The following is a 115,343-nucleotide window of genomic DNA, read 5'->3' on the forward strand; positions in this document are numbered from 1 at the left end:
TATATCACACTTTTTATCTTTTGTCAACCCCTTTTCTGAAGTTTTTTTCAAAAAAGTTTTTTGACTTCCGATTATTTAGTGTTTTCTAATGTGCTGTCTTAAATCAGCTTATCTATTATATCATATTAGCTAAGCTTTGTCAAGACTTTTCTTTGTGAATTCTTTATGAACTCACTTTCATGCTACTCCTCAGGTATCTCCTGTTCTCCCGAACCTTTTACCTTCGTTTCGCTTCTTCCTTTATCGCTCTCTCTCGAGGCGACTTGTTTATTTTATCACTTTTATGCCTTTTTGTCAAGCGTTTTGTACCGTTTCTATGTTTTTTATAGATATTTTCATTATTTTGCACAGAAACAGTACAAAACTTACACAATATTGACGATCAGAAGAACGTCGAATATATCTTTGACTCGCCTACATGATAAACTACCCCGTCATTGAACGCAAATACAACTGTTAGAGTAAAAGTACCCTTGCTGTCTGTAAAAGCGCCGTTCTGCGAATGTACAGTAAGCGTCCTGCACTCATTAGTATAATTAACGCCGAATGTCTTATTCACTTCCTCTATAGTCGATCCAGTCTTTATTCCGCCTATAGAGAACTCAGGACAATTATCCAAAAACAATCCCATAACATCACATTCACTTGCCTTAGCTTCTTCATAAGTATAATTGTCAATGGTCATGCTTCCTGAATATCCTGTTGCACCATTGCTGAAGAAAGTTTCCATATCATCTTCCGCTATCACATAATTCTTCGGGTCAACGCTCTCAGAATAACCACCTAAACCTGCCGCCCAAAGGCCCATATCCGCTACATCACTATACTTTGCAGGAAACGCAAACGCCTTGCCTTTTAATGTCATATCAAAAAGCCTTTCGTCCTGCACATATATCTCAGGGTATACAGGGTCTTTTTCATCGAACTCTATAGGGTCTTCCGTTTCATTTTTGGACGATGTGGTCTCCGATTTGCTGTCGTTTGCATTACTATCTGTATTTTCTGTATTACTATTGTCTGAAATAATTCCGCCATTGTTGTCACTTATGCGGTCATTGTCTGTTATGTGCGTATTTCCACCCGTATTGTTGTTTATATTGGGCGTATCGTCCGTCTTGCCGTTGTCGATCTTTGAATCATGTGTACTGTCGACAATGCTTTCCTCTGTTTCGCCACCAGCTACTGTCTGATTTTCGTCAGAGCCGTTCCCATTTCTATTTATAAGGTCAGGCGACCAACTGTCATTGTACTGCACTGATGAACTGCCGCTTGTCTTTATGCTGTTTTTATCAGTTTTGCTGTCGGATAAAAACAGACCTGCTCCAACTGCCACGCACAGTGCCGCCGCACATACTCCGCCTATCCACATAGGTTTCCTGCTTACCGCCGCAGTATTTTTGAGCTTATTTTTCAGCTCCTCGACCTGCTCTTCATCAGGCTCTATCTGCTCTTTCATGCCTCTGAAAAATTCCTTATTCATAGAAATATCCTCCTTTCAGCTTTTCTTTCAACATTTCTCTTGCCCTTGTAAGCTGCATTCTCACCGTTCCACTGCGTACTTTCATTATCTTTGCTATCTCATCAGTAGACACCTCTTCAAAATAGTAAAGATAGACCACCATTCTGTATTTTTCAGGCAGTTCCGTTACAGCGCAGAAAACATCATTTTCCTCACGGCTTCTGAAAAAGCTTACCTCTTCCTTTCTTTCTTCAAGGGGAACTGTACGCCTGCGCCAGCTTGACAATGTTATCTTTTTGCACTGATTGAGAGTAGTCCTGATAAGCCAGAACTTCTCCTCATCATTGTCCTTGACTGTTATCCCCTTTCGATAAGCTGCAAGAAACACTTCCTGAAAAACATCGTCTGCATCTGCTTTTGAGCCAAGACGTGCTATAGCGATTCCATAAACGGTACTTTTATATTTATCTATAAGCCTGTCTATCTCTGAAGGCGTATTTTTCAAATTGACGTCCATTTGATCACCCCTTAATAATAAATACTTTTTCTCTCCCGAAATGTCACAAAAAATAAAAAATATTTTTCAAAAGCCGCCTGAGCATACGCCCAGACGGCTCCACTTTCTTTAGAACAATCCCTGCTCCTCTGCAGCAGACGGCACATATTCCTCGTTCTCGATTATATAGTCCACCACTCTGCAATAGAAATCTGTAGGATTCATCTGAATTTTCGATTTTATATAATTTGCCTGCTCCTGATCAGGTGCGTAAAGAGTTATGTCCATAAGCACCATATCATCGTCACAGCAGCGGCAATGCACGTTATAACCACGCTTTGCAGGCTTTATATCAAAGCTTACGTCACGATCGTTTTTAAGCTTGACGAACAGTCTTAGACCTGCCGCATATATCTTATCTCTAAAACTTTTCGGCACAAGTTTTTTGAATTTCTCAGCGCCATCAATGCCCTTTTCAGTGAGCCGATAGTAATTCGTGCCTTCTATTTCCGCAAGCTCCAGCGTGCCGTTTTCCAACATTCTGCTGACAGCTTCCGTATATACAAAATAATTCACAACGCCTTCGCCCGTGGCTATCTCTGTCAGCTGATTAGGCGTACAAAGCTGATTTATCTGACCCAGAAAATAAGCCAGAAGTATTTGAACCTCATACACGTCGGAAATGTTCTTCATGTTCTCTGATATATGAGCCTCAGGATTTTGTACCAAGCTATCAATCCTCCTTTGGAAATTTCTCTAAAAATTTGGGTATTCAAGCATATGATTGAGCAAAGCTATATTAACAGCCGCCTCAACACATGGCACAGCTCTTGGAACAACGCAAGGGTCGTGTCTGCCCTTTACTTCGAGAGTTTCATTTTTCATAGCTGAATAGTCCACAGTTGCCTGCGGTCTTGCTATTGACGGAGTAGGCTTGAAAGCAACTCTAAGTGTGATAGGCATACCAGAAGCTATTCCGCCCAGTATTCCGCCGTGATTGTTTGTCTTTGTCACAACGTGACCTTTATCATTTACATAGAACTCGTCATTGTTCTCCGAACCTGTCATTTCCGCCACCTTAAAGCCTGCACCAAACTCCAGACCCTTTACCGCAGGGATACCGAAAATAAGCTGAGCGATAGAGTTTTCAAGTCCGTCAAAGATAGGCGAGCCGATACCGGCCGGAACATTGATAGCGATACATTCTATAATTCCGCCAACGCTGTCCTTATCCTTTCTTGCCTTGTCTATCTCCTTTATCATTTCGTTGCCCTGAACGTCAATGATAGTCGGGAACTCTTTCTCACGAACTTCCCTTATCATATCCTTAGTGGTATTGATAGGGTCAAAAGCCTTATCCTTTATGCCATGGATCTCTGCGATATGAGCGCCTACATAGATACCTCTTTTTTCAAGTATCTGACCTGCCACTGCTCCTGCAAAGCATAGAGGCGCAGTAAGTCTGCCTGAAAAATGTCCGCCGCCTCTTACATCATTGAAGCCTCTGTATCTCAATGCGCCTGTATAATCAGCGTGACCAGGTCTTGCAAGCCTTGAAAGATTTGAATAATCCTGTGAATGCTGGTCTGTATTTGCTATAAGCGCACAAAGAGGAGTACCCGTAGTCTTGCCGTTAAAATAGCCAGACATTATCTGCGGCATATCCTTTTCTTTTCTCTGTGTAGAGGTCTTGTTCTGCTTAGGCGCTCTTCTTGCCATAAATTGATATATCTTGTCAAGGTCGATGCTCTCCCCCGGCGGTACATTATCCATAACAACGCCTATTGCAGGGCCGTGGCTCTCACCGAAAACGGTAAAGCCTATATTGTTGTTCCATGTTGATGACATTTTACTTCCTCCTGTCAGCTTATAAAGCCTGTATAAATAACGGCAGATACCCGCCAGATCAGTACAAATTTTTGTACTAGTCCACGTTAAGGCTCACGGCTTATCTCTCCTCCGATGCTCTCATATACCTCAAAGAAATCGGGATATGACTTGCTGACGCACTCCGCACCGTTTATCTTCAGTGGTGAAGTACATCTTGTTGCAGCCACCGCCATTGACATTGCGATCCTGTGGTCGTTGAAGCTGTCAACTTCTCCGCCATTCAGTGAGCCAACGCCCTCTATCTCCAATCCGTCCTCAAGCTCAGTTACCTTTCCGCCAATTGCGTTAAGGCACTGTGAGATAGCCGAAAGCCTGTCGCACTCCTTTATCCTAAGACGTGCGGCATTTCGTATATAGCTTTTTCCCTCGCAGAAGCTTCCAAGTACTGTAAGAACAGGCACAAGGTCGGGTATATCCGAACAGTCGAGGTCAAAAGGCCGCAAACCGCCATTTTTATTATACACTATTTTCTCGCATATTTCAACAATTTTTTTATCTCCCTGAAAAGATTTTTCAGAAAGCCCTGCAATATCAATATCACTGCCCAAAGAATTTGCCACCTTGAAGAAAGCCGCCTGAGAATAATCCCCCTCAACTCTGCCGCTGAAAGGCATATAATGCTGACCGCCCTTTACAAAATATCCGTTCTCTGTTTCCTCAACCTGACAGCCATGCTCTCTCAAAGTGCCTAGAGTTATGTCAACATATGGCTTTGACTCCAAATGAGAAGTGAGTATTATCTCGCTGTCCTCCTCAAGAAGCGGCAGAGCAAACAGAAGTCCTGTGATAAACTGAGAAGATATTCCACCGTCAACATAGAACTTGCCCCCTGTGAGCTTTCCATTAGTGGAAAAAGGCATAGTGTTGTCATATTCAAAGCTTACGCCATGCTTTGGAAACTCTTCAAGATATGGTGTGATAGGTCTTTGCGGAAGCCTGCCCCTGCCGATGAACTGAGTATCCACCCCAAGCGCACAAGCAACAGGTATGAGAAATCTCAGCGTTGAGCCGCTCTCACAGCAATCCAAAGCTGCGCTCTCAGGAATATCCTTTATGCCCTCTATCACTGCCCTGTCGCCGTCAAAATCTATTTTCGCCCCAAGCGCCCTCATGCAATCCATAGTCGCAAGGATATCCACCGAGGGATAAAGATTTGTTATCTCAGAAACGCCATTAGACAATGCCGCCGCTATCACCATTCTGTGTGCAACGCTTTTTGAGGGCGGAACTGTCACCTGTCCGCTGAGTTTTTTCGGAAATACAGTTATGTTCATCGCTATCCTCCGTTACATCTCTGCGATTATTTCGGCTATCTGCTTCTCGGCTATCTCTTTGCCGTACTGATTTTCACCGAAGCACATCATCTCGCCTATTTCTTTTTGGAAAACAAATCTCAGCTTTCCGTCACGGACCTTTTTATCTGTATAAAGCTTTTTCACAAGAGCCTTTCTGTCAATATAGTCAGGTATTTTTGTAGGAAGCTTTGCCCTTTCAAGAAGCTTTTCCACACGCTGTTCATTTTCATGGGATATGAAGCCAAGCTTCTCGCCCAATCTTGCCTGTGCCACCATACCGATAGCTACAGCTTCTCCATGATATAGTCTATAATCAGACACAGTTTCGATAGCTCTGCCGACAGTGTGACCGAGATTAAGCACCTCTCTCAGACCCGACTCTCTCTCGTCTTTCATTACCACTTTGTACTTGACTTCGCAGTTTTTCTTTGCGATATACTCGCAGGCTTCGCCGTCACATTCAAGCACCTTTTCCACGTTTTTTTCAAGATACTCAAACAGCTCCTTATCACCAAGACAGCCGTGCTTTATAGTTTCCGCAAGACCGCTTGAAAGCTGTTTTTCAGGCAGAGTTTTCCATGTGTCTATATCCAGATACACTTTTTTAGGCTGATTGAACAGACCTATAAGATTTGTAGCAAGGGGCGTATCAACGGCAGTTTTTCCGCCCACAGAAGCGTCAGCCGCCGCAAGAAGCGTTGTGGCATAATTCACAAAAGGCACTCCTCTGCCGAATGTTCCAGCCACAAAGCCTGCAAGGTCTGTGACAACTCCGCCGCCAACGGCTACCACACAGCAATCACGGCGAAAGCCTTTTTCAAGCATAGAGTCCTCAACAAACTCTTTCATCTGCCTGGTTTTGGACTTTTCTCCCTCAGGTATCACAAAAAGCTCGGCTTTCAGACCTGCGGCATTGAGCCTGTCATAAATATCTCTGCCATAGAGATCCACAACGATAGAATCCGTTACAACGGCAAATTTCTTTATCTTTCCCACAAGACCGCCTTTAAGGTCGCTGACCAGCGTATCCTGCAATTTTCTGCCTATTTCTATATCATAAGAATCGTCTACGACCCTTTTAAGCTCGCAGTTGAATTTCATTAATATCAAAACCTTTCAGTACAATTTTTTACACAGCTATCATAAAAGCCTAATTGCCGTCTGAGCATTTCTCGGCGTCTATTGCAAGTGCGATCAGCAATCCCGCCAAAGCATTGCTATCGTCATAAACGTCTATGACATAGGTATCAGTAAGGTGCAAAAGCTCCTTTGACACATACATTATCTGTTCGGCACCGCTATAAACGGAATAGTCCCAGCCGAAAATGTCGCCGTCCACTCTCCAACCGCAGAAATCTATATGGAACTTTGGCTTGAAAAAGGTGAACTCTTTCTTTATACAGCCCATATACTCTCCGCCTATGTATATCTCAAAGGTAGGGAAAATTTTCAGCACCTTTTCTTTCAGCACGCCGACCTTGTTTCCCATGTTGTCGTATATCTCCAGCAAGTGACCCCATGCGAGTCTGCCTTTTACGCTGAAAACTGCGTTACCGTATTCGTCGCACACATCATAGCTGTCAAACCATGAAAAAAGCCTTTGTTTAAGCACAAGTTTCATCGTTCTTCCTCCTTTGTACTTTATCCATTTACAGTTCTAAAACATTATACCACATCACTGAATATTTGTAAAGAAAAAGAGGTGCGAAAACACCTCTTTTTCAATGTCTTGTTTATTCGTTTACATCAAGAGGCTTGCCCATGAACTCGGAAAGTGCCTTAACTTTCTTCATTGTTTCAGCGAACTGTGCAGGAGTAAGTGACTGCGCACCATCGCTCCATGCGTTCTTAGGGTCGTTGTGTACCTCTATCTCAAGTGCGTCACAGCCTGCTGTTACAGCGCAAAGTGCCATTGGCTCAACAAGTGAAGCGATGCCTGTAGCGTGGCTAGGGTCAATAGTGATAGGAAGGTGTGTTTTCTGCTGGAGCAGAGGAACAGCTGAAAGATCGAGAGTATTTCTTGTGGCAGGCTCGAATGTGCGGATACCTCTTTCGCAAAGGATAACGTTCTGATTGCCCTCAGACATTATGTACTCAGCGGACATGAGAAGCTCCTGAAGAGTTGATGAAAGTCCTCTCTTGAGAAGAACAGGCTTGTCGCTTCTGCCGAGAGCCTTGAGAAGTGTGAAATTCTGCATATTTCTTGCTCCTACCTGAACAACGTCAACGTCAGCAAAGCAGTCAAGATCAGAAAGATCCATGATCTCAGTAACGATAGGCAGACCTGTTATCTTTCTAGCCTGAATAAGAAGGTCGATGCCCTCTTTGCCAAGGCCCTGGAATGAATATGGCGAAGTTCTTGGCTTGAATGCACCGCCTCTGAGCATTGTCGCACCTGCCTCCTTGACAGCGATAGCAGTTGTGATTATCTGCTCCTCAGTTTCAACAGAGCAAGGGCCTGCGATGACCTGAAGCTTTCCGCCGCCTATCTTTCTGCCTGCAACGTCGATAACAGTATTATCAGGGTGAAACTTTCTGTTAGCGTTCTTGTAAGGCTCCTGCACACGCTGGACCTTTTCAACACATTCCTTAGCCTGAACTGCTTCTATATCGATCTGAGTTGTGTCGCCAATAAGACCGATAACATTTGAATGAACGCCCTCTACCAGATTCGTCGATACATGGAACTGGTCGAGCCAGTTCAAAAGCTCTTCTACCTGTTTTTCCTGTGAATTGTTTTTCAATACGATTATCATGTTACTTTCCTCCGAAAATCAAATTTGTATAGGCAATAAAAACAGCCGTGACATCCTTTTACAAGAAAGCCACGGCTTATAATAAACGCAGATATAAAAACAGAAACTTCTCTATTCTATACGCCTATTCTGATCTCGTCGCTTTCTTCACACGCCAAAAAAACTCGAAGCCATAAAAGTAGCTCAAGCTCATAAAGAAGTATGTAAAGACTGCAGACATGATAACAGTAGACATATTCTGTTTTTTCCTTTCGATTTATTTGTTATTGCTAACCACGTTCATTATACTCTCACAGGCAGGGCTTGTCAATAGTCCTGCCGAGAGTTTACACTTTTTTAACGTTTGCAAAACACTTTATTCTTCGTTTTTCACCTTATAGCTTTCTACAAGATGATAGGCCTTGATATCCACAAGAGCGTCAAGAACGATACCCTCAGCGGTATAATCCTCGCTGAATATCCTGCCCTCCTGCCTTATGGTGTTCACAAGACCAGCCTTGTCAAAAGGCAGAAGAAGCCTGCATCTTACGCTGTTTTCGGGTAATGCCTTTTGTATAGCCGCAAGCAGGCTGTCAATGCCTGTGCCGTTTTTGGCGGATATCTTCACCGCTTCACCTGATGTGTCAAGCTCGTTTATATAAGGCACTTTGTCGCACTTGTTGAACACTGTCACCACAGGTATTCCCTCACAGCCAAGCTCTTTGAGCAGTTCAAGGGTAACTTTTGCCTGTTCCTCGCAGTCATCAGCCGAGGCGTCGCACACATGGATTATAACGTCCGCACTTGCCGCCTCTTCAAGAGTGGATTTGAAAGCTTCCACAAGCTGATGCGGCAGACGTCTGATAAGTCCTACCGTATCGATAAGCGTCACCGACCTGCCGTCAGGAAGCTCTATAGCCCTTGATGTTGTTTCCAAAGTCGCAAAAAGCTTATTCTCTGCAAGCACGCCCGCCTCGGTAAGATAATTGAGCAGTGTGGATTTTCCCACGTTTGTATAGCCCACTATCGCCGCTGTAAGAACACCGTCTTTCTTGCGACGTTTTCTCATAAGCCCACGACGCTTCTCTATCTCCTTAAGCTCGTCTGAAAGTGCCGCAATACGTGTTCTGATGTGTCGCTTGTCGGTTTCAAGCTTCGACTCACCAGGACCTCTTGTGCCGATACCACCGCCAAGACGTGACATATTAGTTCCCATGCCTGCAAGCCTTGGAAGTCTGTATTTGTTCTGTGCTATCTCTACCTGCAATCTGCCCTCACGAGTAATCGCACGCTGAGCAAAGATATCCAGTATGAGCATAGTTCTGTCAATAGTGAAAACGCCGCATACGTCCTCGATATTTCTTATCTGTGTGGCTGTCAGTTCGCAGTCAAAAACTATCCTGTCAATATTTTCATTTCTGCATATCTCAGCCATTTCTTCAAGCCTGCCTGAGCCTATGCAGGTGCCACTGTCAAAGGACGGCCTTTTCTGTGTCACTCTCGCTATCACCTCACCGCCTGCTGTTTCTGTCAGCTCTTCAAGCTCGTCAAGGGAAAGCTCCACGTCATACGAACCTGTGTCCACTGCCGCCAGCAGCACACGGTCTTTCTTTATTGTGTTGTCAAACATTTCTGCCATATTAATCACTCCTAATGTCTGTTATCAAGCCGCTCTTCGGCTTTTTCAGGCATAAAAAAACACACCCTCAGGCGTGTAACCAAAACGTTATACGGAAGAGTCGGAGCGGCTTGTGCCAATGCACCTGCCTGATATTCGGTTTAATAGTTTCTCACCCATATTCTTGTAATTCTCATGTCATCCGACGCTCCTTTCGTAAAATATGTTTTATTATATCACAGCCATATTTTTTTGTCAAGCATAAAAACATAAAAAGCAGGCTGCCTTTTTCAGACAGCCTGCAAATGTTATTCATAATCGCTTTTAAGAATACTTCTCTTGCGCTTTTTTTCCTCATAAAGCAGGATATCAGCATGGCTGAGAAGCTCGCCTATCTCAAGCGTGGCACTGCATACGAACGGATAAACGCCTACGCTCGTATGGATTATATATGGCTTATCGGCGGCATATTTAATATTGTATTCTCTTGTGACCGCTTCTATATGGTTTCTCATTGACGGGATATCTATTGCGTTATCAAGAAAAGCGCATACAACGAACTCATCGCCACCTATACGACCCACTATCTCACTGTTGCCAAAAGAGTGTTTAAGTATCTTTGCCGCAGATAGTATAGCAAAGCCGCCCTCCTCGTGACCAAACTTATCATTTATGGTTTTCAGACAGTCAAGGTCGGCAAAGACCATGATAGCCTTTTCACCCTCGTTTTTGTCATTGCTGAGTCTTTTACGAAGTTCCTCAAAAAATCCCCTTCGATTGTAGCAGCCCGTCAAAGCGTCCTGCCTTGAAAGATCTCGAAGAAGCTCATTGTTTTCCTTGATCTCGATAAGGCTCTTTTTAAGCTGCTTCTGGGTAACAGCCTGCTGCTTCATCAAGGTTATTATTTTAAGTGCCGCACAAAGCTGAACTGTCACCGACTGCAAATAATTAAAATACTCATGCTTTATCTCACACATCAGTATTCCGTAATGCTCCTCGTTAGAGAACAATGGTGATACCACTAATGTATAACGTCTGTCTGTTGGCAGATACTTATTCGACAACAGCTCTGTATACTTTACAGCCTGCTCTTCATGTGGGAGCTGGATAGCGTCAGAACCATTGTGATAGGCTTTGAGATACATATATTCCGGCGGTTGCCACTTATCTGTACCAAAGTGAATAATGGCAGGCTCGAAGCTGAACAGGAAGCTTGATTCCATATGAAGCCTCGTAAGCTTATCCACAACAGTTTCATATGCTCTGTCATCATAAGCTTCAAACACAAGCATATCCCTTGTGATAGAGTTTGCCTGCCATGCAAGAAACTCATTATCCTCAAGCTTTTCCTTACAGTAATTCGCATTGCGTTCTGCCAGTATCTTGTATATCTGAATAAAAGTCTGATTTAACTTTAAATGCTTCTCCACGTTATCAAAACGAGAGATAAGCTTTTGCTGAATATACTCAACAGAAGCATAAAGCTCATCAACGCTCACAAACCTAAAAAATTCTTCACTGGCAAGAGTTGAGGTCATTTCTAATACTTTGTCTTTTTTGACCTCATTATCAAGGTTTTCCTCACGGGCATAATCATCAAGAGCATATATTATCTTGACGTAATTTTCTCGCATTTTCGCAGTTGTTTCACTTGCACTGTATTTATTGAACAAAAACTGTCCCATTCTTCTTGCAAACGCTTCCGGATCATCTGATATGCGACCAAAAGATATGGTCTTTATTTTTGAGTTGCCCTGACATCCACAGGAATTTCTTCTTACCATTCCCGAAGAGATCTTATCGTTGTTTATAGCCTTATTTACAACATAGTTCACAGCCTCCTGAACGGCATGATAGCCAAGCTCAGAAGGGTCAGCCTTAACAGTCGTCAAATGCGGATTAAGCTCCTCAGCCACGGGATCGTCGTCAAAGCCTGTCACAAGGATATCCTTACCGGGACGTATCCCACGCTCTTCCATAGCCTTATAGCCTGCAATTGCCATCTGGTCGTTTGCAAAAACGATAGCATCAAGTTCTGGATTATCGTCAATAAGCTTTCCGACTTCGTCAACACAGAATTTCGAAAAATTGCCATATGCAACACGCTTTTCGTCATAGATGATACCATTTTTCTCAAGAGTCTCCTTGTAAACGTCAAGTCTTTCAAGGGCGTCATCACTTGTTTTAGGTCCGCTTACCATACCTATCTTTTTACAGCCATGCACCTTTATAAGATGTTCTATAGCCTCCTTCATTCCCGTTCTGTTGTCGAGCATGATACAAGGATAACCATCAATATGTGCCGTTATAGTTATAACAGGCGTTCCAGCAAATTTTTTCAGAAACTGAGCCTTATGCTCGTTGTCAAGATATGTTCCAAGTGTGCCGATAAGCACAAGCAGAACGTCAAACTTATTTGCCGCCGCCATATCGAACAAAGTATTATACTGATACTCATACACCGTTCTCAGCTTGTCGGCATAGATCCCATCTATATATCTGCCTGGAAAAATAACGAGGTCGGCGTCGCACTGCTCTGCGCCTATCATGGCGCCCTCTGCAACCGCATCGTCAAAATCATCTTCAAGGTGGCTCACCAAAAGTCCTATTTTTATACGTCTGCGTTTAGCAGTATCATTCATCATCTCATGATCCTCCGTACAAATCAGCCGTGCTGCTTCAGACGATCTAAAGCAGCGTCACACAAGGCACGCCTATGGGCTTTGCCTTATTCGTTTATCTTAATATTTTTCTTACAGTCGACTACTGAAAGCGTACCATTCGGACTTCCAAGCCACCAGCCATCGCCTGTAAGGAACATTACGTCGAACTGACAGGTTTGTGCTGTCACGTCACCTTTACCAGTTTTATCTCCAACACCTGAAACAGAACCGCCCTCGCAATAAAGCGTAAAGACAGTATTTTTAAGCTCACAATCCAGCTCGCCGTCCCTTGTTCCCACACAGTTGAGAGTTCTTCCTTTCATGGAAATGTTGAGCCTGCCATCAAGAATACATATCCTTCCGGTACCGTTACTCGTAACTCCCACTGCAGTCAGATTATTTCCCGAAAGCACACAGCTCATGTTATAATCTGAAATGCTTATATCAGCACTGCCGCTCATAGTACCTATACCGACTGATACTCCTGCCGCAAGCTTTAGTCTACAGCCACAGTTTGATATAGTCACATCTGCGTCGCCATCAATACTTCCAATGCCAACGCACCTATCGCCACTGCAATTTACAGCTATATCACCGCCTGCAATGACAATGCCGTTTTTGCAGCCTCCTCCGCCTATGCCGACGCACTTGTCGCCATTTGCAGTTATATCAAGAACACCTGTCATTGCGACAGTTATCCTTCCACAAGGCTGCTTGCTGTCAGTACCTATTGCATAGCAATCCTGTGATTCTGATCTGATATAAAGCTCACCTGAGCCTACAAGCTCTAACGACGATCCCTCAGGGACATAAATGCCTCTGCCGTCTATACGATCTTCACCGCTGCACACTATCCTTACTCTCGAGCCAATGCCAAGCTTTATGTTCGGTAGTTCCCCATATGTAATGAGCCATGCGTTTTTCAAGTGAATGACGCAATCAACACCATTACCAATTGTCACGGACAAAGGCACTGCACGATCGTCCTCAGCCTTTCCCGAAAGAGTAAATGTACCTGTGCCAAGAAAAATGTCAGAATATCTTTTTTTATACATCTCAGCAAGGTCGATAACGTCATTATCCTCAGCGTGGAAGACCTTTTTATCATTATCCCTCGCCTCGATACTGTAAGCCACTATCTCCTCACGGATATTTTCCGAGATATCGTGGATAAGCACAGGCTTCGGCTTAGAAACATAATAACCCTGAATAAGATCGACACCGAAATATATCATGGTTTTAAGTTCTTCGCTTGTTTCAACGCCCTCTGCAAGTGCGGTATATCCGCTTGAATGGAAATATTCCACCATTTTTGAAACTATCTTCTGAGCCTTAGGATTCTGGTCAATGCCGGAAATGAGGGAACGGTCTATCTTTACCACCTCAGGATCATATCGCAGAAGATTCGATGTATTTGAGTAGCCTGTGCCATAATCGTCAATAGCAAGGCTCATATTGTTCTTTTCAAGACGCACCCTTATTCTCTCGAGGTCGTCCTCGCTGATCTCTGTCTGCTCTGTCATTTCGATAACGACCTTTTCAAGAAGTTCGCCATAGTCATTGACGATCGCATAAAAATCCTTATCGTCAAGAGCATGAGATGATATTGAATTTATATACAGCCTGCGGTTTTCAAAATCGAGCTGATGCTTGCTGAGATATTTAAGAGTATTTTTCAGTGTAGCTTTCTCAATATCGTAAAGTCTGCCAAAATTTTTAGCACAGTTGAGTATCTGAAGCGGATTGAGTGCTATATTTCCCTTTGTTCTCATAAGTGCTTCATAAGCGACTATCTCGCCTGTTGAAGAACTAACGATAGGCTGAAAATGATATGTAAACAGATTTTTATCAAGAAGCTCTGAAAAAGCCCTGATATTCTCGATATCACTCTTCTGCTTTGCATATTTTTCAGGATCAAAGCAACAAATACTGCCTGCACCCTTCGCCTTAGCTTCATAGAGTGCAAAGCCTGCTGCGTGCATGAGTCTTGCTGGCACTTCAAAGCCGCTGCTTATGCCTGCCGTCACAGACAGCGAATGATTTGAAGACGATCTCACTCCAAATTCATCCGGCAGGCAACACTCCTTCACCGCTTTACGGATATTGTCAGCAAATTCCTCAGGCTTACCTCCAAAGCGTGGAACATATATCCAAAACTGACCGTCTGAATTGAATGCCGTCACAGTATTTTCAGGCATAACTGCGACAACCGCCCTCAGTGCCTCCCCTATGCAGTAGTCTGAATCCAAAAGCTTCCCTGCTCCATCAAATCTTACAAGAGCAAGCAATGATGAGCGTGTCATTCCATCAAGAAGTCTTACAAGCTCTGATTGTGGTATAATGTCGAGCCCTTCAAAAACACTTTTTGACATATATTCTTTCGACAGATACACTATTCCGGCGGTAATGCTGGTTGGAGTATCAAGAAATTCTATACACAACGGCAGGCCAAGATCTCGTCCTCCGCCGTTCAATGCAACTATATCTCTGAACTTGTCATAATCTGTGTTCTCTCTAAGTCCCATAAGAGCACGACAGTTTTCATCGGCATAAAACTCTCCGCTTTTCTCGTCCATAACAAATCCGCCGATATTGTGCCATATTGAACAAACCTTTCCCCAGACAGCACCAAAATAGCTTTGCCACAATTTATTTTCCATATCCATGATCTTCACCATGCCTGAATATACGACTGTGTTCAGACAATCCTTCCTTTGGAGATTTGTTAATTTTTTATATTTTTATAACTAATTATTTGTCAAGCCTATTATAACACAATCCCGATAAAATTACAATAGCGACTAAGGAAAAGATGTTACAAAATCGTGCATGGAATTTTGTATATCTGTTTGACTTAGCTGGTTTTTGGTAGTATAATATAAGCATACACACAATGGAAAGTTAGGATAAAATGACAGATTTTCGCAATAAGTATTCGGTGCTTCAGGACTTTTTCGGACACTCTCAGTTCAGAAACGGTCAGGAGCAGATAATAGACAGCATACTTGCAGGGCGTGACTGCCTTGGAGTTATGCCAACAGGCGCAGGCAAGTCTATGTGCTATCAAATACCTGCTCTTATGTTTGACGGGATAACTATAGTTGTTTCGCCACTCATATCCCTTATGAAAGATCAGGTGAACTCGCTGATACAATCGGGAGTGAGGGCAGCGTATCTGAACTCCTCACTGACGGCGGCACAGTATGAAATGGCTATATCAAACGCCGCCCGTGGTATGTACAAGATAATATATGTTGCACCTGAAAGGCTGATGACAGGATCGTTTCTGTCACTGGCTTCGTCGGTGAAGATATCAATGCTTGCGGTGGACGAAGCCCACTGCGTTTCTCAGTGGGGACAGGATTTCAGACCTTCCTATATGAAGATACCCGAGTTTCTCGGCAAACTTCCCTACCGCCCTATCGTCAGCGCATTCACCGCCACTGCCACCGCAGAAGTAAAAGCGGACATTATCAAAATGCTTGAACTCCGTGACCCTTTCACCATAACCACAGGCTTTGACAGAAAAAATCTCTACTTTGGCGTTTCTCACCCTCATGACAAATACAGTGAAACAGTGAGGATAGTTGAGAAATACAAGGACAACTGCGGAATAATCTACTGCTCCACAAGAAAAAATGTTGAGAGCGTGTGTGAAAAGCTCTGTGCCGACGGCTACAACGCTTCACGCTATCATGCAGGTCTTTCTGATGAGGAAAGGCGTAAAAATCAAGACGATTTTATCTTTGATCGTGTCCAGGTCATGGTGGCGACCAATGCTTTCGGCATGGGAATAGACAAATCAAACGTGAGCTATGTCATACATTATAATATGCCTAAGAATATTGAAAGCTATTATCAGGAGGCAGGCAGAGCGGGACGTGACGGCAACGAAGCAAAGTGCATTTTGCTCTACAGCGGTCAGGACGTTGCGACCAACAAGTTTCTTATAAACAATTCTCATGACAATCCCGACCTTGACGATGACACACTTGAAATGATACGCAAACGTGATCTTATGCGTCTGAAAAAGATGACCGATTACTGCAATACAAACGGCTGTCTGAGAGAGTTTATCCTTGGATATTTCGGTGAGAAGCAGGACAAGCCTTGTCAGAACTGCTCAGGCTGTTTGGGTGATTTCGGAGAAACAGAAGAAGTTGACGTGTCTGTGGATTGCCAAAAAGTGCTTTCCTGCATTTATAGACTTCACCAGCGAAACCTTTCTTTTGGAGCAGGTGTCATAGCACAGATACTTAAAGGCTCAGACTCCGAAAAGGTAAAGCGTTTTGACCTTTCCACTCTTTCGACATACGGCATAATGAAAGACTCCACGCAGGTCTATATCCGCAGGCTCATAGCTTTTCTTGAAGCTGATGATTACATCACACAGACTTCACACGGGGATTTTTCTGTACTTACCCTTACAAGAAGGTCTGCGGAAATATTAATGGACAAAAAGACTATTACAATACGCCTTCCAAAGAAAAAACCAAAGAGCGAAACGGTCACAAAGATCGGCAGGGACGAAGTTACGACATTTGACAAGGAGCTTTTCGGACGGCTCAGAGCTGTGCGGAGCAAGCTTGCGACACAGGCGAGTCTGCCTGCATATATCATTCTTACAGACGCTTCACTGCGTGATATGTGTATAAAGCTGCCTAAGACGCAGACGGAGCTTTTGAATATCTCAGGGGTGGGCAAGTCAAAGCAGGAACGTTATGGAAGATACTTTGTAGCTGAGATACAGAAATATCTCAAGGAAAATCCGGACGCCGCTTCGGGCTATAAATATATCCCAGAGGGCTATCTGCAAAAGCAGATGGCGGAAGGCGGTCAAAGCACAAAGGAATATATAATCGCCCACGCAGGTGAGCTTTCAGGCAAAGAACAGGATATGACCCTTTCAGAAGTATGCGACAGCATTTTCTATCAGCTCGGCACAGACGGCGATATAAGAAGCATAAAACTTGCCATAAAAGAATGGCTCATAGGTGAAAATTATCTTGCAAAAGACGGTGCAAACGGCAGGGGCTTTCTTGAAACCACAATACTTTCCCCTGAAGCAGGAATAATAGAGCGTGAAAAAATATCACAGCTTGGAAACAGCTACAAGACGATACTTTTTCCAAAGCAGGCGCAGGAATTTATTTTTGAGAACATAGAGGAGATACTCAGCAAAGATGTACAAAACTAATAATAAAATGCGGTTTTGTGACAGATATTTATGTTTCCATACAATTTAGGTGAAAAAAATCTAAAAAGCTATTGAAAACCCACGAAAAAAGCAGTATAATAACAATAGTACATAAAACAACACGGGAGCTGAATGTTTTTCGGCTGAGAAAGAGCAAATTGATGTTCTGACCGCACCTGATATGGGTAATGCCAGCGTAGGAAAATAGTGTGTATATCTATGCGTGTGCCCTTTTATCAGGCATACGCATTTTTTGTACGCAGAAAGGAATGGTATAATATGAAAAATTCAAAAACACTCACATTGGTCGAGGGTGCAGTAATGGTGGCACTGGCAACAGTGCTTAGCTTTATCAGAGTATACAAGCTCCCTTGGGGAGGCTCTATCACACTGCTCTCCATGCTTCCTATAGCCGTTTTCAGCATTAAGCATGGCGTAGCAAAGGGTCTTGGAGCGGCATTTGTGTTCTCTCTCATTCAGTTCATTCAGGGTATCACAGACGGACTTTTCGGCTGGGGACTTTCTCCTATAATGCTCGTTGCCTGCATATTCATTGACTATCTTGCAGCCTACACAGTTCTCGGTGTGGCAGGAATGTTCAGAAAGAAAGGTGCAGTGGGCTGGATAGCAGGAACAATGATAGCAGTTTTCCTGAGATTTGTTTGCCACTTCATCAGCGGCGTTGTTATCTGGAAGTCATTCGGCGCACTGTGGGACGGCTTCTCAACAGACAACAGCGTACTCTACAGCCTGCTTTACAACGGCTCTTATATGCTTCCTGAAATGATATTCACAGCTATCGGTGCGTTTGCACTTTTTGAGATACCTCAGACTAGAAAGATACTTTCCACACAGGATAAATAATCACACATTGCAAAAGGCTGGCGGTCTGTAGCTGCTTTCATTCATGCAGAAAAAAGGACGAACACAAAATGTTCGTCCTTTTATTTATCAGTTATAACCGCAGGCAAGACGTTTCTCAAACTCAGCCGCAGGCAGAGGCTTGTCAAACACAAAGCCCTGAACAGCGTCACAGCCAACTTCTCTGAGATAGTCAAGCTGCTGCTCAGTTTCAACTCCCTCGGCGATAGTTTCCTTACCAAGCTTTTTAACCATTTTTATAATGTAATAGAACATTATAAGATCTTTATCTTTGCCCTCATAATCCTTTTCAAGAGGAATAAAGGACTTGTCGATCTTTATTACCTGCAGATCAACATTCTTTATCATATTGAGCGATGAAAAGCCAGTACCAAAATCGTCCATAGATGTGACGATACCATTAGCTCTCAGACCATTCACGATCTCTGTGATAAGCTCAAAATTCTGATAATCCTCGCTTTCAGTAAGCTCTATTTCTATAAGCTGGTGATCAAGCTCGTATTTATCGATCAAGGCAACTATATTGCCTATCATATTTTTTTCTTCCAGGTGCTTTCTCGAAAAATTCACTGATATCCTCAAGGGTTCAAAACCCATATCTATGCGTTTTCTCAGCCATTTGCAAACTTCTTCAAGCACATAGTAGTCAAGCTTTATTATGCTTCCGTCATTGGTAAGAAACGGAACAAACTCCACCGGTGCTGATAACCTTCCCTTTCTATGCCAACGTACAAGGGCTTCTGCACCAAATATCTCCTTGGTTTCGATGCGTACCTTTGGCTGATAATACACCTCGAACTCACCTGCCATAAGCCCAGCCATGAAGTTTGACAGCACTCCCTGAATTTTCATCAGTTCTTGTTTTATATTTTCGGAATACTCCATTACATGGCCTGCACCAACTCGTCTTGCAGCAGCATATGCAATGCTTGCACGAGCCATTACTTCTCTTGGATATCTTATACCCACAGTTGACGAATATCCGATGGTTGCACTAAAAATAAAATCCTTTGATACTTTGCCATCATTATACCTTATGTTCATAAAGCTGAGCATATCAATATATTCTCTAAGAGATTCGTTCTTTACAAGCATAACGAAATTATCGCCGCCAAGTCTTGCGATCATCTCACCATCTGAAAGATTTCGGTATATTGTCTTTGTATAATTACGCAAAACAACGTCGCCCTGTTCGTAATTTAATACCTTATTTACATATTTGAAGTTATGTATATTGAAAAAGATTATACTGAAATCCTCTATCCTGTTTTGCGCTATAAGCATACCGGCGTAATTTATCAAAGCGTCTAAAGTTGCTGCACCTGTTTCGATATCCGTTTTTATAACATGAGTAACAAGCTCCTGCATAACTACCCTGTTAAATTGGATAAAAACAGTGTTTGCGATTATCTCTACGATATTCCTTTGCTCGTTATCAAAGCCATTGGAATTACCAGAATAAAAGGTCACTGTTATAAAGCCGCCTTCAAACAAAGGAAAACTTGCCTCAAAAGGCTCATTTTCCACGTCCTTCTCTCTGTCATAAAGCACCATGAGCATATCTGCACCATCTTCACAAAGCTTTGTTGCAGGCATTTTCACTGCAAGCTCCGCTCTGACGATGTTAAGCTTGTCTGCCACAGCAGCCACAGCACTTTTCACCTTGGCACTGCATTCGCCCATATTCTCCGAATCTTCATATATCGTTCGGAAGAAAAGCATCAAATCATTATCAAAATTCATTTTTATCCCCACTAATTTTTTATTCATTTATCACGCTCAGGAAAACGTTTTCAAAAATACCTGTACTTACCTTATCTCATTTTACTACTTTTTATAAAAAAAGTCAAGCAAGCATAGCAAAACGCCGTCCCTTTCCGACGGCGTTTTATCGTCTTAGTATCTATAGCTGCTCTCACCTACAAACTCCCTTGCAAGGGAATTTACAGGCACATTTTCGAGCATCACCGGCTCTATCTCCTCAAGGGCTTTTAGCATAGGCAAAAAGCGTTCAAAATCCTTATAGCTCCTGCTCTCACGTCGCAGTGTATCCAAAAGATAGTTCTTATACAAGGCAGGCTCATAAGCGTGAAAAGTATCCACTGAAAACTCAGCCCTGTGCTTGTATGGCATTATATACTTGTTCTCGCCAGCCTCAACGCTGTCGAACATATCCAGTGTTTCCGCTGCACTTCTGCCACGAAAAAATCCGTCCCTTATGAGTCTGCGCATAAGCCTGATATAGCAAGGATGCAGAAGCTCACCGTCTTTCAATTCGAGTCTGCTTCTTACACTGACATACATACATCTTGCATAATCCCCAGCCGCACCTGTGACCTCCGGGTTAAGCGCATGGATACCCTCAAAAACAACTATGTCGTTTTTGTTTCGTCTGAGTCTTTCTCCGTCACGCCTGCATTGTTCTGAAAATTCAAACTTCGGCAGAACGACTTCATCACCGCTGTTTATCTTTTCCATATGCTCATAAAGAAGCTTTCGGTCTATTCTGTCAGGAGATTCATAGTCAGGCTTGCCGTCATCTCCTATAACAGCGGTGAAGCTGTCAGAAGGCAGAAAATAATCGTCCATAGAGATAGTGTGGGTGTGTATCCCCCTGCTGTCAAGTATTTCCTCTATTTTCAACGCTGTTGTGGTCTTGCCCGCCCCTGACGGACCTGCCAAAAGCAATATAGGCTTCTCCTTTTGATGCTCCTCGATGCTGTCTGCAATGGCAACGAGCTTTTCATTATATTTTCTGTCGCACTCTTCAACAAAAAGCTTTTCGTCATCTCTGACCTTTCTGTTTATAGCACTGACGTGTATCTTTTTCATTGTGTGGTTTGTTCCTTTCGTATGCGTCAGGCAACACCACACATAAAGCGTGCAGTGTTGCCCTGTATCTCATATTATATGTGCAGCAAAAGCTAATCGTTCCACTTTGCACAGATATTATTTATGGTATCAGTGAGCTTTGCAAGGTCTTTGTTTGTAAGACCTGAGCTTTTGTTTACCAAAGCCGTCAGCCTGTCAAGAGCGCTGAGCAGACGCTGATAGTTAGGGGACGCACCTGTCTTCTTGACTATCTTTATAGGGGTCGTGTTTTTGAACTCGCCGCTTATAAGGTCAAGCTCCGCACCGCTGTAAGGTGCAAAGGCGTTAAGCCCGAAATCGTTACGCAAATGATCCTTATACGCCTCGGCAACTGAATCCTCGCCGTGGTTGACAAAGACTTTCTTAGGCGGCTTTTCATAGCTTTTTATCCACCTGTCCAGACCGTCAACGTCAGCATGACCGCTCACGCCTGGCAGCACCAGTATCTCAGCCCTGACAACGACTTCCTCGCCGAAAAGCTTTGCCGTTTTTGCACCCTCCACAAGACTTCTTCCAAGGGTATTCATAGCCTGATAGCCCACAAAAAGTATGGTGTTTTCAGGTTTCCACAAATTGTGCTTGAGGTGGTGTTTTATTCTGCCCGCCTCGCACATACCGCTTGCGGAAATTACTATCTTAGGTGTGTCGATAAAGTTTATGGCTCTTGACTCGTCACTTGTGACAGCGATATTAAGTCCGCTGAAAGTGATAGGATTTATGCCCTTGTTCACATAGGACATTGCCTCCTCGTCAAAGCATGAATTTTTGTTTTTGTTGAATATCTGCGTTGCCTCAATAGCAAGTGGAGAATCCACATACACAGGAAAATCCCCATGACCAGTCACCATATTCTCCGCCTTGATATGCCTTATAAAATACAGTAGTTCCTGTGTTCTGCCTACTGCGAATGACGGTATAACAAGGTTTCCTCCCCTATCAAAGGTCTTTTGAATGACCTTTGCAAGACTCTTTGCATAGTCCTTCGGCTTATCATGGCGACGGTTACCGTATGTGGACTCCATTACAACATAATCTGCCTCCGTTATATACTGCGGATCTCTGATAAGAGGTTGGTCAAGGTTTCCTATATCTCCCGAAAATACTATCTTACGTTCTTCGCCGTTCTCTGTGAGCCATATCTCGATGCTTGATGAACCAAGCAAGTGACCTGCGTCGATAAAACGCACTTTTATGCCCTCGGATATCTCCGTCACCTCACTGTATGGGTGTGGGCAAAGGCAGGCAATAGCCGCCTCTGCGTCTGCCATAGTATAGAGTGGCGACACCTCGCCTGTACCCTTACGTTTGCCCTTTCTGCTTCTCCACTCTGCTTCAAACTCCTGAATATGCGCTGAATCTCTCAGCATTATCTCACATAAATTACAAGTGGCCTCAGTTGCGTGTATCTGTCCAGCAAAGCCGCCTGCCGCCAACAGTGGAAGCAGACCTGAATGATCTATATGAGCATGAGTCAGCAATACAAAATCTATATTTCCAGGAGGACAAGGTATCTTCGCATTTTCAAAATAGTCAACGCCCTGCTCCATTCCGAAATCCACCAGAAATCTCTTTCCGCAGGCTTCTATATATGTACAGCTTCCCGTTACCTCATGTGTTGCACCGATAAAATTAAGTTTCATTGCCCTTATCCCCTCGTTTCGTTCATATTCTGTGACAGTATCTCCATCACACTTACATTATAGCACATTCCAAGTGTGATTTCAAGCATTTTGCATAAAAATATTTGATTATCGGCAATTATTTTGTAAAGTCTGAAAGAACGTCAAGTAATAATGAGGTAAGCAACAGCATATAGATTACTACAGAAAAATTTAATGGGGTGTGAACAATGAATGGATCCGAAAAGGAACGATGTGTGCTGCTTGGAGAATATGTTGCGGCACACAGAGCCACGGTACGCTGTGCGGCAAAGGAATTTGGCATAAGCAAATCCACAGTACATAAGGATCTGACAGAACGTCTGCCGAAAATCTCTCCTCAGCTTTTCAAAAGCGTAAAAGAGGTCCTTGAGGAAAACAAACGTGAAAGACATATAAGAGGCGGAATAGCGACCAAGCATAAATATGAACAGCAGTTCAAAAAGGCTGTAAAATAACAGGCGTAAAAAGCTAGCATTTTTAAATTTACAATTTGATCTTACAACAAAAGACTGCATTACGACCATTTTAAGGTCGATATGCAGTCTTTTGCTTTTACTTATTCTGTATATTATTATAATTCAATTAAATGATGCCTTATATTCATTTCCCCACTTCTCCATAGCGTCTAAAATAGGACGCATGGTCTCGCCAAGGTCGCTTAGCGAATACTTTACTCTCGGCGGCACTTCTGCATAAACAGTGCGAACGATTATCCCGTCTGATTCCATTGCACGGAGATTTTCCGTAAGCACCTTCTGACTTATACCTGTCAGTGACTTTTGAAGCTCATTAAACCGCCATGGACGCATACGCAAATTGCGCAGGATAAGCAGTTTCCACTTGTTGCCGATAAGCTGCACAGTTGTTGCTATAGGACATTCAGGCAGATCTTCTTTTCTCAGCATATTATCACCTCAATAGTTTCATTTAGAATGTTACATTCATTATAGCATATAGTGCTGATTTAGTCAATGAGATTATATGAACAAATCCATATTTTCTTCCCTCAAACAGCGTATTGATGGGCTTTACCAGCTTTCGTGGTAGATGAATATATTGTCGAAACTCACTTTTTTTCTACCAACTTTTCTACCAAAATCGCTCTTTTTCGTTCTCTTTTTCTCGCTATCCATTTTTCGATATTATATTTTATAATGTTGACACTTGTGATTCACCCGTAGCTTTGGGTGTTTCGCTTTTCTTTTTTCTACCACCTGACTTTTTAGGTGAAGGCTTTTCTGCTGTTTTTGATGTAGACCTTACGCTTGCGGATTTCTTGTCCGCAGTCTTTTTTGCTGCCGACTTCTTTCGTGCCGGTTTCTTCTCAGGTGCAGGTTCAACAGTTTCAGCAGTGACTTTTTTCTGTTCTTCTGTTTCAGCTTCACCGCCAAGCACCCTTGCAATAGTCTCCGCAGAAATGACTTTAGCGTTATACTCCAAATGACTATAAAGATTCGCCGTAATTGTATAGTTGCTATGTCCGAGCCATTCCTGGATTGCTTTCATCGGAACATCATTCGCAAGCAATAAGCTCGCACATGAATGTCGCAAATCATGGAAACGCAGATGACGGAGTCCAGCTTTGGTAATGACATAGTGAAAACGGGTTGTCACATACTCAGGTGAGATTAACTTTCCGAAGTTGTCACGGCAGATGAAGCCTTCAAACTCCTTATCGAATGATTTACCGCTGATCTTCTTGAAGTGAGCTTCAAGCTCCTTCTTATCCAACAGCATCTTTTCGATGTGCGGTATCAGAGGGAGCGTTCTTCTTGTGGAATTGGTTTTCAGCCTGTTCTCCACATAGAGCTTTCTGTGACCGTCCTCGTCATAGTCACTGATAACCTTACGCTGAATGGTGATCGTCTTATTGGTGAAGTCGATAGCGTCCCACCGCAGACCAAGCACCTCGCTTCTACGCAGACCGTAGTAGGCTGCGATATGCACGATCAGCTCAAGTTTATCATTTTTGAATGTCTCGAACAGTGTATTCAGCTCGTCCTTATTATAAAAGGTAGCTTCATAACGATCTGCTCTCGGCACGACAAGTTTGTCCATAGGGTGTATCGGGATATATTCCATTTTAACAGCATACGCCAAAGCAGAGTGAATTGCAAGATAATACTGCTTTGCACAGCTACCCTTGCGCCCCTCATCGAGCTTGTGATTGAGGAACTCCTGAACGTGAGTATATCTCAGTGTGCCAAGAGTCAAATCGGGATAATGCTCATCGAGGTACTCTACAAAACGCTTGTTGGAATTCTTGTACGAATTGAATGTAGTACGGGCAAGGTTCGGTCTGACTGCTGTAAGCCACTCGTCGATATAGGCACTCAGCTTCATCTTTGCTTCGGGAGCAGATTCCGTCATAACTGCATACGGCACATCCACCGCAGATTTCGCTTTTGTCTTACCGATCGTTCCCGTTCTGAACTGCTCGTCAAACTCTGCCACGATCTGATCGACCGCTTCTTTCAGAGCCTTCTTTGTGCATTTCTCAGGAAGTTCCGTGTTCACCCATTTACGCTTACGCTTTCCTGCGCTGTCCTTGTAGTCAAAAACAACATACTGTTTTCCGTTCTTCACGGAAGTGATATACTTATAAGGCAGACTTGCTTTCATTATAATGATCCTCCTTCGATTTGAAAGCGGTAGAAGTCTGCTGTTGACTCTATCATTATAGCGCAGAACCAAATATAATGCAAGACTATGTGACCGCAATTCTCTGTTTTCGGCGCTGTGACCGGATTTTAACCGTTGTTTTTGTGCGCAATTAAGAAGTCGATCAAATCTGCTTTTAATATCCTGATATGCCGACCGATATGATCTATGCGCTTTATCTCTCCGTTGCTTATCATACCATATACTTTGGTAGGCCTGAACTTCAAAATCTCACATACTTCCTTTACAGTCAGAACTGGTGGATATTTACGCAGTTTGTTGGTTATATCCTTCTTATCTGCACTTATCGCCATAGATGATCCTCCTCTCAGGAGAAAAAGAAAACATAATAGCGTTGATGTTTCATATTCAGTTTTCAAGATACTGTAATACATCGTCTGTCGGTTATTTTTATGTCCAAAGATTGATGTACTGTTGGCAGCCCCTACTCCGAGGAGTAGTAGCTCCCGACGGCACATCAGCCGCCGAATAAAACAAGGAGGTGTGTGCGAAGCACCGTAGGCAGTACCCGAATTTCGGATACTCCCGACAGCATTTCAGCTATCGTCCTGCTCGATCAGGGGCAGGATGCCCTCTTTCTTTAACTGATGATAGACGAATATACGGCCCTGCTGCGTCCAATATGAATGGACTTTGGCAGTAAGATCACCATTCTTATCATAAACAGTGTGTGTCTTTGATTTCATATATCCTCTGTCTGCATATTTCTGATACGGAAGCCATACCTGTCCCTGCTTATACTGGATACCGTGTTCGTGAAGCCACTTGTTCAGCCATATTGCCGACTTGCCGTAGTCCTTCGCAATGGTACTTATGGGCATAAGCCCTTCGGAGTGCAGTACCATATCGCAATAGTCGGCTTTCGGCTTCATGACTTCTATCTGTTTCGCCTGAACAGCGGTTGTTTCAATCAGATTATTATTCTGCTGATTTGCAAGCTCCAGTTTCTGGTCTGCAATTTGTAACGCCCTCGCCATAACAGCATCGGGACTGTTCCATTGTCTTTCAAGGTTCAGGAAGTATTTGCGGCAGCGATTACCGATCTCGGTACGCTGTATCATACACAGCTCCTTTGCCATATCAATGGTCAGGTTATGGTCAATCTGTTTCTGCGGCATTGGTCTGCCATCTTCACGGTACACATTTTTGGTTACCGTGAAAAAGTCCGTATTTTCGATAAATCCGTATTCACGCATTCTGTCGAACCACATTGAATACTGCGTCCTGACATTCAGAACTTTATGAAGCTCCCGTCCGCTGACGGTACGCATATCGTTGTTGTATCTCACAGCGATTGAAATCTCATTCATATTAGAACACCCTCTCTCTTTCTTGTCGGTGTTTTTGTGTCTGTAAAAGAACTCCTGCAATTGACGGGAACGGAATCCGTCCCCGTCGCAGGAGCGACAGCATTGCTGTCTAATTGAAAATAGGAGAAATGGAACAAGCATATTCAGAGATGTTTTTGGCAGAACCCAAGCTGTAGCTCAGGCTCTCCCGACAGCATCTCTGCTGTCTTAGTGAAAGGAGTCTATATTATGCTTACCATAGATAGAGATAGAAGAATGTGAGCCTTTGGGAACGGCACAGCCTGAAAATGGACAAAGAAGCTGCGCCGTCCTCTCAGCTCTACATAACCCTTTCCAATGAAAAGAAAGGAGGAACTTGAGGGGCATTCGGTGTCTGCTCCGCCGAACCCCTTCACCTTACTACCGATAAATTTGCGTTTTTGGGAAAGATTTTCGCAAATTTCTTTCTTCAAAAAAGAAAAATCGGCATTATGCACATTTCTTAGCCGTTATTTTCGTGCAAGATGATATACTCTTTGAGTTTCTTTTTTGCAATTGTGATTTTGTATCTGACAATATCTATCGTAGTACCGTATCTGGTGGCGAGTTCCGTTAATGTGACCTTTTCTGTGCAGTAGAAATAGTCGATGATCACATTATATCCCTCCGGAAAATCGAGACGCAGTTTCTCCAAAGCGATGGGCAGATAGTCAAGCCGTGCGTCTTTTCTTCTCCTGTTCTCCTCAGCAAGCAAATTTATGGGGAGACTTGCAGGATCGGGTATCGCTTCAAGAACTCTGTCATAGTCGGTTGACTGCGCCATGAACTCCGCATCACGTTCTTCGAGGTACTTCTCCCTGCGGAGCATCTTGTTGTATTCCTTTTCTATTCTCTTTGGAATATCATCACCGAGGTGCATATAGATGAATCTCGCCATTACTTGCTGCCCTCCGTAATAGAGGTCAGCTTTGTAAGAGGCTTTGCCTTGATTTCAATCAGGCGCTTATTACAAGCTTCAAGCGTGTACTTTTCACTGAATGCACAGCCGTCAAGATAGTTTCTGATGATATGAGCTGCCAGACCGTTGTAACCATAAGTACCCGGAATAACATTGTCAGACTTGGAAAACAAATACTCGCGCCGGAGAGGGTGAAGCCTGAGTGCGATACATACGGCACAGAGGTATTTCTGCCCGATCTGACGGGTATTTTTCAGATAACGAGAAATAGAGCCTTTTCCGATGCCTGTCATTCGGGCAAACATATCATAGCTGATGTTGTACTCTTTCAGGTAACGGGCAAGTGCATCACCAAAGGTGTCTGCGTCGATCATAAGGGAGTTTTTCGTACCATACACGAACACCTTATAATCGAGAGGTTCTTCAATTTCGCTGAATAAAGCGATACGAGGAATCAGAATATTACTACTCATAAGAAATCTCCGTCCTTTCCGTCGGACGGAGATACTCAAATGAACATAGTTATCCTGCCATTCGGTATAATCCGTCCGACAATCAAACATTACTCGTTCATTTGATCGCTCATTATTCAGTTGTCCATACAGTGATCGAGTAACCCTATCGCGCATTTAGGTTCACCGTATAGAGAATTAGTCCTATGATGGACTGCGTACCCTATCATTATAAACCATAAGCTGCGAAAAAGCCAGTAGTCAGGCGTTCCCGAATGGGAACGGTCACATATTCAAAAGCACCGTATTTCGCCGTTTTCTGATAGCCGACCTACACTCCTCCCATAAACCGCAAGATGATAAAAGCATAGATTTATTAAGGCTTTTTTATCCTTTTTGATAATATTCCAAACGGGAACGATTTCACCTACTTTTCATCTTACAAGGCGAAGTTTCATCATTCTATCACAAACAGGCATAGAAAAAACGGTCTGATCTGCTCAGACCGCCTTTAAGCTGTATGCAATGGGCATACAATCTCAGCATTTGTTACAGCAAAGAAGAAATCCGCAAGGCAATCATTGCAGACTATCATCTATTGTTATTGTCCGGTACACAGCTATCACCTCCATTTTAATCGAAATATCCGATCTGTTCTGTATGGTACTGCATAGGAACAAACAAAAGCCGAGTTTGTATGCTTGTCTGATATATATTACACCGGATAACCGGATATAATCAGTAATTATAAGAAAAGAGCCGTTCCCCAACAGCTCTCTCGTCAAATGGTTACTTTGAACCCATTGGGATCAAAGTCTGTCATAATGGAAGGAGCGCTCATTCACCGATAATATCTTCATCAGTAAGTTTGATCTCTCCATTTTCCTTTTCATATTCCTTTATTGCATCCTTCACAAGCGTTTCAATCATGTTGTTAATGGAGCGATTCTGCGATTCAGCGATCTTCTTAATCTTTGCGTGGTCAATCAGAGCCAGTCGAAGCGTAAACGATGTTTTTATAATAGCCATAGCGATACCTCACTTTCACTATTATCATACCACTTTAGCTTTCTTTTGTATGCAGTCACATTGACACCACATTGATACCATGTTATACTTAGTATATACTGTTTTCAAAGGAGTATGAGCGATATGCTGAGTATCTACACCGTTAGTTTTTTCGGGCATCGAAGCATCGAGCGAGTATCAGAAATAGAGAACGCTCTTGATAAACTCTTGTACGACCTTATCAGGCAGAAGGAGTATATCGACTTTCTCATAGGAAGGGACGGAGAATTTGACCTTCTTGCTTCTGCTGCCATTAAAAGAGCTGTCCGTCAGTACGGATATGGTAATACTCATTTTACGCTGGTTCTGCCATATATGAAAGCAGAATACCGTGACAATGAACAGGAATATCTCGGCTACTATGATGAAGTCGAGATATGTGCGGAGTCCGCAAATGCTCACCCGAAGTCAGCTATTCAGATCAGGAACAGAAATCTTGTAGACCGATCAGATCTTATAGTCTGCTGTATTCAGCGTAACAGCGGCGGAGCTTACAAGACGATGCAGTATGCTGAAAAGCAAGGGAAACACATCATAAACCTTGGAGATAACTGAAAAAGGACGGCATAGCCGTCCTTCGGAAGCACATATATTACCACAGCTTTATGGTGTAAGGGAGTATTTTTTTACATACTTATTGACATCTACGCCGCTTTCCATATACTTCAGCAGTATCTCCGCACAGGCACGGGCATCGCTGTCCGCCTGATGATGATTCAGGGCGATACCGTAGTGATCGCACATTACATTGAGGTTATGCTTCATATCAGGAAGAACACGCCTGCCGATCTGGACCGTACACAGGTATTCCGCAGACGGTTTCCATTTGATACCGTAACTCCGCAGACACGCACGGAGGACGCTCATATCAAATACAGCATTATGGGCAACAAGGATACCCTTGCTCATGATCGGCTCTATCTTCTTCCAAAGCTCTGCGAAATTCGGAGCGCCCTTGACTTTCTCAGCATCTATGCCCGTGAGCTGCGTATTGAAATAATCGAAGTGTGTTTCGGGATCAACGAGCGAAAAGTAATTTGCCGCAATCTTGTTATCCCTGACCGCAGTAATGCCTATCGCACTCATACGGTCATTTGCGTGATTGGGCGTTTCAACGTCGAATACGATATAGACTGCCATGATACATCACTCCTTTTGCATCAGCTCTTAGGATAATTATACCATACCGCCGGAAAAAGGTCAATCGGCAGGAAAAGAAAAACAGCCGACATCGCTGCCGACTGCCTACCTTTTATGCACCTGTTTTCTCAAAGCCATTCAATAGCTGTTTATCTGAGAACTTGGACAGCTTGCCATCTGTCCATTCTATAAAAACATTGTCCATCTCGTCTATGTAAATAATCGTCGCCGTCGAGCCGACAGGATAATCGCTGGTGACTGTATCTGTCATCTTGATCTTAGCACCGACTGTAATTGAATCCATCATAGTAATAACCTCCTACTGATTTCACACACTTGCTCTATTATACTACAATGGAGTTTGAGTGTCAAGAATCAGGAGGTTTATTCATCGGGCTGCACAAAAGCTGTGCAGCTCTTTTTCTATTTCAATATCTTCTTTATCTGTTCATCACTTGCATGGGGCAGAACCTTCCGCAGATGTTCAAAGATAAGCTGATAGGATTCTTCCGGCTCTCGCTGATAGACTTTATCGGTAAAGGCGGCTCCCATAAATTTTTCGGGAGTTGAGTATTCAGCTACGCCCCAACCGTAGTGTTGCCCGTGCTTGTCGGTCATGTATATGAAGTTGCTTGTGATCACATAGCATTGCTCCTGCAATCTTGTGATAGAGGTATCAAAACCTTTATTGCCGCCCTTGCGGTAATCTCCGAGCTGTTTGAGTTCTTTGGATATAACGGGAGCATGACTGTCAAGCAGATCATACAGCACCTTGTCAGTATGTTTTGCAAGCCCTTCATCATACCTTGCATCGAAATCATAACCGTCACGACGATAGTTTGCAAAGTCCGGAAACCAATCACGGCTGATGTATACCGCCTTGTGTTCAAAAAACTTTCCATAGGCACAGCCTGTTTTCTGTATGACCGGACCTTTCCAGTCCCAAGCATCCCACTGTGCGCTGTCGGAATAATACCAATGCTCAGGAGCTATATGCTCCTCTATGGAAAAGCCCTCGATACTGTTTCGGAAGAACGGCAGAAACCCGTACTTGTTTATCGCTTTTATTAGGTCAGCCTCAGACCTGATCGTGAACCGCATACCTGCCATAAATCTCAGCCCCTTTTCCTCATTATATCACGGTATATCTTTGAGTGTCAAGCTTTGAGGGAAAGTAGTTATTGGGATGCAGGATAGTTCTCCCTATTTTTATAGTATAGTCAATTGTAAACTTTTTGTGAACATTTCGATTTTTCTTTCCCAAAAATCCGAAAATGTCGGTAGTAAGGTGAAGGGGTATGTTTGCTCAGTCGCACAGCTCCAATTCCTGAGCAAAGCAGGAAAAATCCGAGAGCCGCAGGTTCAATTTGAAAAACGCCCGATCAGGGCGGTTTCAAAATTAGCAAGCACGGCATTGATGCACTACAAATTGAGATTTGAGTGACTTTCAATGCAGATGCTTGTCAGAGGGCTTCCGCCCCTAAAACCCTGAAAAGAAAGGAGAGAGAATGAAAGATAAAATAAAGAGAACACGGAGCGTTCAGGTACGGTTGACACAGGAAGAATACGACTTCCTTGAGCAGAAGTTCAGGCTCAGCGGTTATAAGTCTAAAAGTGAGTTTATGCGTATCGCATTCTTTGATACACTTATCGTGAAATTCAGCACCGAGGATATGCAGGAATTGTTACGGCTTGTCCGCAGTATTTCCAACAATGTGAATCAGATAGCGGTTCGTGTGAACAGTACCGACAAGGTTTACCGTGAGGATATGGATAATATCAAGGACGGAGTTGAGAAGATATGGCAACAACTAAGATATTTCCAATCACAGCTACGGTCGGTTCAGCAATAGCCTACATTGCTGCCGCTGCCAAGACCGACAACGGCAGACTGATCAGCACCTTTATGTGCAGTCGTGAACCCAGCAAGGCTGCCAAAGAATTTGCTGAAGTCACAGCAACAGGTACAGGCAGAAGCACCGTCATTGCCCAGCACTTCATTATGTCGTTCAAGCCTGGGGAGGTTACTCCCGAAAGAGCTATGGAGATCGGCAAGGAAATGTGCGAAAAATACCTTAAAGATCAGTACCAATACTATCTCGCAGTCCATACCGATAAAGGTCATGTTCATCTGCATTGTATCTTCAATAATACGAACCTCATCAATGGGCTTACTTTTGAGACATTGGAGAACCGCAGATTTACAGAGAAAGACAGGTCATACAACAAGCTCCGTACCCTTGCAGACGAGGTATGCCGGCGGCATCATCTCTCCGTAGTCGAACACCCCGAAATGGGTAAAGGCAAGAGCCATTGGGAATGGGATATGAACCGTCAGGGATTATCGTGGAAGGCAAAGCTGAAATACACGATAGATCAGGTCATCAAGGTCAGCGAGGACTTCGATGATTTTCTCAGGAAGTGCGCCGATTTCGGTGTGTTTGTCGAGTATAATCCCGACCACAAGATCGACCTGAAATTTATGCTTGCCGAGCAGAAGGAACGCAATCCGAGAGCCAAGTTTACACGCGCCCGAACACTCGGCTGGTTCTACGAGACAAAGCAGATCAGGCAGCGTATTGAGCAGAACAAGGGCGTTATGATCTATGTGCCGAGGTCAAAGATCAGAGTTATCACGAAGAAGCCCCTGAACAAGTTTATTCAGGACGCTATCGACCGTGGCAATATGAAGCTCGCCAGTATTGCTAAGAATGTGATCGCTGAGTATGGTATCGAGCCTGAAAATCTTCGCAGTGAAGCTATCTCTACCTATGCTCACAGCCGAACACTTCTCTCCGAGCTGAACACCATGAACACGGAGATAGACGATCTCAAATTCAAGCTGAAAGTCCTGCGGCAGTACCGCAAGTTCAAAAGGTGCGCCGAGGAGCTGAAAACTCTCAGCGGTCTGGCTGCGAAGAAGTACCGCAAAGACCACAGCTATGACCTGAACGAATACGGGAAAGTCCGCGCTCAGGTGTTGGAGCTTTACCCGTCCGGTCATATCCCGACCGTGGAGAGCTTGGAGCAAAAAATAAACGCCCTTATGCAAGGGCGTTCACAGAAAGATATGCAGTTTCGTGAGGAAGATAAACGGGCGCGTGACCTTGCCGACGCACAGCGTACCATTGAGGAATTTCTCCGTCAGGAACGCAGCGAGCAGCAGCAAGATCGCAAGCGTAAAAAGAATGGGGATTTAGAGTGATTAAATGTTAAATAGAATCTTAGCACATTCTGGGCAAAAGCAGTAACCCTTTTTTTCATTCAAGCGAAAGTCATATATTTCTTTGCAATAAGTTACGATTTCATTGCACTCATTGCACCGAACTATAACACAATCCAAAATAGAGCTATTATACAGTTCTTGAGGAATAGCCTTGTATAAATCTCCATATTCGATACTACCATCTTTTGACGATTTATAAGATACTCGTTTTTTAATCAGATTCATTTTGCTTCTTCTCCTTTTGCAACTCTTTGAAAGTCTCCAACGCCGTGAGTAATAGCTTATTCACGCTCATACCGAGCGATTCCGCATAAGCCTTGATCGCATCACGCTCCTCGGCGGACACATACAGCTTCAGCGTTTTGTAATTCGCTTTGGCATACTGAGCGTTTGAGGATATTTTCTTGGAACGAGCCTGCTTCTGCTGGCATTCCTTACAATACTTCTGAGAGCCAGCCGTCACCTTATAAGGCTTTCCACAGATAGAGCAGACCTGTTCGCTGCCGATCGCAACAGCTTCTCCGGCTTGCTTCTTCTCCTTGTATGCCCTGTTCCGCATGACCTGAGCCTTGTCACGGCAGTAGATGCAGTATTTCGCTCTGCTTGACGGAGACTCAAACTCCATTCCGCAGATCTGGCAAGTGTGCTTATACATCAGATCACCCCTTGATCGGTTATTACAGCTATTCTATCACATTAGTGGGGATATGTCAAGTATAATCGAAAATATAGTGAAGCTGCACTGGGGAAATCAGATAATTTGCTGCGCATTGCCGAAATTCAAAAACTTCTGAAAATTATACTTGACAATAGGGATATTGCATAGTATAATAAAAGCACAACAGGAACACGAAACACCACAGACCACGAAAGGAAGGTAAATCCTATGTTAAACAAGTTCATGGTAGCCGGCAGACTGACTGCCGATCCCGAAATCAAGACCGTTGGCGATAACCGCCTCTGCAAGTTCACCATTGCCTGCGAACGCCCGAAGCGTAAGGGCGAGGAGAAGGCACAGACAGACTTCTTCGACTGCACCGCATGGAATCGCAACGCTGATGTGGTAGTCGATTGGTTCGGCAAGGGCGATATGGTAACGCTTGTCGGTGCAGTCCACATCAACCGCTATGAAAAGGACGGTCAGAAGCGTTCGGCTATCGAGGTCAAGGTCGAGGAGATCCACTTCTCAGGCGGTAAGAAGAAGCAGGAGAACACCACACCGACCGATAACGGCAACCCATACGCAGGAACAGAGGACGATCCGCTGTTCTGAGCCAAAATCACAGGAGGATAAGAAAATGGAAACGACTATCATCGCAATCAGCAATCAGAAAGGCGGAGTCGGCAAATCGACCACAGCCTATAATCTCGGAGCTTGCCTTGACCTGAAACACGATAAGAAGGTGCTTCTCATCGACTTCGATCCGCAGGCAAATCTCTCCGAGTACCTGAAATACGAGCCGGACGGCAACCCGACCATGACACAGCTTATCATGTCATTCTACGCAGGAACTCCCGTGACCGCCGAGACAGCTCAGAAAGCTATCCGCCACAGCGAAGCCGCAGGAGTGGACTACATTCCCGCCGACATTAACCTCGCCAATGCGGAAACGCTCATGGTCACGATGATCTCAAAGGAGCATATTCTCCGCAGGATACTCACGGAAGATGTGATCGGAGCGTATGACTTCGTGCTGATCGACTGCCTGCCGTCCCTCGGAACGCTCCTTATCAATGCTCTCACCGCTGCGGACAGAGTGCTGATACCCGTGCAGACACAGAAGTTCAGTATGGACGGCTTGCAGTCCCTCGAAGCACTTACACAGCTTGTCAAAGCGAACACCAACCCGAAGCTGAACCTCATCGGAGTGCTGCCGACTATGGTTGACCGCACAAAGGTCAGCAGAACGGCGATCGAAACACTCAACGAGAAGTACGGCGAAATGCTGTTCAGGACAAGCATCAGCAAGTCCATTGAAGCGGCGAAAAGCTCCGAGAACGGCACACCGCTTTGTCTCACAGGTCACAAGTTAGGTCAGGAATATGATGAATTGGCTCAGGAGGTGCTTTCAAGATGTTAAATATCCCCGAACTCGCAATGAACCCCAACCGCAAGGTCACTACCAAATGCTACGGCGAAGTCAAGGTGTGGGACGACCGTGAAGAAGCACAGGCTTATTTCCTTGAAGCGATGATGAACAGCGACGGCGCAGAGCATGACCGCTACTCCGGCATCTACATTCAGCTCCAGAACGGGCTTGACTACTGCACCGATGAAGATGATGACGAGGAGGACGAGTCATGAAGCCCTTTGACACCGACAAAATGCCGTGGCTTTTCACTCCCCACGGCGATGGTGAGCTGAACGAGTATTTCAGCACCGACCACAGCAAGATCATCGCAGAGACTTCAAAGGAAGTGCTTGCAAGCCTTTCCGAGAGCCGTGACAGGCTCTCAGGAAAGCTCTGCTACGAATTTCACTACAATCAGCGCAGATATAAATACACGCTCCTGCGGTTTGCGGATATGATCGTCCGTGCCGATGTTTCGATCAAGAAGCTGAAAAAGCGAATCATGGAGCTTGATATTGACAACCGTGAGCTTCGCAAACAGCTTGCGGACATGGAAAGGAAGATGAAACGATGAATACACCGCAGTTTGACCTGGGAACAATGCTCTCCGCACCGCAGACCGCTATTCAGCAGATACCGTGCGATCAGCTTCACCCCTACCACAACCACAAGTTTGAGCTGTATTCGGGCGAACGCCTTGAGGATATGGTCGCCAGCATCAAGGAAAATGGTGTGTTGTCTCCGATCATCGTACAGCCTATCGAGGGCGGTTATGAGATCCTGATCGGTCACAACCGCTGGAACGCTTCAAAACTCGCAGGACTGCCCACCGTGCCAGCTATCGTCAAGACGGGTTTGACCGAGGACGAGGCAGAGATGTATGTCATCGAAAGCAACCTTATCCAAAGGTCATTTTCAGACCTGAAAATATCTGAACAAGCGGCTGTTGTCGCAAGCAGACACAGTAAGATGTTCTCACCGGGCAAGCGTAATGATATTATCCGTGAGTTGACACTTCTTGAAAATCCCAATGCCGAGATCAGTGGCGACACAACCTTGAATCCAGTGGGTTCAAAGTTAGACACAAGCGAGAGTGTCGGCAAGGAGTACGGCGTGAGCAAAGGCTCTGTTGTCCGCCTTATCCGCATCAACAAGCTGATCGATGAGCTGAAAGCCCTTGTGGACAGCGGAGATATTGCTATCAGAACAGGTGTGGAGCTTTCTTTCCTGTCGGAAGATACGCAGGCTGTTGTTGCCGAGTGTGCTGTTGAAGATAAGATCGACTATAAAATCGCCAAGATGCTCCGTGCATCAGCCGAAAGCGACGGATATATCGACCGTTATACTGTTCACAGTATCATCTACGGTGATGATAGTGAGCAGACACCGAAGCCCAAAAGTGTGAAAATCAGCAACTACGCCTATACCAAGTATTTCGCAGAGGGTACAAAACCAAAAGAGATCACTGAAACTATCGAAAAAGCGTTAGAATTCTATTTTAAGAACAATACCTGAAATATAAAGGAGAGTAATCATCATGAAAAAGATTATTACAGCGTTATTCTGCACCGCACTTGCACTAAGCTCAGGCTTTACAGCATCCGCTGCCGAAGCCCCCGACCGTGAAAGTCTTGAAACCGCCATTTGGGAAGATCTCTGGAACGGCAAGGGCGATAACGGGCTTGATTATCCCGAAGCATCGTACAAGCATCATCTGCTTGACAAGTGGCTTGACGAGAACTACGGCACGGGAGCTTACAACTGGAACGATATAGGAGAGGTCACACACGGCTATCGCAAATACTACCGCAGTCTTATTGACGGCTGGGACTTTGAGGACGATAATGACGGTGGCTGGACAATCGAGACTGAGGACAACCTTTACAGCTTCACGCTTCAGGGCGGCAACTGGCAGATGATCGACAAGAACGGCAATACCGTGGACAGCTTTCCTCCGTTCAGTACGCTGAAAGACGAACCCGACGAAAGCACAGGCGGTTATGAGATAAACGATAAGGGCGAGGACAGTCCGAGAGTGATCGGAGAGGTCGCAGGAGGAACGGAAAAGGCTTCTGAGGGCGGTTCTTCCGCAGAGGGTAACGATACCCCCGACGCTCCGACAAGCGGTTCTGAGGGCAATTCTGCGCAATCCGGAGCCAATCTTCTGCCTGTTGTTGCAGGAGTTGCAGCTCTCGCAGGAGTCGGTGGTGCAGCGTATTACTTCACACGGAAACGGAAGTGATCACATGATCTTCAAAAGCAAACAGGAAGTCAGCGGCTCACCCTTGTGGGCTGTTGACACCGACACGCAGACGGTCACGCATATCAACCCCAAGACGGGCAAAACGGAGCGTTATGTATTTCACACCGACCACATCAGGTACTATCTGCACCACATAGAGGATATGCGGCCCGACCTCTTGCAGGCAATCGTGGACAAGGGCGAGATATACAAGCACCTTGACGAGCTTGATACAAAGGTCACGGACGCTGTAAACCGTCAGACCGAGCTTCTTATGCAGTCGAGCCGTGAATTTCAGGTAGCCAAAGAGATCGGTGCTGTCAATCTTGTCGGCTCTATCGGCAATATGCTCCGTATGCAGGCGCAGAGAGCTGTCAATGAAGCTATGATTTATTTATGGAAGGACGAGGAATAATGTTTTGTGCGAACTGTTACAAAGAGATACCCGCAGGCAAGAGCTATTACAGGCATCAGGACACCAATCAGCCTTACTGCTCTCTGGACTGTCTGAACGACCACATGATCTACACCCACACGATCACGCTTGAAACGAGCGAGGGAAGCGAAAGCACCGAGGAACAGGACGATGACGAGTGAGGAATACGTTGAGGAACTGCACCGGAACGGAGTGAAGCTCATAAAAAACGACGGCTCTCATAGTGAGATACCGTCGGACTTCCTGAAACGAGCCACCGAGCTTTGCAGTCAGCTCACGTGCAGCTCGATCAGCTATGATATTTTTGATCCGCAGGACAGCGAGCATACAAAGCTCAGAGTGCTGGAATGTGGGTATGCGGAATAAGAAACGGATAGCCGTCTGTTGAGGACGGTTATCCGTGTTTGATGGATTTAGGTTTCTATATTCTTTGCTTTTTCCTCTAATATCGCTTGTAAATCTGAATACATTTCATATTCTCTATGAAGCCATAATGATAAATAAATATAAAGTCCCAAAGCGATAATACCTACTGGAATTACAAGCCAAAGCCATTCTGATTCAAAGAAGGAATGAATCACTTCTATATCATTAAATTTTGCGGATATAATTACACCCAAAATGAAACCTATAAGAGCATTCGGTGTATCATGGGCACAATCAATATTTGTGGCTCTAAGCTTATAGAAGTGACGTAAATTGCTATAATACGTTTTGATATTATTGTTACTAATCTTGAATTTATCAATGTTTTCTTCTAACTCTTGAAGCACAAGAGCTTCCCACTCATTAAAATTTGAGATTTTAATGTTATTCTTTTCGTATTTTTGATATTGACATAATTTTCTATATATTTCGAGATGTTTTTTTATATCGAGGGCATCACCTATAAAAGATTCCGCATTGCTTTTTGCCTTTTTATTCTTTATCCATCCAAGAATATAATTAACCATATTGTATTTCTCCAATTCAAGCAAAGTTTTTTATATTATACCACCGAGACTCGAAAAAGTCAATCTGTAAACCTTTTGCAAACCAAAATCCGTTGCAATATACCGCCATTTGTGCTATAATCAGGATATAGAGCAGATCGGAGGTGAACTGCAATGGATAACGAAAACGAAGAATTAGTAAACCGTGCATTATACAAGCGTATCAAGTCAATGAACCGTACTGAAATGTAGAGTTTTGTCAGAAACGTCTATCAGCAGAGCTATGAGAAAGCCAAGCAAGAAACGCACCCCATTGATTATGATAGCTTACGAGCCGACCTGAGCAAGATCAAAGGCATCGGAGAAAGTCGGCTTAACGAGATAATGACGGTCATAGATAACCATATTAAGATCAATGACAACTCATAGGAGGGATTTCTTTGACCGTTGATACCAAAGAGGTAGTTACTACTATCGCTTATATGATAGGTGTCCGAATGTCGGCGCTGAAAACCAGTTACGGCGAGTGTGCCGAGCTGATCGAGAAGCTCCAAGCCGATAAGGACGCTACCACCATAAGATATTTATGTAAGCTCCGAACCGTACTGATGCAGAAGTTCAAAAAGACCGATGATCTGATGCGGTATGAGCTGAAAAACCTGCATAACATCGAATGGTATGACCACGATAACATCAAGCAGCTTGAAAAATGGGGATTTACCATTGTTCAGGCGAATTACCGTTCAGAGAAGTATATGCAGGATTTCACAAGGCTCATCAATGAAAACATTGATAAATGCTCCCGTCTGTTCTATGACTGGCTGAATTGGGAGTATATCCGAGACTTGTTCTTTGTCCCGAAGTACAACAAGAACGGAGTGATGAAAGACGAGTTCAATAAATACATGGCGAACATCGAGCATTACCCGTTTCATATGTATATTCACTGGCAGCCTGCCGAAGTCGGGAGCATCGTCTATTCCGACCGTAAGTTCCTGAAGATCATCTACGGTCAGCATAATGACAGCTTCACCGACTATACGAAATATCGGGACGCAGACGATGAGACACGAAACAATATATATAATTTTATCGACAGCGCCGAGAAAACTGCTATCGCCGTCGATTGTGAGAACTCCAACCCATACAAGCTGTATAGTGTGCTGAAAGGCTTAAATCAAGATGAACTTGCCAAGATCGAGAAAATTACGCTCTATGACGATCCGAACACTACCGCAGGCTGGGATTGGCTCTCAAAATTCACGCAGATACCCGTTGAGCATATAGAGATCGACCGAGTGACCGACAGAAAGTCCCTGGTCGATGTGCGAATGACTGCAAGCGTAGTCACGGACTTCTACCGTGACGGAATAACATCATTTATCATTGTGTCGAGTGATTCCGACTTTTGGGGACTCATCGAGAGCCTGCCGAAAGCAAAGTTTCTCGTTATGTACGAATACGAGAAGATCGGAACGGCGATCAAGAACGCCCTCGCACAGCACGACATCTATTATTGTGCCATAGATGATTTCTGCACCGCAGGCACGGAGGAGCTGAAACGTGCCGTCCTCTTTGCGGAGCTTGAAAAGCATTTGCCTTCACTCATCGGAGAGAACCCTCTGGACCTTACCCACAAGATATACGAAGCAACAAGAGTGACCGCTACCATGAAGGAAATGGAGAATTTCTGCAATCGGTATGTCAAGACGTTGAAGCTGAAAATATCCGAGGGTAAATTCGTGATAGAAATTCAGATATGACGGAAAAAGGACGGTTCAGGCGAGCCGTCCTTTCGTTATGGGGAACTTTGAATCCAGTGGGATCAAAGTCTGTTGCAGTTATCAGGATTATTATATCCACCGCTATATATAAACTTGATCTTTTCCTGCAATTCTTCGCTGAAATCGCTGAGGTCATCAAGTGTGATCGCACCCTCATGAAGCAGATCGAGGATATTGTCTATGACCTTAGAACGTGAATTGGTCACGACCACGCCCGTATCTCTCTTATCGTCCCTGATACGCTTTTCAAGCTCCCAAAATCTTTCCGAGGGCAGCTTGTCGGAGCTTAACAGCTCAATATACTCCTTACAGAGCTTTTCCATGTAGCCTTCCTGCCAGTCAGCGATCTTGCTTTTGTAGAGTTTCCAATCGCTCTCAGGGTATCCGAATTGATTCATTGCAATTGCTCCTTATCGCCTAAATTAAGTTGTTTTCAATCAATGTAAACATACGGTTATGCACATCTATGTTGATTTGTTTCATAAGCTCATTGTTAAGTATCTCGCCATTTGAACAAGCCTGTTTGAACCGTCCTGATAGAAGATATTCAGCAATATCATCACCATAAGGTGCATCAAGCTTGATCGCAGGCTGCCATTCATGAATACTTGCGCCGTAATAAGCAAAGCCAAGCATATAATCCTGTTCCTGCTGCGTGAGCTTTTTTTCATGGGCAATCCATTCATCTTTACCCATACGCATATATTTTGTGAAAGGAAGATAGAAGTCGAGTTTAGTTCTGATCTCAAACAGCATTTCACGATATATGCAAAGATCAAGTTTTTTGTGTTCCGTATGATATTGTTCCCAGCATTCTACTTCACGGTAGCAGACAAGCGTTAAGATATAGGCGATTTTTCGGTTTGACATTAACTGCATTGTTATTGCTCCTTGAAATGGTTATTCCTCAAACAGTGCTGTTCTCCGTTCATTCAGCCAAGCGATGAAGCCAATCCACGGTGCAAAGTTATCCGGAATATTCCTGATAGAATTGCCGTCACGGTACAGCGGCACCTGGGTTATATCCTTGATCTTTCCCGACATCAGGTCTTGCAAGGTCTGCATTCGCAGCTCATCGCTCATCTGCACGATCTTATCGTCAACTGCTTCACGGAGCTTGTCTATATCAGCCCTTGTCTTTACACCAAGTTCCTCTAATACCGGAAGGTAGTGTTTATCATAGGTTTCGGGGGCTTTCTTTGTATCAGGCTTATCAATGGGGAGCTTTATCGTATCAAGTTTGTTTCTCAGTACATCTTTTTTCATATTTTTCTCCGTTACTCTTTATCCGGCTGCTGTCCGTCATGTGCCTTCCACGCACATTCGGTGAGCTTCATATCGGTAAATACCGCCTTGAAGCTCGATTCTTCGGGACTGCAAGCATATACACCGAAGCGTATCCTGCCTTTGCTCTCCCACATATGGCACACACGCATCTGCGAGAAGTTCACACCGTCATAGGAACATTCGATACAGTAATCGTCCTCACGGCGGCTGAAACGATACCACATGGTCTTGACATTTGCAGGGATAGCCGTTGTTGCCCAATCGGAGTAGCCGTGATTGGTAACGACCGAGCCTAAATGCTGGAACTCCTCATTCTCATATTCGACCGATGCTTTCAGCCAGTTCTCCGAATCAAGATACATCACGATACCGCACTGATCGAAGCGGTGGTGGCTGTCGGTGAAATTGGTTTTCACTATGAAAGAGAAGTATTTTTCATCTGTCTCCGCTTGCAGAACGGGAGCGTTATCGTTGCGGAAATGATAGTACGTTCGCTGCCACAGGTCTGTATGCGGCTCGGTCACGATCTCAATGCGTTCATCGCTGATATCAGAGCTTTTCGGCGCTCTTGTCCATTTCATATTCTCGGTCATTGCTGTTCCTCCGTAAAAATTCAATCGTGCTTTTTATACTTGATTGTCGGCATTTGCTTAATCTTACCACCGATTTTTACACGCTCAAGGCAGAATACCATATCAGATGTCCTTTGAAAATACCCTATGGACTTTAACCAGCTCATTCCGCATTTGCAATGCTTTAAGCCTATAAACTGCTGCTTCATTTTTCTACCGCATTCAGGGCATATTCTGTCAGCCATATTTCCTCACTCCACAAATCATAAATCTCTGAGGACTTCCGCAAACTCCTCAAGATTATATGCTCCGTCAATAGAGTTGTGGTCAAAGGTCATATAGTATTTGAACATTCTACCTGCCTGTGCCGCCCATGTCTTACCGAGTTTCAACTTAGTACGGCTATCACCATTGTCACGGTCATCGCCTTTCGCTTCAACGAGGATAATCTTTCCGGACTTCATCATCACAATGAAATCGGGATAGTGATTGATAAAAGCATTGATACGGAAACCCTTTTTCTCTATGATCCTATGCCACCAAAGCACACCATCACAGCCGGCTATTACATCAAGCGTTCTTCTCTCAAAGCCGTTCATGTGATCCCATTCGGCTTCATACAGAGATTTCGGTACTTTATCCGTTGATTCGGACGGAGTTATCACCATAGGAAAAGCGTATGTAGCATCAGTAAATACACGGTCACGCTCAATAAGATCGTAGAAACGCTCCTGCATATACGCTTCACGCAGGGACTTGATTTTTTCTTTAATGCGGTTAGCATAAGTGAAATACGATGTTTCAAGTGCTGCCAGCTCATCTTCGGTCATATTTGCAATGATACGGCGGACATAGGCTTCAACTTCCGAGGTGCTGAAAGTATTGTCACGGTTGATCTCATGGCAGATGCGCTTTGTGCAGCTCTCAATCTTCTCCTCCGGTGCCATTTTAGCAAACAGCTTGCGGAGATACTCATCTTCGAGGGTAGACAGTTTCTTATACTTCGGAACGGCTTCACCCTGGCTCTCGACATCTATCTCAAACATTTCGCCTGTTGACAGGCTAAAGCTGACAGATGCGTCCTGTTCGCTCAGTGAAAATCCTTTCAACAAACTTTCCTTTGTAAGCAGAGCTGTATTGCCTCCGAAAAGATCTGGAACAGATTCAATACAGAATTGCGGTATTTTCAAAGTCTGCACTTGTTCAGCGAATTGTTCCTGAATACGATATTGTTTTAGCATCTCACCGAGTTCACCACCGATCCATACACTTTCTTCTTTGTTTTCTTCTTCGTATTGTTCTGCTGTTTCCTCCGCCTGCGAGATCATCTCCTCAACGGACGGCGGAGCTGTTTTTACTACTTCTGTATAAAGCGCGGGCTCGACAGGAGTATGAATATCCGAGAAATCATCTTCTGCTTCAAGTTCCGATTCCGGAATAAACGGCATGGTAGTCTGTGCCGGCTGAGGTGTAGGAACAGGCGACTCCGGTTCGGTCATGGGCAACGCTTCACCAACACGGTAATCCTTGCGTGAGAAGCCTGCATTATTCAAGCCTACCACAATGCTGTCAAGGGTATCATGAAACGCATTGGAACAAGTCAGCACAAATGAGCTGTTCAGCAACTTAGCACCATGTTTACGGGCATAAGGCTGACGGAGTATTCTGCCAAGTATCTGCTCCACATCGACCTTAGACGTTTTATTGGCGAGACTTGCGAGGACATACGCAAACGGACAGTCCCAGCCCTCTTTCAGAGCATTGACCGTAATGATATAGCGTATCGGGCAATCACGGCTCATAAGGTTTGTTTTGCCGAGATCATTGACCTTTGAAGTTTTTATTGCTATCTGTTCTTCGGGGATGCCTCTGCCGAGAAGTATCTCCTTTACCTTATCGAAAGTGTCATTATCATTGTTGTTCTTCGGCTGTGCCTGGAAAAGCACGATAGGACGGATATATGCGCCGGTGCGTTCTTCTTCCTCGATAGCCTGCTGTTCCAGTATTCCGCGCAGGTGGATAGCATCGTCGATAACGCTGTCTCTGGAAGTGCGGTTATACACTATAACGGGCAGCTTGACCATGTTTTCCTTTTTGAGTTTTCTGGCATCAACATACGAAATGATATTGCTGTTTTTGCGAGGAGTTGCCGTCAGATCGAGAACGAATGACGGGTTGAGGTTATTCAGCATTTCCACGCTGAGGTCTGAACCTGCGTTGTGGCTCTCGTCAACGATAACAACGGGCGAGAGGTGACGCAGGGCTTGTATCAATGCAGTATCGGGGGTATCGGCAAGCAGTTCCGACTCGTCCTTGAAATAGTCGGCAAAGTTTTTGAGATTGCCGTTTTCCTGATAAACCTTGCGGACATCTTTCTTTTTGCTGTCGATACGGAGAGAGCCGTAGCTCAAAATGCAGACAGTAAGCTGCTCATGAACGGTATCGGGAGTGAAATTCTGTCCGTTCAGGAGCATTTCTTTTGTAAATACGCCCACTCTGCCGTTGAAATCGGCATTCAGGCGGCGTGTATACGGGTGATCGGGGTTCATAAGGTTCGTTGTGGTCTGCACCAAAATAGGATCGGACGGAACGAGCCACACCACCATTTTCGGTGTATGCTTGTGCATACCGCCCTGCGGCAATGCGTCAAAGATACGGCGGACGGCTGCACAAGCCATAAAGGTCTTACCGCCGCCTGTCGGTACTTTCATACAAACATGGGGTACTCCCTTGATACTGTTGCGATAGCCGGGGACACCGTCAAGACCAACAGTAACGTCCTGATCGTTCCAATATTTCTGCCAAGCCTTGTGAAGATCGTCTGTCTCGTTAAGTGCAGACAGGTATGCGGACAGATTGCCCATTACTTCACGCTGATAACTGTTCAGCTCCATATTTTAATCACCAACTTTACAGCCAATGCAATTATGATAAGCCGCCCCATCATCATAAGCACCTTATCCATTTTCCCATTTATTCTGTCAAGCGTTTTGTTTGCTTTTTTCAGTGCTTCCAATGTTTTATCCATTGCAATTACCTCACATTCTTGTAATGTCACGGGGAATCTTCTTGAAAGTGATATGGAACTTTTCAAGCTCCTCATCGCTCAAAATGCACTTATCGGCATAGATCACATAACTGTCGGCTTTGGTCTTGACCATGTGCAAAAACTCCCTGTCAAGAGTTGTGACTTCGTTCTTATCGTAATAGAAATAGTAAGCCGTGTCGTAATACTCACCGAGGAAATACGGCTCATCCGCCTTGTCGGTCACAGCCTGCTTTGTTTCGGTGAAATAGACATAGCTACGTATCTTATCAAGCGGAACATTCTCGTTCAGATACTCGCCGTCAAGGAGCGTATCGCCCAGCTCATAGAATGTAAAGCCGCCGCCCGTTCCCTCGACTGCCTTTTTGCCCTCACCGTAGCCGTCAATGACACGCTTTACACGCTCTGCGGTGATACTGTCGGCATAGTCCATCATCTCGATAAGGATAAACTTGCGATTGCCGCCGTCCTGCTTGTTCATGTTGAGGACTGCGTGGGCGGTAGTGCCGGAGCCTGCGAAGCTGTCAAGGATAATAGAATTCTTGTCTGTTGCGATTTGAAGAACTCGCTCTATTAGTCTTGTTGGCTTAGGAGTATCAAAAGGAGCTTTGCCGTCAAATAATAAGGCGACCTCATTCTTTGCTTCTCCTGTATGTCCAGTATCTGAGTGAGGCCAAAGATTTGTTGGTACTCGACCGGTGCTTACCTCTAAATACTGTTTTCTTCTTAAACCGCCCTTTCCTTTGTTAGTAAAATACAAAAGCGGCCAAGAATATTTCTTTTCTAAGCCCAAGTCATATTTAGCCTTAACCTTAGCTCTTGCTTCTTCACTTGAATCAACCATCATTATTGCACAAATTTCCTGTGGGGTTTTCTCAGCATTATTACATATTTCAAATCTCTTATCATAATCATGAATATCTACTAACTGATACTCAGCCCATTCCTGCATCTGTTCAAGCATTTGCGGTTGTCCGAAAGACCAGCACCGTCCAATAGGTGGGTATAGCAATTCTCCAGTTATAGGGTGCTGAATAGCATAAACCATTCCGGTGTGCGTAGCTGCTCCTGGTGCATTAACGGTTACAGATGACCACGGACGTGAATCACCGTCAATTGCTTCATAACTTGAATTCATATCTTCGGTTCTTTCAAGTTTATAAGGACTCCATTCTTCAGATTTACTATAAACCAGAATGTGTTCTATTTCAGCCATTATTCCCTTTGAATCGTTACGTTTTGAATAAGTACGTTGCCATCCAATATTGGCTACAAAACATGAAGAACCAAATATTTCGTCACAAATCATTTTCAGATTGTAAAGCTCATTATCATCAATGGATATGAAAATAACCCCATCCTCCGCAAGCAGCTTATGCAGGAGCTTTAACCGAGGATACATCATACACAGCCACTTGTCATGGCGGGACAAGTCCTCGCCCTCGCAGCCGACTACCTCACCGAGCCACTTCCTTATACGGGGATCATTGACGTTATCGTTGTAAACCCAGCCCTCGTTGCCTGTGTTGTATGGCGGATCTATGTAGATACAGCGGATCTTGCCCTCATACTGCGGCAAAAGGGATTTCAGCGCAGAAAGGTTATCGCCGTAGATTATCATATTGCCGTCGGCTTCACCGTATTCGTATTGTGCATCAAGCACACGGTACGGCACGTCCATGTGATGATTGATGACTTTATCCTTGCCTATCCAGTCAAGTGTCGGCATTTCGGTCACGCTCCTTTTTATGGGGATAAATGCTTTACTTATTATTATAGCATAGATCGGAGGGATTTTCAACCGCTTCTACGAAAAATTGAGTGCAACTTAATGTTTACTTATTTCGATACTTTCATAGTTGCCGATTCGTTCGTAGGCGTATAATCATATTTTAGTTGAATATCAAAGAGGCGTATCACGGAAGCTTTTTTCAAAAGACATATACGCAATCCTTTTTGAAACTGTTTTGTACTATCGATATATAACAACTGTTTTTCGATAAAGAGTTATCGCCATATTCTTTTAGCCTTTCCATATTGTTGATTTTGCACCAAATTCAATAGAGGGTACACAAAAAAATTCTAAAAACATTTCCGAACCTATTGCAATTTTCAAAGATTTGTGGTATACTAAATATAAAAAAACTGATGGCTTTAGCAAAAAGGAAAAATTTTTGCTAATCATATTAACTATGAGAAAAAAGGGGGTGGAAATATGACTCCAGAAGAAGCTACTCAGCTTTATAATATTGAGCAGCACAAATATTATGAGTATTGCGGATATGTTGTGTCTTATCAGAATAAAATAGGCGAGTATCAGTCTGAACGTCAGAATAAATGCGTCCAAGTGGAGAATAAGCAAACGGAAATTCAAAAGAATAAAGAGCTTTTTGAAGCTATAAGTGGTACAACTGGTGTTCATGATGACCTTTTTTCTCACCTTACTAAAATAAACAGTAAAGTCGAAGATGCCGCCTCAAACTTTAAGACAATGGTAAGCTCAAGCACTGTCAGTTCATTTGATTTATGTAATGCATTTGGTGAAAAAGCAACAAGTGCTAACTCTCAATTGACAGCAGTGTTTGATGCTATCTCAAAAGGGACATCGACTGTATCCGGAGTTATAGAAGCACTCAACCAAGAATTACAAGCATTGAATGCTCGTATACAAGAGCTTGATTCAGAAATAAGCAGAGCACAGGCTATGATTGACCAGTATGAAGCAAGCAAACGAAGTTGTTTAACAAATATGGCTTACTATAAAAAGATTATGGATGCGGCAGTAACGTAATAATATTGAGGAATAGGAGGTGTGTACATGGCAACGATTGAGTTATATAAAAGTAAGATAAACAATATGTCTAACTATATTAACCAAGCTAAGTCTGCTGTTGGAGACTTCTGCGTGGATTTGTCTGCCCTAAAATCGAAAGTTCTCGGAATCAACAGCAGTGTATGCGATAGTGTTGTCACGAGCATCTCGACCTCATCTCAGACACAAGAGCAGCAGATTGCAGGTCTTGAAGCTACACAAAGAGAAGTCGATGAATTCATTAACTTGACAGTAGATCGTGATAACTCTGCTTCTTCTGAAATATCTCGTGCCAAGAAGGACTTTTACAAACAATACTCTTATCTTAAGCCTGACTGTGAGAAGACCGACTGGGAAAAGTTCTGCGAAGGCTTAAAGAAGGTCGGTCAGTGGTGTAAAGATCACTGGAAAGAGATTGTGCTTGTAATTGAAATCGTAGCGGCTGTTGTCTGCCTTTGCGTTCCTGGCTTACAGGGTATAGGCACTGGTATTCTTATCGGAGCCTTAAAAGGTGCTTTGACCGGCGGCTTGATCGGCGGAATTACCAGTATGCTAACCGGAGGGTCATTCCTAGAAGGATTTGCCCAAGGCGCATTAGATGGTGCCATAATGGGTGGTGCCTTGGGCGGCGTAGGTGGAATCGCTGGCAAATTCATAACCTGCGGTTCTAAATTAGGAAACGCAATACAGACAACCTCTAAAATCAGCGGAGCCATTTCCAATAGTATGGATGGTTTCGACATGGTTTCATTGGGACTTGGAATGATAGATCCTAACAATCCTATTACAGAACTGAACAACAAAATGCACCAGAGCGATGTATACAACAAGTTCCAGATGGGTGTTAGCTTGGTATCTTCGTTCTCAGGTGCTGCTTCTCAGAATATGGCATGCTTTGTTGCTGGTACATTGATTCTTACAACTGCTGGTTTACTTGCAATTGAAAAGCTTAGAGCTGGTGATAAGGTCTTAGCTGCTGATCCTGAGTCATTTGAAGTCGGTGAGAAAACCATTCTTGAAGCATTTGAACGTAAGGTATACAAGCTTGTTCATCTTACAATAAACGGTGAGAAGATAGTAACTACTGACAATCACCCATTCTATGTACAAGGCAGAGGATTTATCAAGGCAGAAGGTCTTTTCGTAGGTGATAAACTCATAAGTGTTGACGGTAAAGATCTTATCGTTGAAACACATGATATTGAGCAGTGCGAGAAGCCTATAACTGTTTATAACTTCAAAGTTGAGGATTACCATACATACTTTGTTGGCAATTGCAAGATTTGGGTTCATAACAATGACTGTGTAAAGAAAGTCGAATCTGGTGAAATAGAACTGGAAACAAAAAAACAAAAAGGCAACTATGGTGAAATGAAGATGGATGAACACTATGACAGCAAGGGATTTGAGAAAATGCATAATGGTGTTGAATCACTGGACGATAAAATTCATCATGGTATAGATGGCGTATATAAGAATAAGGATCCGAATGGAGATCCTAAATTTATCATAGCAGAGGCAAAGTATGGTTCTTCGCAGTTAGGTAACACCAAAAAGAGCGGTCCGCAAATGGGTGATAAATGGATAAAAAATAATATAGGAAAAATAGTCGATGACCCAGATGACATAATCGAAGGACTTGCAACTGGTGATACTGTTAAGGAATTGTTCAGAGTAAATGTAAGTAACGATAACGGTTTAGTAAATGTTACAACTAGTGTTAAGTCATTAAAGTAGACAATTATTTACATCAAGAATTTTTGATATTAAGGAGAATATTATGCGAGATACAATTAAATCAAAAGAGTATTTTGATGAGTATATTTTGAAAATGTCAGAAGGAATCAAAAGATTTGAAGAGGGTATTGCTGCTGGAAAATACTTAAATGACAAGATACTTTTTGTAAAAGATTACATTTTACAAAAAAAAATCGGGATAATAATCGCTAAGTATTCAAAAGGTGATTCAATTGAAGAAATAAAAAAAGAATTTGAATCTTCTTTAGATTTGTTTGGTGAAGCGTGGGATGATTCAGTATACGAGAGCAATATTATTTTTGCTTCTTTAGCATATCTTCTGAATTTGGACGATGGTAAGTTGAATATAATAAAAAATAAATTGAGGAAATCTGAAACATATGATTCATTATTAGATTTTATCCTCATTGGAAATAAAAGTGAGTTTGATACATCGAAAATATCCTTTCCTCGTCCATACAAAAAGTTAGTAAAAAGCATTAACGATGAAGATAGAGATGCTTTTCTAAAATATTTGAGAGGATGGTATAAAGGCTCTGTAGATAGTGCTTGGTATGGTACACATGAACTGGTGAATAAATATCAGTATTATGGATATTGGTGTTTTGAAGCTGGTGCTATTGCAAAAAGACTTGGTTTTATAGATGACGATTTGAAAAATGAGCAATATTATCCATATGATATGGTTCATTTCGTATAATGATTCGTAAACAGTCCAGAAGAGAATGGAGTGATAAAATGTCAGATATACAAAATGAAAGACTCATTGAGTTTATATCTAATTCAAAAGTGGCGTTTATTAATGGTCAGTTCCAAGAAGCTTTTACACTCGCAAAAGAAGCAATTAAGCTTGATGAAAACTGTGCAGATGCTTATCAGTGTGCAGCTAATGTATGTATGTCACTTGGTAGATATGAGGATGCAATTGAGTATTACCAAAAAGCTGTAAACTGCGATCCGAACAATGGAAATCGCTTTTTCAGCCTCGGCTATGCACAGGCAAGCGTAAATAAGATTGCTGAAGCCATGCAGAATTTTGCTAAAGCAGATGAGCTTGGGCTGAATGAAGATGCCGCAGGACAGATGTATCATATCCTTGGAATTGTAAATCAGGAGTTTGGAAAGCTTGATGATGCTCTCATCAATTTGAAAAAGTCGGAGCTTATCATTCCGGCAGACATGGATATACTGAAACGCAAGGCGGTTATCTATGGGCTTCTTGATGAGATTACAAATGGCTTGCAGACTGCTAATCAGATGAAGCTGCTTGCACCATCTGACTATTCCGGCTATCAAGCTGCTTACATTTTGCTCAAACAGGCTGGACGTATAGACGATGCGTTTAAGGAATTGCGTTATGCTCGAATGAACCTCCCCTCCTTCCCTTTCGCTCTTTGCGGGGATATGGTGAATTACGAACTTGTTAAGCATGAACAAGATGGCGACACGATTCATTTTGAGAAAGCGTTAGCTTATATTAAGCATTTCCTGAAAAAAGAGAAACCGAGTATTTCTGATGTTGTCGAGTGCTATTTAACTGCCGCCGATCTCTATCTTCAGCTTGAAGATGCTGATAAAGTCATAGAGTGCTTAGTTGCAGCGGAAAAGCCTGTGTTCTCTTATAACAACGGCGTTCTGTTTGGAGAGTATACACCTCAACAGTTAGATCCAAACTCGATTTTAAATGAGATGAATGCCAATCTTTATCGCTATGAACAATTGAGTGTTGAACAACTGGAAGCGATGAGGAAAAGCGGTACATATATCACTCCGACTGAGGAATCTAAAGCAGACAACGACGAATACAAGCTCACTGACGAGGCGTTTGATATTTCTGCTGAGGATAGAGACAGAATCAATCGTATGTACATTGGTGCGTATACGTTACTTGAAGACAATCGTAAGATAATGTACTATGCTTTAGAGTTACAAAAGAGTCAAGAGCCTTCAATGATTGAACTCGGCTGGTACACGGAAGCGAGAGCAATGCGAGATCTTAACTTGGATGGTTGGCAGGATCAGTATGGTTCAGTTATTAAAAAGCTGAGAAATAATATACTGAAAGATCCTACAGACATCAATGCAATGATGCTTCGAGTGAGATGTTTAATCGATACTAAGCAGTTTGATGAAGCAGAAGAAAAGTGCAAGTATCTCAAGGAAGAATTACAGAAACCTCTTATGGAAGAGCTGAACGAAGCTAAGAACGGAGGTAAGTAATATGGCATTTCTTTTTCATGACATTGTACTTGATGATACAGCATTTAAAACGGCGTCCGATGATATGGCATCGCTGAAACAGCAAGCTGCTAATCTTAAAACCAAGCTTGAAAAAATGTACGAAGATGTAACAAGTGCATTGGATACTTCGGCAGGAGATGAAATTCAGTTTACAGCTAAAAATGTTCTTCTGCAGCCGATTGAGGATATGAGTGCAGTTATTCAGCATATTTCTGATACGCTAAATACTATAATAGGCACAGGATACTATAAGGATATATTCGTTAAGTTCGAGGAACTGAACGAATGAATAAAACGATATTTAGGAGGAATTAACTATGGCAGGCATGGGCAAAACAGGAACAGTGAATATCACACCTGAGATGATGGATGAAGCAATCAAGGCCATTCAGGCATACCGTACCACCGCTTTTGGTGCTGCTGACGGTAATGGTTCTGATGGTCTCTATGGTACTGTAAAGAAAGAGGTTGAAACCCTTACAGCGAGTGATTTCACTGGTTCAGCATCGAAAGGCTTCGTTAACTTTTACACAAACAATATTGAACCTGCAACAGGTTCAAGTCTCAAAGGTGCGCTTGAGATGCTTGAATCAATTTGCAAGAGTATCAAATCTGCTATACCAGATACTGAAGGCGTTGATGAGCAACTCGGAACGGAAAATAACAAGTAATTTATAGGAGGATACTAATATGGCAGGTTGTAGAGTAGTAAAAGCGTCAATGGATACGAGCGTAACAAATCTTTTGAACTATTCAACCCAGTATGGAGAAGCAGCAACGACATTTGTTGCCGCCTTTAAAGCTGCTATCGAGGCAATGGAAGGCGACGCTAAGGATGCTTTAGTTGAATTTTTTGAGACTAATATTGAAGGTCTTGTAACTAAGGATATTCCTGGTGCAGTTAAGGGCCTTTCAGAACTTCTCAAGGCGAATGCGCAGAATTTTGATGATGTTGATGCTCAGCTTGCGAATAGCATCAGAGGAAATGGTGGAGGCAATGGTGGCAATTAACCCACCTACATAAGTGTATAATGTACCTTCGCACTATAAAAAATAGTTGGTTGGATTGCGTACAGCCTCGGTGCTATTATTTGGCTGAGGCTGTACTTTTTATTAGGAGGTGGCAATATATGTTTAGAGAGTTAACCGATGCAGAACTTGCTTTACTAAGTGATTCTGAGAAAGAAGTATATAACAAAGAATTACTACTATATAAAGAGAGGATGGCTTTTGTCGGACAGCTTGAGAGAATCGAGGGTGCTGATTATCAGTATAGAAAGCCAAAGTTCAGTGGTATTAACCCAATTCCCAAAATTGATGTCCCACAATGTGATATTGTCGCTCCAAAGAAAGTTTCTTTTCCACAGGGATTATTAGATAAGATGCGTAAGGTGGTTGTTTCTTATTCGAGTTTTACTCCGCCTAGTAAGATCCACATTAAAGGAATGTCAGATCAGCGAGGCGGTGCTGTAAGGATAATGCCAACAGTCATGCCCATAGGGAAAATACGTCTTGCAGGTATTCCTAAAAAGTCAGGTAGTGCTATTGCAAAACTTCCTCAGATCCAGCCTGCTGGCTCGGTAAAGGTTACTGGTATACCGGAAAAGCCGGATAATGCTATTGCAAAACTTCCACAGATTCAGCTTGTGAGTTCAGCAAAGGTTACTGGTATGCCGAAAAAGCCAGATGATGCTATCATAAAACTTTCTCAGATTCAGCCTGTTGGCTCGGTGAAGATTTCCAGTATACCGAAAAAGCCAGGTAGTGCTATTGCAAAACTTCCTCAGATCCAGCCTGTTGGCTCGGTAAAGGTTACTGGTATACCGGAAAAGCCGGATAATGCTATTGCAAAACTTCCACAGATTCAGCTTGAGAGTTCAGCAAAGGTTACTGGTATGCCGAAAAAGCCAGATAGTTCTATCACAAAACTTCATCAAATTCAGCCTGTGGTGTCAGTTAAGGTCACTGGTATGCCTGAAAAGCCGGATAATGCTATCGTAAAACTTCCACAGATTCAGTCTGTAGGTTCAGTTAGGATCACTGGTATGCCTGAAAAGTCTGATAGTGCCATCGCACATCTTCCCCAGATTCAGCCTGTTGATTCGGTAAAGGTTACCGATATGCCGGAGATAAACATACCTGCAACTCAATCGATAACTAAAGAAACGGTTACAGATGTTATTCAAAGAATAATACTATTATGCAAGGAGCGTAGCAAATGAAAAATAATGAAATCATGATTTCAGTTCAATTTGATTTTCCTAATGATTCGAATAAATATGGTGAAAAATTCTCTGGAATCACTGATAGTCTCGCTTTCCTTGTTAAGGATGATATAACACTAAAAGCTTTTATTGAAGGCCTGTATTATGGACTTCATAATAATTTTCCAGAACATTTTATTCTTTTTAAGGATTATCTAAAACACCGTAAGCAGTTTGTTGTCGATTATTCTCGAAAAGGCAAATTCAAGGTTATCAATTTTGAAGAAGAATTGTTGTCTAATAAGGTAACACTAATTGAATTAGGCTTTGTTACTTCAAGCGTTTTACTGATAACTATGAAGCGTAAATTGGAGAGTCAACTGCTCTTTGATAAAATTCCAAGTAGCTATATTCTTGATTCCGATGATAATCCCCTTGAATACAATATAAGCAGTCGTACTCTTGAAGCGGTCGATTCATCGGATATTGAAATTCTCCCTCCAGGTGATATACCTGAAAAAGACGAAAGAACGTTAGCCGACATTTTGATACCTACCGTTCTTTCTACAGGAGGAATGATAGGCGTTAGAGCTGTGATGTCTAAATCTGCCAGTTCGAGTGGTATGGGTGGTATGATGTGGATGATGACGGCTGCTACTGGTGTAATGACTTTGGTTACATCCACCTACAACTATTTTAAACAAGGAGCAACGAACACTAAGAAGAAAACCGAATGGAAAGAAAACTACGAAAAATATATTAAACGTCTGATTGACGAAAAGATAGGTATTTGGCAAAAAGCTGACCTCACCTATCTTCAGTCGTTGTATCCGGATATGTTAAAACTGTTCGCACAGTTATCTACACTAGATTCTGCTATTTTTTCAAGATCACAAAATGATAACGATTTTATGCGTATTACTTTAGGTGTATCAGAGCATGTGAAACCTCTTTTCGATATTAAATATGAGAAAAAAGATGAGATTTTTTCTGATGTTTATTATCATTTACGGTACGAAACATGCACTAATAGCAAAGACGAGAGAACAACTGATAAGAGAATCGCAGGGATCTATATTCTTACACCTGAAAGTGAATTACCGTGGTATGCATTTATAAAGAAACATACACGGAAGGATGAGGAAGCAAAACTCAAGAAGTCTCAAAGGGAAGGGCTGATCTCAGAAGAAAAAGTATTGCTTTCTGATTTGCCATACAGGTTTTCCACAGAATATTTCCGATATATTGATGGTAAAACATGGGGTAAGAGCGGTATTAAGGCACCATATATGCTTGATATAAGAAATGCCGGTGCCTTGGGTATAGTTTCTCCTGACAATTCCTTTGCACATGATACTATTAAGCACATTGTATTAGAACTCGCTTATTATCATTCTCCGGAAGATATTCAATTTGTATTTTTCTTTGAAGAGGGATTGAGTATAGAGGAGCAAAAACAAAGGATTGATATATATAAATTTCTTCCTCACTGCAACGAATTACTAGAAAATACATCTCAGTTCGTTTTCGACAAAGAGAGCGCTGGTCTTGTTTATGGTCAATTATTGAACATAATGACTCAAAGAGCCAAGGACATACAATCCGATGAAGAAAACGAAGTTGAATCTGAACATAACACCCAGATAGTGTGTGTAGTATTTGAAGATTATAATATCAAGTCTACTGGTTTTTCAAAATATCTTCCCGAAGCTCCCAAAGAGGGTGAAGACTACCAGAATAAACTCGGTTTAACATTTATTTTTTGCCGCGATGATAAGGATAAGCTTCCTCGTTATTGTGGAGATGTAATTTACATGAATGTAGACGCTAAAAAAGTGGGATATGGCTACGTTGTACCACGCTATAGCGTTATGACACGAGAGAACATCTTAGCTAATATGACGGAGACAAATAAGTATCCCAATTTCTGGAATGACTATATTTTCTCTTCTAAAGAATACAAAGAACAATATGAGCTTGCATACCGAAGACTTGCAGCCATTTATTATACACGTATTGCAGAGAACGGTCAGGTGCCAAGCATGGTTACCTTATTTAAATTGCATGACATTTCTAGTGATGATATCATTCCTGAAAATGGTGTGGATAATCCATTATCTACCTCACCTTTTGCAAAACGCATACTTGAGTGCTGGGAATCAAGTGAAGAAGAATATGACGTCACCAGAAATTTACGTGTTAAGATTGGTGCAAATGAACATGGATCAATGTCACTTGACTTATATGAGAAAGCAGACGGTCCTCATATGCTTGTTGCAGGTACTACTGGTTCCGGAAAATCCGAAACTATTATCACCTATCTAATCGGATTGTGTATGAAGTTTTCTCCCATGGATTTAAACTTAATGTTAGTTGATATGAAAGGTGGAGGTTTTTCAGATCGTTTAGGAGATTTGCCACATTGTGTCGGCGTAGTTACCGATACGGCAGGTGAAAGTGAAGGAATATCATCCGCATATATGCTGAAACGATTTCTTGAGACGCTTAATGCTGAAATTAAAAAGAGAAAACTACTTCTTCAGGAATTTGGAATAGATACAGCGGATGCATATATTCGCGCAAGACGAATAATGGTAGAAATTTCCGGAATGATCGAAGCTGATGGGACGAAGTCTTTGAAAGAACTCTATGAAATTTCAATTCAGCTCAAACAGCAAAAAATAGCCATAGACGATGCTGATTATTCTGAAACAGTCAAGAAGATTCTTGAGAAAATGAGTAAACTTAACGCTAAACAGATGGACACATTTGTTAATAAAGGACTGGATAAAATCAAAAGTCTTTCTCATCTTGTACTTGTAGTTGACGAGTTTACTGAATTAAAGCGTTTTTCAAGCGAAAGCAATGACGTTGACTTTATTGCGGAAATAACAACGATTGCCCGTGTTGGCAGAACGCTTGGATTTCATATCATTCTTGTATCACAGAATATCGAGGGTGCTATCACTGACGATATAAGAGTAAACTCTAAAGCAAGAATCTGCCTAAAGGTTGCCACGAAGCAAGCTTCCAAGGAAATGATTGATAGTCCTGTGGCGGCTGCTCCGAAAATGCCGCTGAACGGACGAGCCTATTTACTTGTAGGAACAGGCTCTCGCTTTGAGTACTTTCAATCTGCCTATACAGGTTCTAATCAAAATACAAGCATTGAAGATCCTGTGAATATCACATTTGTGCCTGACAGCGGAACTTTTAATGAAAAGTTCTATCGTTCAGATAAGGATAATACTGTATTGCAGGCACAACAAAAAAATGTTGATCCTAATGCTACTCAATTGAAGTTTGTTGTGGACACTATTATTGCAGTTAATACAGGAAAACAAATTCCAGAGACAATATTCCTTCCCCCATTAAAAACTAAGATAAAACAACCAAAGCTTATAAATGCAACAGAATGGAGTTGATACAGCAATGGACAAGAGAAACTTGATTTGTACGTTAGGTCAGTACGATATTCCTATTGTACAGAAGCAACCTCTTTTTAAAGTTGACTTACTCGACAAAAATATAGCTCTGTTCGGTGCAGCAATGAGTGGAAAAACAAACTTCCTTAAATTACTGATTCAAACGCTACATATTATCACTAATCCTGATGATGAGGAAATTTTTATATTAGATTTTGGTGGAGCTCTTGCATCCTATAAAACTATGCCTCTCGTTGCAGCATACTTTGATAATTCCAATGAAGAATATGTTAAGCGTGTTTTCAGGATACTTGAAGAAAGAATCAAGAAGAATACTGAGATTCTGGAGGGAACCGGATTTTCTTCATATTTCGGTGAAAAAAAGATTGTTCACACGACATTTATAATTGATAATCTTAATTCGTTCCAAGATGAACCGAGGTATTCAGCATATCAAGAAAAATTCGCCAAAATGTGCAGAGATGGTTTGTCAAAAGGCATTTCAATTGTATTTACTGCATCAGATACTAAAGGGTTATCATCATATCTCAACAATTTTGGGCAGAAAATCGCATTTGAAATGCCCTCGGATAAATATATCGAGATATTCAATTCAAAAGTATCAGAAATCGGAGCGATTCCTGGGCGCGGCTTTGCGAATGTAACCATAAAGCCTGATAATATTGAAGGTACATTTAGAATGAATGCACCATATGAGGTTCAATGCTATATTTCTGATCAGATGGAGCCTGATAGTAGTTTTTTGTTCTGCTTAAAGAGTAAGTATCACTACAACGAAGAAAGTGGTAGAGAAGAAAATGGCAAGTTTGACAGGTGTGTAAAGAAGCATCTGACATTCAATGGCGATTTGACTCGTGACGAGTATCAACGTTTAAAACAAGAACCTATAACAACGAAAAAAAATATTCCTTGGATTCCTTGTCCTGTTTCTGTTGGTTTGGATTACATTGACTTTTGTCCGGTGACAATCGATTTCTCAGAATCAAGGGTACTCGGCATTTATGGAAAAAAAGGATATGGAAAAACAAACTTGCTTAGAGTCATTCTTGAGGATTTATTTAAAAAGAAATCATCTTCGAGGTTTGTATTTTTTGATGACGGAAGAAAGCAGCTTGAAGAATTCTATAATAGATGTGAATCACTTGGTTTGGACTGTATAAAGTTTTATGAAACAAAGAGAAACTCACCGCTCCCTCCAAATAACGATAGTGGAATGAATCAAAAAACCCCAACTGATTTTATGGACATTATAGATAAACCGACTACTGCATCTGGTTTCAAGAAGACTTTATCACCGTTTCAGCAGTTTTACCATTTCATTAATGATTATTACATGGATCTCACTTGGAATGGAATTTCTAATAATCAACTTAAATCTCCTGTGGCAACTTATATATACGGTGAGGAGATGGCAGGACTTATGCCGTCTTACAACGAAGAACTAAATCCGATTAAACCGACGGTATTTATTCTTCAGAGTAAAATGCTTTATTTAAGCGCTAATGGTGAGAAACAGTTTATAAACAACATTCTTCCAAAACTCGCAGCCATCGCCGAAGAAAAAGATCTGATTTTTATTTTCACTGATGTGCAAAAAATTACAGATCAAGAAAGCAATAACTTTTTTAATAATTCATTAAATGCTATTTTCTTACTCGATAGTATCGCAGAATTTGCTGCTGAACGAGGACAAAAGACAGTATTCGGCAGTATGGATGTAAAAGGATTAAGGGAAGAATATGCTCGATGTGAAACTGGGGATGGTTATTTTTATGATATAGAAGCTGACAAGCTCATGAAGATGAAGTTTATTAGGCAAGACAAATGGAGGTAATAGTAATGGCTGATGGTAATCATATCAGATGTGCTGATATCGAAAAGCTTGTACAATTTGAAAAGGATAGTCAGGTAGCCAAAACGGACTTTGATAATATTATAAAGGAATTCAAACGGATTAACGAAGCATTACTCGGAAAATGGCAAGGTGCTGGTGCTAATCAATATCGAAAAGAGGTTGAACACATTCTTGAAAAAATCGGAAGTGTTGGAGAAGTTCTCGATGCGATAAATGAAGGGGCTGTAAAAAGTGCAAGAGATGCATATTTGCAGCTTGATGCCGATTTAGCTGCGTTCAATGAAAATCCAACTTCTGAGGAAGGTGGAAATTAATGAACAAAACGGTTAATAGTTCAGACGATCTCGGAAATATTGAACTTTTTGATGAAACCAACGATGACATTAAGACTGAGATCGTTCTTTTTGAATGCAACGATACCGAGGTAGATCAATCTATTTTTGGAATTTTAGCTTTACCAGAGAACTTGGATTAGAAAGAGATGTGATTCGGTGAGTACCCAGATAAAGGGCAGTAAATTCATTTATGAGATAGATGAAAAGGATTTCCCACATGGCTTTATTGCCCAGGGAACTGAAAGCTTTGTATTTAAAGGCAGAAAAATCTCTGTAAACGGTCAAGATGAAGAAGAGTTATCATTCTCTTGTGTTTTGAAGTTTAAGCCCTACTCTCGTTCTCGCTTTGAGCGATTTACGAATAATGAACTTAGAATATTTGAAGAACTTCAAGAGTGTCGTAGTGTGGCTCGGATATATGATGTTATAGAAGATCTTGGCGAAAGTTTTGATTTGAAAACGCCAGAAATATCAAAGCACATCCGAAGTAAAAGCATTGAATTAAATGGTGCAATGATACCTTGCTTCTGTGTTGTTGAAGAATATATCGACGGTTGGTCTTTGGAACAATACTGTATCAGGCAGTTTTGGGGACTTGAGAAGTTTAAAGATAATCGTTGGATTAAATACCATGAGTTTAAGGACTTTGAAAAGGAAGAAGTTCTAAAAAAATACAAAGATGAAAAAACTTTTTTCAGATATCAAGATAAAATGTTGCATTATATGCTGAGTCTGTGTGGTATATTACAATTTATAAGCATGACATCCAAAAAGAAAGTGCTGCATCTTGATATAAAACCCGAAAACATCATGGTCACAAGCCAAAGCGAAGAATTAGTTTTAATTGATTTTGGACGATCAGAATTTTTAGATGAGCGTGATCGATATATATATCATAAGCTCGCACCATTTAAGTACATAAATGATAATGGTGTCAGAGTCAAAGAAGACATCAACCATCCATTTTGTCATGGAACGATTGGTTATGCAGCCCCGGAAGCTTTTAGGGCTGCAATAGATGACAGTTTCCCATTAACTCTACTCAATGATAAAAGTGAAGACAAAACAAATGGCTTTGAAATTGGAAGAATGTCAATTGAAAGCGATATTTTTTCATTTGGGGCAACCTTCTGGGAATGCCTAAATATTGTTGAATTAGTAACTAACAGCGAAGAATTCTCAACTTTAAACCGTAAATCACGCTTTTATGAATCGCATTTGCTGAATCACGATTCTTATTATGAGCGAGATTTATCTCTTGAATGTACTGGACCATTAGGTGGAAGATATAATCTTGCCTTACAGAATATTATAAAGAAATGCACTCGCAAACGCTTAGATGGGTATATGAATGATCCAGCATTCTATCATGGATATGACGAGATAATTCGTGATTTGGAAGATGCAAGAGACTCTATTCCAACTGTTAAAAAGGGGGAAAACAAACAAGTAAAAAATTCCTCTATAACATTTGGAATTTGCATTGGTTGTTTCCTTTCGTTGCTACTGATATCGGGTGTTTATCGAGCAATTGGTGCTCGAATCGCAAAAAGCAACTGGAATAACCTGGTCAGTGAGATAAATAATCACATAGAACAAGGAGATTCTGCATATCAAACCACAAAGCAGGGGGAGCTGTCTGAAATCGCACTTGAACGAATGGAATTGGCAACTGGAGCACAGGAACTTGAAGTTTGTGATGAAACGTTCGTGTTCTTATGTAATGATAATGTGATTAATTCCTCAGAGGCGACACTTATGATTACATTACTTAATCAGCTTGATGATAACAATGATAAGATCCAATATGCTGATAAGATTATTGAGCATGCTAATCCAGTTGAGTTGCCTTCAATTGCGGCGAGTGTCAATTCGCTAGGCCTTTCTACAGACGATATTGGTTACAAGCTGGCAATAGCTCTTTACTGCGTTGATCGAGAAAATGATTATGATTATGTAGATGCGTATGATTTGATTGTACAAAATGCTAACTTAAAAGAGTACCGTACCATTATCAAGATGCTAGCCGTTACCTTAAACAACAAAGGCGACTATGTCATAAATCAGATAGCTGAGAAAAAAAGCGTGAAACGTTCAGAGGTTATTGAAACGCTTAATAGTCTTGAAAAAATGTGAGGTGGCAAATGTGGAATTCATAAAACGAATCAAGATGACTTTTGACAGAAGATTCGAGAAAAAACCTGTTATAGGTAACATTGTTTACGGCATTTTCACCGGATTTGCTGCTTGCACTTGCATGCTGGGTGTTTTTATTATATTTGCAGTCATAACGGGCCTTCATAGCACGCTTGGAATTAACTACAAATCTTGGCACCTTTTCATGATGCTTTCGCTGTTCGTTGCATTGATCGCATTTGTTTTAGGAGCATTTGCGTACTTTCCTTATCGAAGGAAGGGAAACAGCTTGTTCAAAAAAGAATATATTAATGGAACTTCATATAAAGCTTTGCATAATCTATTAAAGCCAACGAAAAGCGATAACTCTCACGAAGAAAGCGATGATGATAAACATGAGTAAAAACAGATACTGCGGTATTTTGCTGTATAGTGTGATATCATTTCTCATATCGGCTTTATCATTTATTCTGATTCCTTTTTCTAATTTTGAAGGAACAAAACTGCAAAAAGCAATAGCATATATGGTCGGTTTCATATTCTGGATAGGACTAATTGTAGGTTTAATACTAACGCATTATCTAGGTAAGATCCGTCAGAAGCATAATTATAGAAAATACGTCCTTCCAGGAATCCTTTGTTTCTTTAAAAATAAGAAAAGCAAATATATCGATATTCTTATGATCATTTCGGCAATTGCTTTTATTATTGTAAAGACTTCGTTTTCTAGTGAGATATTGGTATTGAGCATAACGCTATCACTACTGGTATTCTCTGTTTATATTCATTCAGTCTTAAATGGAAATAATTACGCATTTGCAGTTAAGAAAGGAGTACATCAATGAAAAACGCAAGAAGAATGTTTGCTTTTATCTCAGCACTTGCACTTGCTTTCAGTTATAATGCCCCAAGTTTTGTGGCTATTGCTGAAGATACTGTAGATCTCAAAGATAGTGTTGAGCAGCAAATCGCGGATGTATCTGAGCCCACCACTGAAGAAAATGACTTGGAGTTAAATGTTGTCATTCCCAATAACTGGACAAATAATTTTGATGAGTGGACTGTAGATGTTAGTATGGATGCAACGTTATATTACAAGACAAGTGAAACTCCTCTTGCTAATCATATGTGGGGAACTTATTCTGATTCTGATGCCAAACTTTGGAATGATGGTACGACGTTTGAAGACGGCGAGGGATATATTAAGTTCTGGGCTGTTAGAAAACAAGATGATCAGGATGAAGTCGTTGATTGTCAGGCTTTACCTTATATGTATGATACAACAATCCCTGACGCTTTCAGTGTAGAAAAAATCAGAATCGATGACAAGAATTTTGATATAAAAAATTCATCCTCAATAAATGATAACCTGTCTTCTAATCTTGAAATATACTATGTACTTGATAACAGCGAGGTGACAGAAAAGTCCGAAATCGAAGCTGTAGGCAATAGAATTTCACTTAATGATAATAACGGCGAGTACGGATTCATTCTTCATGGCGAGTCATCAATGATAGATCACGAAGTGGTTTTTTATGTAATTGATGAGGCGGGCAATATTCAGCACACATCTATTGCTATAAAGGATACTTCTAAGCCGTATCTGAGTGTATCAGGAATTGATACGGATCAAAACAAGTGGAATAATAGTTTAAACTGGCTTGTAACATCAATTCCGACAGAGGATGTATCAATCTATTACAAAACATCAAGTACAGATGAGCATGACTGGGGTGCGTATGGATCAGCAAGTGTGTGGAATCCTGAATGGGACTCTGAGGCGTTAGCCGATGTTATTCCGGAAAATCATCATTATGTTCATTTTTGGGCTGCCTATGACAATGACACTGATCATGAAGTGGCAGAGGAGACTTTTCATTATAATTTCGATAAAACAAAACCTACAGAGTTCGCTGTCAATATGTCTGATCCGTTTTGGCCACAACCCGGAAATTTCTGGTGGTCGCAGCGTAGCTTTACGACTGATGCACCGTTTTATGAGAGCGGCTCTGGAATTGAATCGGTTACATATAATATTGGCGGAGAGGGAGAACAGTATGTAGAGTTCAATGAATCAAATGGTGGGTACGTATTTACTACTAACATAAATAATGATGACCGTCTAGCTAATAATACAATTACATTTATTGTTAGGGATAGAGCGAAAAACGAACAAACCTTTGTAATTAATGCCATCAAGAGTTCAAAGCCAGTTATAAAAAAAGCTTCTGTTGTCTATTATGATAAAACAGAAGATCTTGAAAAGGCAACAGCCAAACCTTCACTTATATTTGGAGATGAAAACTCAAAGACGAATCCTTACTCCAATGCAATATATGCAAGTGATAACGACTATATCAAACTTGAAGTTGATGATGCATCACTTAATAGTATTATTGTTAATGTTAATGGAAAGCAACATAGCTTGAGCGTTAGAAACCAGCAAGATGCTGAAAGAAATGGAATAATCGTATACTCTGATAAGTCCAACTATAGATATAAAAACTGTTACATCCCAGTTAGCAAACTAAATGGCCTTAATAAGCAAGGAGTTAACACTATCAGCTTTTTGATAAAGAGCCACAATAATACGAAAAGTGAAGAGTCGTATCTTCTCGATTCGAAAAATAATCATTGTGATATATTCTACGATCCTAAAGACCATTATGATTCTACTGTGTCTTTCTCTGCCACACCACAATATGTTGATGAGAATGGTAAAAAATATTATGGTGGATCATCTTTTTCGGAAGAGATTGAAATTACCATAAAAGATGATAAAGGACTGAAGAATTATACTTGCACCGTAATCGGTCCTGACGGAAAGATAGTTGAGGCGTTCCCTCCTGATGATTTATCTTCTGGAGCTTTAACCACTGAAACGATTGAAGTTGATAGTGAGGAGATAGTTGATGGTGAGACTGTAATAACTACAAAGTCGGTAGATATTTCGTATAATGTTCCCGTAGATCGTAAGGAACATATTATTGAAATTAATAGTGACAAATATCAGGCAAATGGACGCTATACATTAAAAGTACAAGCAACAGATCTCGCTGGAAATATAACCGATGAAAACAACGGTACATATGAGTTTTACGTTGATACAGATGCACCTACAGTTATTGAAGATCGGTATACTTATACACCCTCTATTCTGAAGTACTTCACTTTCGGAATTTTTGGCAATAATTCCGTTAGCCTTTCTGTTAAAGTTGAAGATAACGAATCTGGGTGTGGCTTTTCTGATGAAACCGATGAAAAAGTTAAGCTTAAGTGGGGCGAAGAAGAGTATAAAGTGAGTTCATCTTCTCCTAATGGACAGACGAGAGAATTCGTGTTTGATAATCTCCCTATAAATGCTTCTGGTACTGCTTATTTTATAATTGAAGACGCACTCGGAAATAAATCCAATTATTATCTTACAATAATAGATGGTGTGGTTTCAACTAATGAATCTAGTTCGACATTGTTGCAGCTGGAAAATGTAAAGCCGAGAGCTGAAATCATACTACCAGAGAATAACCAGTACATTGTTAATGGCGAAATATGGTATCCTTCTGCGTTCAATTATGAAGTAGTTGCCTCCGACAAAGACTCAGGTTTGAATAATGTTTCCTTGAATGTGAGGGATTCCAATAATAATGCTGTTTATGATCAGTACTCACATTCTGAAAATGGAGTAGTTGTTGATGGTCAAACAATTAAGTTTGCTTCTCCTGACACCAAAACCAAATATACTGATGAAGCGCGATATAACTATAGCATAGACTCCGAGGGGCATTATCTCTTAATTGCCGATTCTCAAGATAACGCTGGTAATAGCGCTTCTGAAGATACTGAGTTATCCTTGAAAAACAAACGTGAAAAGATTGTTCATATCGATACTAAAGATCCGATGATAACTGAATTTCGATTCGAATCTAAAGGTGAAAACGGCAGCGATATTGAATATTCGACTTATGGCTACTTCTTTAAGGAAGATACAATTGTGCGTGTCTATGTAAAAGATGAGGATGTTTCGTCAGGCATAAATTATGTCACATTATATCGCCGTGAATCCGGTCAAGAAAACCCTATTTCAGCAACTGTATATGCTAGTGGTACAGAAAACTGGAATTCTCAGGAGGGATACGCCGAGTTTAAGATTGAGAAAGGCTTCAAGGGACAAATATGGGCGATTGTCGTTGATAATGTGGCTTCCTCTAATTACTCAAACGATAATTATAGACATACATCAGGATTGAAATATGCAAACGGCACTATAGTTGAGGGTGCGGTACTTCACACGAATGTTTCGTCTATTAGAATTGAAGAATCAAGCACAGTATCTCCATCAAATGTGTACCAGGAAAATGACACGAATATTGTATTCTACAATAAAGATGTTCCGCTTATTATTACCGTTGAGGATTCTTTTTCAGGCATCTCTGAAATAGAATGGTCGATTGCAAATGATAACAAACAAGGCATTATAACGGTAAATGAGAACGGGGATATTCAAACCACAGGTGATGAGGCTATTATCATCAATGAATCTATAGTAAGGGACTCTAATCTTGTAACGAGTTTACAATTCATGGTGACTGTAACCAGTGATACAAATGACAATCTTGTTTCTGTTAATTTGACAGATAATGCAAATAACAAAGCCGAAGCTGCAACTACAAAGAGCTATAATGTAGATAAGACTGCTCCCGCTATTTCATCAGCTCTAACTTCAAATGCAGCTTATTACAACGGAGATCAAGTTGTTACGATTACTATAGATGAAAGAAATTTCAGATCCAAAGATGTACATTTTACGTTGAATGGTGATGAAGTTGAAGTTACATCGTGGGAGAATGATCAAAATAACGCCAATGTACATATAGGAAAATATACAATCTCGAAAGACGGAGTTTATAGCTATAATATTTCCTATATCGATATGGCTGGAAATCACAGTCAAAATGGTTCGACCACTTCCTTCGTTGTAGACCAGACACCTCCGGTTCTTAAGACTAATTTCAATGAGTTTAAAACATCAAATAAGGAGCACTATTTTGGTGTTAGTCAAATTGACAAAAACATTGTAATAACAATCACTGAACATAATTTTGATCCTTCACTGGCACACATTGAAATAAAGAGAAAAGATCCCGGAGAAGCACATGATGAGACCGGAATGGAAATTATTTCAAGAGGTGATTGGAGTACAGATGAGAAGGATAAAGATAAACACACATTTACCATACCGTTCTCAAACAAGAAAGAAAACGGTAAATATGATACATATGATGGTATTTATGTCGTAAGTGTTACTCCATTTGATATGGCATCCAATTCAGCTCCATCACAAGAATCTGTAATATTTGAGATTGACTTCACAAATCCAGTCATATCGCAGAGAAATGGAAATTCTGTAAGTAATGCTGATAAGTCCTATACAAATTTGGAAATTTTTACCGATAGCACTGGTATTGAAGAGGGGTTTATTCCTTCTGTAGCAATGAGTGATAAAAATCTTGAACGTATAGAATATGTACTAACTGTTTACACACCAGAATACACAAACGGAAAAGAAATCGGTACAATTACTCCTTCAATGTATGAGGATGACGCAATTAAGCAGATTGTTGAGGTAGGTAATGAGAACGCTAAGACAAAAGAAGCGATATTCACACTCCCTGAATTCAAGAAAGATGGTATTTATTCTTTTGATTTAACTGCTGTTGATAAAGCGGGAAATAAGAGTGTACTGTGTCGAAACACATCAGTCTTAATGATGAACTCCGACGTACTCGCTTATATCACAGAAAGCAAAAAAGCCGATAACATCAAGGATTCTACAGGTTGGTACTCGTTACAGAAAGACGAGAAAACACCGATAAGCAAACGTCCTGACGATTTTAAGGATTTAAAAATCACAGTGTTCGCTCCTACAGATTCCAAAACCAATATCGTATTACGAGACCAAAATGGCAAAACAGATGATACCGGTTTAACAGCAGATAACAGCGAAGATATGTATGCGGTAGGTGTTTATAATTACACATTACCAGGTCAGTTCTTCATAGATAATTATCCTGAAGGAACGAATAAGGACATATATTTAAGAGCTGAGAACACGTATAATGGAGAAACTTCAAACATATCTCTTGCATGGATAAGGATAGATGCACTTGCTCCATCATGTAAATTACCGAGTGATCTGAAAAAAGGAGCGGCATTTATCAAGAATTCTAAGACATATACCATTACCGATATCAGTGAATCTCTTAATCCTGACGAGTGTAAAGTTTATGACAATGGAGTACTCATGACCGATTTCACTTATTCTGATGCGGATAAATCATTATCATACACATTAGATAAGGGAAGACATAATCTGAGTTTTGTTTTAGTTGATGAAGCGGGAAATCTTTATACAGTACAGGAAGTATCTTTCATTCAAGTAGGACTTCTCTATTGTCTGTGGTTTAGAATCCTATTGGGCTTCATTATCGCTGCACTCGTAGGAGTCAGCATATGGCTGTTCAAAAAGAAAAAATCACACACTTAATTGTCGAACACCCACGAAACACCAAAATCAAGCACCACACCCTCTTGTATTAAGCAAGAGGGTGTGAATATGAAATGGAGGAAATAAAATGTACACACCCAATCCTATAAACACAGATGATATCACACTCTCGGAGGACTTATTAGCTCTTACAGAGCAGATTGCAACAAATGTCCACGATGTGTGGGTGCCCCCTTCCCGGTAAAATAGACACGAAAAAGCACACAAAAGTCGAATGAATCACCGGATTGCTCCGGTATGCTCATGCGACATTTTGCCGATTCAACTGTCGGGCATACTCCATCGGGGATAACCAGTCAATGGAAGAATGAGGACGCACTGGATTGTAAAAGCCCTCAATGTATCGAAAAATTGAATTTTGCGCCTGCCGACGGGTTGCGTAGCTGGTCAGATATACCAATTCACACTTGAGGCAGCTGAAGAAATTTTCCGCCACCGCATTGTCGTGGGGCTCGCCCTTCCGGGACATACTCTGCACAAAGCCCAGTTTTTCGAGCTTTTCCCGGTACGCCGCTGCCGCATACTGCACGCCCCGATCCGAATGAAACATCAGCCCTGGCGCCGGATGCTCCCGTTTTACAGCCATGCGGAGTGCCGCCAGGGTCAGCGCCGTATCGATGCGGTTGGAAAATGCATAGCCCACCACTTTCTTGGTGCAAAGGTCTTTTACGATCGCCAGATACAGCCATCCTTGCCCGGTTGGAATGTATGTAATATCACCAACCCAGACAGTATTTGGCTTAGAAACCTGAAAATTCCGGTTCAAAAGATTCGGTGCAACAGGGTGGGAATGCCTGGAGTTTGTGGTGCGCTTGTATGCGAATTTGCGTGCGGACTGGATGTGCAGCTGCCGCATCAGCCGGTAGATCCGCTTTCTGGAGCAGACCATTTTCCTCCGGATCATGTGAAACAGGGTGTCCAGCCCGGAGGCTGGCTGTTGCTGATGCAGGGTAATAAGTTGACGAGACAGTCGCTGATCCTGCTGTTTTCTGGGGCTGATGCCCCGATGAAGCCAGGCGTAGTAGCCGCTGCGGGAGATTTCCAGAAGTCGGCATAGCTGATCCACAGAGACTCCCGCAGATGCAGACTGGATGAATCTGTATTTGTCCTCTATGGTCTGGAAAGTATGCCGACGGATTTTTTTAGGATCTCGATGACCTCGTCTTTCTGCGCCAGCTGCTTGCGCAGTGCTCTGTTTTCCGCCTCCAGATCCCGCTGACGGCGTTCCAGGCGGTTCTGCCGCTCGGTTTCCTTTGGCTGGATGCCGGACGCCTTAAGCCAGTTCCGGATGGTATCCGTACAGACGCCCAGTTCTTCCGCCATCTCCCGCATGGGGCGACCTTCCTCGGTCACCAGCCGGATGGCACCTTCCTTGAATGCCGCATCATAGCGTGGCGGCGCTTCATGTTTTCGTTCTTTCATTCCAAACCCTCCGTTTTCTTTCTATTTTATCACATTCTTTTTTGTCTATCAAATCGGGTATGGGGGCAGTGGGCGGCTGGACGTATTAAAGAGGGCTGGATTTATGGAGAGATTAAAAATACCGAAGAGAAAACCACGCCTTGCCTTGTACCGTATGATGAGCTACCAGAATCTGAAAAAGAGTACGATCGTAATACTGCGATAGAAACGCTCAAGCTGATTATCAAGTTGGGATATAAGATTACCCGAAAAGATATGGGTACTTAATTTCCTGGAGTATATGATAAAGAAAAGTCAACCGTAAATTAAATTTATGGTTGACTTTTAGGTTATTCAATTCCTTGCTTTTTGCTTCTGCCCTTAGCCTTGTCCTTCGGAGCTTTCGGCTTTTTTGCAAGTCTTGCGGCATCACGCTTCATCTTCGCTCGCTCAAAATAGCAAGTCTTTTCACGTTTCGGAGCATTCTTCTTTGCTTCGATAGCAACCTGATTCAGCTCATCGGTAAGGACTTTCAGCCTTTCCTCCTTGCTGTCAAGCTCATCCTGCTGAGGAAACGGCTCTGCTACGATCTTCTGAGCTTCTGCGTGGTCAAGCCGTAGCTTGGCAAGGTTCTCCTGAGTACGCTCGATTTTGCCGTCAATATTGTAGAGGGCAGCTTCAAGACGGTTCAGGTTGTGGGCAAAGCTCTCAATCAGCTTCGTGGTATGTGATGCGGCACCTTTCAGGCAAGCGGACATACCGCCGCCCATCATGTTGCTGTTTACCGTCACACTCAGGTCAAAGCCCTGGAATGAGCCGACTTTCACAGGTGTATCGGCATACTTGATAGCCAGTACCGCATCTTCCAAAGCCTTAGCCGCTTCTTTTCGGTCGGTGTACTCAGTCTCACCAATGATGATCTTGAATACGGGCAGTTTACGCTCAGGATCAATCGGGAGCTTGCGGAGTGCTTCACGGTCAGTATGTAGGTCATCGAGGATAGCAGTAAGTCTCTGTTCCAGTTCGGGGAACTTAGCGATTCTATCCTCCATTTCAAATACCGTGTTTCTATGCTCCGCAGCGAGTACCCTCAGCTCCTTCACATCGTTTTCAAGCATCAGCTTTTCCTTGATACGCTCATCGCCAGTACAGAGCGCCTTGATTTCCGAGTAAGTAAGTGCCTGCTGGTCCACATCTTCACACTTTCTTGCCGGAGTCTTGCTCGTCATGATCTGACTGATAAACCTCTGCTTGTTCTCCAAAGTCTGGTAGCTGTACGCATCGAACGTGCCTTTTGTGACATAGCGGAAGATCTGAACATTCTTGTTCTCATTGCCCTGACGGATAATTCTTCCGGCGCGCTGCTCAAGGTCAGCCGGTCTCCACGGAATATCGAGGTCATGGACGGCAATAAGCCTTTTCTGTACGTTAGTGCCTGTACCCATCTTGGCGGTTGAACCGAGCAGTACACTGATTTCTCCGCTGCGGACTTTATCAAAGAGGTCAGCCTTCTGCTGTTCGGTTTTCGCATCATGGATATATGCGATTTCCTCCGCAGTGATACCCTTAGCGATCAGCTTGTCACGAATATCGTCATATACACAGAAGTCGCATTCTTCTTCAAGCGACTCAACCTCAGCGATAGACTTCTTATCCTTAGCATCATCAGCATCTTCACCCTCGACCGCCGCTTCCTGAGCCTTATGCGGAACGCCCAAGTCACAGAAAATGATCTGCGTGAGCCTGTCCTCAGCCGTTTCAGCGTGGATACGGGCAACATTCTCAACACAGCGGTTAAGTTTGGTATCGGGATTATCCTCAAAGGACGGATCAATCAGACGAGGATCAAGACCGAGCTTTCTTCCGTCGCTTGTGATCTTCAACATATTGTCAATCGACGGATCAACATTGCCGGCATTGATAGCATCGGCTCTGTCGGCAAGCTCCTGAACAAGCTCCTGCTGGAAAGGAGTAGCATCAACCTGAACCACCTGATAATCACAGTCAGGCACATCAAGTTTCAGCGTATCAGCGGTACGAATGTCAGCGACCTGTTTGAACATGGACATAAGCTCAGGCAAGCCGGTGTAGTTTGCAATGCGTGTGCGCTCTTTGAAACCGTTACCCGCTGGCTTTAACTCCCAATCTGTTTTCTGTTCACCGAACACCGCAACCCAGTTGTCGAAGTGCTGTAAGCCGTGATCGCTCAGGAAGTCATATTCAAGGTAACGCATCATGGTGTGCAGCTCGGTAATGGAATTGCTCAGAGGTGTGCCAGTTGCAAAGATAACGCCCTTGCCGCCTGTCTTTTCATCGAGGTATCTGCATTTGAGGAAAAGATCAAGTGCTTTCTGAGAAGCCGAGTTGGAAATTCCGGCTACATTCTGCAATTTTGTGGCGACAAAGAGGTTCTTGAACTCGTGGGCTTCATCGACGAACAGACGGTCGATACCGAGCTGTTCAAAGGTCAGAGTATCGTCCTGACTTGCTTTTTGTAGCTTGTCAAGCTGCTTTTGCAGGCTCTTACGAGTACGCTCCATAGCCTTAATCTGGAACTTAGAGCCTTCGCTCTTTTTAAGCTCCTCGATACCACGCAGAATATCGTCGATTTGGCTCTGAATGGTCGTTACCTGTCTCTCCTTAGAAACAGGAATTTTGCCGAGCTGAGAATGACCGATGATAACTGCATCATAGTTGCCAGTAGCGATTTTTGCAAAGAGCTGCTGGCGATTTTCCTTCTTGAAGTCCTTTTTGGTTGCAACAAGAATGTTAGCACCTGGGTAGAGCTTCTGAAAATCGTCACCGATCTGCTCTGTCAGGTGATTCGGCACAGCAAATAGGCTCTTGGTACAAAGACCTAACCGCTTGCTTTCCATTGCTGTTGCAATCATTTCATAGGTTTTGCCCGCGCCGACGCAGTGAGCGAATAATGTGTTACCGCCAAACATAGCGTGTGCGATAGCGTTTTTCTGATGATCGTGCAGGTGAATGTCCGCTGTCATCATCGGGAAAGAAAGTGCCGAACCGTCAAACTCACGGGGACGGATACTGTTGAACAGCTCATTGTAACGCTCCACAATAGCTTCACGGCGGACGGGATCTTTGAAGATCCACTCCTTGAAAGCCTTGCGAATATCGTCAGCTTTACGCTGTACCACACGGGTAGCATCAATATCTACCACACGCTTTTCCTTTGTATCGCCCAATCCGTCCGGAACCTCAATAGTCTTGTAGACCTTCGGCTCTTGCAGATTCAGCAAATGCTCAAAAATATCGTAGGCGTTCATCTTATGAGAGCCGTACTTCTGAGTCGCAAGCACCGACCTGTCGGAAGATTTGTTGCTTACATGGAAAGAGTTAGCGTGGACGGAGTATTCTACCCCTACGATAGCAGACTTGTTCCACCTTGCAGACGGACTGTCACTCCGCTGATACGCCGGAGTCTGCAACAGCTCATACATGAACTGCTCGTAATACTTCGGATCAAGCCAAGCGGCACCGAGCTTAATGTCAATATCTCCGGCTTTCAGCGGTTCAGGCATAGCCTGTTTCAACGCAGACACGTTTATATTGAAATCGGGATCGTACTCAGCGATCTCCTCAGCTTCACGGAGCTTTTTGCGAATATCGCCTGACAAGTATTCACTTGCAGTCTGATACTCGTTCTCCGTATGGGGAATCTTGAAAATCTCGCCCGTAAGGTCGTGCTTCAGCTCGTCCTCGGTCATACCCGTGAGCTTTCCCATGTACTCAAAGTCCACTCTTGCTTTCTCCGCAATTGAAAGCGTGAGAGCTTCAAGTGCGGTATCAACGTGTTCCACAGCCTTCGGCGGTACGATAGTCCGCTTTGTGAAAATATCGGACTTTTCAAGGAGCTTAGTCTTATCATAGCTCTTTTCCAGTCCTGCCACAAGGTTATACGAAACATCTTCCGCAAAGTAACGCTTGTTGGTCTGCGAGTGGATAAGCCCGAACTTCTTGTAAAAATCGTCATAAGCTGTATTCAGCTTTGCCTGCAAATCCTTGATAACGCTGTCAGGCTTGTCAAGCTCCATCGCTTCAATAAGCTCTCTCGTCAGATCACGCAATTCAATAAAAGCAGTAAAACGCTTGTGCTGTGCAGTACCCTTATCGAAACGGAACTCACAGGCAGCGTTATTCTTTTTGAAGAACACCTGATCGTCAGAAAGGAAAAAGCTGTAATTACGCAGTTTAGAGGGAATCTGCACCTGAACACCGTCGGCAGTCTTAGCGTAAACATCTCTGCCGCGCTCATGACTGATCTCCGCAGAGAGCTTGCCAACAGCTTCATGGAGTGCTGTTTTCAGGTCGAAGCCGTCCTCTGCGACAACCATAGTTCCGCTGCCGTAGAGCTTGTTGCCCTCGACCACCGTGCCAAGCACCATATCAGGGTGCTGTTCAAAGTATTTGTTGATCGGCAGTCCGTCTTCAGTCTGCCCGATATGTACCCAATCAGGAATATCGGACATTTCGGCAAGCGACTTGCCCTGATGCTTTTTCAGGAAGATAATATCCGTGGTGACTTCCGTGCCTGCATTGTCCTTGAAAGCTCCGTTCTTACCGCCCGGAAGTCTGATCGCGCCGATGAAGTCAGCCTTGTCAGCCAACATCTGGCGAGTGCTTTCATCACGCTTGTCAAGTGTGCCTGCCGAGGTCACGAATGCCATGATACCACCGTTTTTCAGCTTGTCGAGAGCTTCCGCAAAGAAGAAATCGTGCAGTTTCGTGGTATCGTGAACGGTATCACGGAAACCAAGCTCACCGAACGGCACATTGCCGACAGCCACATCAAAGCTGCCATTCTGAAAACGGTTCTGCTCAAAACCCTGAATTGCAATATCCGCATCAGGATAGAGAGCCTGAGCAATTCTGCCGGACAGCGAGTCGATCTCCACGCCGTAGAGCTGAGAGTGTGTCTGCATATCTTCGGGCATACGACCGAAAAAGTTTCCGATACCCATTGCAGGCTCTAAGACATTACCGCCGTCAAAGCCGAATTTACCAAGAGCTTCGTAGATTCCGTCAATAACGGTCGGGCTGGTATAAAACGCATCATTGACCGTTGAACGAGCCTGAGCGTACTCCTGCGGAGTAAGCAGCTCAGAAAGCTCCTTATATTCTGCGGCCCACTTCGGATCGTCCTTATCAAAAGCCTTAGCCAAAGCACCCCAGCCGACATATTTCGACAGGGTTTCCTTTTCCTCAGCAGTCGCAGGACGCTTCTCACGTTCAAGTGTTTTCAGCGTTTTGATAGCATCAACATTGGCACGGAACTTTGTCTTAGCACCGCCGTCACCGAGGTTATCATCGGTGATCGTGAAGTTTTCGCCCTTATCGGGTGCAGTTACTTCCTGCACAGGAGCATCGACCGCAGGCGGAATAATCTTGTATTCACCGCTGCGTATAAACTCATCAGCGAGGAAGGTCACACGGGACGTAAGTCTCGGAGCATCTTCAAGTGCCGTGTCTGCAAGCGTAATGAATCCGCCCATATCAAGACTTTCGACCTTATACTCCTTGCCCTTGTATTCAAGATGATCACCAACAGACAGCACGGGTGCAGTCGTTTTGGGTACAATTTCCGGCTCTTTCTCAGCCTGAACTGTCTGCTCACGCTCCAAGCTGTCAACGAAATGAAAGCTCATGAGCATATCGCCGTTGTCAAGCCGAGAAGTCAGCTCACCGCCGTTAAACGTCCAGTTCTTCGCACGGTCAAACTCCATGTGGAGGTCTTTGCCCGTAGGTTCTCCGTTTTCATCGAGCTTTCGGGAAGTAAAATCAACCGTAGTAACGCCTGTGACCACTCTGCGCTCTCCGATACACTCAGGACGGAGGTGGTCAGTGATCTCAAACATCATACCCGGCTGGATAGCCTTTTTGAACTGAGACAGGTTCTTGACCGTAGGAATTTCAGGCTTATCGGGTGTTACCTCAGTCTTTTCAGGCTCAGGCTTCACGGGTGCAGACTGCTCCTTTTTAGGTTCAGCCCTGCCGATATACTCATACATACCGCTGTTCAGGAGCTTATCATAGGAGATATTCTCCGTCACAGCAAAACCGCCGCTTTCTCTTGTGATAGTGCAATCGTCCGTATAGAACGGTAACGCACCTGTCAGCGAAATAACCTCAGAAACCTCGCCACTAATCTTGTGACGAAATCGGTCACCGACTTCGACCTTATGGGGTTCAGCCTGTTCTGCTTTGAGTGCAGCCCTTTCTTCTTTTTGTTCAGCCGAGAGATAAGTATCATCCCTGAGCCGTGATTCTGTCATTGTTGCGACATTGTACCATGAATGACGGAACTTTTCGCCGTTCTCAAAGCTGAAAGTAATACCCTGAGAATTGTAGTCCACAAGGGAGATATTGCCTTCACCGCTGTGACCGCCTGTTCCATACTCCTTTTTCAAGAAATCGGCAAGCTGCTGGATAGTCGGGTGCTGTTCCTCATAGAAGTCCTGCACACGGAGCTTGCCGTGAACAAAGCCCGTACCGCGGTCGATTTCAGCGGCTAAGGCTTCATAGACCTGAACGCCGTCCACCACCGGACCTTTCGCAAATTCGGTCTTCGGCTTTTCCTTTGCAGGCTTAGAAAATGTAAGCGGTTCAGGATCACCGAACAAGGAGAGCTGTTCGCCCTGAGCTTCGGGCATTTCCCAAAACGGAACATCGGAGTTTTCGTTCTTCTGAATTTCATCAATGACTGCTGCATCTGTAAAGAGAGGACGATCAATATCCTCAGTCTCCGCAATAGGTGTCTCCACCGCAGGAGCATCATCGACCGCCATAAGACCAAGCTCATAGGCTGCGCCGTCGATCTCTGCCTTATGATTTTCATAGGTGTCGATAGAGATAATGCCCTCGGCATTGTCAATGATAACAGTCGCACCGAGGGAAAGTGCCTTATCCTTGATCTCGTTAAGGCTTTCGGCATCGCCCTTGTATTTCAGAGTGACCGCAGAAACATCATCAGCAGGAAAAGAAACTTCTGCAACATCGGCGGCATCGCTCATAAGGTCAACCGTCTGTTCGTTCTTTCCGGTATGACGCTCGATCACTTCATCGGGAACGGAAATGAGGTCAGAGAAATCAAGTCCAGTCAGACCGTTCTCGATCATATCCTCAATGCTGTCATACTGCTCCGTATTGTAAACTTCGCCGTCAAACTCGTAGGTGATCTTGAAGTCCACAAGGTCAGCCGTCACCTGAATAGGCAGCTCATCGTCGGTCAGAGTGGTAAACACCAGACCGACATTGTGCAGATCATCAAAATCAGCACTCTCACGGTACTCTGCTTCGCAGAAGTCGTTAATTAAGAACTTTGCCTTATCAAGCGGAGTCTCAAAAGTACGCTGAAAGTCCATGATCTCCACAGGTTTGTCGGGATTATGTTCAAGCATCGCAGTACGCAGGAGCGCCGGAAATGTAGTCAGCTCACGGTACGGCTCGATCTCCATTTTATCGCTACGGTTATAGATACCGCAGACGGGATCACCGTCATAAAACAGCTCACCGACTTTATCGCCGTCAGCGATAGCAAGTTTCCATGTGCCGCGCTCTGTCTCCGCAGATTCGCAGTCAGTGCCGAAGAACTTATCAACGACCTGCTGTAAAGTCTGGAGCTTTTCAGGCTCACGCTTCGGAGGATTCAGCTCAAAAGCCTGTTCGATCAGGACGGAATATCCTGCATCACTGAGCTTTTTGGAGTATTCGTCTTTATCCTCAGCCGGAAATCCGACCATAGGCTGCCCGTTTTTTGAGTGCATTTGCAGTCCGAGGACTTCCACACCGATCTCAGCATTTTTGCCGTGCATCTCGTAAAAATCGCCTGCCTTGCGGAGCGATACCGGACCTTTATCTTCGGGTTCAGCCTTTTCAGCCTGCTGTCCGCCTTTGCTGATGATCTCAAAGCCCTTTTCCTCCATATCTTGCTGCCAGCCGTCGTAGGCAAGTACATCAGAAGTGCCGAGCAGAATACCGCCATAATCGGGAGCGTCAAGGTCTTTCAGCGAAATACTCTTATCGCTGATCTTCTCGACCTCACGGCGAGCGCCGTCATACATGATAATATCACCAACAGCGAGATCGGATACTTTGGCTGTTTCGGACTTTTCCTGCACAAGCTCCTTCTCCTTGAAAAACTCAGGCATTTCCGTAAAACCGAAACTGTCACAGAAATATGCTGTATCCTTGCCGTCAGCGGAAATGACGATAACATCAGAAACAGAAAGAGAGTGTCCGAAGAAATCATCGGGACGGTCATTATTAAACTGAGTGAAAAGTGCTTCAAGCGTAGCATTGCCCCTGAACTCTCCGACCTCACCCTCATACATAAGCTCATAATCGTCCTTGTTGAGCTGTACACCGTCCTTTTTGAGTTGTTCCATACCCTCAAAGCGAATGCCGTGATACTTCTCACCACCGGGAAGCTGATAGATTTTGAAAGTCCCTTGTGCCTTTTCCACATTATCGTAGGTGCGGATCGGGTGCTGCGCCTTGAAATCGTCGAAAATACGCTGTTCCTCAGCAGTCAGCTCAGAGTGTGCTTCAAGGAAAGGAACGAAAATGTCAAGCATTCTCTGCGCCCTCTCCTTATACTCCGGCTGATTGAACGGGTGCTGCGTATAACCGAGGATACCCTCATTGTATGTGCGGATATGGTCGATCAGCGAACCGCCGCCCGTACCCTTGCCGTCGCCAATATCAAAGCGGCCGTCATAGTTGAACTCCTCACCGCCGATGACAGCAGTAATGCTGAAATCAGTCTTTTTGTACCAGCCTGCTTTCAGATCAGGGATAGTACGCTCTGAATGCTGCTTCTCATCAAGGTATTCAAGGACAGCATTGCCGAGGGCAAAACTGCAATCAGGGTGTGCAAGGGCAAAATCGTGAACGATGTCGCTTTCGCTAACCCATTCATCGCCCTTATCCTTACCGAAATGGAAAGAGAGGCTATCCGGCTGTTTTTCGGGTGTTTCTGCATCAAAGCTCACATGATACTTTTCCTTTGCGATGATAGCAAAAGCCTTTTCGGTCAGTGCTTCATCACCGAGAATATCATGGAGAGCCTTCTTGATACGGTTGAGCTTCGGGATATTATCGCCGTTCTCCCAACCGTGCAGAGCCGCACCGTCAAATGCAGTCAGAAGGTCAGCGATCTTTTCATCGGACATATCGGGAATCGCATCGAGCATATCGTCACGCACCCACCATAAAGCGAGATCGTCAAATTCCTCATGGATACGGTCTATGAAAGCCTGGCCGATCTCCTCAAAGGAAACAAAACGCTCCATACCGCCGAAACTGCAATTATATCCGTCCTCAGTCCTCTCTAAATGCAGGGAATGACGGAGGTTCTCAGCATAGTAGTACACTCTGTCCGAAATCTTGCCGTCCTCAAAGACAAACTCAATGTCAGAAGCAGTACCGCCCTCTAACAGTCCGAGGGCAAGCTCACGGCGAATATCCTCACCATAATGGAAACGCTGGGCAAGGTCATAGAACGCAGGCTCACTCAGATGATAGCCGAAAGCCGCCTTGTCGCTGGGCTTATGCTTTTCAAGATACCCACGCTCAAACATCGGATACGCCATATCCTCCCACTCATCGGAGGAAAGAGTACGCACTGCAAGGAACTTTGCAAGGTCAGCCTGCGGAAACAGCACTTCTTCCTCAGTAGGAACTCTGTTTGCGTTCTCACGGTTGATAACTGCCTGCTTATGGGCAGTCAGAAAGTCAGCAACATCGGATTCCTGCAAAGCATTGTGCAGAATCTCGTCATAAGCCTGAATATCCTCAGCGGTGAAACTCTCGTCAATGCTGTCAATCTGTCCTCTTGTCACATCACCCACGAACATAGCAGTAATAGCGGCCCTCTGTTCATCGGAGAAATCGTGCTGAGAGAAAAAGTCGGAAAGCTCGATACTGCGATCAAAACTGGACTTTGCTTCAAGCATATCGGTGAGCTTGCTGTTTTCGCCGTATCTCTCTGCAGGAGCTTGTGCCAAGTATGCCTGAACAAGAGACAGCATTTCACCGAACTGTGCTTCATCGTATCTGCGGTCAAAGAAATCAGCAAGATCAAGCTGCATATCCTCAACAGCAAGACGATGAACTACGGGCGAAAGTGCGATATTCTGCTCCATAGAAAGACCGAGGTCAGTCATTTTGCGGAGCATATTTGTCTCACGGACAGCGTTCTCCAAAGCTCTGTGAAATGCAGGAGCGTTCTCCTTATCGACCGCAAAAGCAACCTTACCGTCACGGACAACAGCATGATAGCTCACACTTGTTTCAAGGAAAGGCTTGACCTCTCCGAACTGATCAGGTGTGAGCTTGCTCATATAGTAATGGGTATCACGGTTTGCACGATAGTCACGATTGCCGACTTCCTGCGCCTTATCGGGACTTGCGAACTGCTTACGCATATTCACGACTTCGTCCCTGATGTTGCGGACAGCAAAGAGGTCAGCGTGAGAAACCGTCAGCGTACCCTTGCCGGACGGATAGACTCTGCCCGAAAACTGCATACCACGGGCTTTCATGATCTCAGCCATTTTCAGCACAAGGTCACGGTCAGCGGAAAGGTACTCTTTCTGCGGAATATAACGATACTCCGCTGAACCGAAGATGTTTTTTTCGGGCGGAGAATAAGGTCTGTTGGATTTGGTGGGAACAAGGTCGGGAGTGCCTGCGATACGCTTGAACCACTCTATATCTTTATCATTGATCGCCATAATGACGGAATTATCACGGGCATAGGCATAGTAATTGATGCCCGAATTATCAAGCTGTTTCTGCAATCTTGCAAAATCCGCAGCCTGGATCGTCACAAGGTTTTTGTCTCTGTTATCTGTTGCCTTGTTCCACATTTCGTTGCCGTAATACTGCATATTCGTTTGCTGAACCTCCTTTTTTTCAGTCTCATGTTCTACTTGTTTTGGGATACAACGAAGCATATCATTCCAGTCTTTATATGTATCGGGAGTGATAACACGCTTCATGTCTGGATACTGCTCCTGCAAACGCTGGGCAAATTCATTGCCTGCGGTATCATTGTCGGAGCAAAGGAAAACATTCTCAGGCGGGATATTATGACGGAGCATCGTGTCAAGAACGATATTCGGCTTCACGCCCATCATGGAAACAAGCCTGCAATCCGTCATTTCCTTATCGTGCATTTGCAGATAGGAGAGCATATCTATTGCACTCTCAAAGAAAAAAGCCTTTTCGCCCGTGCCGCGGACAACCTCAAAGCCGTGCCCATCGGCTGAATGTTCGGCAATACCCTTGAATCGGTGTTCTGTCGAAGTACCGACCTTTTCAGCACCGATGACCTTGCCGTTATCGTCATAATATTTGAAAAGCACATTGCCTGTCTTTTCTTCCTGAGATACTACGCCCTGTCTCACAAGTGAAGCCACAAGGTCATAGTCAAGCCCTCTGGTCTTGCAGAGATACGCAAATACACGCCTGCAATTATCAGCTTCGGCAAGGGAAAGCTCCCTTGCCGTTACTGTTTTCGGCTTCTGTTCGTAGGTGCGGGACGGAGTATATGTCAGGTCATAGTGTTCACCGTTGAGGGCTTCAACGGCTTCTACAAAGGACATTCCCATAAACTCACGGAGAAATCCGATATTGTCACCGCCTTCACCTGTGCTGAACCGATGCCACACACCACGTTCGCCCGGACCGTTATCCTTGATGTGCAGACTGTCGTGTTCCTTCCATACATACTCCTTGCCGACCTTTTTCAGATCAAAGCCGTGAGACATGAGGAACTGCGGAAGATTGACGTATGCCGCCCTTTCTTTCTGTTCGTCTGTTATTCTCATTTATTCAAGTCCCTGATTATTTCTCTTTTTGGGTGTCTGCTGTTTCTGCTGCGGATTCTTCTGCTGTCCGCGCCCGCTGATACGCTGAACGTCCTTCTGCATTCGTCCACGGGAAAAGAAAGCTCTCTGCGAATCCTTCTTTGCGACCGTGACCGCAGACTTTGCACCGCCGAATACCGCAGAATGTTCTACGCCCTTAGCGGTCAGCTCTGCGGACTTCTTACGAGCCTGCCCCTCGTCCATTCGCTGGGTGAAACGCTCCTGTTTCGGGAGAGCCTTGAAAAAGTCGGAATTTACAAACTCCACGGCTCTTTCACCCTTGACAGCACTTTCGATCTGCTTATATGCCGGAGCGTTTGCCTTTGAAACTGTGACCGCTACCGTGTCATTTTTGCGGACAACCGCAGAATACGGAATATTTGCCTTTTGCAGCTCTGCCACAATCTTTCGTGCCGTGCCGATAGGCTCTACACGGGTATGCTTATCTTCCTTGCCGAGCGAAGCATAGTATTCGGGATTGATCGTCTGATACTTGCCCTTTTCGCCTTTACCGCCGTTCTCCTGCGCCGCTTCTGTTCTTGCGATCTTGCCGATAGCGGCATACATAATATCGTTGAGGGCAGGAACATCTTTCTTTGAAACGGTAATGCCGACCTTATCCTCGCCCTTAGTGGCAGCGGAATAGTCAATGCCTGCCGCCGTAAGAGCTGTCATGACTTCGACCGCCTGAATATCCGTCATTGTCTCCACATGGCGGTCATTGCGGGGAAGCTCCTTGTAGTAATCGGGATTCACCTTGAAACCGCCGTCATCGGTCAGAACTGCATCGCCGTTTTCGAGCATAGCTGTCAGCCAGCTATCGACCTCGACTTCATCAGCCATATCCAGTATTTCAAGCTGTTTCTTCATGTTTACAAGCTCATCGGCGGCATTGTCCCTCATTTCCTGCGGTACAAACGGGTTCTCCGCAATGCTCTCCATATTCTTGATAGCTTCACGAAGCTCCGCCCTTGCCTTATCAATATCTTCCTTGCTGCCGTTATTGATAAGACCGTCGATCATGTTGTAATCATCTTCAAGCTGCATTTCTACACCCGCAAGGGGCTGAATACCGAGCTGATCGGCAAGTGCGGCGACCTGCGACCTGTCGAGCGTTTCCACTTCCTGTGCCGCCTGCACAGCCCCCTCAGCAAGTGTGGGCATATCCATTGTGCCGTCCTGCACCATTTGTCCGAGTTTGTCGCCGGTCAGCTTCATGGACGCATCAAGCTGATCGTTAGTTTGCTCTGCATAGTGCGTTTCGGGACGGGCGAGCTTCATGATCTTATCGTCAAGTGCCGTGATACGCTCATTCACGCTTTTAAGCTGTTCGGAGAGCTTATACTTGTCCACCACGCTTGTGGCAGGATCATTGTATGTAGTGAGGATCTCCTGCTTTTTGGCTTCAAGAGAAGCCTTCTTATCGCTCAGACAATCGACCGTTGCACCGTTCAGCCGTGTCATAGCATCGGCAAAGGCTTCACGGCGTTCCTTATTGAAGCCGATAGAAAAGCTCTTGATCGTATCATTGAGAGCAACCACACGGTTCAGCTTGTGTTCAATACGGTCACGCTTGGCAGTCATGGTGTCGATCTTCTTCCAACCCTGTTCGACCTTCTGTTCACGCTTCGGGATCTTCTGCTCACGGATAGCGGATATACGCTGTTCGTTGATCTCAATGATCTTGCGGATACCCGGCAGATTGCCGACTGTCGCTTTGAGCATACGGTTCGTATCTTCGAGCTTGTCAGCCTTAGCAGACAGAGCTTCGATCTTCGCCTTGTTGCGGTCAATCTTGTCCGTCTGATTAGCGATCTTTTCATCAAGGGAGTCGATACGCCCCTGATGAAACTCCGCCTTAGCGTTCAGAAAAGGAAGAAGTTTTCCCGACTTCTGAGCGCCTGTTTCGTCCTGCTGATGTTCCTGCGCCTGAGCCTGTTTTCTGCGGAGTTCTTCCTCCGCATCGACCGCAGGCTGTTCGGCGGTACGCTTTTCATCATTATCCTGTACGGGCATAGGCTACCTCACTTTCTGCGCTTCACGATGATGATGACTGCTGCGGTCACTGCCGTAACAACGGCACTTCCGATGATGATAAACTTCTTCATGGTCTGTACTTCCTTTCTCTTTCTTCGGTCTGAATGATACGCTCCTGTTCGTCACGCTGTCTGCGTCGGGCGATCTCAGACAAATGTTTGTGGGCTTCTCTGGTAAAATGGTCATTGGCATGACGGCGCTGATAAGCATTGTAAAGCTCATCAAATGTAGGAACTGTATCCGCCGTCTGCACTGGTTCGGTAGGAGCTTTCTCCTGTTCCTTTCTGCGCTCATACTCCTGAATATCCGATACAGTCCTGCCGTTCAGCGTATGGATACGTTCAAGCTCACGCTGAAGCGTGACCTTATCGCAGAACCAAAAATTGACGTAGGTCTTGCAGAGTGCAAGCTGAATCTCATCGGGACGGGACTGCAATGTGCCTATCGTGGTATTCAGCACCTCGGCAACCTCTCCCAACAGCCGATAGTAGCCGTCAGGCTCACCGTAAACTTGCAGCTCACGGAGCAATGCTTCATAGTCTCCCGATGAAACCTTTGCGATGATTTCCTCAACTTCTTCTTTGTAGCTGCCGTCATAGGTAAGCACTATTTCGCTGTCACCGAATCGTGCTGAAAAAGGAATACCGCTTTTATCGAGGGCAATAACAATGTCAGATGCTTTAGTAGTCTCAAATCTTGCAAACTCCTTGTTGCTTATAGTGCCTACATCGACACCGCTGATATACGGAAACTCTGTCATGTGGAGATCATCTCCCTGATGTTGTCGATCAGCTCGGTATTGGTGCTGTCGGGATCGTACTCCATAGCGTATGCACCACAGATATTCTCTTGAATGCGGTGAGGGAGCGACCTCAGCTCACGAACGGGAGTGCCGATCAGCTTTGCAACCTTGTCTAAGTCAGCGACCGCAAGAGCCTTGTTCACAAGGTCGTAGAAACGGGCTGTCTGTGAGCTGTCCATCATGAACTCATAGACGATAGTCTGCTGTGTCTCATAGTCAAGGCTGCGGAGTGTTGCAAGTGTGATGCCCGTGGACTTGGCGACCTCTGCAAGCTCAATGTAGATAGAACCTTTCTGCCACAGGTTATCGAGGGCTTCAAATATAGCCTTTTTGTCTTCGTCGTTCTTAACGGCGACCTGTTCAAAAACCGCAGTCATGCTGTTTTTGATCTCATCGTCCATAGCGGTAATGCTGTCCTCGGAGACACCGAGGATTTTTGCGACTTCCGCAAGCTGGTTATTGTTCATAAAGATTATCCTTTCGTATCTATTCAGTCCTGTTGTTTAATCATGCAATAAATATGCAAATGCGCTTTGAAACAAAACAGAATTGCTTATGCTCCGACTTGCATTGCAGCAATATAAGATTGTTCAGAGCAATAATAATCAAATATGAAGACGACATCTTGTTTTATTTCTTATTTTAACAACAGGACTGAATAGTTACATCCTTTCTGCTTTAAGCCAAATAATTGACTTTTCGGCGGTAGTTTGTTATAATGTAAGAAGAAGTTGTCGGGATTACAGCCCGATAATTCTTAAATATCGGTTATTTGCTACTGTATAATTAAAGATTTGGAAGAAGGTAAACAGAATATGAATATTGATGTCAGAGATACAGAGATTATTATTGATAGTAAGGTCTTGGCGTTTCCGGCTTCTTTCAGCGATTTACAGGACATACTTGGAGAAGCAAGGATCGTTCCGAAAAATGATAGAGCCAACTATTATATTTTCGACAAGTTGGGCATAACTTTTTGCGATGTCGACGAGAGGTATCTTAAACGCAGAAAAGCTTTTATTGACAAAGAGCATCTGATATCTTATGTGACTTTTTTTATCGACGACACAGAACTAATGAATGAAGCAGAGATACCAGCAGAGCGTTTTAATGGAAACATCACATTTTTCGGCAGAGAATGGGACAGTCTAAAAAAATCTGATGGATCATCCCAGTATTTTTTCTGCAAAGACGGCGAATATAGATTTGCTCATATTAAGGCTATCATACGTGGAAATGATGATGAATCCAATTACACAGACGGTCGTTTTTCAAAAACACTGTATCTCACATTTGCACCTGAAAGACCAAAATCGACTGAAAACTACAATATATCTGCCCCTCAAGAGGAATGTGTGACCTTTACTAATCTCAATTTCAAACTTGCAGTAATACAGGAACTAATGTATAATATGGAGATTCTTAAACCGTATTTTGATATATATGATTATTTGAAGTTCAAGAAAAGCAAAGCAAATACTGAGACTGAAAAGAACATAAAAGCTGCAGTTGACTTTTTTAAGAACTTGCCTGTTCCGCAAAGACTTGCAAAAGAACTTACAGATATAACCATGTACGGTGGCAACGAGATTTATGGGAATATTGCTCCTTTGTGGGACGGTGAGGACGGAAGATTTGATCTCGACGAAATATCTCCCGATGAACTTAAATGTTTTCCAAATCTCAGAAAAATTAAGCTTATGTCATCAAAACCTGAAAAGATAGTTGCACTGTGCGAAGAATATAATGTTGAGGCAACTACTTAATGTCAGTGTAACAGCACAATTTATAAAATCAGTTTTTTAGTAGAGCAAAAATAAAAACATTAGACCAACGATTTCACAAAATTATCTACTTACAGCAAGGGCAACCTTGCTGTTTTTATTTACCTCTCTCCGTTTTCCACTGATAGTACATTTTGCCATTGTACGGATTCTCCACGATCTCAGGGCGGACGATAGTCTTTTTGCCCTTAGAAATGTAGCTTGTGGACTTGCCGCCAAGAAGTGTCTTGACCTGCGCATCGGAAAGCTCCACGCCATACACCTTAGCGATATTCATACCGCATTTGCCCTTGCAGTAATAGCCGAACTTGCCCCTGATTACCTCAGCACCGCATTTCGGGCATCTTCCGGCAGGCTCATGGCTGTCCGAAAGTGTAACAGACTTATCCGCCGAGCCGTATTTCCTGCACATTTCAGCCACAAACTGCTGAATGCCGGACATAAAGACCGATTCGGGCAGGCTGCCGTGTTCGATCTGCTGTAACTTCGACTCCCATTCCGCCGTCAGCTTTGCCGACTTCACTTCATCGGGAACAACAGTAATAAGCTCTCTGCCTTTATCCGTAGAACGGAGCTTTTTGCCGTCACGCTCTACATAGCCGTTCTTGACAAGTGCTTCAATAGTGGCAGCTCTTGTCGCAGGAGTACCGAGTCCCTTTTTCTCCGTGTCCTCGGCATAGTCCTCGTTGCCTGCACGTTCCATAGCGGATAACAGCGTATCTTCAGTGTAGGGCTTCGGCGGACTTGTGAAGTGTTCGCCCTTGCTTGCCTTTGCGGTAAAGTTCTGTCCCTCGGATACCGCAGGCAGAGCCTTTTCATCATTCTTCTTGTCGGACTGCTTGGCGTAGGCTTTCCAACCAATATCAAGGACAGTCCTGCCGTTTGCCGTGAACTCCGCACCATTGCAGATACCTGTCAGCTTCACAGCTTCATACTTGTGAGCCGGAGCCGTTGCACAGATCAGCTTTGTAGCAATAAGGGTGAGAATATTTTTCTCCCCTGTCGGTAGGGAGGAGGTATCTGTTGAAGCAATTTTGCTTGTGGGGATAATAGCGTGATGCCCTGAAACTTTGCTGTTATTGATAACCTTAGAAATATCGGGAGTATGGGATATAGCAAATCCGAAGATATTATCGCAGAGCCATAGCACATCAAAAGCCGTCTGCGCCATATCATCGCTGAGATACTGGCTGTCGGTACGGGGATATGTGACGAGCTTACCCTCATAAAGCGACTGCGTATAGTCAAGCGTCTGCTGCGCTGTATACCCGTAAGCCTTGTTTGCTTCTCTTTGAAGTGTGGTCAGATCATAGAGCTTCGGAGCTTTTTCGGTCTTTACTTCACGCTTTACCGAGCAGATCGTGACCGTTTTGCTATCACAGGCAGATACAAGCGTATCAGCGTTAGCTTCATCATCAATTCTTGCAGAAGAAAGAATGAAATCACCGCAGTTAAGGTCAGCGGTAAAATACTTCTGCTTGACGAAATGCTCAACATCATGGTCACGCTGAACGATCATCGCAAGCGTGGGAGTTTGCACTCTGCCGATATTCAGCTTACCGCCGTAACGGACGGAGAACAGCCGAGAGCCGTTCATGCCCACAAGCCAGTCTGCTTTCGCCCTGGCATAGCCTGCATCGAACAGGCAGTCATAAGCGGACATAGGCTTCATATTGGTGAGCGCCTTGCGGATAGCCGACTCCTCAAGAGAGGATACCCATAAACGCTTCACAGGCTTGCGGCACCGAGCCATATTATAGACATAGCGGAAGATACATTCGCCCTCACGGTCAGCATCGGTAGCACAGATGATCTCCGTCACATCACCCCTGTTCATCAGGTCTTTGATGATATTGTATTGAGCCTTTGTGCTGTCAGTGACCTTAAACAGCCACTTTTCGGGAATCATCGGTAGCTGCGAAAAGCTCCACTTCTGTTCCCAGCCGTTGCCGTAGCCATTCGGATATTTCAGTCCGACCAAGTGACCGACACACCATGACACGATATAGCCGTTTCCCTCGGTGTAGCCTTTCTGAACCTTGTCCGCACCGACCACGGAACTGATTGCACGGGAAACGGAGGGCTTTTCGCCCACGATCAAAATTGACATTATTTTCATTCCTTTCGATTTCTATTTTCCAAATTCTTGATTTTTTCGATTTTGGGAAACAGAATTGATTTACCAAATATTTTCTCCTATTTTTGTTCCTAAATTGTTGACATTTCTCCTAAATAGGAGTATAATATAGGAGAACAAAAATTTAGTAGTAGGAGAAAAACAATGCGAAAATTCGATTATTCAAAATTTGAAAATTGCTTGTGGGATAACGAAATACTCCGCTATCTCACCCAGATACATGAACACAAGGGCAGACAAGAGCTTTTTTCCCGTCAGAAGCCCGTTGAATTAGAAAAACTTACCGAAGTTGCAAAGGTTCAGTCCGTGGAATCATCTAACCGTATCGAGGGTATCATAACAACAAGCACCCGTATCGGTCAGATTGTCAAGGAGAAAACCACACCGAAGAACCGTGATGAAAAGGAGATCGCAGGATACCGTGATGTTCTGAATACCATTCACGAAAGCCACGATTATATTTCCATCACAAGCAACATCATTCTTCAGCTTCACCGTGACCTGACTAAATACTCCGAATCAGGCTTAGGCGGTACTTATAAGATCACGCAGAATTATCTGAAGGAGACTCGCCCCGACGGTTCTGAATTTATCCGCTTCACACCTGTTCCGCCCTATGAAACTGCACCTTGTATTGAAGCGATATGCGAGAATTATAAACAGGCTACCCAATCCGAGAAGATTGATCCGCTTCTCCTTATTCCTGTTTTTATCCATGATTTTCTCTGTATCCACCCGTTCAATGACGGAAACGGCAGAATGAGCCGACTTCTGACATTACTGCTTTTGTACCGAAACGGCTATGAAGTCGGAAAGTATATCAGTATCGAGAAGCATATCGAAAAAACAAAAGGTGCATATTATGACGCTCTGGAAGAAGCATCAAAGGGCTGGCATGAGGAAACTGACGATCCTACGCCATTCATCAAATATATGCTGGGCGTTGTTCTTGCCTGCTATCGTGAATTTGAGGAACGGGTGCAGATAATAGGCGAATCTACCGCCATTGAGATCAAAGGCGGCAAGCCGAAAAGCGTTGCTGTTAAAAGCAAAGCCTATGACATCGTTAAAGCAGCGGTAGACACAAAAGTCGGAAAGTTCACCAAGAAAGAAATTGCGAATATCTGCCCAAGTATCAGTGAAAAGTCGGTTGAAGCTGCTCTCAGAAAGCTCGTCGATGAGCAATACATTGAACGTCACGGAACCGGAAAGAACAGCTTTTATGCTAAAGTTTCCTCCTAAAGAGTTCGGTTCTCCTAAAAACGCCGTGCTTTTAGGAGAAAGAATTTGTTAGGAGAATAATTAGGAGTATCGTATCCAACCTACCAAGCACATTTCCCATCATGGGGAGTGTGCTTTTATTCTTCTAACAACAGCCAGTAAAAATCTTCTTTTGTGAGATTGCAGTATGTCTTTCGGCTTTTTTCTTCTTTGCGGATATACCCTGCTTTGAGAAACGCATCACAAATTTGGTCAATTTTCGTTGAGCCAGCATCAATCACATAGATCAGATCGGTCTTATAAAACGCTCCGTGGCGGAGCATCCAAATCAGCAGCGTTTCGATTTCATAACGGGAAATGCCACGAATTTTAATACTGCTCAAAGGAGCGTACTTCCTGACAGGAGGCGGTACGACTTCTTTCTTGACACACTCTTTGTTTTCCTTCTGCGGCAAAGGCTTCTCTTTTTCATGAGGTTCGTCAGGAACTTCGCACTTTTCAGCAGGAACTTCTTCGCTGATAGTATACTCTTGACCAATATCATAAGGAGTCACGGCTCCACTTGCCGGCGCAAGACACCAGTCATCAGGCTCGTCCATATTATCGTAGAACCTGTAATCGTCCTCATCATCGTCGGAGCCGATGCCGTCATCGTCCTCGTCGCCATACTTCTCACGCATACGTTCATTTACCTCGCCATTGCACTCACCGAGCTTATATGCAGCGAAGGCGATACCGCCCACAACACCGAGCTTCACGATACCCTTGATGATCTTCTTTGCGTTCATAATAAATGTTCCTCCATGATTTTAGTATTCTACGGGTTTACCGTAGTTGATTTTCTTGATACTTGTGATATTGGAACTCAGGTCAAGCCCGTTCCAGTTATAGTAGCCCCAACTGCCGCTGAAAGCTACGCAGGGTGGAAGTGAATTATCATCATAAATGAATTCTATGATACACTTGCCGTTGCCCTCACCGCCGAACCAATGATAGCGTCCCTCGCCGTCATCAGCATAGCCTTTGCTGTCGCAAATCTTGACGGTAAACTGCTGTCCTGTTTCGTTGGTGACGAGAAATCTGTCTCCGCAGTATCCGTACCATACGCCCATAGCACAGCAGTAATCGCCATACTCATCACGCATGATACCCGTTCTGGTAATAGTGTCTACGGTACTGCCTTGAATAGCGTCCCACGAAGGACTCCGTGTTAAGCCTGATTTTCGCTCGCCACAATAGCACGAATCCCAGCCTTCTTCATCGGGAAACTCATAGATCACTTCAACCGTTTCCGTCTTGCCGTCAGCACTTGAAGTTTTTACAGTGTATCCGTCCTGTTCTTCCTCAGAAAGAACAGGCTCGACCGTCACCGTGTACTCAGTACCCTCACGCAGACCTGTTATGTAACAGAGGTCATTTGATTTGAACTCAAAGTACATATTATCAGCATAGGCGTAATTATCATCATGAGCCGTGCAGCTCACATAATAGTCACGGTCAGGCTCGGAGTCCCAAGTGACTTTCAGGCATGATACGGAAATAGTCGATACATTCAGGTTATCCGCTGTCAGCTCGACCGGTTCCAGTTCTGCCAGTGTACCCGAAAACTCCATGATGAAGCCCATAACAAGGCTCAGTGCTTTCCGCTGAAATTCAGGATCAAACATCTTCATCACGCTCCTTTTCCGATCTCAGGAGCGTTTTCGTCAGAAGATACGGCACTCCGAACAGCAGACCGAGTATCGCTGTCACCGCCAGTATCACAGGCAGATGTTCCGTTAAGGCTGAGTAGTCTATCACGTTTCTTTTCCTCTTTCTCCTTTGCTTTCATCTCCTTGACGAAAGCACGGTATTTCGCTGTATATTCATAGGATTTACCGAAGATATTGACCGCCGCCTTATACAACATCGGCTCATTCTGCTCAATGATCGCAAGCTCCTCATTGATATGTTTGCTGAACGGACAGCCTACACAGCCTGTTCTCCTCAGTCCGTATTCGGTATAGCACCGAGAGTGCGTAACGCCGAACATTTCTTCATAGTCACGCTTATCGCCGTCTGTATACCAAAAGACCGGGCGGAATGTATTGCACCCCTTTGACTTGCACTCGGAAAAACAAGTCTTGAAAGCCGCCGAACGGATACCGCCCTCGGACTGTCGGATACCCGTAATATCAAGGTCAGCTTCAAGCTCCTTGACAATACGCTTTGCCGGTTTCTTTTTTGAAAACTCACAGCACTTGTTGGAGATGGGGAAATCCGGCTGATTCGCCATGATAAACTGTTTCAGATAGCGGTTGCGTTCTATGCTGAATCTGCTGATTTTCTGATAGCCGTCCTTGTCGGAATATCGCTCTCCGCACCACCATTGCAGAGCAGTCTTGCACTGAGGATATTTCTGCAACAGCACTTCAAGCGGTTCATCTTCCCACTGAAAATTGTGTTTCTGCAAACGCATCATCTGTTCCGAGACATATTTCGACAGGAAAGGAACACCATACTCACGCACACAGGTCGGAATAGGCTTATCGGGCTTCAAGCGGATAATCTCGATACCGTATTTTTGTTCAAGGAAATCGAGATGCTCCTTTGTTGCGGAGTATTCAAGCCCGGTATCTATCCAAAAATACTTGACCTTGCCGTCCTCATCGACCTTGTGGATCATGTCAAGCACAATATCGCTGTCCGAACCGCCGCTGATACTGCAAACAGGAGTATAAGACCGCATCAAAATACGCTGTGCCTTGCAAAAGGCTGTATAGATAGTGTAATTATTGTTGTCGGTACAGGTTTTCAGGAGTTCTTCATTCATCACGAAGTCCTCCCAAAATGTGGGCGATCACATCGACCGTCCAGCCGTTGCCGATACATTTGTAACGCTGCGTGTTGGATATGCCTGCGGTGTAGTTGTCGGGAAGCGTCTGCAAACGCTCTGCTTCTATGGGTGTTAGCTTGCGGATAATATAGTCACCGTCAGGGAGATCAATCTTATACAGACCTGTCTTTGCACCCTGACCACCGCCGTTTGCGGAGAGTGTGACCGATTTTCCGCGCACGGAATAAATACGCTGTCCCTGTCCGCCCTTGCCGTAATGTCCGACACGGACGGGAGTGCAGATCAGCGAATCTTTCTGAACCGTTGTCAGGCAGTTGGATTTTCCGTCCTCACGCACTTCAATATGCTGTTCGGTATTTTTACCGTCAACATACCGTCCGCGCTGGGCGGCACCCATCGGCATAGCGACTGCTGTTGTACCGCCGTTGAAGCCCGAATTTTTTATAATTGTTGCTTCACCGTACTTGTGATAGCCTGCCATGACAGTACGGGACTTGTCCGTATCCTGATATGTATTGATCGGGATAGGCTCTGCAACCATAGTCCGCTGCTTGCGTTCCAGAGTGTTATACAGCACCGCACCGTTATAGGAGGAAGTCATACAGTAGGACTTGTCCTGCCACGGCAGACCGCTTTCAAGCACATCTTTCAGCAAAATGCCCTTATCTTCGGGAAAAGAAATAAACGGGATATTCGTCCAGTAACAGCGTTTGCGGTTCTGCGCCGAAACAAGCGCGGAGTTTATCATAATAGGCTCTACGCCGAGAGCCTTGCTGATCTCGTCCTTGATGTTCTGGTGAACGGAGTAGTTGTTCTCATATAAGAAGTATCTACACCCACTTTCATGGAGGGCCCTCACATATTCCTTAAAGAGCCTGAATCCCTCGCCGTTGCAGTCAACTTCTCTGTCCTTTTTGGCGATAGACCAATAGGTACAGGGCGAACCGCCAAGAAGCAGATCATAGCCCTTGAACTTCGTAAAGTCGCCGTCATATACATTCCCGTGATGAACGATTACGGGGAAATTACGTTTTGAGACCGTGACGGCATATTTGTCAATCTCAAAGGCATCATAGCACTCCACGGGTATGCCTGCCCTCAGCAGAGCAAGCATACCGCAGGAAATGCCGTCAAATAGGCTTAAAACTTTCATTAGACAAATTCTCTCTCTTTTCTCATTGTCTCACGTTGTTCTGTTGTCGGGAACTTTGAATCCATTGGGTTCAAAGTCGGTCAGTCGTTGTAGTAATCCTCACAAAGATCGTCGTAGTTCTCCTGAAGCTCCTCAAACTCCTCGCAGAGCTTTTCATACTTCTCACGGATAACCGTGCTGTTCTGATTGACCTTCTGAGCGAGGGTTGCAGTCTCCTCAGCAATGCTGACCATTGACTTTGCACCGTCAATGAAGCCTGCAAAGTGACTGGACTTATAGCCGTTATCGAACCACTTGCGTCTGTGATTATCAACGATCTTTGAACCTGCGCCCACCGCTGCGGCAGTACCTACCGCAGCCATAATACCGATACCGATCTTATTCATCATTCTCATTCTTTTGTCCTCTCTTTCTTATTCTTCATCGTCCTGATGATCGTAGAAATTCATCTCGTCCTCATCTTCTTCGGCAATCTCAGTTTCATCGTCAAACTCAGGCTCGAACTTAGCCGCAGTCTTATTACCGCCGTTCTTTTTCTTCATCATGAAGAAGCCTGCACCGCCGACACCGATCAAAGCGAGTGCGCCGAAAACGAGCATCATACTGTTCTTGCTCATGGGGACAGGCTTTGCCTGAGCTGCCGGTTCAGATGTATCTTCGCCGTCCTCGGCAGTTTCAGCAGTCTCGCCGTCAGTTGCACTTCCGGTCACTCTGCCGTTTGCTTTTTCAGCGGCCTGATGTGCCTGTTCGGGGGTGATCTTGCTATCCTCATCATCGCCTGCATAAAGAAGGGCGTAGAGGTCATAGTCGTCCACTTTGTTCAGGAAAAATACCTGGTCTTCGGCATTTTTCGCAGAATAGTTGATAAGCACATAGAACACATGACCATCCTTCGTTGTCACAGCGATGAACTGCATTTCTTCCGTATTGTAAATGATCTGTTCCGACTTGATAAGGGTAGCGTTGCCGTCCGTATCATAATAGGGATCGCCGTCATAGTCGGTATTGACCTCCGTTGTCCCTGCCTCGGCAAGGTCGCTCATGACCTCACGGAACTTCTCCATATCATCGGCAGTTACCGTTGTAACAGAGCTATCGTCCGCAGGCTCAGAAGTCGTTGTTTCCGTAGTCTCCACAGAGCTATCATCATCGACAGCAGTAGTCTCGTCTGTTCCTTCCTCGGCAACCGTCTTTTCCGCAGCTGAAGCGGTCACACCGCCGACGCTTGCTGTTGCGAGCATAAATGCTGCAAGCATAGCGCTAAAAAATCTTGCTTTCATTTGTTTCCTCCTCGGAATTTGTATTTATCGTAATTTCGCCTTTTGCAAGAGCTTCAAGCATATCGTCCGTGATACCCTGTGAACGCAGTCGCATAAGCGTATCATGCTCTTTTGTAACGAGCGTGTTTACGTCCTTGATCTCACAGCTAAAGACCACAGCAAGCTGAGAGTGTTCAAGCACCCTTGCTTCGGACTCCAGTTTTGCAAGTTCCTCTTTGTCGGATTGCATACGCTTTCGCAGGAAGTCCTGACGCTGGTGATTTTCAGCTATTTTTTTGTCTATTCGCTCCATAGCTCCTCCTTTAGTACAGCACAAGGCGAGGATCAATATAGTCCCAACCGTAGCCGTCAGTATCTATGTAAACGTGGAAATTGACATTTCCTGCCGTTGTTTTTGCGAAGTCCTGTCCGTCATTGACCGTATCGCCCTCGGAAAAGCCGCTTAACAGCACGGCGTTTGCGATAGTGACCTCGGTATCACGCTTCGTTCCTCCCGTACCGTCATACCAATACTCCACATCGTCCTTGCGGACAGTGATCTTGTTCTCACCGGTATCGACATCGGTGATCTTACATTTGAATGGAGCTTTCAGCGTATCGCCGTTGCTGCAATAGACCTTGATACCCTGATACAGTCCGTCACTATCTTCATTCCAACCAGTCATTTCGTACCCGAACTCACGCTTTAGCGAGTAGTTACGGACAGTAGGCCCCGGAAGAAGATTGTGAAGTGTCTGATGATTGCCGTACATCGTGCCGGAGCCGTCCGTGCCCACAAGCAGGCTGTAATACTGCAAGCGTTCATCGGAATGCGACATACTGCCGAGCTTTTCAGCTATGACCTCGTCAAAGGTCTTGTTCTGCTTCACGTTGTAGTAGAGTTTGCATTCTGTTTTCCAGTATTGCTTCTGTACATATCCGTACAGTGCGGAGCAATCATCGTCACCGAGCCAAGCTCTTGCATCAGCTTCGGTAATCATGAACCACGCATCATCATCTGTCCAACCGTAGAACGAGCGGTATTGATTGTTTCCGTCATGATTGCGGAAGAAGAAGTTTCCGTCACCGTCTATCCAGTAGAACGGCGATACCGTATGTGCGCCGTCTGCAAAATAACGGTTATCAAGCACATAATAGCCTGTCAGAGCATAGCTCTTATTGGCATTCAGCACCCGGTAATTGCCGTTCAGGTAGCAGTAACCATCACCGTCAAGATACTGTCCAAGCTCTGAAGTGTAGGAAGTTGGCTTGAACTTGTATGTCCATGAACCGTTGCTTTTGCTTGCGGACTGTTCGCAGTAGTAATAACTGCCGTCCGTACTGCTTCCGCCGCCGAAATAGACATAATCGTCAAGTTCCTCCCAACGGGATTGATTGTCATACCAATACACAAACTCATATTCATCATCGAAGATTTCTTCAAGCAGATCTTCTGTATCGCCGTCGAACTCCCAATAGTAAATATCATCGTTATCAGCATCGAAATCGTAGTAATAAGCACAGAGGAATGACCACAGCTTGTAGCAGTCAAAATCATACTGCGGAGTCCAGTCATAAACCGAGGATTGTCCCCATACCCATTCATCAGGGGTATCTTCCAAGTCGCCGGTATTCGCACCGAATGCCGCAAGTCCGCTTTGCCAATCCGTAGAACTGCCGACCTTTCGTATTTTCTGGTTGAGGTTATAGGCAAGCTCCGTGTAATATTTCTCAGCTTCACTCAGGTCATAATCCTGCGCTGCATATGTGCCGAGCGTAAAACCGCTGTTGGAGGAAGTAGCTGAGAATATCATCGTCAATATCGCAAATACAAGCAATATCACAATGACAGGTATCGCCATAGTAAGAAAAAACTTCTTGACCTCAACCTCGTAGACATTCTTCACGAATTTCCAAGCCGCTTTCAGAGTCGCCGAGATCGTGTCCTTTACGCCCTTTTTCTTTGACTTCGGTTTGGGTTTCTTCTTCCGCTTCTTGTAGCTGTCATGTTTCTCTTTCAGCTTGCTTTCCTGACGGTTCAGCTTCTTGTCGGATTTGCTCTTTTTATCGCTCAGGAGATCACGCTGTTTCTCCTTCTTATGCAATCGCTGGGGCTTGCTCACTTTCTGAGCAACAGGTTCAGCGATACGCCGTTTTGCGGAGTCGATAGCATGAACAAAATCGTTGTCCTGATCTACGTTGACCGCCTTTTGCCAAGCCGATGCCTTCATTCGTCCTGCGCTGTATGTGGCTGGCTTCAATATCAGCAGTCCCGGCTTACTGAGCTTTGCGATCTTCTTCTGATTGCGGTATTCCTTGACACGGAATTTGTTTTCCGTCACGAGCTGTTTTTTCTCAAATTTCAGCTCGCGCTTTGTTTGCTTGTAGGCTTGCAGCCGGCGCTTGTTCATTGCCTTGCGGAGCTTATTTCCGTGTGCAGGCTTTACCTTTGCCCGATACTCCGCTTTCGCTTTCCGCAGATCGGCGGAATTGGCACAGAGCTTCGGACGGTTCGTTTTTGCCCGATACAGCTTGTTATCCGCCTTTTTGAGCTGTAACTTTGCCTTTTCGAGCTTGTACTGCTTCTTGGTTTTCAGGTGACTGTGAACGCCCTTGACAGCATCAGTCGCCGTCCGTCCCATGAGAAATACTCCACGGTGATAATCGTCAACCGCTTCACGGGTATATTTCTGTTTGAGTTTGCTGCGGACTTCACGCTGGGCAGTATCCGATACTTTCAGCCCTACCGTTTCTGTCGCAAGAGCCGTATCTACCGCCGTCTGCGCTACATCATGTACTGCAAAATTGACCGCACGGGCATTCGCCTTGAACAGCTTGCCCTTAAAGGTCTTAGGCTGCCATGATTTGATCGTCCTTGTGACCGAGGGAGCATCACCCGTAATACGGTATTTTGCATTTGCAAACTTGTGAATGATACCCCTGCCGCCGTGGTGCGTTTTCTCACCACGAAGGATATGGGCACGGGTATGAAAGCGACCTCTGCTGTTCTGTTCACGGCGGAAGTCTATCTGAAACTGCTTCGACCGTCTGCTGACTTTATCGAAACGCGCCTGCGCTCTGCGGAGGTTATTTTCTTTTCGTTGTAAGCTCATAAATCCTCCATTCTGCGCAGTTTATGCAAGGTCAGCGGGACGGGTTGTCATAAGGCGATACATCTGCGTATCCTGCGGAAATTTATCCGTAAACGGCAGTAACACCTTATCATAACGGATAAGTCCTTCGCCCGGACCGCTGTTCGTGACATACTTCATCTGCTCTTTGGAAATGTGCAGTTTCTCGGCAAGAATGTCCCTGTCACCGGCTGCCTGATTGAGCATATACACGAAGTCCGAGTTATCAAAGATATTCTCGACCTCCTGAGAAGAAAGCAAGTCCTTGACATTCTGCGTGATACCTGTCGGAACTCCGCCCCATTTACGGAAACGCTTCCATATCTCAGCGGAATATTTCGCAGTCTGCTCCTCTTTCAGAAGCAAGTGGAATTCATCGATGTAGTAGCGGGTGATCTTCTTTTTCTCACGGTTAGCGGAAACTCTGTTCCAAACCGTATCCTGAACGATCAGCATACCGACCTTTTTGAGCTGGTTGCCAAGTTCCTTAATATCAAAGCAGATGATACGATTGCTCATATCAATGTTTGTGCGGTGATTGAAAAGGTTCTGAGAACCATTTACAAACATTTCAAGGCTGTTCGCCACACGCAGAGCGACTTCACCCTCCTCATGAAGCTCTCGCTGTAAGTCGGAGAGAAGCGGCATCTTGTCCTCAGTCGGTTCGTTTTCGATAAAATGCTTGTAGATACGCTGAACGCACTTATCAATGACCGAACGTTCCTCAGCGGAAAGTCCGTAGCGACCGCCGACAATGATCTCGCACAAGCTGATAAGAAAATCACTCTTGTTTGCAATGACTTCCATCGGATTGGTGAACATATACTCATCAATGGTAATGTCCATCGGGTTGATGTGCTGTTCGGAATTGCTGGCGATACGGATAAGCTGTCCGTGGAGTGCCGATACAAGCGGAAAATATTCACCTTCGGGATCGCAGATGATAATATCATCGAGCGTAGTAAGGAAACAGTCGAGGATTTCACGCTTGACACTGAAGCTCTTGCCGGCACCCGGCGTACCGAGGATAAGCCCGTTCGGGTTCTTTAATCGGGAGCGATTTGCTCTTATCATGTTGCCCGACAGCGTATTGATACCGTAGTAGGTAGCCTGTCCGTCCTGAAACAGCTCTTTGGTGGTAAACGGCACGAAAATCGCTATGCCCGAAGTGTGCATTTCTCTCCGCACAGGAATCTCGTTATACCCGATAGGCAGTGTGGATACAAGCGTCTGCTCCTGCCGATAGTCATAAGGGAACATCGTGCAGTTGTTCTTCTGGCACGTTCTTTTCAGCATCTCAGAAAGAAGTTTCAGCTCTTTCTTCGATTTTGCGTATGCCCTGAGCGAAATGCTGATATGAAACAGTCGCTCGTTTTTGCTGTTCAGGTCACCGAGGAGCTTTTCAATGTCCTCGATATACATCTTGATCGCAGGAGGCAGAATATCGGGATCATAGCCGGACTGCGATGCCTTTTTCTGCTCGTCGATCTTCATCTGCTCAACGTTAGTGAGCTTTTTCTTGACGAATTTGAGGGCGTCTATCTGATCCAGCGGTTCAACATGAATGTTCACGCAGAAAAGGTTCTGCATTTCAAGGAAGTCCTTGAGAATTTCATCGGGCAGCTCTCCGGCGAGGATATTCATACCCCATACTGCGCCGTAGGCATTGCCGATCTCAAAATCGGACTTATTGAATTTCAGCGAGGGCGGACAGATAAAATCTTTTGTGTCCATTCCTGCCCTCAGCATAGAGTCCCAATCGAAAATGAATGGGGAATTTCTGTAAGGGTTCAGGGCATAATACAGCGCTTCAAGTCTCTGCCTGCCGTCCAGTACCTCAGCATCAACGCCAAAGGCTTTGAAGCCCTTGATTACGTCATTCTTGATACTCATCAGCTTTGCCCTTGCTGCCTTATAGCTGGTGCTTTCGATACCGAATGTCAGGAACTTACGAGCTGACTGACCGTTACTGCCTTTGAGCAGCTTATCAGTGAGCATTTCGCTGTATTCCTTGCGGATAGCGTTGAAATCATCGTCCTGTTCGGGTATCTGAACCGTCTTGACGAGCTTTGCCTTTGAACGGTTCTGATTTTCAAAGGTAAGCTGGAATTTGATCGTGTTATCGAAAAGATTGATAATGTCACAGTATTTGCTGAAAATGTTGTTCTGCTCCTCAAATTCAGCGATAGAGTAGTTGGCATCGTAAAACTGCACCGTCAGAGAAAAGAAATTCTCCGACACCTGACACACGCCGTCCTGATACATACACAGGTACGGAATGGTGTTCTGCACAGTCGATTTACCGCCGTTTTCACTCCTGATCTCCGCCATTCGTGCGGATAAAATCTTTTTTTCCTCTTTTGTCAGTTTAGAGGCAGGCTTGCCCATGATAACCTTAGCAGAACTGCGGTTATCACTTCTTTTGGCATTTTTCTTTCTAAAGCCCATTGGAAACCTCCGTTATATGCAAAAGCGGAGATACCGAAAGTTATACTATTATGTATAGGTAAAGCTGTTAGCCTTTTCTTTCGGCATCTGCCAGCTTCTTCTTGATTCTGTTGTATTCGATGTGCCGTTCAATGCACATGAATACGTTGGTTGTGCGGTAATACCGCTTTCGTGGTCTTGTGAAGTATTCACGCATGAACTTCACCTGTTTCTCCAAGAACACGCCGTTTTTCTTGTAAATGCCGCAGAGGATCGCAGGGGCGGCGACCGCCCCCATTGCGAAGATCGCTCCCGACATTCCGATAGACGCTCTTGTCAGAAAATACACGGGCGCACCCAAAACAAGACCGATGCCGAAGCAGATCACCTGACGTTTTGTAAATCCCATGATGAACTTTTCCTTGATGTCGTTCAAGTCCTTCGGGATAGGAACGTAATGTGCCATTTTTGACCTCCGATCTTGTTTTATCGTGCGTTAAAGACTGATTTGCTGATAGCTCCTGTACGGAGAATCGTGAAGATAAGTGCCGCAGTATAGCCAAGAAGCAGTCCCATTTGCAGGATCACGCCGTCTGTACTTGCATTCAGGGCAACGATCGCATTGCTGAACAGCGTCTTGAAAATACCGAGTGCCACCACGATAAAGAAGCCCTGGAAAGAAAGAGCAAGAAGGTGTTTGATCCAGTTCTTACCGATAGAAGCCCATTCACCGCTGTCCATCATGGTTGCCATAGGGATAGGTGCAATGCTGAGATACATAAACACCTCGATGATACGGCTTGCAAGTGTGATAACGATAGCAACTATCAGTATCAGCACCCCAAGATGAACGATCAGGGAAATAAACCACACCGTCATCAGCTCACCCAAGCTCAGACCGCTGAGAGCCGACGGATTGATCGAGAGTGTGGAAGATAGATAATCTCCGGTCCCGAATAGTGTGGCAAGCCCATTGGAGCATACCGTTGTGCCAAACGAGAATAGTGCCGAAGCGATGTAATAGGTGTTGGCGACCAGTATTACACCGCACAAGGCTTTGATGATCCATTTAATGAAGATAGAATCATCGAAGTCCTTGAAGTTATTTCCTCGCAGTACCATCTGTATCAGTTCATTCAGCAGGATAACTGTCAGAATGAAACCGCCGATAGGCACTACGACATTGTTGCAAAGCGTTTCGATCGTTGTCCAGATCGTAGTACCGCCAGTACCTCCGCCGGTGAACTGTGACGGGTGCTGAGTTACGAAGTCATTGACAAGTCCACCGCTGCCGCCTGTTCCCGTTGTTTGCGAGAAAGTGTCGGTCAGTAGGTCGGAAATGCCGTCAAACTGAGACTGGATGCCGTCCTTAAATAAGTCTTTACACCAATCTTCCAGTGCATCGATCGCATCGCTGATAATTCCCATTATTCATCACCTCCAATCGTGGGAGTGACTAAAGGTCTGTCATATTTGACAAGCTGCCGAAGCTCCAGTTTGGAGGGCAGAAGGTCACGGCAGAAATAAGCAGAGCCGAAGTGATTGCCCTTAGTGGTACATTCCATGTTCTGCCGTGTATGATAGTCCACACGCCCGTCAAAGGAGAGCATCTGGATTTCGTTGTTGAAAATCTTATATCTCGCCTTGCCTTGAATACTGTTCACGGGCAGGAGCAGAGCGAAGGGCTTTTGGAAAGAAAATGCTCGTTTCAGTACATCATTCTTTTTGCTGAATGGGGGATTGGACACAAGAATGTCCCAATGTTCGGGTTCATACCTGAAAAAGTCCTGTCCCTCCTTTAAGCTGCTTCGCTCCACTTCATAGCCTTTCTCCGAAAGGAACTGATAGAAAGCGCTCCATTCCTCATCGAACGGACACCATATCTTCTTGTCTTTCGGAAGAAACTCCAGTAACGGTTCTACCGCATAAAATGGTGTGTAGACCTCATCTCCTGCACTTGTTCGGTTCGCTGTCAGATAACCGATGTTTATTCCCATTCTGTCTTATCGCCCATACCCACCACAGCCCACCGCTGAGCGACCTTTCATAATTCTATTGGAACGGCATCATTTATATAGCGTTCAGCCGAGGTTTACGCTTGTCTCTTTTCTTGATTAGCGTGTGTCAGATTACACCGCACCCGTCATCATACCCTCAAGAACAGGTACGAGAATGATAGCGAGGAGGATCAGACCAAGACCAGCCATAAGCTGCTTCATGCCCTGAGACTTCGCACCGGGGTTATCGTTGCCGTAACCTTCGAGGAGGTTTACGACACCCCAAAGCGAAACACCGCCGCCGATAAGGCAGATGACGCTTTTGAGTACGGTGCAGGCAGTAGTGATAAAGGACGAGGTATCGACCTCGCCGGTGCCTGCTGCGAATGCCTGAGTTGCACAGGTAGATGCCATGATGCCTGCAACAGTGCAGAACATCGTTGCCTTCTTTGCACCACGGGTGAGCTTAGAGAGCCACTTGTGCTTAGGTGCAGAGGTAGTGGTTGCTGTCTCCATAGCGGTAGCATCGACCGCAGAAATATTCAGTTCGTTCATAGGTAAAAAGTCTCCCTCAAAATAAAAAAAGTAGTGTCCGCAGCTTCAACCGTTTCTCTTTTATTCGGTTTCTTCACTGTCCGAGTTAAAATCCGACATATATCTCTTTTTCGTCGGTTTCCTCAGAATTTTGTGTATCAGCGGTTTCTGTTTCTGTTGCTGATACTGTTGTAACTTCCTGTCCGGCGGCCGTCATATCAACACCATACCCCGTGAACTTTTCCTGTCGAGACAGTCTCAAACGCATCGCCTTTTGGTCACTCACAAATTTTTCGATGTTGAACCCCATCTCAGGATTATCGTCCAAGAGCATTGGATATTGCTTATGACGGGTAATGTCAAACTTGTCCGAGAAGAACGGACGCACTCCTCGCACCTGTAAGATACATTTACCGCCGTCCATGACCGCCAGTTCGTCCTGACTTTTCAGTTCTTTGCCGAGCTTCTGATAGTTCATACCGTAGCTTTCACTCTGACCTCTGTTAGTAGAAGTATTAAAGGAGTCGATTGTCTCTTTTCCGAGACTTTCACTGATCTCCTTTAATGTTGACTTCTCCTTGCCGCCCAAAAACAGCATCGTATCACAGTTGCCTTCGATCGTGTCTGCATTGTCTTTGTAGATAGCCTTTAGCTGGCTCTTAGCTTGCAAGATGATACTTGCCGATATTTCACGGCTTCGGATAGTCGCAATGAGCTTCTCAAACTGCGGTATTTCGCCAATATTGGCGAACTCGTCTAACAAACAGCGTACATGATAGGTCAGCTTTCCACCTGGGGAATTATCTGCTTTGGTGCAGAGTAGGTTGAAAAGCTGGGAATACATGATCGCTACAAGGAAGTTGAATGTGGCATCTGTATCGGAGATAATGATGAAAAGCGCACTCAGCTCGTCACCGAGCTTGTCGAGGTGCAGCTCATCGTAGGAGGTGATCTCCAAAACCTCATCTATTGCAAAAGGCGCGAGTCGTGTCGAACAGCTAATTAGGATAGACTTAGCCGTTTTGCCGGCAGCGAGCTTATACGCCTTGAATTGTTTGAGTGCAAAAGCACCCAAGCGCCGTTGTTCGGCATCGGGTTCTGTTTCAAAAAGATCGGCATAGTCTGCCATTACTTCGGGATCACTATGCTCTGTACCGTTCAGCCAACACTCTACAATTTCAAATTCAAGGTCTATCGCATTCTTGAACTCCTCATCGTCCTCACGGCATTCCGAAGCGTTTATCATATCAATAAGCGTTTCAAAATTCCATTGTTCAGGATCATACATCGCAAAGATAAGAGCGATATATGCCGTGTACAGGAGCTTTTCGGCTTTTACCCAAAAGTCATCGCCGGACGGCTGCTGAGAGGAAGAAGTGTTTTTTATCAAGACCTCGACGAATTTCAGAATGTCTTTTTCACGGTTCTTTTCGCTGATGTACGCAAACGGGTTGTAGTGCATCGACTTTGCAAAATCAATGGTGTTGAACACCTTGATCTTATACGGCTCATAAACAATCTGTCTCTTGCCGTCCTTGTCCACTGTATACAGCACCTCGCCGTTTTTGCCGCGCGCTGGGCGGCCCCGTGCAAGCATTTTTCCGCACTCGACCAAAACCGTTCCCTTCGGATCGGTAACTACATAGGAGGAGTGCATTTGCATCAGGTTCGGCTTCACGAAAAAGCGCGTTTTACCTGAACCTGAACCGCCGATAACGAGGATATTTTTATTTCTCGCATACTTCGGTTCAGAGGGCTTGCCCATAGTCAGAGATTCCGTTTTCGTGAGAATGACGTTGTTATCGGGATTTGAGCAGTCCATATACGGCTCAATATCCTTTTCACCGCCCCATACGGCAGAGCCGTACTCCTCTCCCTGACGGAATTTCTTCTTGTTTTTCGACTTGACATAGAGGACTAACCTCATTACACCCGCAAGAACCAAGCCGAAAAGAAGATCAAACGGGTGTAAACTGGGAAAGATTCGTGCAAACGCCACACCGAGATTGCTCATAAAGGGCAGGAGCTTTTCCTGAAATCCATTGCCCTCAGCGGTTCGGTACGCAAAGCCGATCAGGTTGCCCACATAAGAGAAAGCTACATAGGGAACAGCCTTGATGATCAGCTTTTTGAGCTTTCTGGTGTTAAGCTGCAATACGCAGTCTTATCCTTTCCGCAGTTATCGGCACAAAAGTCTGCCGTAAAAATATCATCGCCCCTTGCCCGTGGAACGGGTGCGGACTTGAAGTAGTCATAGATCAACGTCTGTTCTCCTATGTGCGATTCTTCGCACGGTTTTTCTCTCTCTGTTTCTGTTTACGAGGTCTGTTTGCCACCTTCTGAGCCTGCTGGTGCATCTGCTCACGGGTAAACTCGCCGCGCTTCTGCGATTTGCCCTGTCCCTTGCCGAGATACTCCGAAAATGCTCTCTTGAAATTCTCCGTTTTAGCAGCGGAGAAGAAAACATGATAGGTAGGCGGCTGGGTGCTTTTATCTCTTTTCAGAGCAAAATCCACATCGTATTTTCGTGCGGTTTTCAGGAAATCACCGATATTCCGGTCTGAAACCTCAATGCTGTCGAGCTTGGACGGGGACTTCGCCTGCAACTGCTTGTAGGTCATTCGTCCCTTTTTCTCCGCCTTACCCGACATAAACTCCTGCAAGGCAGATTTCAGCACATCGGCGGTCAGTTTCTCCGCCTTGATCGAAATATCTATGGTTTTCTTAGCACCGCTTTCGTAGTCGGACGGCATTACGCATCACCGCCCGTGATCTCATAAACGGCATACGCCTCGGTCGAAAGCCAGTCATGAAGGGCTTTGAGTGCATTATCTGCTTCATCGGGCGTGTCATAGATACCCATAGGAATCTTGTTGCCAGCGGTATCCGTGCCGATCATTTCAAAATCGGGCTTGATCGTGCCGTTTTCCTCGTCAATTTCGGCATCATCCCAATTTGTTTCAACGCCGATCTTCACGATGTTGGCATAGTTCAGGAACTCGCCAAACTGCGTAACGATAGTCTTAGCCATTGTCCTCACCATCCTTTCCGTAAAGCTCTGAGAGCTTGTTGTGATACTCCTCCTGCGTTTCATCGAGATCGCAGAAAACGCAGCTCAGAAGATTATAGCTGACCTTATCACCGAGCATATCCATAACGATAGCTTCAAATTCGCTATGAAAACGGTTAAAAAGTCCGTCTATCTCCTGAAAAGAAGGATTATCGGGCATAGTTACACCTCCTCATTGGTCTGCTGCGGCTTCGGATTGAAATATCCGGTCTTGAGATATACTACCCTGTCAGGGCAGTAATAGCGATGCTGTTTGCCCTCACCGCAGGGGATCGCATAACCGAAGTCAAGAACTCCGGACAGAATACCATTTTTCAGCGTAGTAATACCGATACCGCTTGCCCGTGCGATCTCCGACAGAGGAACATTTCTTCCCGTAAACACAAGATCATGCTCACTGATTCTCTTTGCACCCATAGGAACACCTCCCTTCGTAATCAGACAGCCCGACCGTACATCTCTGCCACAGCATTGTCAGCCCATCGGCTTTCACAGCCTTCGTTGAAATGATATGTCAGGACTTCGTTGTAGAGGGCGCTGATGAAATATTTGCGGAAATTCTTGATATTATCGACCTTTGCCATATTCACAAGGACATTCTCGACCATGTAAATATTAGCCCTAAGCATCTTGGACTTTATCACGCTTCTGGGGAAATTCGTACCTCTGAGCGTGGTGTACGGCAGAGTAGAGCATATTTCGTCAACGATAAAGCCGACGATATTATCTGCTTCTGCATAGCCGTCCCGACCGTCAACGGTCAGCCAGTCTCCGAGATAGCCGTAGCCGATGTTCTGTTTCACGACTTCCGTATAATACTCAACTTCTTCTGCGTTATATCCCTCGTTCGACTTTTCAACATTTTCACCGTTGAAAACTTGTGGAATTGCCGCAGAAGGAATGATAGAGGATTTATCACTCCGTAATTGATTTTTCTGTAATGTATTGTTGTTATTATATTGTCCGTGGTTTTCAGACAGCGGAGTTTCAGCAGACGGAATGTCCGGATACAGGTTTTCCACCCTCTGTTTTTCCCCCTCAGAAGAAATAGGCTTTTCAGCCCGACCGCCTGCACGTATCGTGATTGCCTTGCGTCTGGTCTCAGCTTCAAGCTCGTCAGCCTGTTCTTTGGTGACAGGCACATCGAAAAAGCTGTAAACGTACTCAAAGCAGTTGTGAACGCTCTCATTGGAGAGAAGCTGTGTGCGTACAAGGTAACCCATATCTATGAGCTTGTTTACAGCGTTATGAACCGCAGTCCTGCCCTCTTTGCAGATCGCTTTCAGTCCCGACATAGAGAAATGCCAGTAGTCAGGCAGAGAACGCACTTTGAGCAGCAAGCCGAGGAGCTTATTGGGAATCGTCTTGTTCCGCAGGAGAGCAGTGCTTACCATAGTAAAGTTGCTGTCCTTTTTGACACGATTCAGAACGGCGTTATCCACCGTAAAGGTTTCAAGCTCATAGTCATACTGAGGGATAGAGGTATCCTTCGCTGAATACTCATAGAACTTGTAGACCGTCTGTATCCTGCCGGTCGGGTTCTCATTCGGCATCTTTACCACGACTTCAAGGTAGCCCCACTCTTTCAGATCATTGAGGGCGCTGTCGATAGCTGTCTCACCGTCAGGGCAGATTGCAATCAGCCCTGCCTTTGAGAAGTTCCACTCCGGCGGCAAGTCCATAACTCTGCCAAGCAGACCGATAGCAGGACAGCCGAGATTGGTAGACCGCACGAAGCAGTTGCTCAGAACGGCATATCCGCTGAATTTATGTATCTCGCAGACGGTATCGTCCACGGTTTTCTTTTTCCTGTTGCGCTTGTCCATTTCCGTTCCTCCTCAGCTCATCTGCCGTAAACAAATTCCATGTTGGGGATATACAGCTTATTTACCGCATAAACGCAGCCATACGGCTTATCCACTTTCAGGAGAAACTTTCTGCCGTTCAGCTCGGATACAGCCTTCTTGATCTCATCACGGGTAAACATTGACAGTTCATCGTGTTCAGCCAGTTCATCGACCGTGGAATAGTCCTTATCGACCTTGTTGAGCATGACGGTAAGAACCTGTTCACAGGCACTTTCCTCGAAATGATAGTCTATTCTCGGCAAGCTGATTTTCGTAGGATTAGGCATAGAAAGACCTCCTTGACATAATTCATCTGAAATAAAAAAATCGCTCCTCATTTCTGAGAAGCGATGTACGGTATTCAATTTTGGGCATAAAAATAGCGGACAGCGCTTCTGTTATGAAACACCGTCCGCTATTGTCCATTATTCAGTTTGCTTTGTCAACAGGCTTTCTACCGTTTTAGGGTTGTTTTCGGTATCTACCAAGTTTCTACCAACTTTTGTGCTGTTGGGTTTCTACCGAGTTTCTACCAAAAATCTTCTGATTTGCGATTTTTACGATTTCCCGTAATAGCGCGGTTTTTAACTTTTCTACCGCCAAAAGCCCCGATTTTTCGGTGATTTGGCATCACTTGACGATAAATGACGATAAGTGGCGATAAAGTGGTGATACTATAGCATATTACAAGCAAAAAAGCAACATTAGTTTTATTCATATAATGTTTACAACTTTATTTTTACATAAAAACAGCGTTTTTGCGCAAAACTTACTTTTTGGTAACTACCTTACAAAAAAGTGCGTACTTTTCAAGGTAAAAACTTTGTGATATGATAAAGTCAAGGAAAGAGATCAAGCGCTTGTTCTTCCGAAAGTCAAATCCAAACGCAAAACTTTAGGAGGAATATATTATGAACAAAAATACATTTACATCTGTTAAGCTCGCAAAAGGCGAAGTGAACGTTTACGATTTCGGTGGCATAAAGCTTCACGCTTACAAGACCAACGATTTTATCGACAACGAAGTTTTTATCGTCGAGAAAAACGGCAAGGCTGTCGTTATCGAGTCACCTTGCTTCTTTGACAACAATACCGAGCTTGCAGACTATCTCAAGGACGTTGAGGTAGAAGGTATGCTGGTGGCATACCACGGCGCAGGCGCAACGTTCCTGCCTGACGTGCCTAAGTATGCAACACAGAACGCTGTGGAATATTCAGAAAACGGTGGTGGAAAGGCTCTTATCAACAACTTCACAGGCGCATTCGGCGATATTTTCGACAAGTCAGTTCACAAGATAACGAACGTTATCGGCGAGGGCAAGATCGCTATCGGCGGCATTGATTTTGTTATCAAGCAGACTTCTGAGGCATTTGACGTTGAGATACCTGAGATAAATGCAGTTTACACTCATATGCTCGGTCACGATTGCCACTCTATCGTTGCAGGGGCAGGTCACGCTGACGCAATAATTGCACAGCTTCGTGACTATATCGCAAAGGGCTATGACCTTATACTCACTTCCCACTACACACCTGAGGATCTTAAAGACGCTCAGACAAAGATAGACTATCTTGAAAACCTCAAATCCATTGCTGCAAACTGCACAAGCGCAGAAAGCTTCAAGGCAGAAGTCGAGAAGCAGTATCTAAACTACAGCGGCGGAAATTATCTTGACATGACAGCAGGGTTTTTCTTTAAATAACATACCTTATAGAAAATCAAAAGACTGCACATCGTCCCTGAATGGGTCGAGATGCAGTCCTTTTTATGTTATCAGAATTTTCTTGCTTCCGCCCTTTTAGAGATAAGATCTTTCCATGCAGAGGGGTGGAAAAGTATCAGCAGAGGGAAAAGCTCCAATCTGCCTGCAAGCATATCGAACATGAAAACGAACTTTGAAAAGACAGAGAAGTTTGAAAAGTTGCCTGTTGGACCTACCTCCGCAAGACCAGGTCCCATGTTATTGATGGTTGTCAGCACAGCAGTAAAGTTTGTTACAAGATCTTTACCATCAAATGCCACCATAAAAACTGATGAAGCAAAAATTATCACGAATGTTACGATATAAACATTTATAGAACGCACTATCTCATGCTCAACAGGTTTGCCGTCAAGGTTTACCTTGCGTATGCTCTTTGGGTGTATATAGGAGTGAAGCTCCTTTATCATTGTCTTGAAAAGCACGATCACTCTTGATACCTTTATACCTCCACCCGTACTGCCTGCGCAAGCTCCTATGAACATTATAAGCACAAGCACCGTCCGGCATATCTGAGGCCACAGATTAAAGTCAGTGCTTGAAAAGCCCGTACTTGTAATGAGCGACGCCACCTGAAATACTGATTTTGTAAGTGCGTCAAAAATGCTAACACAGCGGTCGAGGATATTTGCGAATATTATAGCTGTGGCAATGAGGATTATAGCAAAATAACACCGTACTTCCTCCATTTTGAATGCCTTTTTAAAGTGCCTGTATATAATATAATAGTATGCGTTAAAATTCACGCCAAACAGTATCATGAAAATGGCAACCACCCACTGCAAATATGGCGAATAGCTTCCTAAACTGTCGTTCTTGACTCCAAAGCCACCCGTGCCTGCCGTTCCAACGGCTGTACAAATACTGTCAAACACAGGCATTTTACCGATAATAAGGAAAATAAATTCCAATATGGTCATGCCAAAATAGATTATATAAAGTATCCTTGCGGTATATTTCATCTTCGGAACAAGCTTGCCCACTGATGGTCCAGGGCTTTCCGCCCTCATAAGATTTATATTTGAACCACCGCTCAGCGGTATGATAGCAAGCAGGAAAACTAAAACTCCCATACCGCCTATCCAGTGCGTGAAGCTTCGCCAAAAAAGTGCAGTATGAGAAAGCGCCTCAACATTGGTAAGGATCGAAGCACCGGTTGTTGTAAAGCCGGAAACTGTTTCAAACATAGCATCCGTGAAGCTTGGTATCTCTCCGCTTATCCAAAAAGGCATACACCCAACAAGGCTCATAACTATCCAGCTCAAAGATGTTGCTATACAACCCTCTTTGAGATAAAACACATAGTTTTTAGGCTTTTTCCAAGCCATTACCACACCAATAGCAAGGCACACAATGGCTGTTCCAAGATAATAAAGTCCCACGCCTTCCCCGTAAACCAGCGACACTATGCAAGGCAGAAGCAAAAAGCAGGCTTCCATTCGCATAACGTGTCCTAAAATATATCGAATGATCGAGCTGTTCATATTTCCTCCGCTATTTCAGAATATCAGTGATATCGTTAAATCCCGTATGAGTAGTGACGACCATTACAGTGTCGCCCCTCTCTATAGTATCCTGACCGCTCGGGATAATGATCTTGCCGTTTCGATTTATGAACGCCACCAGCAAATGTCTTTTTAAATCAAGAGCCTGTAGCGGTGTACCTGTGACCTCTGACTCCTGATCCACCTTGAACTCGATAGCTTCTACTCTATGATCGAACAAATGATAGAGCGTTTCGATATTGCTATCTCCCGATTCGTTCTTCGCACGGACATAGGCTATTATCGCCTCAGAAGTGATATATCTTGGATATACTACGCTTCCAAGGTCCAGTCTGCTTATAACGTCCTTGAAGTTTATTCTGTTTATCTTTGTGATGGTCTTAGCATTTGACACCTGTCTTGCATGAAGAGTGAGCAGGATATTTTCTTCGTCTATTCCCGTGAGAGCCACAAATGACTCCGCATACTCTATGCCCTCTTCCTTCAGAAGTTCCTCGTCAGTGCCATCACCGTTTATTATTATCGCCTTTGGCAAAAGCACAGTGAGATCCTCACAGCGCTGTCTGTCATTCTCGATTATCTTGACGTTGATCCCCATGCCAATAAGACGTTTTGCAAGATAATAAGCCGCCTTGCCACCGCCTATTATCATTGTGTTCTTCACCTGATTTGTCTTCACACTGAGATCCTCAAAGAACGTTCTTGAAAAATTTCTTTGGGTGCAAAATGAGATAACATCATTCTTTTTCATTGTGAAATCGCCGGATGGAATATATATTTCCCCTTCTCTCTCAACAGCGCATATAAGCAGGCTTGTTGCCGTTTTACGGCTAAGCTCAGCGATCGTAGTGCCGACAAGAGGATTGCCCTCAGGTATCTTATACTTTATAAGCTCCGCCTGACCATTCGCAAAGGTGTTTACCTCAAGAGCTGTTGGCAGACAAAGTATCCTTGCAGCCTCACGGGACGCCTCCATTTCAGGATTTATCACCATCGCAAGACCAAGCTTTTCTCTAAGATAGCCTATCTCCTTGCTGTAATCAGGCGTTCTTACTCTTGCAATAGCTGCACATTTTGCCACTCTCTTTGCGAGTGTACAACAAAGCAGGTTAAGCTCATCAGACTCTGTAACAGCAATTATAAGGTCGGCGTTCTCTATGCCGGCGTCCTGCTGAACGCTAAAGCTTGCACCGTTTCCTACGATGCCCATAATGTCATAAAGACTACTGAGTTCCTGTATCTTCTTTGCATTCTTGTCAACTATCGTGATATCGTGACCCTCTTTCACAAGCTGTTCAACAAGGGTCGTGCCTACTTTTCCGCAGCCCACAATGATAATATTCAAACCGCCTGCAGGCTTCTTTTGTTTACTCATATTTTTCCTCCAACCGAATGACATACTGCCATTCACAGCAGTTCTCTGCACTTCTTCTCTTCATTAAGCAGAGCCTGATCATCAAAAGCGTATAATTCCATATCATATAATGTATCACTATGCTGTTAATAATATGTTAAAGTATAGTAAAGATATTAATAAAACTTACGACGATTGCCAAACTCATTTTTCCAAATTAGCGATTTTCAAAAAAAGCACAAAAAAACTGTGCCGCCGATACATACCGACAGCACAGCTCAATTAAGAAAGAATGATTTGGAAGAATTACTCTACATTTTTGAGTGCCTCATCAAGAGGTACTTTCTTTACACGTCTTGTAAGTATGAACGCCACCACTGCATAAGCAATAATGCCGAACAGCGGAACTTCAACAAATATATACGCAGGAATGTAATATGGCAGCCAGCCTGAATACTGAGCGAAAGCAACTTTGAATATATACTTCAAAGTGACATTTACTATAGGAACAGACAGTAGCATTGAGGCTATAACGACTATGGTCGTAGTCGTTATATAAAGGCTGTTTATTTCCCTGTTGTTGTAACCCAGTATCTTTGTCATAGAAATAGACTGGCTGTTCTTTTCTATTATGACCTTTGAAAGAAGATAAACAATTAGCATGAACATTATAACACCCGCTGCAGCAAACATACTTATCATAGAACTCATAGACAGTATGAGCTGTCGTGATGTTTTTGTCAGGTCGTCTTTCGTTATAGTTGTCGCAATATACAGATCGTCTATATCCTTTATCTTTGTATTGGAGAAATAACCGTTAAAATACCCGTCCTCAAGTTCAAAGGTCTTTATGAAATCGCTGTCTGTCAGATAAACTGCTATAGTTGCAGGATCGTCATAGATACCCTCTACCTTAAAAGTGTATTTTTTATCTCCGTAAGACTCTTTCAGCGTCACTTCATCGCCGATCTCTATGTTATACTTCTGAGAATAACCATCAGAGATAAACGCTCCGCCGTCTTTTATATCTGCATGAACGAACTTGCTGTTTTCTTTAACTCCGTAAATTGTTGCCGTTTCCTCTTTTAGCTTGTCATCGACAGTTTTAAGAGAGCCTGAACAATATTTCTCTACACCCTCTGTTTTAGTTTCAGCAGGCATTTTCAGCACATACTGATATTTGCTTATCATATTATCTTCTATTATATCCTGATAATGAAGAAGCATAGGCTCCATGCCAAGGCCAAAGAAGATGATAACATTGGCAAAAAGAATGCCAACAAACACTGTAATATAGTTAGGAATGTTCTGGAAGATGACTCTAAGTCTGAAACGCTTTAATATGCCTATCCTTGTGTTGAGCTTAAAAGCCTTTTTCTTCTGACGCTTTTTAAGATCACGCCTTAAAAATTTAAGCGGTGAAAGACTTAGTTTATTTACAAGCATTACAAGGTTTATTACGAAAAGTATTATAAGAGGAACTACTGTCGTCTTTATAAACGCATCTGCGTTCCAGATCGTTTTGTATGTTGGCAGACTGTAGCTTCCATAGTACGCTTTGACCGCAAAATCCTTAAAGCAGGTGTAACCAAGTATGTTGCCTACAACGGCAGATACAAGCACGACTATCATAGGCGTTGCAAGATAATGTCTAACAAGCTCGCCCTTTGTGTAGCCTGAGGCTCTGAGCGTACCTATAACGTTTGCTTCTTTTGCAATAGTGTTTCCCGTTGTTATAGCAAAAACAAATGCGATTATGACCATAACAAGATAAAGAAAAACTGCTATCATCGTGTTATCGCCCTTTATATCGTCGCCTGTAAAATGTATCGCCTGATTTGAGTATTCCGGAATAAACTGAGTGAGCATTGAGATTCCATTTATATGCTTCA

98 protein-coding genes and 1 riboswitch (1 of these 99 running past the window's edge) are annotated in these 115,343 nt (G+C 44.0%); of the genes, 34 read left to right on the forward strand and 64 right to left on the reverse strand.

The genetic code is table 11. The annotated features are described in order from the left end of the window. Window positions 1–382: 382 nt before the first annotated feature. The 11 genes from DW015_RS04430 to DW015_RS04480 all read right to left on the reverse strand — a co-directional run bounded on the left by DW015_RS04430 (window position 383) and on the right by DW015_RS04480 (window position 14,816). On the reverse strand, window positions 383–1,480 hold the full coding sequence (locus DW015_RS04430) for a hypothetical protein (protein ID WP_117904491.1): 1,098 nt from the start codon (window positions 1,478–1,480) through the stop codon (window positions 383–385). Further along, window positions 1,473–1,976: a sigma-70 family RNA polymerase sigma factor gene (locus tag DW015_RS04435; RefSeq protein ID WP_117877962.1), complete on the reverse strand. Its 504-nt coding sequence runs from the start codon at window positions 1,974–1,976 to the stop codon at window positions 1,473–1,475. The genes DW015_RS04430 and DW015_RS04435 overlap by 8 nt, the downstream gene beginning before the upstream one ends. Window positions 1,977–2,084: 108 nt before the next feature. Next, window positions 2,085–2,684 (reverse strand): DUF4364 family protein, encoded by a 600-nt coding sequence (locus DW015_RS04440; protein WP_242993216.1) that lies wholly within the window; start codon window positions 2,682–2,684, stop codon window positions 2,085–2,087. Between the two features lie 27 nt (window positions 2,685–2,711). Continuing rightward, the gene (gene aroC, locus DW015_RS04445) at window positions 2,712–3,803 is read right to left on the reverse strand and encodes a chorismate synthase (RefSeq protein ID WP_038671275.1); all 1,092 of its coding nucleotides are present in this window, start codon (window positions 3,801–3,803) and stop codon (window positions 2,712–2,714) included. 86 nt (window positions 3,804–3,889) lie between these two features. Then, the gene (gene aroA, locus DW015_RS04450) at window positions 3,890–5,119 is read right to left on the reverse strand and encodes a 3-phosphoshikimate 1-carboxyvinyltransferase (RefSeq protein ID WP_117904493.1); all 1,230 of its coding nucleotides are present in this window, start codon (window positions 5,117–5,119) and stop codon (window positions 3,890–3,892) included. A gap of 12 nt (window positions 5,120–5,131) precedes the next feature. Beyond that, window positions 5,132–6,241, reverse strand: coding sequence for a 3-dehydroquinate synthase (gene aroB / locus DW015_RS04455; RefSeq protein WP_117904495.1), 1,110 nt, complete (start codon window positions 6,239–6,241; stop codon window positions 5,132–5,134). A 49-nt stretch (window positions 6,242–6,290) separates the two neighbouring features. Next, a complete protein-coding gene (locus tag DW015_RS04460) occupies window positions 6,291–6,761 on the reverse strand; it encodes an LURP-one-related family protein (RefSeq protein WP_022288571.1) in 471 nt (156 codons plus the stop codon). 112 nt (window positions 6,762–6,873) lie between these two features. Then, window positions 6,874–7,896, reverse strand: a complete 1,023-nt coding sequence (gene aroF / locus DW015_RS04465; RefSeq protein ID WP_117904496.1) for a 3-deoxy-7-phosphoheptulonate synthase — start codon at window positions 7,894–7,896, stop codon at window positions 6,874–6,876. A gap of 355 nt (window positions 7,897–8,251) precedes the next feature. Next, complete coding sequence (gene hflX / locus DW015_RS04470; RefSeq protein WP_181979844.1) at window positions 8,252–9,505, reverse strand: GTPase HflX; 1,254 nt, start codon at window positions 9,503–9,505, stop codon at window positions 8,252–8,254. 296 nt (window positions 9,506–9,801) lie between these two features. Next, window positions 9,802–12,138, reverse strand: coding sequence for a GGDEF domain-containing protein (locus DW015_RS04475; RefSeq protein WP_117904498.1), 2,337 nt, complete (start codon window positions 12,136–12,138; stop codon window positions 9,802–9,804). Between the two features lie 83 nt (window positions 12,139–12,221). Then, window positions 12,222–14,816 (reverse strand): GGDEF domain-containing protein, encoded by a 2,595-nt coding sequence (locus DW015_RS04480; protein ID WP_181979832.1) that lies wholly within the window; start codon window positions 14,814–14,816, stop codon window positions 12,222–12,224. A 251-nt stretch (window positions 14,817–15,067) separates the two neighbouring features. On the opposite strand from DW015_RS04480, the gene recQ reads away from it, so the two are divergent. Both recQ and DW015_RS04490 read left to right on the forward strand, forming a co-directional pair. Next, the gene (recQ, locus tag DW015_RS04485) at window positions 15,068–17,353 is read left to right on the forward strand and encodes a DNA helicase RecQ (protein ID WP_117904501.1); all 2,286 of its coding nucleotides are present in this window, start codon (window positions 15,068–15,070) and stop codon (window positions 17,351–17,353) included. Window positions 17,354–17,464: 111 nt separating this feature from the next. After that, window positions 17,465–17,574, forward strand: a riboswitch (TPP riboswitch). A gap of 58 nt (window positions 17,575–17,632) precedes the next feature. Then, a complete protein-coding gene (locus tag DW015_RS04490) occupies window positions 17,633–18,217 on the forward strand; it encodes an energy-coupled thiamine transporter ThiT (protein ID WP_117877970.1) in 585 nt (194 codons plus the stop codon). 87 nt (window positions 18,218–18,304) lie between these two features. Here DW015_RS04490 and DW015_RS04495 read toward each other — a convergent pair whose 3' ends face one another. The 3 genes from DW015_RS04495 to DW015_RS04505 form a co-directional block, all read right to left on the reverse strand. Beyond that, complete coding sequence (locus tag DW015_RS04495) at window positions 18,305–20,005, reverse strand: bifunctional diguanylate cyclase/phosphodiesterase (RefSeq protein WP_117904503.1); 1,701 nt, start codon at window positions 20,003–20,005, stop codon at window positions 18,305–18,307. 126 nt (window positions 20,006–20,131) lie between these two features. Next, on the reverse strand, window positions 20,132–21,067 hold the full coding sequence (locus DW015_RS04500; protein WP_117904504.1) for a nucleoside kinase: 936 nt from the start codon (window positions 21,065–21,067) through the stop codon (window positions 20,132–20,134). A gap of 92 nt (window positions 21,068–21,159) precedes the next feature. Further along, the gene (locus tag DW015_RS04505) at window positions 21,160–22,746 is read right to left on the reverse strand and encodes an MBL fold metallo-hydrolase (protein WP_117904506.1); all 1,587 of its coding nucleotides are present in this window, start codon (window positions 22,744–22,746) and stop codon (window positions 21,160–21,162) included. Window positions 22,747–22,955: 209 nt separating this feature from the next. Between DW015_RS04505 and spoIIID the strand changes: the two genes are divergently transcribed. Continuing rightward, on the forward strand, window positions 22,956–23,222 hold the full coding sequence (spoIIID, locus tag DW015_RS04510) for a sporulation transcriptional regulator SpoIIID (protein WP_038671255.1): 267 nt from the start codon (window positions 22,956–22,958) through the stop codon (window positions 23,220–23,222). Between the two features lie 123 nt (window positions 23,223–23,345). Here the strand turns inward: spoIIID and DW015_RS04515 are convergent, their stop codons facing one another. From DW015_RS04515 to DW015_RS04545, 7 genes are all read right to left on the reverse strand, one after another. Then, window positions 23,346–23,672 carry a helix-turn-helix domain-containing protein gene (locus DW015_RS04515; protein WP_117904508.1) on the reverse strand — a complete coding sequence of 109 codons (327 nt, stop codon included), beginning with the start codon at window positions 23,670–23,672 and terminating at the stop codon, window positions 23,346–23,348. Between the two features lie 244 nt (window positions 23,673–23,916). Further along, entirely contained in the window at window positions 23,917–25,389 is a 1,473-nt protein-coding gene (locus DW015_RS04520) for a tyrosine-type recombinase/integrase (protein ID WP_022286520.1), read from the reverse strand. A 128-nt stretch (window positions 25,390–25,517) separates the two neighbouring features. After that, window positions 25,518–25,742, reverse strand: coding sequence for a helix-turn-helix domain-containing protein (locus tag DW015_RS13360; protein ID WP_022286519.1), 225 nt, complete (start codon window positions 25,740–25,742; stop codon window positions 25,518–25,520). A 243-nt stretch (window positions 25,743–25,985) separates the two neighbouring features. Beyond that, window positions 25,986–26,759: a phage antirepressor KilAC domain-containing protein gene (locus tag DW015_RS04530; protein WP_117904512.1), complete on the reverse strand. Its 774-nt coding sequence runs from the start codon at window positions 26,757–26,759 to the stop codon at window positions 25,986–25,988. Window positions 26,760–27,240: 481 nt separating this feature from the next. Then, window positions 27,241–27,675 (reverse strand): hypothetical protein, encoded by a 435-nt coding sequence (locus tag DW015_RS04535; RefSeq protein ID WP_022286517.1) that lies wholly within the window; start codon window positions 27,673–27,675, stop codon window positions 27,241–27,243. Beyond that, the gene (locus DW015_RS04540) at window positions 27,675–28,169 is read right to left on the reverse strand and encodes a helix-turn-helix transcriptional regulator (RefSeq protein WP_022286516.1); all 495 of its coding nucleotides are present in this window, start codon (window positions 28,167–28,169) and stop codon (window positions 27,675–27,677) included. The genes DW015_RS04535 and DW015_RS04540 overlap by 1 nt, the downstream gene beginning before the upstream one ends. A gap of 816 nt (window positions 28,170–28,985) precedes the next feature. Further along, the gene (locus DW015_RS04545; RefSeq protein WP_022286515.1) at window positions 28,986–29,177 is read right to left on the reverse strand and encodes a hypothetical protein; all 192 of its coding nucleotides are present in this window, start codon (window positions 29,175–29,177) and stop codon (window positions 28,986–28,988) included. A 123-nt stretch (window positions 29,178–29,300) separates the two neighbouring features. Between DW015_RS04545 and DW015_RS04550 the strand changes: the two genes are divergently transcribed. Further along, complete coding sequence (locus DW015_RS04550; RefSeq protein ID WP_022286514.1) at window positions 29,301–29,771, forward strand: hypothetical protein; 471 nt, start codon at window positions 29,301–29,303, stop codon at window positions 29,769–29,771. Window positions 29,772–29,819: 48 nt separating this feature from the next. On the opposite strand, the gene DW015_RS04555 is transcribed toward DW015_RS04550, so the two are convergent. The 3 genes from DW015_RS04555 to DW015_RS04565 form a co-directional block, all read right to left on the reverse strand. After that, entirely contained in the window at window positions 29,820–30,356 is a 537-nt protein-coding gene (locus DW015_RS04555) for a 3'-5' exonuclease (protein ID WP_022286513.1), read from the reverse strand. A gap of 112 nt (window positions 30,357–30,468) precedes the next feature. Further along, window positions 30,469–30,663 carry a hypothetical protein gene (locus tag DW015_RS04560; RefSeq protein ID WP_022286512.1) on the reverse strand — a complete coding sequence of 65 codons (195 nt, stop codon included), beginning with the start codon at window positions 30,661–30,663 and terminating at the stop codon, window positions 30,469–30,471. Between the two features lie 116 nt (window positions 30,664–30,779). Further along, window positions 30,780–31,466, reverse strand: coding sequence for a hypothetical protein (locus DW015_RS04565; RefSeq protein WP_117904515.1), 687 nt, complete (start codon window positions 31,464–31,466; stop codon window positions 30,780–30,782). A gap of 398 nt (window positions 31,467–31,864) precedes the next feature. On the opposite strand from DW015_RS04565, the gene DW015_RS04575 reads away from it, so the two are divergent. Together DW015_RS04575 and DW015_RS04580 are read left to right on the forward strand one after the other, a co-directional pair. Further along, complete coding sequence (locus DW015_RS04575) at window positions 31,865–32,209, forward strand: MobC family plasmid mobilization relaxosome protein (protein WP_022286510.1); 345 nt, start codon at window positions 31,865–31,867, stop codon at window positions 32,207–32,209. Continuing rightward, the gene (locus DW015_RS04580) at window positions 32,158–33,561 is read left to right on the forward strand and encodes a relaxase/mobilization nuclease domain-containing protein (protein ID WP_022286509.1); all 1,404 of its coding nucleotides are present in this window, start codon (window positions 32,158–32,160) and stop codon (window positions 33,559–33,561) included. The genes DW015_RS04575 and DW015_RS04580 overlap by 52 nt, the downstream gene beginning before the upstream one ends. Window positions 33,562–33,793: 232 nt before the next feature. On the opposite strand, the gene DW015_RS04590 is transcribed toward DW015_RS04580, so the two are convergent. Next, window positions 33,794–34,237: a hypothetical protein gene (locus DW015_RS04590; RefSeq protein WP_022286507.1), complete on the reverse strand. Its 444-nt coding sequence runs from the start codon at window positions 34,235–34,237 to the stop codon at window positions 33,794–33,796. Window positions 34,238–34,468: 231 nt separating this feature from the next. Here DW015_RS04590 and DW015_RS04595 point away from each other — a divergent pair, with 231 nt between their 5' ends. From DW015_RS04595 to DW015_RS04635, 9 genes are read left to right on the forward strand one after another with little or no spacing between them, the layout of a single operon-like run. Continuing rightward, window positions 34,469–34,855 carry a single-stranded DNA-binding protein gene (locus DW015_RS04595; RefSeq protein ID WP_022286506.1) on the forward strand — a complete coding sequence of 129 codons (387 nt, stop codon included), beginning with the start codon at window positions 34,469–34,471 and terminating at the stop codon, window positions 34,853–34,855. Window positions 34,856–34,880: 25 nt separating this feature from the next. Then, window positions 34,881–35,663 (forward strand): ParA family protein, encoded by a 783-nt coding sequence (locus DW015_RS04600; RefSeq protein WP_117904519.1) that lies wholly within the window; start codon window positions 34,881–34,883, stop codon window positions 35,661–35,663. Beyond that, window positions 35,657–35,887 carry a hypothetical protein gene (locus tag DW015_RS04605; protein WP_022286504.1) on the forward strand — a complete coding sequence of 77 codons (231 nt, stop codon included), beginning with the start codon at window positions 35,657–35,659 and terminating at the stop codon, window positions 35,885–35,887. The genes DW015_RS04600 and DW015_RS04605 overlap by 7 nt, the downstream gene beginning before the upstream one ends. Then, entirely contained in the window at window positions 35,884–36,228 is a 345-nt protein-coding gene (locus DW015_RS04610; RefSeq protein ID WP_002852006.1) for a hypothetical protein, read from the forward strand. The genes DW015_RS04605 and DW015_RS04610 overlap by 4 nt, the downstream gene beginning before the upstream one ends. Then, on the forward strand, window positions 36,225–37,169 hold the full coding sequence (locus tag DW015_RS04615; protein WP_022286503.1) for a ParB/RepB/Spo0J family partition protein: 945 nt from the start codon (window positions 36,225–36,227) through the stop codon (window positions 37,167–37,169). The genes DW015_RS04610 and DW015_RS04615 overlap by 4 nt, the downstream gene beginning before the upstream one ends. 22 nt (window positions 37,170–37,191) lie before the next feature. Further along, the gene (locus DW015_RS04620) at window positions 37,192–37,896 is read left to right on the forward strand and encodes a hypothetical protein (protein ID WP_022286502.1); all 705 of its coding nucleotides are present in this window, start codon (window positions 37,192–37,194) and stop codon (window positions 37,894–37,896) included. Between the two features lie 4 nt (window positions 37,897–37,900). Further along, the gene (locus DW015_RS04625; RefSeq protein ID WP_022286501.1) at window positions 37,901–38,311 is read left to right on the forward strand and encodes a hypothetical protein; all 411 of its coding nucleotides are present in this window, start codon (window positions 37,901–37,903) and stop codon (window positions 38,309–38,311) included. After that, complete coding sequence (locus DW015_RS04630) at window positions 38,311–38,493, forward strand: hypothetical protein (protein WP_022286500.1); 183 nt, start codon at window positions 38,311–38,313, stop codon at window positions 38,491–38,493. Before DW015_RS04625 ends, DW015_RS04630 begins: the two co-directional genes overlap by 1 nt. Then, on the forward strand, window positions 38,483–38,698 hold the full coding sequence (locus DW015_RS04635; RefSeq protein ID WP_117904521.1) for a hypothetical protein: 216 nt from the start codon (window positions 38,483–38,485) through the stop codon (window positions 38,696–38,698). The genes DW015_RS04630 and DW015_RS04635 overlap by 11 nt, the downstream gene beginning before the upstream one ends. A gap of 47 nt (window positions 38,699–38,745) precedes the next feature. Here the strand turns inward: DW015_RS04635 and DW015_RS04640 are convergent, their stop codons facing one another. Continuing rightward, a complete protein-coding gene (locus tag DW015_RS04640) occupies window positions 38,746–39,300 on the reverse strand; it encodes a hypothetical protein (protein WP_207659355.1) in 555 nt (184 codons plus the stop codon). A 404-nt stretch (window positions 39,301–39,704) separates the two neighbouring features. Here DW015_RS04640 and DW015_RS04650 point away from each other — a divergent pair, with 404 nt between their 5' ends. Further along, window positions 39,705–41,027 (forward strand): NYN domain-containing protein, encoded by a 1,323-nt coding sequence (locus tag DW015_RS04650; RefSeq protein ID WP_117904524.1) that lies wholly within the window; start codon window positions 39,705–39,707, stop codon window positions 41,025–41,027. Between the two features lie 62 nt (window positions 41,028–41,089). On the opposite strand, the gene DW015_RS04655 is transcribed toward DW015_RS04650, so the two are convergent. From DW015_RS04655 to DW015_RS04685, 8 genes are read right to left on the reverse strand one after another with little or no spacing between them, the layout of a single operon-like run. Beyond that, complete coding sequence (locus DW015_RS04655) at window positions 41,090–41,446, reverse strand: multidrug transporter (RefSeq protein WP_117904526.1); 357 nt, start codon at window positions 41,444–41,446, stop codon at window positions 41,090–41,092. Window positions 41,447–41,465: 19 nt separating this feature from the next. Further along, window positions 41,466–41,927 carry a hypothetical protein gene (locus DW015_RS04660; protein WP_117904528.1) on the reverse strand — a complete coding sequence of 154 codons (462 nt, stop codon included), beginning with the start codon at window positions 41,925–41,927 and terminating at the stop codon, window positions 41,466–41,468. A gap of 21 nt (window positions 41,928–41,948) precedes the next feature. Then, complete coding sequence (locus tag DW015_RS04665) at window positions 41,949–42,314, reverse strand: hypothetical protein (RefSeq protein ID WP_117904530.1); 366 nt, start codon at window positions 42,312–42,314, stop codon at window positions 41,949–41,951. A gap of 11 nt (window positions 42,315–42,325) precedes the next feature. Then, a complete protein-coding gene (locus tag DW015_RS04670; RefSeq protein WP_117904532.1) occupies window positions 42,326–42,928 on the reverse strand; it encodes a DUF1349 domain-containing protein in 603 nt (200 codons plus the stop codon). Between the two features lie 20 nt (window positions 42,929–42,948). Continuing rightward, complete coding sequence (locus DW015_RS04675) at window positions 42,949–43,152, reverse strand: hypothetical protein (RefSeq protein WP_117904534.1); 204 nt, start codon at window positions 43,150–43,152, stop codon at window positions 42,949–42,951. An 18-nt stretch (window positions 43,153–43,170) separates the two neighbouring features. After that, window positions 43,171–45,801: a DEAD/DEAH box helicase family protein gene (locus DW015_RS04680; protein WP_117904535.1), complete on the reverse strand. Its 2,631-nt coding sequence runs from the start codon at window positions 45,799–45,801 to the stop codon at window positions 43,171–43,173. Next, entirely contained in the window at window positions 45,792–45,935 is a 144-nt protein-coding gene (locus DW015_RS13365) for a hypothetical protein (protein WP_181979833.1), read from the reverse strand. The genes DW015_RS04680 and DW015_RS13365 overlap by 10 nt, the downstream gene beginning before the upstream one ends. Before the next feature lie 10 nt (window positions 45,936–45,945). After that, window positions 45,946–47,682 carry a site-specific DNA-methyltransferase gene (locus DW015_RS04685; protein WP_117904537.1) on the reverse strand — a complete coding sequence of 579 codons (1,737 nt, stop codon included), beginning with the start codon at window positions 47,680–47,682 and terminating at the stop codon, window positions 45,946–45,948. A 486-nt stretch (window positions 47,683–48,168) separates the two neighbouring features. On the opposite strand from DW015_RS04685, the gene DW015_RS04690 reads away from it, so the two are divergent. The 15 genes from DW015_RS04690 (at window position 48,169) to DW015_RS04760 (ending at window position 69,284) form a co-directional block, all read left to right on the forward strand. Further along, the gene (locus DW015_RS04690) at window positions 48,169–48,744 is read left to right on the forward strand and encodes a hypothetical protein (RefSeq protein ID WP_117904539.1); all 576 of its coding nucleotides are present in this window, start codon (window positions 48,169–48,171) and stop codon (window positions 48,742–48,744) included. A 27-nt stretch (window positions 48,745–48,771) separates the two neighbouring features. Further along, on the forward strand, window positions 48,772–50,502 hold the full coding sequence (locus DW015_RS04695) for a polymorphic toxin-type HINT domain-containing protein (protein ID WP_117904540.1): 1,731 nt from the start codon (window positions 48,772–48,774) through the stop codon (window positions 50,500–50,502). 43 nt (window positions 50,503–50,545) lie between these two features. Next, a complete protein-coding gene (locus DW015_RS04700) occupies window positions 50,546–51,223 on the forward strand; it encodes a PoNe immunity protein domain-containing protein (protein WP_117904541.1) in 678 nt (225 codons plus the stop codon). Window positions 51,224–51,261: 38 nt separating this feature from the next. After that, complete coding sequence (locus DW015_RS04705) at window positions 51,262–52,743, forward strand: tetratricopeptide repeat protein (RefSeq protein WP_181979834.1); 1,482 nt, start codon at window positions 51,262–51,264, stop codon at window positions 52,741–52,743. A gap of 1 nt (window position 52,744) precedes the next feature. Then, window positions 52,745–53,053, forward strand: a complete 309-nt coding sequence (locus DW015_RS04710) for a hypothetical protein (RefSeq protein ID WP_117904545.1) — start codon at window positions 52,745–52,747, stop codon at window positions 53,051–53,053. Between the two features lie 28 nt (window positions 53,054–53,081). Further along, window positions 53,082–53,435: a hypothetical protein gene (locus DW015_RS04715; RefSeq protein WP_117904546.1), complete on the forward strand. Its 354-nt coding sequence runs from the start codon at window positions 53,082–53,084 to the stop codon at window positions 53,433–53,435. A 19-nt stretch (window positions 53,436–53,454) separates the two neighbouring features. Beyond that, window positions 53,455–53,775: a hypothetical protein gene (locus tag DW015_RS04720; protein WP_117904549.1), complete on the forward strand. Its 321-nt coding sequence runs from the start codon at window positions 53,455–53,457 to the stop codon at window positions 53,773–53,775. A 119-nt stretch (window positions 53,776–53,894) separates the two neighbouring features. Beyond that, window positions 53,895–54,986: a hypothetical protein gene (locus DW015_RS04725; RefSeq protein ID WP_117904550.1), complete on the forward strand. Its 1,092-nt coding sequence runs from the start codon at window positions 53,895–53,897 to the stop codon at window positions 54,984–54,986. Then, complete coding sequence (locus DW015_RS04730; RefSeq protein ID WP_117904552.1) at window positions 54,983–58,393, forward strand: FtsK/SpoIIIE domain-containing protein; 3,411 nt, start codon at window positions 54,983–54,985, stop codon at window positions 58,391–58,393. Before DW015_RS04725 ends, DW015_RS04730 begins: the two co-directional genes overlap by 4 nt. 7 nt (window positions 58,394–58,400) lie before the next feature. Further along, window positions 58,401–60,248, forward strand: a complete 1,848-nt coding sequence (locus DW015_RS04735; protein WP_117904554.1) for an FtsK/SpoIIIE domain-containing protein — start codon at window positions 58,401–58,403, stop codon at window positions 60,246–60,248. Window positions 60,249–60,253: 5 nt separating this feature from the next. Next, window positions 60,254–60,583 (forward strand): hypothetical protein, encoded by a 330-nt coding sequence (locus DW015_RS04740; protein WP_117904555.1) that lies wholly within the window; start codon window positions 60,254–60,256, stop codon window positions 60,581–60,583. Then, window positions 60,583–60,744, forward strand: coding sequence for a hypothetical protein (locus tag DW015_RS13370; protein WP_181979835.1), 162 nt, complete (start codon window positions 60,583–60,585; stop codon window positions 60,742–60,744). The genes DW015_RS04740 and DW015_RS13370 overlap by 1 nt, the downstream gene beginning before the upstream one ends. Window positions 60,745–60,760: 16 nt before the next feature. After that, on the forward strand, window positions 60,761–62,740 hold the full coding sequence (locus tag DW015_RS04745; RefSeq protein ID WP_117904557.1) for an AarF/UbiB family protein: 1,980 nt from the start codon (window positions 60,761–60,763) through the stop codon (window positions 62,738–62,740). Then, window positions 62,727–63,143 carry a hypothetical protein gene (locus DW015_RS04750; protein WP_117904558.1) on the forward strand — a complete coding sequence of 139 codons (417 nt, stop codon included), beginning with the start codon at window positions 62,727–62,729 and terminating at the stop codon, window positions 63,141–63,143. The genes DW015_RS04745 and DW015_RS04750 overlap by 14 nt, the downstream gene beginning before the upstream one ends. A 438-nt stretch (window positions 63,144–63,581) precedes the next feature. Then, a complete protein-coding gene (locus tag DW015_RS04760) occupies window positions 63,582–69,284 on the forward strand; it encodes a hypothetical protein (RefSeq protein WP_117904561.1) in 5,703 nt (1,900 codons plus the stop codon). Between the two features lie 262 nt (window positions 69,285–69,546). Here DW015_RS04760 and DW015_RS04770 read toward each other — a convergent pair whose 3' ends face one another. The 6 genes from DW015_RS04770 to DW015_RS04800 all read right to left on the reverse strand — a co-directional run bounded on the left by DW015_RS04770 (window position 69,547) and on the right by DW015_RS04800 (window position 85,903). Further along, window positions 69,547–70,443: an IS3 family transposase gene (locus DW015_RS04770; protein ID WP_117904565.1), complete on the reverse strand. Its 897-nt coding sequence runs from the start codon at window positions 70,441–70,443 to the stop codon at window positions 69,547–69,549. Then, entirely contained in the window at window positions 70,416–70,727 is a 312-nt protein-coding gene (locus DW015_RS04775) for a transposase (RefSeq protein WP_117904567.1), read from the reverse strand. The genes DW015_RS04770 and DW015_RS04775 overlap by 28 nt, the downstream gene beginning before the upstream one ends. Before the next feature lie 329 nt (window positions 70,728–71,056). Then, window positions 71,057–82,558 carry a YodL domain-containing protein gene (locus DW015_RS04785; RefSeq protein ID WP_117904571.1) on the reverse strand — a complete coding sequence of 3,834 codons (11,502 nt, stop codon included), beginning with the start codon at window positions 82,556–82,558 and terminating at the stop codon, window positions 71,057–71,059. Further along, a complete protein-coding gene (locus DW015_RS04790) occupies window positions 82,559–84,613 on the reverse strand; it encodes a DUF4316 domain-containing protein (protein WP_117904574.1) in 2,055 nt (684 codons plus the stop codon). It lies immediately after the preceding gene. Between the two features lie 88 nt (window positions 84,614–84,701). Continuing rightward, entirely contained in the window at window positions 84,702–85,394 is a 693-nt protein-coding gene (locus DW015_RS04795) for a hypothetical protein (RefSeq protein WP_117904575.1), read from the reverse strand. Next, window positions 85,391–85,903: a hypothetical protein gene (locus DW015_RS04800; protein ID WP_117904577.1), complete on the reverse strand. Its 513-nt coding sequence runs from the start codon at window positions 85,901–85,903 to the stop codon at window positions 85,391–85,393. The genes DW015_RS04795 and DW015_RS04800 overlap by 4 nt, the downstream gene beginning before the upstream one ends. Before the next feature lie 327 nt (window positions 85,904–86,230). Here DW015_RS04800 and DW015_RS04805 point away from each other — a divergent pair, with 327 nt between their 5' ends. Then, on the forward strand, window positions 86,231–87,202 hold the full coding sequence (locus tag DW015_RS04805) for a hypothetical protein (protein ID WP_207659356.1): 972 nt from the start codon (window positions 86,231–86,233) through the stop codon (window positions 87,200–87,202). Between the two features lie 115 nt (window positions 87,203–87,317). Here the strand turns inward: DW015_RS04805 and DW015_RS04810 are convergent, their stop codons facing one another. Then, on the reverse strand, window positions 87,318–89,330 hold the full coding sequence (locus tag DW015_RS04810; protein WP_117904581.1) for a DNA topoisomerase 3: 2,013 nt from the start codon (window positions 89,328–89,330) through the stop codon (window positions 87,318–87,320). A 171-nt stretch (window positions 89,331–89,501) separates the two neighbouring features. Here DW015_RS04810 and DW015_RS04815 point away from each other — a divergent pair, with 171 nt between their 5' ends. After that, complete coding sequence (locus DW015_RS04815; RefSeq protein ID WP_117904583.1) at window positions 89,502–90,599, forward strand: Fic family protein; 1,098 nt, start codon at window positions 89,502–89,504, stop codon at window positions 90,597–90,599. Window positions 90,600–90,715: 116 nt separating this feature from the next. Here DW015_RS04815 and DW015_RS13375 read toward each other — a convergent pair whose 3' ends face one another. From DW015_RS13375 to DW015_RS04915, 20 genes are all read right to left on the reverse strand, one after another. Beyond that, the gene (locus DW015_RS13375; protein ID WP_181979836.1) at window positions 90,716–91,366 is read right to left on the reverse strand and encodes a hypothetical protein; all 651 of its coding nucleotides are present in this window, start codon (window positions 91,364–91,366) and stop codon (window positions 90,716–90,718) included. A gap of 21 nt (window positions 91,367–91,387) precedes the next feature. Further along, on the reverse strand, window positions 91,388–92,245 hold the full coding sequence (locus DW015_RS13725; RefSeq protein ID WP_117904710.1) for a fibronectin type III: 858 nt from the start codon (window positions 92,243–92,245) through the stop codon (window positions 91,388–91,390). Between the two features lie 5 nt (window positions 92,246–92,250). Beyond that, window positions 92,251–93,390: a phosphoadenosine phosphosulfate reductase family protein gene (locus DW015_RS04830; protein WP_117904585.1), complete on the reverse strand. Its 1,140-nt coding sequence runs from the start codon at window positions 93,388–93,390 to the stop codon at window positions 92,251–92,253. Then, the gene (locus DW015_RS04835) at window positions 93,383–94,567 is read right to left on the reverse strand and encodes a DNA cytosine methyltransferase (RefSeq protein ID WP_117904586.1); all 1,185 of its coding nucleotides are present in this window, start codon (window positions 94,565–94,567) and stop codon (window positions 93,383–93,385) included. Before DW015_RS04835 ends, DW015_RS04830 begins: the two co-directional genes overlap by 8 nt. A gap of 80 nt (window positions 94,568–94,647) precedes the next feature. Further along, window positions 94,648–94,962, reverse strand: a complete 315-nt coding sequence (locus DW015_RS04840) for a hypothetical protein (protein ID WP_117904588.1) — start codon at window positions 94,960–94,962, stop codon at window positions 94,648–94,650. 18 nt (window positions 94,963–94,980) lie between these two features. Continuing rightward, the gene (locus DW015_RS04845; RefSeq protein ID WP_117904590.1) at window positions 94,981–95,847 is read right to left on the reverse strand and encodes a CD1107 family mobile element protein; all 867 of its coding nucleotides are present in this window, start codon (window positions 95,845–95,847) and stop codon (window positions 94,981–94,983) included. Next, complete coding sequence (locus tag DW015_RS04850; protein ID WP_117904592.1) at window positions 95,828–96,139, reverse strand: hypothetical protein; 312 nt, start codon at window positions 96,137–96,139, stop codon at window positions 95,828–95,830. The genes DW015_RS04845 and DW015_RS04850 overlap by 20 nt, the downstream gene beginning before the upstream one ends. Window positions 96,140–96,149: 10 nt before the next feature. Then, complete coding sequence (locus DW015_RS04855; RefSeq protein ID WP_117904593.1) at window positions 96,150–98,939, reverse strand: hypothetical protein; 2,790 nt, start codon at window positions 98,937–98,939, stop codon at window positions 96,150–96,152. A 21-nt stretch (window positions 98,940–98,960) separates the two neighbouring features. Next, entirely contained in the window at window positions 98,961–101,345 is a 2,385-nt protein-coding gene (locus DW015_RS04860; protein ID WP_347501014.1) for a DUF87 domain-containing protein, read from the reverse strand. Window positions 101,346–101,472: 127 nt separating this feature from the next. Next, window positions 101,473–101,850, reverse strand: a complete 378-nt coding sequence (locus DW015_RS04865) for a PrgI family protein (protein ID WP_117904597.1) — start codon at window positions 101,848–101,850, stop codon at window positions 101,473–101,475. Window positions 101,851–101,870: 20 nt separating this feature from the next. Then, a complete protein-coding gene (locus DW015_RS04870; RefSeq protein ID WP_117904599.1) occupies window positions 101,871–102,812 on the reverse strand; it encodes a VirB6/TrbL-like conjugal transfer protein, CD1112 family in 942 nt (313 codons plus the stop codon). Then, a complete protein-coding gene (locus DW015_RS04875; protein ID WP_117904601.1) occupies window positions 102,812–103,381 on the reverse strand; it encodes a tRNA (adenine-N(6)-)-methyltransferase in 570 nt (189 codons plus the stop codon). The genes DW015_RS04870 and DW015_RS04875 overlap by 1 nt, the downstream gene beginning before the upstream one ends. Before the next feature lie 132 nt (window positions 103,382–103,513). Then, complete coding sequence (locus tag DW015_RS13730) at window positions 103,514–103,729, reverse strand: Maff2 family mobile element protein (RefSeq protein ID WP_117904712.1); 216 nt, start codon at window positions 103,727–103,729, stop codon at window positions 103,514–103,516. 292 nt (window positions 103,730–104,021) lie between these two features. Next, window positions 104,022–106,070: a VirD4-like conjugal transfer protein, CD1115 family gene (locus DW015_RS04885; RefSeq protein WP_117904603.1), complete on the reverse strand. Its 2,049-nt coding sequence runs from the start codon at window positions 106,068–106,070 to the stop codon at window positions 104,022–104,024. Window positions 106,071–106,188: 118 nt separating this feature from the next. Continuing rightward, window positions 106,189–106,668 (reverse strand): PcfB family protein, encoded by a 480-nt coding sequence (locus DW015_RS04890; protein WP_117904604.1) that lies wholly within the window; start codon window positions 106,666–106,668, stop codon window positions 106,189–106,191. Then, complete coding sequence (locus tag DW015_RS04895) at window positions 106,668–106,946, reverse strand: hypothetical protein (protein WP_117904606.1); 279 nt, start codon at window positions 106,944–106,946, stop codon at window positions 106,668–106,670. Before DW015_RS04895 ends, DW015_RS04890 begins: the two co-directional genes overlap by 1 nt. Next, complete coding sequence (locus DW015_RS04900) at window positions 106,939–107,145, reverse strand: hypothetical protein (RefSeq protein WP_117904608.1); 207 nt, start codon at window positions 107,143–107,145, stop codon at window positions 106,939–106,941. Before DW015_RS04900 ends, DW015_RS04895 begins: the two co-directional genes overlap by 8 nt. Window positions 107,146–107,147: 2 nt before the next feature. Beyond that, complete coding sequence (locus DW015_RS04905) at window positions 107,148–107,402, reverse strand: hypothetical protein (protein ID WP_117904610.1); 255 nt, start codon at window positions 107,400–107,402, stop codon at window positions 107,148–107,150. Between the two features lie 20 nt (window positions 107,403–107,422). After that, window positions 107,423–108,811, reverse strand: a complete 1,389-nt coding sequence (locus tag DW015_RS04910) for a DUF6017 domain-containing protein (RefSeq protein ID WP_117904612.1) — start codon at window positions 108,809–108,811, stop codon at window positions 107,423–107,425. A gap of 17 nt (window positions 108,812–108,828) precedes the next feature. Further along, entirely contained in the window at window positions 108,829–109,119 is a 291-nt protein-coding gene (locus tag DW015_RS04915; protein ID WP_117904614.1) for a hypothetical protein, read from the reverse strand. 624 nt (window positions 109,120–109,743) lie between these two features. On the opposite strand from DW015_RS04915, the gene DW015_RS04920 reads away from it, so the two are divergent. Further along, a complete protein-coding gene (locus DW015_RS04920) occupies window positions 109,744–110,535 on the forward strand; it encodes a hypothetical protein (protein ID WP_117904616.1) in 792 nt (263 codons plus the stop codon). A gap of 71 nt (window positions 110,536–110,606) precedes the next feature. On the opposite strand, the gene DW015_RS04925 is transcribed toward DW015_RS04920, so the two are convergent. The 3 genes from DW015_RS04925 to DW015_RS04935 all read right to left on the reverse strand — a co-directional run. Next, on the reverse strand, window positions 110,607–112,076 hold the full coding sequence (locus DW015_RS04925; protein ID WP_117904618.1) for a TrkH family potassium uptake protein: 1,470 nt from the start codon (window positions 112,074–112,076) through the stop codon (window positions 110,607–110,609). Between the two features lie 10 nt (window positions 112,077–112,086). Further along, a complete protein-coding gene (trkA, locus tag DW015_RS04930) occupies window positions 112,087–113,472 on the reverse strand; it encodes a Trk system potassium transporter TrkA (RefSeq protein ID WP_117904620.1) in 1,386 nt (461 codons plus the stop codon). 285 nt (window positions 113,473–113,757) lie between these two features. After that, window positions 113,758–115,343 carry the 3' portion of an ABC transporter permease gene (locus DW015_RS04935; protein ID WP_117904622.1) on the reverse strand. The gene runs 673 nt beyond the window's last position, so the window shows 1,586 of its 2,259 coding nt (coding positions 674–2,259); the start codon falls outside the window, past its right edge; it ends in the stop codon at window positions 113,758–113,760.

It is taken from the genome of Ruminococcus sp. AF37-20 (assembly GCF_003460465.1).
Lineage (GTDB): Bacteria > Bacillota > Clostridia > Oscillospirales > Ruminococcaceae > Hominimerdicola > Hominimerdicola aceti.

What these genes read in the sequence shown, in the direction of transcription:
- DW015_RS04785 (WP_117904571.1), bottom strand. Translation starts at nt 82,558, where the DNA reads ATGAGAATAACAGACGAACAGAAAGAAAGGGCGGCATACGTCAATCTT.
- DW015_RS04795 (WP_117904575.1), bottom strand. Translation starts at nt 85,394, where the DNA reads ATGACAGAGTTTCCGTATATCAGCGGTGTCGATGTAGGCACTATAAGC.
- spoIIID (WP_038671255.1), top strand. Translation starts at nt 22,956, where the DNA reads ATGAATGGATCCGAAAAGGAACGATGTGTGCTGCTTGGAGAATATGTT.
- DW015_RS04730 (WP_117904552.1), top strand. Translation starts at nt 54,983, where the DNA reads ATGAAAAATAATGAAATCATGATTTCAGTTCAATTTGATTTTCCTAAT.
- DW015_RS04670 (WP_117904532.1), bottom strand. Translation starts at nt 42,928, where the DNA reads ATGACCGAGAATATGAAATGGACAAGAGCGCCGAAAAGCTCTGATATC.
- DW015_RS04625 (WP_022286501.1), top strand. Translation starts at nt 37,901, where the DNA reads ATGATCTTCAAAAGCAAACAGGAAGTCAGCGGCTCACCCTTGTGGGCT.
- trkA (WP_117904620.1), bottom strand. Translation starts at nt 113,472, where the DNA reads ATGAGTAAACAAAAGAAGCCTGCAGGCGGTTTGAATATTATCATTGTG.
- DW015_RS04520 (WP_022286520.1), bottom strand. Translation starts at nt 25,389, where the DNA reads ATGAAAGCAAGTCTGCCTTATAAGTATATCACTTCCGTGAAGAACGGA.
- DW015_RS04900 (WP_117904608.1), bottom strand. Translation starts at nt 107,145, where the DNA reads ATGCCCGATAATCCTTCTTTTCAGGAGATAGACGGACTTTTTAACCGT.
- DW015_RS04735 (WP_117904554.1), top strand. Translation starts at nt 58,401, where the DNA reads ATGGACAAGAGAAACTTGATTTGTACGTTAGGTCAGTACGATATTCCT.
- DW015_RS04910 (WP_117904612.1), bottom strand. Translation starts at nt 108,811, where the DNA reads ATGGACAAGCGCAACAGGAAAAAGAAAACCGTGGACGATACCGTCTGC.
- DW015_RS04495 (WP_117904503.1), bottom strand. Translation starts at nt 20,005, where the DNA reads ATGAATAAAAAATTAGTGGGGATAAAAATGAATTTTGATAATGATTTG.
- DW015_RS04920 (WP_117904616.1), top strand. Translation starts at nt 109,744, where the DNA reads ATGAACAAAAATACATTTACATCTGTTAAGCTCGCAAAAGGCGAAGTG.
- DW015_RS04545 (WP_022286515.1), bottom strand. Translation starts at nt 29,177, where the DNA reads ATGGCTATTATAAAAACATCGTTTACGCTTCGACTGGCTCTGATTGAC.
- DW015_RS04600 (WP_117904519.1), top strand. Translation starts at nt 34,881, where the DNA reads ATGGAAACGACTATCATCGCAATCAGCAATCAGAAAGGCGGAGTCGGC.
- recQ (WP_117904501.1), top strand. Translation starts at nt 15,068, where the DNA reads ATGACAGATTTTCGCAATAAGTATTCGGTGCTTCAGGACTTTTTCGGA.
- DW015_RS04655 (WP_117904526.1), bottom strand. Translation starts at nt 41,446, where the DNA reads ATGAATCAATTCGGATACCCTGAGAGCGATTGGAAACTCTACAAAAGC.
- DW015_RS04740 (WP_117904555.1), top strand. Translation starts at nt 60,254, where the DNA reads ATGGCTGATGGTAATCATATCAGATGTGCTGATATCGAAAAGCTTGTA.
- DW015_RS13370 (WP_181979835.1), top strand. Translation starts at nt 60,583, where the DNA reads ATGAACAAAACGGTTAATAGTTCAGACGATCTCGGAAATATTGAACTT.
- DW015_RS04565 (WP_117904515.1), bottom strand. Translation starts at nt 31,466, where the DNA reads ATGGCAGGTATGCGGTTCACGATCAGGTCTGAGGCTGACCTAATAAAA.
- DW015_RS04475 (WP_117904498.1), bottom strand. Translation starts at nt 12,138, where the DNA reads ATGATGAATGATACTGCTAAACGCAGACGTATAAAAATAGGACTTTTG.
- DW015_RS04500 (WP_117904504.1), bottom strand. Translation starts at nt 21,067, where the DNA reads ATGAAAAAGATACACGTCAGTGCTATAAACAGAAAGGTCAGAGATGAC.
- DW015_RS04865 (WP_117904597.1), bottom strand. Translation starts at nt 101,850, where the DNA reads ATGGCACATTACGTTCCTATCCCGAAGGACTTGAACGACATCAAGGAA.
- DW015_RS04840 (WP_117904588.1), bottom strand. Translation starts at nt 94,962, where the DNA reads ATGAGAATGATGAATAAGATCGGTATCGGTATTATGGCTGCGGTAGGT.
- DW015_RS04430 (WP_117904491.1), bottom strand. Translation starts at nt 1,480, where the DNA reads ATGAATAAGGAATTTTTCAGAGGCATGAAAGAGCAGATAGAGCCTGAT.
- DW015_RS04715 (WP_117904546.1), top strand. Translation starts at nt 53,082, where the DNA reads ATGGCAGGCATGGGCAAAACAGGAACAGTGAATATCACACCTGAGATG.
- DW015_RS04490 (WP_117877970.1), top strand. Translation starts at nt 17,633, where the DNA reads ATGAAAAATTCAAAAACACTCACATTGGTCGAGGGTGCAGTAATGGTG.
- DW015_RS04555 (WP_022286513.1), bottom strand. Translation starts at nt 30,356, where the DNA reads ATGGCAGTCTATATCGTATTCGACGTTGAAACGCCCAATCACGCAAAT.
- DW015_RS04515 (WP_117904508.1), bottom strand. Translation starts at nt 23,672, where the DNA reads ATGCTGAGAAAAGAAGATCTGCCTGAATGTCCTATAGCAACAACTGTG.
- DW015_RS04835 (WP_117904586.1), bottom strand. Translation starts at nt 94,567, where the DNA reads ATGAAAGTTTTAAGCCTATTTGACGGCATTTCCTGCGGTATGCTTGCT.
- DW015_RS04550 (WP_022286514.1), top strand. Translation starts at nt 29,301, where the DNA reads ATGCTGAGTATCTACACCGTTAGTTTTTTCGGGCATCGAAGCATCGAG.
- DW015_RS04925 (WP_117904618.1), bottom strand. Translation starts at nt 112,076, where the DNA reads ATGAACAGCTCGATCATTCGATATATTTTAGGACACGTTATGCGAATG.
- DW015_RS04535 (WP_022286517.1), bottom strand. Translation starts at nt 27,675, where the DNA reads ATGGCGAGATTCATCTATATGCACCTCGGTGATGATATTCCAAAGAGA.
- DW015_RS04675 (WP_117904534.1), bottom strand. Translation starts at nt 43,152, where the DNA reads ATGGCTGACAGAATATGCCCTGAATGCGGTAGAAAAATGAAGCAGCAG.
- DW015_RS04530 (WP_117904512.1), bottom strand. Translation starts at nt 26,759, where the DNA reads ATGAATGAGATTTCAATCGCTGTGAGATACAACAACGATATGCGTACC.
- DW015_RS04540 (WP_022286516.1), bottom strand. Translation starts at nt 28,169, where the DNA reads ATGAGTAGTAATATTCTGATTCCTCGTATCGCTTTATTCAGCGAAATT.
- DW015_RS04905 (WP_117904610.1), bottom strand. Translation starts at nt 107,402, where the DNA reads ATGGGTGCAAAGAGAATCAGTGAGCATGATCTTGTGTTTACGGGAAGA.
- DW015_RS04725 (WP_117904550.1), top strand. Translation starts at nt 53,895, where the DNA reads ATGTTTAGAGAGTTAACCGATGCAGAACTTGCTTTACTAAGTGATTCT.
- DW015_RS04815 (WP_117904583.1), top strand. Translation starts at nt 89,502, where the DNA reads ATGCGAAAATTCGATTATTCAAAATTTGAAAATTGCTTGTGGGATAAC.
- DW015_RS04700 (WP_117904541.1), top strand. Translation starts at nt 50,546, where the DNA reads ATGCGAGATACAATTAAATCAAAAGAGTATTTTGATGAGTATATTTTG.
- DW015_RS04660 (WP_117904528.1), bottom strand. Translation starts at nt 41,927, where the DNA reads ATGCAGTTAATGTCAAACCGAAAAATCGCCTATATCTTAACGCTTGTC.
- DW015_RS04630 (WP_022286500.1), top strand. Translation starts at nt 38,311, where the DNA reads ATGTTTTGTGCGAACTGTTACAAAGAGATACCCGCAGGCAAGAGCTAT.
- DW015_RS04870 (WP_117904599.1), bottom strand. Translation starts at nt 102,812, where the DNA reads ATGGGAATTATCAGCGATGCGATCGATGCACTGGAAGATTGGTGTAAA.
- DW015_RS04760 (WP_117904561.1), top strand. Translation starts at nt 63,582, where the DNA reads ATGAAAAACGCAAGAAGAATGTTTGCTTTTATCTCAGCACTTGCACTT.
- hflX (WP_181979844.1), bottom strand. Translation starts at nt 9,505, where the DNA reads ATGTTTGACAACACAATAAAGAAAGACCGTGTGCTGCTGGCGGCAGTG.
- DW015_RS04855 (WP_117904593.1), bottom strand. Translation starts at nt 98,939, where the DNA reads ATGAGCTTACAACGAAAAGAAAATAACCTCCGCAGAGCGCAGGCGCGT.
- DW015_RS04435 (WP_117877962.1), bottom strand. Translation starts at nt 1,976, where the DNA reads ATGGACGTCAATTTGAAAAATACGCCTTCAGAGATAGACAGGCTTATA.
- DW015_RS04480 (WP_181979832.1), bottom strand. Translation starts at nt 14,816, where the DNA reads ATGGAAAATAAATTGTGGCAAAGCTATTTTGGTGCTGTCTGGGGAAAG.
- aroB (WP_117904495.1), bottom strand. Translation starts at nt 6,241, where the DNA reads ATGAAATTCAACTGCGAGCTTAAAAGGGTCGTAGACGATTCTTATGAT.
- aroC (WP_038671275.1), bottom strand. Translation starts at nt 3,803, where the DNA reads ATGTCATCAACATGGAACAACAATATAGGCTTTACCGTTTTCGGTGAG.
- DW015_RS04720 (WP_117904549.1), top strand. Translation starts at nt 53,455, where the DNA reads ATGGCAGGTTGTAGAGTAGTAAAAGCGTCAATGGATACGAGCGTAACA.
- DW015_RS04830 (WP_117904585.1), bottom strand. Translation starts at nt 93,390, where the DNA reads ATGAATGAAGAACTCCTGAAAACCTGTACCGACAACAATAATTACACT.
- DW015_RS04800 (WP_117904577.1), bottom strand. Translation starts at nt 85,903, where the DNA reads ATGAACAATAACCAGCTTGCGGAAGTCGCAAAAATCCTCGGTGTCTCC.
- DW015_RS04810 (WP_117904581.1), bottom strand. Translation starts at nt 89,330, where the DNA reads ATGTCAATTTTGATCGTGGGCGAAAAGCCCTCCGTTTCCCGTGCAATC.
- DW015_RS04615 (WP_022286503.1), top strand. Translation starts at nt 36,225, where the DNA reads ATGAATACACCGCAGTTTGACCTGGGAACAATGCTCTCCGCACCGCAG.
- DW015_RS13360 (WP_022286519.1), bottom strand. Translation starts at nt 25,742, where the DNA reads ATGGCGATAAGTGCAGATAAGAAGGATATAACCAACAAACTGCGTAAA.
- DW015_RS04915 (WP_117904614.1), bottom strand. Translation starts at nt 109,119, where the DNA reads ATGCCTAATCCTACGAAAATCAGCTTGCCGAGAATAGACTATCATTTC.
- DW015_RS04705 (WP_181979834.1), top strand. Translation starts at nt 51,262, where the DNA reads ATGTCAGATATACAAAATGAAAGACTCATTGAGTTTATATCTAATTCA.
- DW015_RS04680 (WP_117904535.1), bottom strand. Translation starts at nt 45,801, where the DNA reads ATGGAGCTGAACAGTTATCAGCGTGAAGTAATGGGCAATCTGTCCGCA.
- aroF (WP_117904496.1), bottom strand. Translation starts at nt 7,896, where the DNA reads ATGATAATCGTATTGAAAAACAATTCACAGGAAAAACAGGTAGAAGAG.
- DW015_RS04595 (WP_022286506.1), top strand. Translation starts at nt 34,469, where the DNA reads ATGTTAAACAAGTTCATGGTAGCCGGCAGACTGACTGCCGATCCCGAA.
- aroA (WP_117904493.1), bottom strand. Translation starts at nt 5,119, where the DNA reads ATGAACATAACTGTATTTCCGAAAAAACTCAGCGGACAGGTGACAGTT.
- DW015_RS04460 (WP_022288571.1), bottom strand. Translation starts at nt 6,761, where the DNA reads ATGAAACTTGTGCTTAAACAAAGGCTTTTTTCATGGTTTGACAGCTAT.
- DW015_RS04850 (WP_117904592.1), bottom strand. Translation starts at nt 96,139, where the DNA reads ATGGAGCGAATAGACAAAAAAATAGCTGAAAATCACCAGCGTCAGGAC.
- DW015_RS04710 (WP_117904545.1), top strand. Translation starts at nt 52,745, where the DNA reads ATGGCATTTCTTTTTCATGACATTGTACTTGATGATACAGCATTTAAA.
- DW015_RS04875 (WP_117904601.1), bottom strand. Translation starts at nt 103,381, where the DNA reads ATGGGAATAAACATCGGTTATCTGACAGCGAACCGAACAAGTGCAGGA.
- DW015_RS04575 (WP_022286510.1), top strand. Translation starts at nt 31,865, where the DNA reads ATGAAAGATAAAATAAAGAGAACACGGAGCGTTCAGGTACGGTTGACA.
- DW015_RS04620 (WP_022286502.1), top strand. Translation starts at nt 37,192, where the DNA reads ATGAAAAAGATTATTACAGCGTTATTCTGCACCGCACTTGCACTAAGC.
- DW015_RS04665 (WP_117904530.1), bottom strand. Translation starts at nt 42,314, where the DNA reads ATGAAAAAAGATGTACTGAGAAACAAACTTGATACGATAAAGCTCCCC.
- DW015_RS04505 (WP_117904506.1), bottom strand. Translation starts at nt 22,746, where the DNA reads ATGAAACTTAATTTTATCGGTGCAACACATGAGGTAACGGGAAGCTGT.
- DW015_RS04775 (WP_117904567.1), bottom strand. Translation starts at nt 70,727, where the DNA reads ATGAAAGAACGAAAACATGAAGCGCCGCCACGCTATGATGCGGCATTC.
- DW015_RS04790 (WP_117904574.1), bottom strand. Translation starts at nt 84,613, where the DNA reads ATGCCCGTACAGGATAATGATGAAAAGCGTACCGCCGAACAGCCTGCG.
- DW015_RS04690 (WP_117904539.1), top strand. Translation starts at nt 48,169, where the DNA reads ATGACTCCAGAAGAAGCTACTCAGCTTTATAATATTGAGCAGCACAAA.
- DW015_RS04890 (WP_117904604.1), bottom strand. Translation starts at nt 106,668, where the DNA reads ATGCCGTCCGACTACGAAAGCGGTGCTAAGAAAACCATAGATATTTCG.
- DW015_RS04605 (WP_022286504.1), top strand. Translation starts at nt 35,657, where the DNA reads ATGTTAAATATCCCCGAACTCGCAATGAACCCCAACCGCAAGGTCACT.
- DW015_RS04590 (WP_022286507.1), bottom strand. Translation starts at nt 34,237, where the DNA reads ATGTATAAGCACACTTGCCAGATCTGCGGAATGGAGTTTGAGTCTCCG.
- DW015_RS04580 (WP_022286509.1), top strand. Translation starts at nt 32,158, where the DNA reads ATGGCAACAACTAAGATATTTCCAATCACAGCTACGGTCGGTTCAGCA.
- DW015_RS04695 (WP_117904540.1), top strand. Translation starts at nt 48,772, where the DNA reads ATGGCAACGATTGAGTTATATAAAAGTAAGATAAACAATATGTCTAAC.
- DW015_RS04635 (WP_117904521.1), top strand. Translation starts at nt 38,483, where the DNA reads ATGACGAGTGAGGAATACGTTGAGGAACTGCACCGGAACGGAGTGAAG.
- DW015_RS04685 (WP_117904537.1), bottom strand. Translation starts at nt 47,682, where the DNA reads ATGCCGACACTTGACTGGATAGGCAAGGATAAAGTCATCAATCATCAC.
- DW015_RS04860 (WP_347501014.1), bottom strand. Translation starts at nt 101,345, where the DNA reads ATGGGCAAGCCTGCCTCTAAACTGACAAAAGAGGAAAAAAAGATTTTA.
- DW015_RS13725 (WP_117904710.1), bottom strand. Translation starts at nt 92,245, where the DNA reads ATGTTTGATCCTGAATTTCAGCGGAAAGCACTGAGCCTTGTTATGGGC.
- DW015_RS13375 (WP_181979836.1), bottom strand. Translation starts at nt 91,366, where the DNA reads ATGAACGCAAAGAAGATCATCAAGGGTATCGTGAAGCTCGGTGTTGTG.
- DW015_RS04845 (WP_117904590.1), bottom strand. Translation starts at nt 95,847, where the DNA reads ATGAAAGCAAGATTTTTTAGCGCTATGCTTGCAGCATTTATGCTCGCA.
- DW015_RS13365 (WP_181979833.1), bottom strand. Translation starts at nt 45,935, where the DNA reads ATGGATAAAACATTGGAAGCACTGAAAAAAGCAAACAAAACGCTTGAC.
- DW015_RS04610 (WP_002852006.1), top strand. Translation starts at nt 35,884, where the DNA reads ATGAAGCCCTTTGACACCGACAAAATGCCGTGGCTTTTCACTCCCCAC.
- DW015_RS04560 (WP_022286512.1), bottom strand. Translation starts at nt 30,663, where the DNA reads ATGATGGATTCAATTACAGTCGGTGCTAAGATCAAGATGACAGATACA.
- DW015_RS04895 (WP_117904606.1), bottom strand. Translation starts at nt 106,946, where the DNA reads ATGGCTAAGACTATCGTTACGCAGTTTGGCGAGTTCCTGAACTATGCC.